Origin of the sequence: Actinophytocola gossypii (assembly GCF_025165815.1) — a bacterium.
Classification (GTDB): Bacteria; Actinomycetota; Actinomycetes; order Mycobacteriales; family Pseudonocardiaceae; genus Actinophytocola; species Actinophytocola gossypii.
This window is the reverse complement of the sequence record NZ_JAFFZE010000009.1, coordinates 1-112741: the sequence shown is the minus strand read 5'-3', so window position 1 is coordinate 112741 and position 112741 is coordinate 1. Positions and strand designations below refer to the sequence as shown.

At 72.2% G+C, this 112741-nt stretch carries 110 protein-coding genes, 1 tRNA gene and 2 pseudogenes (1 of these 113 cut by a window edge); 41 read left to right on the top strand and 72 right to left on the bottom strand.

Features of this window, described 5'->3' with window-relative positions:
- Positions 1-1413, bottom strand: partial view of a helix-turn-helix domain-containing protein gene (locus tag JT362_RS08790; RefSeq protein WP_260190572.1) — the 5' portion only. The gene continues 825 nt to the left of window position 1, outside the view; the window shows 1413 of its 2238 coding nt (coding positions 1-1413); its start codon is at positions 1411-1413; its stop codon lies beyond the left edge, outside the window.
- A 193-nt stretch (positions 1414-1606) separates the two neighbouring features.
- Between JT362_RS08790 and JT362_RS08785 the strand changes: the two genes are divergently transcribed.
- From JT362_RS08785 to JT362_RS08775, 3 genes are read left to right on the top strand one after another with little or no spacing between them, the layout of a single operon-like run.
- Entirely contained in the window at positions 1607-2446 is an 840-nt protein-coding gene (locus tag JT362_RS08785; protein WP_260190571.1) for a peptidylprolyl isomerase, read from the top strand.
- Between the two features lies 1 nt (position 2447).
- The gene (locus JT362_RS08780) at positions 2448-3173 is read left to right on the top strand and encodes a peptidylprolyl isomerase (RefSeq protein WP_260190570.1); all 726 of its coding nucleotides are present in this window, start codon (positions 2448-2450) and stop codon (positions 3171-3173) included.
- Positions 3174-3206: 33 nt separating this feature from the next.
- On the top strand, positions 3207-3932 hold the full coding sequence (locus JT362_RS08775; protein WP_260190569.1) for a helix-turn-helix domain-containing protein: 726 nt from the start codon (positions 3207-3209) through the stop codon (positions 3930-3932).
- Here the strand turns inward: JT362_RS08775 and JT362_RS08770 are convergent.
- Complete coding sequence (locus tag JT362_RS08770) at positions 3925-4803, bottom strand: hypothetical protein (RefSeq protein ID WP_260191028.1); 879 nt, start codon at positions 4801-4803, stop codon at positions 3925-3927. The genes JT362_RS08775 and JT362_RS08770 overlap by 8 nt on opposite strands.
- 68 nt (positions 4804-4871) lie before the next feature.
- On the bottom strand, positions 4872-7181 hold the full coding sequence (locus JT362_RS08765) for a RelA/SpoT family protein (RefSeq protein WP_260190568.1): 2310 nt from the start codon (positions 7179-7181) through the stop codon (positions 4872-4874).
- A gap of 68 nt (positions 7182-7249) precedes the next feature.
- Between JT362_RS08765 and JT362_RS08760 the strand changes: the two genes are divergently transcribed.
- On the top strand, positions 7250-8026 hold the full coding sequence (locus tag JT362_RS08760; protein ID WP_260190567.1) for a dioxygenase family protein: 777 nt from the start codon (positions 7250-7252) through the stop codon (positions 8024-8026).
- Here JT362_RS08760 and JT362_RS08755 read toward each other — a convergent pair.
- The 7 genes from JT362_RS08755 to ruvC form a co-directional block, all read right to left on the bottom strand.
- The gene (locus JT362_RS08755; RefSeq protein WP_260190566.1) at positions 8019-8543 is read right to left on the bottom strand and encodes an adenine phosphoribosyltransferase; all 525 of its coding nucleotides are present in this window, start codon (positions 8541-8543) and stop codon (positions 8019-8021) included. The genes JT362_RS08760 and JT362_RS08755 overlap by 8 nt on opposite strands.
- Positions 8544-8547: 4 nt before the next feature.
- Positions 8548-9819: a protein translocase subunit SecF gene (gene secF / locus JT362_RS08750; protein WP_260190565.1), complete on the bottom strand. Its 1272-nt coding sequence runs from the start codon at positions 9817-9819 to the stop codon at positions 8548-8550.
- Position 9820: 1 nt separating this feature from the next.
- A complete protein-coding gene (gene secD, locus JT362_RS08745; RefSeq protein ID WP_260190564.1) occupies positions 9821-11587 on the bottom strand; it encodes a protein translocase subunit SecD in 1767 nt (588 codons plus the stop codon).
- 157 nt (positions 11588-11744) lie between these two features.
- Positions 11745-12158: a preprotein translocase subunit YajC gene (gene yajC, locus JT362_RS08740; RefSeq protein WP_260190563.1), complete on the bottom strand. Its 414-nt coding sequence runs from the start codon at positions 12156-12158 to the stop codon at positions 11745-11747.
- Between the two features lie 29 nt (positions 12159-12187).
- Positions 12188-13249: a Holliday junction branch migration DNA helicase RuvB gene (gene ruvB / locus JT362_RS08735; RefSeq protein WP_260191027.1), complete on the bottom strand. Its 1062-nt coding sequence runs from the start codon at positions 13247-13249 to the stop codon at positions 12188-12190.
- Between the two features lie 39 nt (positions 13250-13288).
- Positions 13289-13876: a Holliday junction branch migration protein RuvA gene (gene ruvA, locus JT362_RS08730; RefSeq protein WP_260190562.1), complete on the bottom strand. Its 588-nt coding sequence runs from the start codon at positions 13874-13876 to the stop codon at positions 13289-13291.
- Positions 13873-14454 carry a crossover junction endodeoxyribonuclease RuvC gene (gene ruvC, locus JT362_RS08725; RefSeq protein WP_260190561.1) on the bottom strand — a complete coding sequence of 194 codons (582 nt, stop codon included), beginning with the start codon at positions 14452-14454 and terminating at the stop codon, positions 13873-13875. The genes ruvA and ruvC overlap by 4 nt, the downstream gene beginning before the upstream one ends.
- 201 nt (positions 14455-14655) lie before the next feature.
- On the opposite strand from ruvC, the gene JT362_RS08720 reads away from it, so the two are divergent.
- Genes JT362_RS08720 through JT362_RS08700 form a run of 5 tightly spaced genes read left to right on the top strand, consistent with a single transcriptional unit; the run spans position 14656 to position 20213 of the window.
- Positions 14656-15675 (top strand): LacI family DNA-binding transcriptional regulator, encoded by a 1020-nt coding sequence (locus JT362_RS08720; RefSeq protein WP_260190560.1) that lies wholly within the window; start codon positions 14656-14658, stop codon positions 15673-15675.
- 13 nt (positions 15676-15688) lie between these two features.
- Positions 15689-16951 (top strand): sugar ABC transporter substrate-binding protein, encoded by a 1263-nt coding sequence (locus tag JT362_RS08715; RefSeq protein WP_260190559.1) that lies wholly within the window; start codon positions 15689-15691, stop codon positions 16949-16951.
- A 4-nt stretch (positions 16952-16955) separates the two neighbouring features.
- The gene (locus JT362_RS08710) at positions 16956-17852 is read left to right on the top strand and encodes a carbohydrate ABC transporter permease (RefSeq protein ID WP_260190558.1); all 897 of its coding nucleotides are present in this window, start codon (positions 16956-16958) and stop codon (positions 17850-17852) included.
- A complete protein-coding gene (locus JT362_RS08705) occupies positions 17842-18684 on the top strand; it encodes a carbohydrate ABC transporter permease (RefSeq protein WP_260190557.1) in 843 nt (280 codons plus the stop codon). Before JT362_RS08710 ends, JT362_RS08705 begins: the two co-directional genes overlap by 11 nt.
- An 11-nt stretch (positions 18685-18695) precedes the next feature.
- On the top strand, positions 18696-20213 hold the full coding sequence (locus JT362_RS08700; RefSeq protein ID WP_260190556.1) for a glucoamylase family protein: 1518 nt from the start codon (positions 18696-18698) through the stop codon (positions 20211-20213).
- Here JT362_RS08700 and JT362_RS08695 read toward each other — a convergent pair.
- From JT362_RS08695 to JT362_RS08660, 8 genes are all read right to left on the bottom strand, one after another.
- Positions 20191-21918: a metallophosphoesterase gene (locus JT362_RS08695; RefSeq protein WP_260190555.1), complete on the bottom strand. Its 1728-nt coding sequence runs from the start codon at positions 21916-21918 to the stop codon at positions 20191-20193. The two genes, JT362_RS08700 and JT362_RS08695, sit on opposite strands and share 23 nt — an antisense overlap.
- A 46-nt stretch (positions 21919-21964) precedes the next feature.
- Entirely contained in the window at positions 21965-22489 is a 525-nt protein-coding gene (locus JT362_RS08690; protein WP_260190554.1) for a DUF4262 domain-containing protein, read from the bottom strand.
- A gap of 111 nt (positions 22490-22600) precedes the next feature.
- Entirely contained in the window at positions 22601-23224 is a 624-nt protein-coding gene (locus JT362_RS08685; protein ID WP_260190553.1) for a hypothetical protein, read from the bottom strand.
- Positions 23225-23332: 108 nt separating this feature from the next.
- Positions 23333-26311, bottom strand: coding sequence for an AfsR/SARP family transcriptional regulator (locus tag JT362_RS08680; protein ID WP_260190552.1), 2979 nt, complete (start codon positions 26309-26311; stop codon positions 23333-23335).
- Between the two features lie 35 nt (positions 26312-26346).
- Complete coding sequence (locus JT362_RS08675) at positions 26347-27099, bottom strand: YebC/PmpR family DNA-binding transcriptional regulator (protein ID WP_260190551.1); 753 nt, start codon at positions 27097-27099, stop codon at positions 26347-26349.
- A complete protein-coding gene (gene pdxT, locus JT362_RS08670) occupies positions 27100-27723 on the bottom strand; it encodes a pyridoxal 5'-phosphate synthase glutaminase subunit PdxT (RefSeq protein WP_260190550.1) in 624 nt (207 codons plus the stop codon). It lies immediately after the preceding gene.
- Positions 27724-27751: 28 nt separating this feature from the next.
- Positions 27752-28126, bottom strand: a complete 375-nt coding sequence (locus tag JT362_RS08665) for an AzlD domain-containing protein (protein WP_260190549.1) — start codon at positions 28124-28126, stop codon at positions 27752-27754.
- The gene (locus tag JT362_RS08660; protein ID WP_260190548.1) at positions 28123-28812 is read right to left on the bottom strand and encodes an AzlC family ABC transporter permease; all 690 of its coding nucleotides are present in this window, start codon (positions 28810-28812) and stop codon (positions 28123-28125) included. Before JT362_RS08660 ends, JT362_RS08665 begins: the two co-directional genes overlap by 4 nt.
- Positions 28813-28886: 74 nt before the next feature.
- On the opposite strand from JT362_RS08660, the gene JT362_RS08655 reads away from it, so the two are divergent.
- On the top strand, positions 28887-29438 hold the full coding sequence (locus tag JT362_RS08655) for a helix-turn-helix domain-containing protein (RefSeq protein WP_260190547.1): 552 nt from the start codon (positions 28887-28889) through the stop codon (positions 29436-29438).
- Positions 29439-29440: 2 nt separating this feature from the next.
- Here the strand turns inward: JT362_RS08655 and pdxS are convergent, their stop codons facing one another.
- Positions 29441-30346 (bottom strand): pyridoxal 5'-phosphate synthase lyase subunit PdxS, encoded by a 906-nt coding sequence (pdxS, locus tag JT362_RS08650; RefSeq protein ID WP_260190546.1) that lies wholly within the window; start codon positions 30344-30346, stop codon positions 29441-29443.
- A 209-nt stretch (positions 30347-30555) separates the two neighbouring features.
- Here pdxS and JT362_RS08645 point away from each other — a divergent pair, with 209 nt between their 5' ends.
- Positions 30556-32679 carry an elongation factor G-like protein EF-G2 gene (locus JT362_RS08645; RefSeq protein ID WP_260190545.1) on the top strand — a complete coding sequence of 708 codons (2124 nt, stop codon included), beginning with the start codon at positions 30556-30558 and terminating at the stop codon, positions 32677-32679.
- Here the strand turns inward: JT362_RS08645 and JT362_RS35750 are convergent.
- The 6 genes and pseudogenes from JT362_RS35750 to JT362_RS08620 form a co-directional block, all read right to left on the bottom strand.
- Positions 32672-33163 (bottom strand): NUDIX hydrolase, encoded by a 492-nt coding sequence (locus JT362_RS35750; protein WP_446014128.1) that lies wholly within the window; start codon positions 33161-33163, stop codon positions 32672-32674. The genes JT362_RS08645 and JT362_RS35750 overlap by 8 nt on opposite strands.
- Positions 33164-33184: 21 nt before the next feature.
- A pseudogene (locus JT362_RS35745) lies at positions 33185-33703 on the bottom strand (hypothetical protein); the annotation flags it as partial.
- A gap of 22 nt (positions 33704-33725) precedes the next feature.
- Complete coding sequence (locus JT362_RS08635; protein WP_260190543.1) at positions 33726-34856, bottom strand: glycosyltransferase family 4 protein; 1131 nt, start codon at positions 34854-34856, stop codon at positions 33726-33728.
- The gene (locus tag JT362_RS08630) at positions 34853-35788 is read right to left on the bottom strand and encodes a phosphatidylinositol mannoside acyltransferase (protein ID WP_260190542.1); all 936 of its coding nucleotides are present in this window, start codon (positions 35786-35788) and stop codon (positions 34853-34855) included. The genes JT362_RS08635 and JT362_RS08630 overlap by 4 nt, the downstream gene beginning before the upstream one ends.
- Positions 35785-36411 (bottom strand): phosphatidylinositol phosphate synthase, encoded by a 627-nt coding sequence (gene pgsA, locus JT362_RS08625; RefSeq protein ID WP_260190541.1) that lies wholly within the window; start codon positions 36409-36411, stop codon positions 35785-35787. Before pgsA ends, JT362_RS08630 begins: the two co-directional genes overlap by 4 nt.
- A 71-nt stretch (positions 36412-36482) precedes the next feature.
- The gene (locus JT362_RS08620) at positions 36483-36962 is read right to left on the bottom strand and encodes a MarR family winged helix-turn-helix transcriptional regulator (protein ID WP_260190540.1); all 480 of its coding nucleotides are present in this window, start codon (positions 36960-36962) and stop codon (positions 36483-36485) included.
- A 100-nt stretch (positions 36963-37062) separates the two neighbouring features.
- Between JT362_RS08620 and JT362_RS08615 the strand changes: the two genes are divergently transcribed.
- Positions 37063-37629: a YceI family protein gene (locus JT362_RS08615; protein WP_260190539.1), complete on the top strand. Its 567-nt coding sequence runs from the start codon at positions 37063-37065 to the stop codon at positions 37627-37629.
- 51 nt (positions 37630-37680) lie between these two features.
- Here the strand turns inward: JT362_RS08615 and JT362_RS08610 are convergent, their stop codons facing one another.
- The 3 genes from JT362_RS08610 to JT362_RS08600 form a co-directional block, all read right to left on the bottom strand.
- The gene (locus tag JT362_RS08610; protein WP_260190538.1) at positions 37681-38238 is read right to left on the bottom strand and encodes an HIT family protein; all 558 of its coding nucleotides are present in this window, start codon (positions 38236-38238) and stop codon (positions 37681-37683) included.
- A gap of 9 nt (positions 38239-38247) precedes the next feature.
- Positions 38248-40272 carry a threonine--tRNA ligase gene (thrS, locus tag JT362_RS08605; RefSeq protein ID WP_260190537.1) on the bottom strand — a complete coding sequence of 675 codons (2025 nt, stop codon included), beginning with the start codon at positions 40270-40272 and terminating at the stop codon, positions 38248-38250.
- A gap of 78 nt (positions 40273-40350) precedes the next feature.
- The gene (locus JT362_RS08600; RefSeq protein ID WP_260190536.1) at positions 40351-41067 is read right to left on the bottom strand and encodes a DUF305 domain-containing protein; all 717 of its coding nucleotides are present in this window, start codon (positions 41065-41067) and stop codon (positions 40351-40353) included.
- Between the two features lie 185 nt (positions 41068-41252).
- Here JT362_RS08600 and JT362_RS08595 point away from each other — a divergent pair, with 185 nt between their 5' ends.
- Both JT362_RS08595 and JT362_RS08590 read left to right on the top strand, forming a co-directional pair.
- Positions 41253-42641 (top strand): LVIVD repeat-containing protein, encoded by a 1389-nt coding sequence (locus JT362_RS08595; protein ID WP_260190535.1) that lies wholly within the window; start codon positions 41253-41255, stop codon positions 42639-42641.
- A 112-nt stretch (positions 42642-42753) separates the two neighbouring features.
- Positions 42754-42825 (top strand) — tRNA-Val (locus tag JT362_RS08590).
- 49 nt (positions 42826-42874) lie between these two features.
- On the opposite strand, the gene JT362_RS08585 is transcribed toward JT362_RS08590, so the two are convergent.
- Positions 42875-43384: a DinB family protein gene (locus tag JT362_RS08585; RefSeq protein ID WP_260190534.1), complete on the bottom strand. Its 510-nt coding sequence runs from the start codon at positions 43382-43384 to the stop codon at positions 42875-42877.
- A gap of 62 nt (positions 43385-43446) precedes the next feature.
- On the bottom strand, positions 43447-43716 hold the full coding sequence (locus tag JT362_RS08580) for a hypothetical protein (protein ID WP_260190533.1): 270 nt from the start codon (positions 43714-43716) through the stop codon (positions 43447-43449).
- On the opposite strand from JT362_RS08580, the gene JT362_RS08575 reads away from it, so the two are divergent.
- Positions 43699-44265 carry a helix-turn-helix transcriptional regulator gene (locus JT362_RS08575; protein WP_260190532.1) on the top strand — a complete coding sequence of 189 codons (567 nt, stop codon included), beginning with the start codon at positions 43699-43701 and terminating at the stop codon, positions 44263-44265. The genes JT362_RS08580 and JT362_RS08575 overlap by 18 nt on opposite strands.
- A gap of 108 nt (positions 44266-44373) precedes the next feature.
- Positions 44374-45027, top strand: coding sequence for a helix-turn-helix transcriptional regulator (locus tag JT362_RS08570; protein WP_260190531.1), 654 nt, complete (start codon positions 44374-44376; stop codon positions 45025-45027).
- Here the strand turns inward: JT362_RS08570 and JT362_RS08565 are convergent.
- Complete coding sequence (locus JT362_RS08565; protein WP_260190530.1) at positions 45020-46114, bottom strand: acyltransferase family protein; 1095 nt, start codon at positions 46112-46114, stop codon at positions 45020-45022. The two genes, JT362_RS08570 and JT362_RS08565, sit on opposite strands and share 8 nt — an antisense overlap.
- A 209-nt stretch (positions 46115-46323) precedes the next feature.
- On the opposite strand from JT362_RS08565, the gene alr reads away from it, so the two are divergent.
- Together alr and JT362_RS08555 are read left to right on the top strand one after the other, a co-directional pair.
- Entirely contained in the window at positions 46324-47478 is a 1155-nt protein-coding gene (gene alr / locus JT362_RS08560) for an alanine racemase (RefSeq protein WP_260190529.1), read from the top strand.
- On the top strand, positions 47471-48568 hold the full coding sequence (locus JT362_RS08555) for a D-alanine--D-alanine ligase family protein (RefSeq protein WP_260190528.1): 1098 nt from the start codon (positions 47471-47473) through the stop codon (positions 48566-48568). The genes alr and JT362_RS08555 overlap by 8 nt, the downstream gene beginning before the upstream one ends.
- Positions 48569-48578: 10 nt before the next feature.
- Here JT362_RS08555 and JT362_RS08550 read toward each other — a convergent pair whose 3' ends face one another.
- Complete coding sequence (locus JT362_RS08550; protein WP_260190526.1) at positions 48579-49661, bottom strand: ANTAR domain-containing protein; 1083 nt, start codon at positions 49659-49661, stop codon at positions 48579-48581.
- A gap of 105 nt (positions 49662-49766) precedes the next feature.
- On the bottom strand, positions 49767-50657 hold the full coding sequence (locus JT362_RS08545) for a LysR family transcriptional regulator (RefSeq protein WP_260190525.1): 891 nt from the start codon (positions 50655-50657) through the stop codon (positions 49767-49769).
- A gap of 133 nt (positions 50658-50790) precedes the next feature.
- Here JT362_RS08545 and JT362_RS08540 point away from each other — a divergent pair, with 133 nt between their 5' ends.
- Together JT362_RS08540 and JT362_RS08535 are read left to right on the top strand one after the other, a co-directional pair.
- On the top strand, positions 50791-51975 hold the full coding sequence (locus JT362_RS08540) for a CaiB/BaiF CoA transferase family protein (RefSeq protein ID WP_260190523.1): 1185 nt from the start codon (positions 50791-50793) through the stop codon (positions 51973-51975).
- 16 nt (positions 51976-51991) lie between these two features.
- Positions 51992-53308, top strand: a complete 1317-nt coding sequence (locus JT362_RS08535) for an SLC13 family permease (RefSeq protein ID WP_260190521.1) — start codon at positions 51992-51994, stop codon at positions 53306-53308.
- A 125-nt stretch (positions 53309-53433) separates the two neighbouring features.
- Here JT362_RS08535 and JT362_RS08530 read toward each other — a convergent pair whose 3' ends face one another.
- From JT362_RS08530 to JT362_RS08505, 6 genes and pseudogenes are all read right to left on the bottom strand, one after another.
- Positions 53434-54294 (bottom strand): MMPL family transporter, encoded by an 861-nt coding sequence (locus tag JT362_RS08530; protein ID WP_260190519.1) that lies wholly within the window; start codon positions 54292-54294, stop codon positions 53434-53436.
- Positions 54295-54346: 52 nt separating this feature from the next.
- Positions 54347-54592, bottom strand: a pseudogene (locus JT362_RS08525) (NAD(P)-binding protein); the annotation flags it as partial.
- Positions 54593-54636: 44 nt separating this feature from the next.
- Positions 54637-55095, bottom strand: a complete 459-nt coding sequence (locus JT362_RS08520; RefSeq protein ID WP_260190518.1) for an SRPBCC family protein — start codon at positions 55093-55095, stop codon at positions 54637-54639.
- Positions 55032-55940 carry a hypothetical protein gene (locus JT362_RS08515; protein WP_260190516.1) on the bottom strand — a complete coding sequence of 303 codons (909 nt, stop codon included), beginning with the start codon at positions 55938-55940 and terminating at the stop codon, positions 55032-55034. The genes JT362_RS08520 and JT362_RS08515 overlap by 64 nt, the downstream gene beginning before the upstream one ends.
- The gene (locus tag JT362_RS08510) at positions 55937-56668 is read right to left on the bottom strand and encodes an NAD(P)-binding protein (RefSeq protein ID WP_260190515.1); all 732 of its coding nucleotides are present in this window, start codon (positions 56666-56668) and stop codon (positions 55937-55939) included. The genes JT362_RS08515 and JT362_RS08510 overlap by 4 nt, the downstream gene beginning before the upstream one ends.
- 193 nt (positions 56669-56861) lie before the next feature.
- Positions 56862-57848: an NADPH:quinone reductase gene (locus tag JT362_RS08505; protein ID WP_260190514.1), complete on the bottom strand. Its 987-nt coding sequence runs from the start codon at positions 57846-57848 to the stop codon at positions 56862-56864.
- Positions 57849-57890: 42 nt separating this feature from the next.
- Here JT362_RS08505 and JT362_RS08500 point away from each other — a divergent pair, with 42 nt between their 5' ends.
- Positions 57891-58310 (top strand): nitroreductase family deazaflavin-dependent oxidoreductase, encoded by a 420-nt coding sequence (locus tag JT362_RS08500; protein WP_260190513.1) that lies wholly within the window; start codon positions 57891-57893, stop codon positions 58308-58310.
- A 5-nt stretch (positions 58311-58315) separates the two neighbouring features.
- On the opposite strand, the gene JT362_RS08495 is transcribed toward JT362_RS08500, so the two are convergent.
- The 7 genes from JT362_RS08495 to JT362_RS35375 form a co-directional block, all read right to left on the bottom strand.
- Entirely contained in the window at positions 58316-58984 is a 669-nt protein-coding gene (locus tag JT362_RS08495; RefSeq protein WP_260190512.1) for a TetR/AcrR family transcriptional regulator, read from the bottom strand.
- A 56-nt stretch (positions 58985-59040) separates the two neighbouring features.
- Positions 59041-60675 carry a carboxylesterase/lipase family protein gene (locus tag JT362_RS08490; RefSeq protein WP_260190511.1) on the bottom strand — a complete coding sequence of 545 codons (1635 nt, stop codon included), beginning with the start codon at positions 60673-60675 and terminating at the stop codon, positions 59041-59043.
- Positions 60676-60677: 2 nt separating this feature from the next.
- Positions 60678-62048 carry an MFS transporter gene (locus tag JT362_RS08485; protein ID WP_260190510.1) on the bottom strand — a complete coding sequence of 457 codons (1371 nt, stop codon included), beginning with the start codon at positions 62046-62048 and terminating at the stop codon, positions 60678-60680.
- Positions 62049-62148: 100 nt separating this feature from the next.
- Entirely contained in the window at positions 62149-62586 is a 438-nt protein-coding gene (locus JT362_RS08480; protein ID WP_260190509.1) for an ester cyclase, read from the bottom strand.
- The gene (locus JT362_RS08475; RefSeq protein ID WP_260190508.1) at positions 62586-63485 is read right to left on the bottom strand and encodes an RNA polymerase sigma-70 factor; all 900 of its coding nucleotides are present in this window, start codon (positions 63483-63485) and stop codon (positions 62586-62588) included. Before JT362_RS08475 ends, JT362_RS08480 begins: the two co-directional genes overlap by 1 nt.
- On the bottom strand, positions 63482-64648 hold the full coding sequence (locus JT362_RS08470; RefSeq protein ID WP_260190507.1) for an NAD(P)/FAD-dependent oxidoreductase: 1167 nt from the start codon (positions 64646-64648) through the stop codon (positions 63482-63484). Before JT362_RS08470 ends, JT362_RS08475 begins: the two co-directional genes overlap by 4 nt.
- A 54-nt stretch (positions 64649-64702) precedes the next feature.
- Entirely contained in the window at positions 64703-65845 is a 1143-nt protein-coding gene (locus JT362_RS35375) for a GyrI-like domain-containing protein (protein ID WP_311202677.1), read from the bottom strand.
- 29 nt (positions 65846-65874) lie between these two features.
- Between JT362_RS35375 and JT362_RS08455 the strand changes: the two genes are divergently transcribed.
- Positions 65875-66012 carry a hypothetical protein gene (locus tag JT362_RS08455; protein WP_260190506.1) on the top strand — a complete coding sequence of 46 codons (138 nt, stop codon included), beginning with the start codon at positions 65875-65877 and terminating at the stop codon, positions 66010-66012.
- A 12-nt stretch (positions 66013-66024) separates the two neighbouring features.
- Entirely contained in the window at positions 66025-66483 is a 459-nt protein-coding gene (locus tag JT362_RS08450; RefSeq protein WP_260190505.1) for a nucleotidyltransferase family protein, read from the top strand.
- Between the two features lie 27 nt (positions 66484-66510).
- On the opposite strand, the gene JT362_RS08445 is transcribed toward JT362_RS08450, so the two are convergent.
- The 4 genes from JT362_RS08445 to JT362_RS08430 all read right to left on the bottom strand — a co-directional run bounded on the left by JT362_RS08445 (position 66511) and on the right by JT362_RS08430 (position 70752).
- On the bottom strand, positions 66511-68172 hold the full coding sequence (locus JT362_RS08445; RefSeq protein WP_260190504.1) for an ABC transporter permease: 1662 nt from the start codon (positions 68170-68172) through the stop codon (positions 66511-66513).
- On the bottom strand, positions 68172-69074 hold the full coding sequence (locus JT362_RS08440; RefSeq protein ID WP_260190503.1) for an ABC transporter ATP-binding protein: 903 nt from the start codon (positions 69072-69074) through the stop codon (positions 68172-68174). Before JT362_RS08440 ends, JT362_RS08445 begins: the two co-directional genes overlap by 1 nt.
- A gap of 61 nt (positions 69075-69135) precedes the next feature.
- Positions 69136-69804 (bottom strand): TetR/AcrR family transcriptional regulator, encoded by a 669-nt coding sequence (locus JT362_RS08435; protein WP_260190502.1) that lies wholly within the window; start codon positions 69802-69804, stop codon positions 69136-69138.
- A gap of 57 nt (positions 69805-69861) precedes the next feature.
- Positions 69862-70752, bottom strand: a complete 891-nt coding sequence (locus JT362_RS08430; RefSeq protein WP_260190501.1) for a LysR family transcriptional regulator — start codon at positions 70750-70752, stop codon at positions 69862-69864.
- 61 nt (positions 70753-70813) lie between these two features.
- On the opposite strand from JT362_RS08430, the gene JT362_RS08425 reads away from it, so the two are divergent.
- Together JT362_RS08425 and JT362_RS08420 are read left to right on the top strand one after the other, a co-directional pair.
- Positions 70814-71653 (top strand): oxidoreductase, encoded by an 840-nt coding sequence (locus JT362_RS08425; protein WP_260190500.1) that lies wholly within the window; start codon positions 70814-70816, stop codon positions 71651-71653.
- Positions 71654-71678: 25 nt separating this feature from the next.
- Positions 71679-72425: a copper homeostasis protein CutC gene (locus JT362_RS08420; protein ID WP_260190499.1), complete on the top strand. Its 747-nt coding sequence runs from the start codon at positions 71679-71681 to the stop codon at positions 72423-72425.
- Here JT362_RS08420 and JT362_RS08415 read toward each other — a convergent pair.
- From JT362_RS08415 to JT362_RS08405, 3 genes are read right to left on the bottom strand one after another with little or no spacing between them, the layout of a single operon-like run.
- Entirely contained in the window at positions 72398-73450 is a 1053-nt protein-coding gene (locus tag JT362_RS08415; protein ID WP_260190498.1) for a type III polyketide synthase, read from the bottom strand. The two genes, JT362_RS08420 and JT362_RS08415, sit on opposite strands and share 28 nt — an antisense overlap.
- Positions 73447-74607 carry an acyl-CoA dehydrogenase family protein gene (locus JT362_RS08410; RefSeq protein WP_260190497.1) on the bottom strand — a complete coding sequence of 387 codons (1161 nt, stop codon included), beginning with the start codon at positions 74605-74607 and terminating at the stop codon, positions 73447-73449. The genes JT362_RS08415 and JT362_RS08410 overlap by 4 nt, the downstream gene beginning before the upstream one ends.
- Complete coding sequence (locus JT362_RS08405) at positions 74604-75326, bottom strand: class I SAM-dependent methyltransferase (protein WP_260190496.1); 723 nt, start codon at positions 75324-75326, stop codon at positions 74604-74606. The genes JT362_RS08410 and JT362_RS08405 overlap by 4 nt, the downstream gene beginning before the upstream one ends.
- Before the next feature lie 57 nt (positions 75327-75383).
- On the opposite strand from JT362_RS08405, the gene JT362_RS08400 reads away from it, so the two are divergent.
- Positions 75384-76247, top strand: coding sequence for an SDR family NAD(P)-dependent oxidoreductase (locus JT362_RS08400; RefSeq protein WP_260190495.1), 864 nt, complete (start codon positions 75384-75386; stop codon positions 76245-76247).
- Here JT362_RS08400 and JT362_RS08395 read toward each other — a convergent pair.
- The gene (locus JT362_RS08395; protein WP_260190494.1) at positions 76197-77009 is read right to left on the bottom strand and encodes a UbiA family prenyltransferase; all 813 of its coding nucleotides are present in this window, start codon (positions 77007-77009) and stop codon (positions 76197-76199) included. The two genes, JT362_RS08400 and JT362_RS08395, sit on opposite strands and share 51 nt — an antisense overlap.
- A 161-nt stretch (positions 77010-77170) precedes the next feature.
- Between JT362_RS08395 and JT362_RS08390 the strand changes: the two genes are divergently transcribed.
- Entirely contained in the window at positions 77171-77773 is a 603-nt protein-coding gene (locus JT362_RS08390; protein WP_260190493.1) for an SRPBCC family protein, read from the top strand.
- 2 nt (positions 77774-77775) lie between these two features.
- Here the strand turns inward: JT362_RS08390 and JT362_RS08385 are convergent, their stop codons facing one another.
- The gene (locus JT362_RS08385) at positions 77776-78285 is read right to left on the bottom strand and encodes a cupin domain-containing protein (protein WP_260190492.1); all 510 of its coding nucleotides are present in this window, start codon (positions 78283-78285) and stop codon (positions 77776-77778) included.
- Between the two features lie 184 nt (positions 78286-78469).
- Between JT362_RS08385 and JT362_RS08380 the strand changes: the two genes are divergently transcribed.
- The gene (locus JT362_RS08380) at positions 78470-79684 is read left to right on the top strand and encodes a cytochrome P450 (RefSeq protein WP_260190491.1); all 1215 of its coding nucleotides are present in this window, start codon (positions 78470-78472) and stop codon (positions 79682-79684) included.
- A gap of 19 nt (positions 79685-79703) precedes the next feature.
- On the opposite strand, the gene JT362_RS08375 is transcribed toward JT362_RS08380, so the two are convergent.
- Positions 79704-80981 carry a cytochrome P450 gene (locus tag JT362_RS08375; RefSeq protein WP_260190490.1) on the bottom strand — a complete coding sequence of 426 codons (1278 nt, stop codon included), beginning with the start codon at positions 80979-80981 and terminating at the stop codon, positions 79704-79706.
- 172 nt (positions 80982-81153) lie between these two features.
- Between JT362_RS08375 and JT362_RS08370 the strand changes: the two genes are divergently transcribed.
- The 9 genes from JT362_RS08370 to JT362_RS08330 are packed head-to-tail and all read left to right on the top strand — an operon-like array spanning position 81154 to position 89779.
- The gene (locus tag JT362_RS08370; protein WP_260190489.1) at positions 81154-82878 is read left to right on the top strand and encodes a thiamine pyrophosphate-binding protein; all 1725 of its coding nucleotides are present in this window, start codon (positions 81154-81156) and stop codon (positions 82876-82878) included.
- Positions 82875-83903: a 3-oxoacyl-ACP synthase III family protein gene (locus JT362_RS08365; protein WP_260190488.1), complete on the top strand. Its 1029-nt coding sequence runs from the start codon at positions 82875-82877 to the stop codon at positions 83901-83903. Before JT362_RS08370 ends, JT362_RS08365 begins: the two co-directional genes overlap by 4 nt.
- Positions 83900-84130, top strand: coding sequence for an acyl carrier protein (locus tag JT362_RS08360; protein ID WP_260190487.1), 231 nt, complete (start codon positions 83900-83902; stop codon positions 84128-84130). The genes JT362_RS08365 and JT362_RS08360 overlap by 4 nt, the downstream gene beginning before the upstream one ends.
- Positions 84127-84387 carry a phosphopantetheine-binding protein gene (locus JT362_RS08355; protein ID WP_260190486.1) on the top strand — a complete coding sequence of 87 codons (261 nt, stop codon included), beginning with the start codon at positions 84127-84129 and terminating at the stop codon, positions 84385-84387. The genes JT362_RS08360 and JT362_RS08355 overlap by 4 nt, the downstream gene beginning before the upstream one ends.
- Positions 84388-84389: 2 nt before the next feature.
- Positions 84390-85550, top strand: coding sequence for a hydroxymethylglutaryl-CoA synthase family protein (locus JT362_RS08350; RefSeq protein WP_260190485.1), 1161 nt, complete (start codon positions 84390-84392; stop codon positions 85548-85550).
- Positions 85541-86230, top strand: coding sequence for an enoyl-CoA hydratase/isomerase family protein (locus JT362_RS08345; protein ID WP_260190484.1), 690 nt, complete (start codon positions 85541-85543; stop codon positions 86228-86230). Before JT362_RS08350 ends, JT362_RS08345 begins: the two co-directional genes overlap by 10 nt.
- A complete protein-coding gene (locus tag JT362_RS08340) occupies positions 86227-86994 on the top strand; it encodes a polyketide synthase (protein WP_260190483.1) in 768 nt (255 codons plus the stop codon). Before JT362_RS08345 ends, JT362_RS08340 begins: the two co-directional genes overlap by 4 nt.
- Positions 86991-88679 carry a polyketide synthase gene (locus JT362_RS08335; protein ID WP_260190482.1) on the top strand — a complete coding sequence of 563 codons (1689 nt, stop codon included), beginning with the start codon at positions 86991-86993 and terminating at the stop codon, positions 88677-88679. Before JT362_RS08340 ends, JT362_RS08335 begins: the two co-directional genes overlap by 4 nt.
- The gene (locus JT362_RS08330; RefSeq protein WP_260190481.1) at positions 88676-89779 is read left to right on the top strand and encodes a beta-ketoacyl synthase N-terminal-like domain-containing protein; all 1104 of its coding nucleotides are present in this window, start codon (positions 88676-88678) and stop codon (positions 89777-89779) included. Before JT362_RS08335 ends, JT362_RS08330 begins: the two co-directional genes overlap by 4 nt.
- A 91-nt stretch (positions 89780-89870) precedes the next feature.
- Here JT362_RS08330 and JT362_RS08325 read toward each other — a convergent pair whose 3' ends face one another.
- The 9 genes from JT362_RS08325 to JT362_RS08285 form a co-directional block, all read right to left on the bottom strand.
- Positions 89871-90782 (bottom strand): Gfo/Idh/MocA family protein, encoded by a 912-nt coding sequence (locus JT362_RS08325; protein ID WP_260190480.1) that lies wholly within the window; start codon positions 90780-90782, stop codon positions 89871-89873.
- A gap of 2 nt (positions 90783-90784) precedes the next feature.
- Entirely contained in the window at positions 90785-91693 is a 909-nt protein-coding gene (locus JT362_RS08320; RefSeq protein ID WP_260190479.1) for a dihydrodipicolinate synthase family protein, read from the bottom strand.
- A gap of 25 nt (positions 91694-91718) precedes the next feature.
- Entirely contained in the window at positions 91719-92543 is an 825-nt protein-coding gene (locus JT362_RS08315; RefSeq protein ID WP_260190478.1) for a carbohydrate ABC transporter permease, read from the bottom strand.
- On the bottom strand, positions 92540-93499 hold the full coding sequence (locus JT362_RS08310) for a carbohydrate ABC transporter permease (protein ID WP_260190476.1): 960 nt from the start codon (positions 93497-93499) through the stop codon (positions 92540-92542). Before JT362_RS08310 ends, JT362_RS08315 begins: the two co-directional genes overlap by 4 nt.
- A complete protein-coding gene (locus tag JT362_RS08305) occupies positions 93496-94734 on the bottom strand; it encodes an ABC transporter substrate-binding protein (RefSeq protein WP_260190475.1) in 1239 nt (412 codons plus the stop codon). The genes JT362_RS08310 and JT362_RS08305 overlap by 4 nt, the downstream gene beginning before the upstream one ends.
- Before the next feature lie 92 nt (positions 94735-94826).
- On the bottom strand, positions 94827-95576 hold the full coding sequence (locus tag JT362_RS08300) for an amidohydrolase family protein (protein ID WP_260190473.1): 750 nt from the start codon (positions 95574-95576) through the stop codon (positions 94827-94829).
- Positions 95573-96259 (bottom strand): amidohydrolase family protein, encoded by a 687-nt coding sequence (locus tag JT362_RS08295; RefSeq protein WP_260190472.1) that lies wholly within the window; start codon positions 96257-96259, stop codon positions 95573-95575. The genes JT362_RS08300 and JT362_RS08295 overlap by 4 nt, the downstream gene beginning before the upstream one ends.
- 50 nt (positions 96260-96309) lie before the next feature.
- Positions 96310-97521: a DegT/DnrJ/EryC1/StrS family aminotransferase gene (locus tag JT362_RS08290; RefSeq protein ID WP_260190471.1), complete on the bottom strand. Its 1212-nt coding sequence runs from the start codon at positions 97519-97521 to the stop codon at positions 96310-96312.
- Positions 97518-99509, bottom strand: coding sequence for a hypothetical protein (locus JT362_RS08285; protein WP_260190470.1), 1992 nt, complete (start codon positions 99507-99509; stop codon positions 97518-97520). Before JT362_RS08285 ends, JT362_RS08290 begins: the two co-directional genes overlap by 4 nt.
- A 78-nt stretch (positions 99510-99587) precedes the next feature.
- Between JT362_RS08285 and JT362_RS08280 the strand changes: the two genes are divergently transcribed.
- From JT362_RS08280 to JT362_RS08270, 3 genes are read left to right on the top strand one after another with little or no spacing between them, the layout of a single operon-like run.
- Positions 99588-100322, top strand: a complete 735-nt coding sequence (locus JT362_RS08280) for an NAD-dependent epimerase/dehydratase family protein (RefSeq protein WP_260190469.1) — start codon at positions 99588-99590, stop codon at positions 100320-100322.
- Positions 100323-100343: 21 nt separating this feature from the next.
- On the top strand, positions 100344-101306 hold the full coding sequence (locus JT362_RS08275; protein ID WP_260190468.1) for an acetylxylan esterase: 963 nt from the start codon (positions 100344-100346) through the stop codon (positions 101304-101306).
- A gap of 43 nt (positions 101307-101349) precedes the next feature.
- Positions 101350-102558, top strand: coding sequence for a helix-turn-helix domain-containing protein (locus tag JT362_RS08270; RefSeq protein WP_260190467.1), 1209 nt, complete (start codon positions 101350-101352; stop codon positions 102556-102558).
- Positions 102559-102565: 7 nt separating this feature from the next.
- On the opposite strand, the gene JT362_RS08265 is transcribed toward JT362_RS08270, so the two are convergent.
- From JT362_RS08265 to JT362_RS08240, 6 genes are read right to left on the bottom strand one after another with little or no spacing between them, the layout of a single operon-like run.
- Entirely contained in the window at positions 102566-103624 is a 1059-nt protein-coding gene (locus JT362_RS08265; RefSeq protein ID WP_260190466.1) for a dihydrodipicolinate synthase family protein, read from the bottom strand.
- Positions 103625-103650: 26 nt separating this feature from the next.
- Complete coding sequence (locus JT362_RS08260; RefSeq protein ID WP_260190465.1) at positions 103651-104658, bottom strand: NAD-dependent epimerase/dehydratase family protein; 1008 nt, start codon at positions 104656-104658, stop codon at positions 103651-103653.
- Positions 104659-104712: 54 nt separating this feature from the next.
- Positions 104713-105888: a DegT/DnrJ/EryC1/StrS family aminotransferase gene (locus JT362_RS08255; RefSeq protein ID WP_260190464.1), complete on the bottom strand. Its 1176-nt coding sequence runs from the start codon at positions 105886-105888 to the stop codon at positions 104713-104715.
- A gap of 5 nt (positions 105889-105893) precedes the next feature.
- Positions 105894-106658 carry an amidohydrolase family protein gene (locus JT362_RS08250; protein WP_260190463.1) on the bottom strand — a complete coding sequence of 255 codons (765 nt, stop codon included), beginning with the start codon at positions 106656-106658 and terminating at the stop codon, positions 105894-105896.
- Entirely contained in the window at positions 106655-107389 is a 735-nt protein-coding gene (locus tag JT362_RS08245) for an amidohydrolase family protein (protein ID WP_260190462.1), read from the bottom strand. Before JT362_RS08245 ends, JT362_RS08250 begins: the two co-directional genes overlap by 4 nt.
- Before the next feature lie 4 nt (positions 107390-107393).
- Complete coding sequence (locus JT362_RS08240) at positions 107394-109916, bottom strand: ligand-binding sensor domain-containing protein (RefSeq protein ID WP_260190461.1); 2523 nt, start codon at positions 109914-109916, stop codon at positions 107394-107396.
- A gap of 143 nt (positions 109917-110059) precedes the next feature.
- Here JT362_RS08240 and JT362_RS08235 point away from each other — a divergent pair, with 143 nt between their 5' ends.
- Entirely contained in the window at positions 110060-112342 is a 2283-nt protein-coding gene (locus JT362_RS08235) for an outer membrane protein assembly factor BamB family protein (RefSeq protein WP_260190460.1), read from the top strand.
- A gap of 128 nt (positions 112343-112470) precedes the next feature.
- Here JT362_RS08235 and JT362_RS08230 read toward each other — a convergent pair whose 3' ends face one another.
- A complete protein-coding gene (locus JT362_RS08230) occupies positions 112471-112617 on the bottom strand; it encodes a hypothetical protein (RefSeq protein ID WP_260190459.1) in 147 nt (48 codons plus the stop codon).
- Positions 112618-112741: the final 124 nt, after the last annotated feature.

Below are 112741 nucleotides of genomic sequence, written 5' to 3'. Positions count from 1 at the left end.
CCACTCCAGCGCCGAGCCGTAGTCGAAGTCGGCTACCTCAACCGAGAACTCCGACTTCTCCAGCTCCGGGTCGTGCCGCTGCGGCGCGAGCGTGTGGTTGGCGGCGTAGGCGTTCTGCAGGTACCAGTCGACCATCCGGCGCAGCGCGGTCACCCGCTCCGTCTCCGGCTCCTCCTCGACCGCCTGCTCGGCGGCGTACACCCGCAGCAGGTCGTGCATCCGGTACCGGTCGCTGCCCAGGCCCTCGATCAGGTGCACGCCGGCGAGCCGGTCGAGCAGCCGGCGGGCCTTGCTGAGCCGCTGGTCGGCGAGCGCGGCCGCGGCCCCGGTGCTCACGTGCGAGCCGACGTGCAGGCCGATCAGCCGGAACATCCGCGCGGCGTCGGCCGGCAGGTCGCGGTAGGACCAGGAGAACACGGTCTTCACGGCGACCGAGTCGTCGGTGGACAGCGCCTCCAGCCGCTCGTCCTCGGTGGCCAGCTCCTCCACCAGCAGGCTGACCGCGTGGTGCGGGTGGGTCGCGACGCGTTCGGCGGCGATGCGCAGCGCGAGCGGCAGGTTGCCGCACCGGTTGGCGAGCGCGCGCACCGCGTCCGGCTCGGCCTCCGCCCGCTCGCTGCCGATCACCTTGCGCAGCAGCGTGACCGACTCGTCCTCGGTCATCGGTCCGAGCGTGATCCGCCGGTCGCCGCGGATGGTGAGGCCGCCAAGGCGCTTGCGGCTGGTGACCACGACCGCGCAACCGGCCGACCCCGGCATCAGGTGGTGCAGCTGGGAGGAGTCGGCGGCGTTGTCCAGCACGACCATCACCCGGCGGTCGGCCAGCACCGAGCGGAACAGCTTCGCCCTGGCCTCCAGCCCGGCCGGGATCACGTCGATCTGCACGCCGAGGGCGGTGAGGAACTCCTCGAGCACCTCGTCGACGATCCGGGGCTGGCCGTCCGGGGAGTAGCCGCGCAGGTCGACGTAGAGCTGGCCGTCGGAGTAGCGGTCGACCACGGCGTGCGCGACGCGCAGGGCGAGCGCGGTCTTGCCCGCGCCGGGAGGCCCGTCGATGGCGACCGTGTGCGGGATTCCCGGCTCGCTCTCGCCGGACAGGATCTGGGACAGCTCGCGCAGTTCGGCGTCGCGCCCGACGAACGTGGCCGCCGCGGCGGGCAGCTGCGCGAGGCGCACCGGGCCGCCGCCGGACGCGGCGGCCAGCGCGATCAGCTGGCCGTCCGCCTCCAGCACCTGGTCGCACTTGCGGGCCAGCTCGGCGGACGGCGGCGCGCCGTGCTTGATCTTGGACAGCCAGCTCGGCGTGTACCCGATGAGGTCCGAGAGACGACGCCAGGACAAGCCGCGCTTGCGCAGCAGGCGTTCCAGTTCGTCGGCGAACGGCGAAGTCCCGTCGTCACGCCTGTCTTGCATGGAGTCCACCTTGTCAGTACCCGCCGGCCTGGTCCATGGGTCACCGCACTGCCACGCCCAGTATCCAGCTTCCCACTTTCGCACCGGAACCTGGCAATCCCCTGAGAATCCGGCCGACCTCAACGCGGTTCTTACCTGGGCTACCCATAGACTGCCGCCCGGCAAGGACGTCGGAGGGTCAGGAGGGTGCCCGGTGCCGAGCAACGAGCAGCGTCGGCAGGCCGCCAAGCGCAAGCTTGAGCGTCAGCTCGCCAGGCGGCAGGAACGCGCCAAGCGCCGCCGGATCTGGGGAGTCAGCCTGACCGTCGCCGTCGTGGTCGCCGTGGTCGGGCTGGTGTACTGGCTGGCCAACCTGGGCCCGGAGAGTTCCGAGGCGGCGACGGACGACACCGCCCCCACCGAGGACACCGCCACCGGTGAGACCACCGACGGGGCCTGCGCGTACGTCGAGAACCCCGACGAGACGCCGCCGAAGGACCCCGGCCTGCCCGAGGACCCGGCTGAGACGCCGTCGTCCGGCACGGTCAAGGTCGCCGTGAAGACCAGCCAGGGCACGATCCCGCTGACCCTGGACCGGGCCAAGGCGCCGTGCACCGTGCAGAGCATGGCGCACCTGGTCGAGCAGACGTATTTCGACGGCACCAAGTGCCACCGGCTGACCAGCTCGGACGCGCTCAAGGTGCTGCAGTGCGGCGACCCGAACGGCGACGGCACCGGCGGGCCGGGCTACACCGTTCCCGACGAGCTGCCGACGAACCTCGCCGACGCCGAGGGCGGACAGGGCGCCAAGGTCTACCCGCGCGGCACGCTGGCCATGGCCAACGCCGGCCCGGAGACCGGCGGCAGCCAGTTCTTCATGGTCTACGGCGACTCGATGCTGCCGCCGAACTACTCGGTCTTCGGCACGGTCGACAAGCCGGGGCTGGCGGTGCTCGACAAGATCGCCGAGGGCGGCATCACGCCGGGGAACAGCCCGGACGACGGCGAGCCGAAGCTGCCGGTGAACATCGAGTCCGCCACGATCGCGGGCTGAGGTGCGCTTCCTGGGCGTCCTGCTCGCCGTGCTCGCGCTCGCCGGGTGCGTGTCGCGGACCGGCGGGCCGGTCGCCGAGTCGTCGTCGCCGGCAACGGAGACGGAGACGAGCACGTCGGGAACCGACGAGACGGTCGTCGACGACGACGGGTGCGAGTTCGTCGGGAAGCCGGACGAGGACGCGCCCGTCGGGCTTCCGCCCACCGAACCGCTCGGCGGCGACCGCGTCCTGCTCAGCACGAGCAGTGGTGAGATCGGGCTCCAGCTGACGCCCGACGAGACGCCGTGCACCGTGCGCAGCTTCCTGCACCTGGTGTCGGAGGGGTTCTTCGACGGGACCGAGTGCCACCGGCTGACCGCGTCGGCGGGGCTCAAGGTGCTGCAGTGCGGCGACCCGAGCGGCGACGGCACCGGCGGGCCCGGCTACACGATCCCCGACGAGCTGCCCACCGATCTCGCCGACGCGCCGACCGGCCAGGGCACCAAGGTCTACCCGCGCGGCGTCCTCGCCATGGCCAACGCCGGCCCGGAGACCGGCGGCAGCCAGTTCTTCATGGTCTACGGCGACTCCACGCTCCCACCGGACTACACCGTGTTCGGCGGCGTCGACGGGACCGGCCTGGCGACCCTGGACGCGATCGCCGCCCGCGGGCTCACGCCGACGCTCGGCCCGGAGGACGGCACGCCGACCACGCCGGTGGAGATCGAGTCGGCCGCCACCGCCTGAGACACGTTCTCAGAACTGTCGGTGGGCGGTGGCATGCTCGACGGCGTGGACCGGTACACCGAGCGATTACCCGACCCGGCCGCGCGGGGCCTGCTGGCCTGCGTGTGGTCGCGGCGGATCGCCTCGCCGGCGGCGAGGGTCGCCCGGATCGTGCCGGACGCGTGCGTGGACGTCATCTGGTACCGGGCGACCGGGGAGCTGTTCGTCGCCGGGCCGGACACCAGGTCGCACCTGGCGGAGCTGGTGCCCGGCGAGGTCGTCGGCGCGCGGTTCCGCACCGGACGCTCCCCCGCCGGTCTCGGGGTTCCCGCCGACGCGCTGCGGGACGAACGGGTCGACCTGGGCGAGCTGTGGGAACCGGGCCGGGCCCGGCGGCTCGCCGACGCGTTGGCGGACACCGAGTCGATCGGGGACGCGCAGGGCGTGCTCACCCGGGCGGTGCTGGCCGGGACGCGCGACGGCCAGGACACGGCCGTGCCGACGATGCTGCGGCTCGCCCGCGCCGGCGACCGGGTCGGTGCCATGGCGGACACGATCGGGCTCACCGAGCGGCAGCTGCACCGGCGATGCCTGGCCGCGTTCGGCTACGGCCCGAAGGTGCTGCAACGCGTCCTGCGGTTCGACGCCGCGCGCCGGCTCGCGGGGAAGGGCACCGCGTTCGCCGACGTCGCCCACCGCACCGGCTACGCCGACCAGGCCCACCTGGCCCGCGAGGTGCGCGCCCTGGCCGGCGTGTCACTGACCGAGCTGATCAGTTGAGGCGGCCATAGGCGCGCAGGGTCAGGAGGGCGTCGATCGTGAGCCATGGGCGCCACTCGTGCACGATCACCGGGGTCCAGTGCAGCCACGGCACCGGCCAGCCGCCGTCCTCGGCCTGGGCGGCCGTCAGCGCGTCCAGGCTGGCGTCCAGCTCGGCGTCGGTGAACCAGCGGCGGGCCAGGCTGTCCGGCCGGGGCGCGTAGTCGTGCGGGTGCTGCAGCTCGCCCTCGGTGTATCCCTCGGGGGTTGGCTCGTCGCCGGTGAGGCGGACCAGGCCGGCGGAGCGGACGAGGTCGCCCAGGCGGGTGGCGAACGCGGCGGCGCGGTCGCGGTCGGGGTGGTGGTCCAGCAGCGCCAGGCAGGCCAGGACCTCGTACGGGTGGGTACTGGTGATCGCCTCCATGCGCCGCCAGCAGAACGCGTCGGCGGCGGCCACCCACGGGTGGTCGACCTTGTTCTTGTGCAGCAGGCCGAGGATGTTCGCGGTCGGCACCAGGGAGCCCTCGTAGCTGTCGGGTATCCGCCACCAGGGCGCCCTCGGGTAGCCCTCCGCCGAGGGGTGCACGAACGGGAGGCCGCCGTCGGGTGCGGTCACCGAGACCAGGTAGGCGAGGACACCGCGCCCCAGGTCGCCGTCCACCGCCCCGAGCTCGTCGAGGAACGCCACGGCGTTCAGCGTGGTCACCGGCTGGCTGCCGGGTGCGCGGCAGTCGGGCTCGAGCGCGTTGCCGAAGCCGCCGTCGGGGTTGCGGTAGGGCAGCAGCGCGGTCAGGACGGCGTCGGCGTCGCCCGAGCCGAACAGGTACTCGAACCGGCGGCGCTCCAGCACGCGGGCGTTGCGCAGGACGTGGTCGGTCGCGCGGGTCATCATGTCGGTCACGGGACCCAACCTAGGACGGGCGCGAGCCGGCCGTCTTGAACGAATCGGACGTCCGGGGCTCAGGAGGCGGACGTGACCCGGTAGACGTCGTACACGCCCTCGACACTGCGCACGACCTTCAGCACGTGACCGAGGTGCTTCGGGTCGCCCATCTCGAAGCTGAACCGGCTCACCGCCACCCGGTCGCGCGAGGTGGTCACGGACGCGGACAGGATGTTGACCTTCTCGTCGGCCAGCACCTTCGTGACGTCGGAGAGCAGCCGGTGCCGGTCCAGCGCCTCCACCTGGATGGCCACCAGGAACACCGAGGACTCCGACGGCGCCCACTCCACGTCGACCAGCCGCTCGGGCGTGGCCAGCAGCTCACCGGCGTTGGTGCAGTCGGTCCGGTGCACCGAGACACCGCCGCCTCGGGTGACGAAGCCGAGGATGTCGTCGCCGGGCACCGGGGTGCAGCAGCGGGCCAGCTTGACCCAGATGTCGCTGGCGCCCTTGACGATCACGCCGGCGTCGCCGGTGGGCCTGCGGCGGGTGATCGTGGACGGGGTGGCGCGCTCGGCCAGCTCGTCCTCGGCGTGCTCGACCCCGCCGAGCAGCGCGACCAGCCGCTGGACGACGTGCCGCGCGGAGGTGTGCCCCTCCCCCACGGCCGCGTACAGCGAGCTCATCTCGGCGTAGCGCAGTTCGCGGGCCAGCGCCGCCATCGAGTCGGCGGACACCAGGCGCTGCATGGGCAGGCCGACCCGGCGCACCTCCTTGGTGATCGCCTCCTTGCCGGCCTCGATCGCCTCTTCCTTGCGCTCCTTGGCGAACCACTGCTTGATCTTGGCCCGGGCCCTTGGCGACGCGGCGAACGCGAGCCAGTCGCGGGACGGTCCGGCGCCCTCGGCCTTCGAGGTGAAGATCTCGACCACGTCGCCGTTCTCGAGCTTGCGCTCCAGCGCGACCAGGCGGCCGTTGAGCCGGGCGCCGATGCACCGGTGCCCGACCTCGGTGTGCACGGCGTAGGCGAAGTCGACGGGCGTGGACCCGGCGGGCAGCGTGTGCACGTCACCCTTCGGGGTGAACACGAAGATCTCCCGGGCGGCCAGGTCGTAGCGCAGGGACTCGAGGAACTCGCCGGGGTCGGCGGCCTCCCGCTGCCAGTCGAGAAGCTGACGCATCCAGGCCATCTCGTCGACCTCGACCGCGTGGCCGTCGTGCGTGCCCCTGGTCTCCTTGTACCGCCAGTGGGCGGCGATGCCGTACTCGGCGGTGTTGTGCATGTCGTAGGTGCGGATCTGCACCTCGAGCGGCTTGCCGTCCGGCCCGATCACCGTGGTGTGCAGCGACTGGTAGACGCCGAACCTCGGCTGGGCGATGTAGTCCTTGAACCGGCCGGGCATCGGCTGCCAGAGTGCGTGCACGACGCCCATGGCCGCGTAGCAGTCGCGCACGTCCTGCACGAGCAGCCGCACTCCGACCAGGTCGTGGATGTCGTCGAAGTCCCGGCCGCGGACGATCATCTTCTGGTTGATCGAGTAGTAGTGCTTGGGCCTGCCCTCGACCTTGGCGTTGATCCGGGACTGCTCGAGGTGGCTGGTCAGCTCGTCGGTGACCCGGTGCAGGTAGGTGTCCCTGGACGGCGCGCGGGTGGCGACCAGCCGGACGATCTCGTCGTACTTCTTGGGCTGCAGGATCGCGAACGCGAGGTCCTCGAGCTCCCACTTGACCGTGGCCATGCCCAGCCGGTGAGCCAGCGGGGCGAGCACCTCCAGGGTCTCCCTGGCCTTCTTGGCCTGCTTCTCCGGCGGCAGGAAGCGCATGGTGCGCATGTTGTGCAGCCGGTCGGCGAGCTTGATGACCAGCACCCGGGGATCCCGGGCCATCGCGATGACCATCTTGCGGATCGTCTCGGCCTCGGCGGCGGACCCGAGCTGGACCTTGTCGAGCTTGGTGACACCGTCGACCAGCCGGGCGACCTCCTCGCCGAAGTCGTCGTGCAGGTTCTTCAGCGAGTACTCGGTGTCCTCGACGGTGTCGTGCAGCAGGGCGGCGACCAGCGTCGTGGTGTCCATGCCCAGCTCGGCGAGGATGGTCGCGACGGCGAGCGGGTGGGTGATGTAGGGGTCGCCGGACTTGCGCCGCTGGTCGCGGTGGGCCTCCTCCGCGACGTCGTAGGCGTGCTGGAGCAGGGTGAGCTTGGCGTTGGGGTGCAGCTCCCGGTGCACCGCGGCCAGCGGCTCGAGGACCTGCTTGACCGGTGCGGAGCGCTGCGCGGTGATGCGTCTAGCCAGGCGCGCGCGGACGCGTCTGGTCGCGGACGGTGCCCGCCCGTTGGTCTGCTGCGCGGCGTCCTGCGTGGCGCCGGTCTCGACGTTCTGGCTCACTCGCGGCTCCTCTGCGTCCCGAGAATAGCCTGCTATGCTTAGTTGAAGATTCAACCTCAGGAGTAGCCATGTCGGAGCCGATGAGCATGCCGGTGCTCTACCTCAGCCACGGCGCACCTCCGCTGGCCGACGACCCCGTCTGGACCAGCGAGTTGGCGGCCTGGTCGGCGTCGCTGCCGACCCCGACCGCGATCCTGATCGTCTCCGCACACTGGGAGAACGCCCCGCTGACCATCGGCGCGACCACGACCGTGCCGCTGGTCTACGACTTCTGGGGCTTCCCGGACCGCTACTACGACGTCACCTACCCCGCCCCTGGCGCGCCGGGCCTCGCGGCGAAGGTCCGCGCCCTGCTCGGCCCGTCGGTGCACGACGACCCCGGCCGCGGCCTCGACCACGGCGCGTACGTCCCGCTGGTGGAGATGTACCCGGACGCGGACGTGCCGGTCCTGCAGGTCTCGATGCCCTCACTGGACCCGGCGGAGCTGCTGGAGGTCGGCCGGAAGCTCGCGCCGCTGCGCGACGAGGGCGTGCTGATCGTCGGCAGCGGCTTCTTCACCCACAACCTGTCGGCGATCCGGATGACCGACCCGGGTGTGACGCCGCCGTCGTGGTCGGCCGAGTTCGACGACTGGGGCGCGCGGGCGCTGGCCGAGCGGGACCTCGACGCCCTGCTCGACTTCCCGCGCAAGTCCCCGTCGGGACCGCTCGCGCACCCGAGGACCGAGCACTTCGCGCCGCTGTTCGTCGCCCTCGGCGCGAGCCTGAGCACCGAGAACACCGCCCGGTCGGTGATCGACGGCTACTGGTACGGCCTGTCGAAGCGGTCCGTCCAGTTCACGTGATCGACTGGAGCGCCAGCACGTTCCGCCCGCCCAGCAGCGAGCGGCCGCCCAGCGCGGGCAGCTCCAGCACCACCGAGACCACGGCGACCTCGGCCCCGGCCCGCTCCACCAGCTCGCACACCGCGGCCACCGTCCCGCCGGTGGCGAGCACGTCGTCGACCACGGCCACCCGCTGGCCCGGCCGCAGCACGCCGGCCGGCAGCTCCAGCGACGCGGTGCCGTACTCGAGGCTGTAGTCGACCCGGTCGGCCACCACCGGGAGCTTCCCCGGCTTGCGCACCGGCACCATCCCGACGCCCATGGCGATCGACAGGCCCCCGCCGAGCAGGAACCCGCGCGCCTCCACCGGAGCGATGACGTCCACGTCCTCGGGCAGTCCGGCGGCCATCGCGTCGATGACCACCCGGACCGCCTCGGCGTCCGCGAACAGCGGGTTCAGGTCGCGGAACAGCACCCCGGGCTCCGGGAAGTCCGGGACCGTGCGCACCAGCTCGAGCGCGCCCGCCAGGTCCGCCACCGCGCTACCGGCGCCGTTTGCCGGACGGGCGGCCACCCTGTTTGCCGGTCGGCCTGCCGCGCCGCGCCTCCGCCGGCCTCGGGTTGCGCGCCGGCACACTGGACGCGGCCGCGAGCGCCTTCTCCTTGCGCAGCTCGGCGGCCAGGGCGTCGTCGTCGCTCGCGTCGAAGTCGTCGTCCTCACCGGTGGACACCGAGTCCCGCTCGGCGGCCTTGCGCGCCAGGTTCTCCCGGCGCGCGTACACCCGGCGGGCCTGCTCCTGGAACTTCGGCTCCCGCATCTTGAGGTCGACCAGGACCGGGGTCGCCAGGCAGATCGACGACACCACACCCGCGAGGATGCCGGTCAGCTGCACCAGCGCCAGGTCCTGCAGGGTGCCGACACCGAGCAGACCGACACCGACCACCAGCAGGCCGATCACCGGCAGCACCGCGATCAGCGAGGTGTTGATCGACCGCATCAGCGTCTGGTTCAGCGCCAGGTTCGCCGTCTCGGCGTAGGTCCGCCTGGTCAGGCCGAGCAGACCGCGGGTGTTCTCCTTGACCTTGTCGAACACCACCACCGTGTCGTACAGCGAGAAGCCGAGGATCGTCAGCAGACCGATCACGGTCGCCGGGGTGACCTCGAAGCCGATCAGCGAGTAGACGCCTGCGGTCACCACGATGTCGTGCACCAGCGCGACCAGCGCGGCGACCGCCATCCAGCGCTCGAAGTAGAACGCCAGGAAGATCGTCACCAGGACGAGGAACACGCCGAGCGCGATCAACGCCTGCTCGGAGATCTCCCCGCCCCAGGTCGCGCTCACCGCGCTGTCGGAGATCACCGACTCGGTCGCCTCGCCATCGACGTTCAGCGGCTCGAACTCGGTGAACAGCGCTTCCTTGAGGTCGGCGACCTCGTCCGGGTTCAGCGCCTCCGACCGGATCTGGATGGTCGTGCTGTCGCCGGAGCCCACGGTCTGCACGGCCGCCGGCTCACGCCCGAGGGTGTCGCTGAAGACGTCGGTGACCTCCTCGGTGGCGATCGCACCGGACGACCCCTGGGCGGGCATCGACACCCGCGTGCCGCCCTCGAAGTCGATGCCGAGGTTGAAGCCCTTGAACACGATGGAGGCCACGCAGCCGAGCATCAACAGCGCGAAGAACAGGTACCACCGCTTGCGCGCCCCGACCACGTCGAACGCGCCGTTGCCGAGGTAGAGCCGCTCGCGGAGCGGGACTTTCTTTCCCGCCGTGGTCGTCTCCGACGTCGTGCGGGGAGTCTCGTCGCTCGCCACGTCACGCCTCCTTCGTCGCGGCCCGGCCGCGCGTCTCGGCCCGCGAACCACCCGTGCGCCGCACCTTGCCGAGCCCGGACATCTTCGGGCTGGACAGGAACTTCGACTTGGCGGCCAGCGCCACCAGCGGGTGGGTCACGAAGAACACCACGATCAGGTCGAGCACGGTCGACATGCCCAGGGTGAACGCGAAGCCCTTGACCTGGCCGACCGCGAGCACGTAGAGCACGGCGGCGGCGAGGAACATGACCGCGTCCGCGGACAGGATCGTGCGCCTGGCCCGCACCCACGCCCTCGGCACCGCCGAGCGGAAGGTCCGGCCCTCGCGCATCTCGTCCTTCAACCGTTCGAAGTACACGACGAACGAGTCGGCGGTGATGCCGATCGCGACGATGAACCCGGCCACGCCGGCGAGGTCCAACGTGAACCCGATCCAGCGTCCGAGCAGCACCAGGACCGCGTACACGATCACACCGGACAGCACGATCGACAAACCGGTCAGCACACCGAGCATGCGGTAGTAGAAGATGCTGTAGAGGAACACCAGCACCAGGCCGACGGCGCCGGCGATCAGCCCGGCCTCCAGCGAGGCGAGCCCGAGCGTCGCCGAGACGGTCTCGGCCTCGGAGTTGTCGAACGACAGCGGCAGCGAGCCGTACTTGAGGATGTCGGCGAGGCTCTGGGCCTCGTCGGCGCTGAACCCGCCGCCCGCGCCGCCGCTGATCTGCGTCTGGCCACCGGAGATCGGCTCGCGGATCTCGGGGGCGGACACCACCTGCGTGTCGAGCACGAACGCGGCCTGCTTGCCGACGTTGGCGGTGGTGTAGTCGGCCCAGATCCGGGTGCCCTCGCTCTTGAAGTCGAGCGTCACCACGTAGCCGACGCCCTCGGGGTTGACCGAGGAGTTGGCGTCGGAGATCTGGGTGCCCTGCAGGAACGAGGGCGTGAGGATGTACTTCGCCGTGCCCTCCTGGTCGCAGGCCACCAGCGGCAGGTCCGGGTCGTCGTTGCCGACCAGCGGGTCCGGCTTGGAGCAGTCGAGCGCGGCCAACGCGGCCTGCTGGGCGGCCGGGTCGGCCTGCACGGTGCCGTCCTCGCTCGGCACCAGGGTCGCGGCCTGCCGAACGGCCTTGGCCTCCTGGATCTGCTTCGCGGTCTCCGACTCGTCGTCGGCCGTATCGTCAGCGGGCGGGTCCGAGGTCGGTGGCTGGGAGGGCTCCTCCTCCGGCTGGGCCGCGACGGCCGGCGCGGGGCGGCCCTGGGGCGCGTTGGAGGTGCCGGTCGGCGGGGTCGAGGCACCCGTCGGCGGCGTGGAGGCGCCGGTGGACGGCGGTGGCGTGGCGCCCGGGTCCTCGGACGCGGGCGGCTGCTGCGCGGGCGGGGTCTCGGCCGGGACGACCTGGACCACCTCGCGGAACCGGAGCTGGGCGGTCTGGCCCAGCTCCTTCGCCTGCTCGCCCTGGTCACCCGGCACGGTGATGACGATGTTGCTACCGTCCAGAACGACCTCGGTGCCCGAGACGCCGATGCCGTTGACCCGGTTCTCGATGATCTGCCTGGCCTGCTGGAGCGACTCCCGTTCCGGCGTGCCGCCGTCCAGGGTGCGCGCACTCAGCGTGACCCGCGTACCGCCCTGGAGGTCGATGCCGAGTTTGGGTTTGGCCTGATGGTCGCCGGTGGCGAACACCAGGGTGTAGAGCAGGACCACGATGAACACGAAGAACGCGAGATAGCGCCCTGGGCGAATCTGCCCGGAGGGTGGTGCCACGGTCGGTCGGTCTCCTCGGACTGGCGTTCGGGTGTCGCCCGGACGCGTCTGGTCACACGTCTGCGCCCGCACCCGTTACACGTGTGGGTGAGGGCGCAGCGTACCCCCCGTGACGTGAGGCCGGTGTCACACGGTCACGTCACGAGCACGGGTCCGGCTACTTCTTGGTGTCGGCCTTCTTCGACTCGTCCCGGGTGTCCGCGGTGACGTCGTCGTCGGTGTCCACGACCTCGTCCCGGTCCTCGACCGTGTCGAGCTCGTCGTCGACGGTCTCGTCGTCGTCCTCGACGACGTCCTCGTCGTCCTCGACCTCGGGGCCGACCTTCTCGCGCACCGCCGCACGCAGCCACTCGGTCTCGAAGCCGGGCGCGATCTCGATGCCGATCTTGGAGTCGTCGGAGACGTCGACGACGGTGCCGTAGAGGCCGGACGTGGTCATCACCCGATCACCGACAGCCAGCGAGTTCTGCAGCTGCATTTGCTGCTCCTGCGCCCTGCGCTGGCGCCGGCTCATGAAGTACATCATGACGCCGAGCAGCCCGAACAGCAGAAGCATGGGAAGCAGTTCCATTGTTCTCCATCCGTGGAAAGCTCAAGTATTCACTCTGCGGTGTGCGCAGGGTCACTGTCGAACAGGGTAGGCGGAATCGGACCTGGAGCGTCAGCCGGGGCCGACAGCCCGAGATGTGCCCATGCCGACGCGGTCGCTACCCGGCCCCGAGGCGTCCTCGCCAGCATTCCCGCGCGAACCAGATACGGCTCGCACACCTCCTCCACCGTACTTGGCTCCTCGCCCACAGCGACAGCCAGCGTCGACACGCCGACCGGGCCGCCGCCGAACGAGCGCACCAGAGCGCCGAGCACGGCGCGGTCGAGGCGGTCCAGGCCGAGCGCGTCGACGTCGTAGACCTCGAGCGCGGACATCGCGATGGCGCGGGTGATCGAGCCGTCCGCGCGGACCTCCGCGAAGTCGCGTACGCGTCTGAGCAGGCGGTTCGCGATCCGCGGGGTGCCGCGGGAGCGACCAGCGATCTCCTCGGCGCCGTCCGGCCGCAGGTCGACGCCGAGGATCGACGCCGAACGGCGGAGCACCTGCTCGAGCTCCTCGGCGGCGTAGAACTCCATGTGCGCGGTGAAGCCGAAGCGGTCGCGCAGCGGGCCGGTCAGCGCGCCGGACCGGGTAGTGGCGCCGACCAGGGTGAACGGCGCGATCTCCAGCGGGATGCTGGTGGCCCCGGGGCCCTTGCCGACGACGACGTCGACCCGGAAGTCCTCCATCGCGAGGTAGAGCATCTCCTCGGCGGGGCGGGCGATCCGGTGGATCTCGTCGATGAACAGCACGTCGCCCTCGACCAGGTTGGACAGCATCGCGGCGAGGTCGCCCGCACGTTCGAGCGCGGGGCCGGAGGTGATGCGCAGCGCGCTGCCCAGCTCGACGGCGATGATCATGGCGAGGCTGGTCTTGCCGAGGCCGGGCGGACCGGACAGCAGCACGTGGTCGGGCGGCGCTCCGCGCAGGCTCGCGCCCTGCAGCACCAGCTCCAGCTGCTCGCGCACCCTCGGCTGGCCGACGAACTCGGCCAGCCGGCGTGGGCGCAGTGACGACTCGTCGTCCCGCTCGCCGGGTACCGCGTACGGCGACAGCTCGGCGCCGTCGGCCATGCCCTCCTCCTCGGTCACCGGGCCATCGTGCACGACCCGCTACCGCTTGCGGCCGAGGGTGGCGAGTGCCTTGCGCAGCACCGTGGACTGGTCGCCGGTTCCGTTTCCGTTCAGAACGCCGTCGACCGCCTGTTCGGCCTGCTTGACCGGGAAGCCGAGGCCGACCAGGGCCTCGACGACCGAGCCGCGCACCCCCGCGCCGTTCGGGGCGGGCGCGACGGCCGGCAGCGCGCCGACCTTGTCACGCAGCTCGATCACCATCCGCTCGGCGCCCTTGCGGCCGATGCCGGGGACCTGGGTGAGCACGCTGACGTTGCCGTCGGCGAGGGCGGCGCGCAGCTGGTCGGGATCGAGCACGGCGAGGGTGGCGAGCGCGATCCTCGGGCCGATACCGGAGACGGTCTGCAGCAGGCCGAACAGGTCGCGGGCGGCCGCGTCGGCGAACCCGAACAGGGTCAGCGAGTCCTCCCGCACCACGAGCGCGGTGGCGAGCGCGGCCTCCTCGCCGGTGCGCATGGTGGCGAGCGTGGCGGGCACGGCCTGGACGGCGAGCCCGACGCCGCCGACCTCGACCACGGCGTGGTCCAAGCCGATCGAGAGCACCCGCCCGCGAACGGAGGAGATCATTGCTTCGTTCCCTTCGGGGAGTTGCTCGTCGCCTGCGCCAGGCGGGCCTTGTGCCGGCGGGCCAGTTCGGTGGCCTTCGCCTCGGCCTCGGCGAGGCGGGCGCGCATGGGAGCGCGCCAGATGTGGCAGATGCCCAGGGCGAGCGCGTCGGCCGCGTCGGCCGGCCTTGGCGCCTCGGTGAGCCCGAGCAGCCGGGTGACCATGGCGGTGACCTGCGCCTTGTCCGCCCGGCCGGAACCGGTGACGGCGGCCTTGACCTCGCTCGGGGTGTGGAACGCGACGGTCAGGCCCCGGCGGGCGGCGGCGAGGGCGACCACCCCGGCCGCCTGCGCGGTGCCCATCGCTGTGCGGACGTTGTGCTGGCTGAACACCCGCTCGATGGCGACGACGTCGGGGCGGTGGCGGTCGAGCCAGTCCTCGAGCGCGTCGGCGACCGCGAGCAGGCGGTTGGCGAGCTCGGCGTCGGCGGGCGTGCGGACGACGTCGACCGCGACGCAGCGCACCGACCGCCCGGTCCCCCCGTCGACCACGGCGATGCCGCACCTGGTCAGCCCGGGGTCGACCCCCAACACGCGCATGCCGCCACCTCGGTCCGAGAACATCAGTTCGAACCTTAGGGCCTACGCCGCCCGCTCCACCGCACCGACACGGGCCCGCACGCGACGGGAACGTACGACTCGCGCGACGGGAACGTACGACTCGCGGGGTGGGGCGGTTGACAGGGGTGCTAGAACTTCAGGTGACGGCGAATGTAAGCGCTTCCAATGACGGAGGCAGGCATGGCGGGTCGTGAGCGGCGGCCGGTGACCATCTACGAGGTGGCCGACCGGGCTGGCGTGTCGATCGCGACCGTGTCGCGGGCGTTGCGGGACTCCGAGCTGGTCGCGCCGCCCACCCGGCGGCGGGTGCAGCGGGTCGCCGAGGAGCTGCGGTTCCGGCCGAGCCGGGCCGGGCGGGCGCTGGCCGAGGGCCAGCACGCGGCCAACGGGATCGTCTTCCCGGACCTGTCCGGCCCGTACTACGCCGAGGTCGTCCTGGGGTACGAGGAGGTCGTCGCCGAGCTGGGCCGCAGTGTGCTGATCCTGGCCACCCAGGGTCGGGACAACGCGGCCGAGCTGGTCGCGGAGCTGGCCGGCCGGGTCGACGGCATGGTGATCATGGGGCGCACGGTCGACGACGCCACCGTCGCGCGGATCGCCGACACCGGGCTGCCGCTGGTGCTGCTCGCCCGTCCTCGGGTCGGGCTGGTCGACACCGTCACCGCCGACAACACCGACAGCGCCCGCGCGCTCACCGGCCACCTGCTCGGCCACGGACACCGCGAGCTGGCGTTCCTCGGCGATCCCGCCCGGTCGCCGGACGTCGCCGGGCGGTTCGCCGGCTTCTCGGCCGCGCTCGCCGACGCCGGTCTGGACCCGGTCGAACCGGTGCGCTCCGAGTTCGACGTGCGGTCCGGTTACACGGCCGCGCGCGAGCTGCTCTCCCGAGGGCGCACCCGCCCGGAGGCGGTGGTCTGCGCCAACGACGAGGTCGCGCTCGGCGCCCTGCGCGCGGCCGAGGACCTCGGCCTGTCCGTTCCCGGGGACCTGGCGCTGACCGGCTGGGACGACATCATGGCGTCCCACTACGCCCGGCTGACCACGGTGCACCAGGCGATGCGGGAGCTGGGCGCGACCGCGGCGCGCTGGCTCGACGAACGCATCTCCGGCGTCGCGGCGGGAGCGCGCCACGAGGTCCTGCCCACCCGGCTGGTGATCCGTGCCAGCTGCGGTTCCCATCACGACCGACCAGACGAGTGACCCGGAGGTAGGCATGAAACGGACCGTCTTACTGGTCGCCCTCACGGTGGTGACGCTGGTCGCGTCGGCCTGCGGGCGCGGCGACGAGACCGGCGGCGGCGCGCGGGAGGGCACCGAGGTCGAGTCGGGCAAGGCGTCCGGCGAGATCACCGTGTGGGCCATGGGCACCGAGGGCGAGAAGCTGTCGGTGCTGGCCGAGGACTTCATGGAGGAGAACCCGGATGCCACGGTCACCGTGACGCCGGTGCCGTGGGACGGCGCGCACAGCAAGCTCGCTACCGCGATCGCCGGCCGGCAGACGCCGGACGTGACCATGCTCGGCACCACCTGGGTGGGCGAGTTCGCCAAGACCGGTGCGCTCGACGTGGTCCCGCCCGACCTGGTGGCCGAGGATGACTTCTTCCCCGGCGCCTGGGAGACCGGGGTCGTGGACGGCACCTCCTACAGCGTGCCGTGGTACGTGGAGACCCGGCTGCTGTTCGTGAACAAGGCCGTGGCGGAGAAGGCGGGCGTCACCGAGCCGCCGACGACCTGGGACGGGCTCAAGCAGGCCGTGCGGGACCTGCGGGAGCGGGGCGGCGCGCGCTGGGGTACCTACCTGCAGCCGGGCCAGATGGGCGCGTGGCAGACGTTCATGCCGTTCGTGTGGCAGAACGGCGGCGAGATCCACGACGGCGAGCGGTTCCGGCTCGACTCGCCGGAGGTCGCCGAGGCGGTGGCGTACTACCAGTCCTTCTACGACGAGGGACTGTCCACACGGAACAGGCTGCGCGAGGGCGAGGCCGAGCCGAAGTTCATCTCCGGTGAGATCGCGTCGTTCGTGTCCGGCCCGTGGCACATCGGGCTGCTCGACGAGCTGGGCGGGAAGGGCGAGTACGAGGTGTGGCCGATGCCATCGGGTTCGGGCGAGTACACCTCGTTCATCGGCGGCTCGAACCTGTCGGTGTTCGAGAACGCGAAGAACCGGGACGGTGCCTGGAAGTTCGTGTCGTACCTGACCCGGCCCGAGGTGCAGGTGAAGTGGTACCAGACGGTGAACGACCTGCCGTCGGTGGCGGCCGCGTGGGACGATCCGGTGCTGGCCGGCGACCCGCTGCTGGCGACGTTCGGCGACCAGCTGGGCGTGGCCAAGGCGCCACCGCCGATCCCGACCTGGGAGCAGATCGCGGCCGGGGTGGACACCGAACTGGAGAAGGTCGCCAAGGGCACCACGTCCCCCGAGGACGCGGCGAAGGCGATGCAGGCACACGCCACCTCGATCGGCACGGGCGGCTGAGCCAGTGCCGGCACGGTCGGGAACCCTCGCCCGGGCGGTGACCGGGTGGGCGTTCGCGCTGCCGTTCGCCGCGCTGTTCCTGGTGTTCACCGCCGGGCCGGTGGTGGCGTCGCTGGCGATGAGCGTCACCGACATCCGCAGCGCGGACCTGCTGGACCCGCTCGGCGTGAACGTGGTGGCGTTCGACAACTACGCGCGGCTGTTCGCCGACCCCAAGTTCGTGCAGGCGGCGGTGAACACGGCGGTCTTCGTGGTGGTCGGGGTCCCGCTGACGATGGCGCTGGCGCTGCTGGTCGCGCTCGGGCTGAACTCGGGGCTGGTCCGGTTCCGCACGCTGTTCCGGGTCGGTTACTACCTGCCGGTGGTGACCAGCATCGTGGCCATCTCGGTGGTGTGGCGGTTCCTGCTGCAGCCGGACTCCGGGCTGTTCAACGAGCTGCTCGGCCTGGTCGGGATCGACGGCCCGAGCTGGCTGGACGACCGGCCGTTCGCGCTGCCGACGCTGATCGTGATGGCCGCGTGGCGCAACCTCGGGTTCGCCATGGTCATCTTCCTGGCCGGCCTGCAGGCGATCCCGAAGGACCTGTACGAGGCGGCGACGATCGACGGCGCGCGGACGTTGGCGCGGCTGCGTTACCTGACGGTGCCGATGCTGCGGCCGACGATGCTGTTCGTCGCGGTGATCACCACGATCGGGTACGTGCAGTTCTTCGAGGAGCCGTTCGTGATGACCCAGGGCGGGCCGCTGGACTCGACGCTGTCGCTGGCCTACCACACCTACAACCAGTTCGGCTTCGGCAACTACGGCTACGCGTCGGCGATGGGCTACGTGCTGTTCGTCGTGGTGGTGCTGCTGTCGATCGCCTGGTTCCGGCTGCTGAGGAACACCCATGAGCAGTGACCGGATCCGCTCCAGGGACGTGGTCGCCCGGGTGGTGCTGCACGTGCTGCTGGGCCTCGGGCTGGTGGCGATGGTCGGGCCGTTCGTGTGGATGCTGCTGTCGTCGTTCAAGGGCGAGGGCGAGATCCGGCGGGTCCCGATGACCTGGCTGCCCGAGGACGTCACGTTCGCCAACTACGGCGACCTGTTCGAGCGGCTGGACTTCCCGACCTACTTCACCAACTCGGCGGTGGTCGCGGTGGTGACGACGGTCGGCAACCTGCTGTTCTGCTCGGCGGCCGGCTACGCGCTGGCGAAGCTGCCGTTCCCCGGCAAGCGGGTGCTGTTCGGCATGGTGCTCGGCACGATCATGGTGCCGAGCATCGTGACGATCGTGCCGCTGTTCGTGCTGTCCAGCAATCTCGGGCTGGTGAACACGCTGGCCGGGCTGATCCTGCCGTTCCTGGCGCAGGCGTTCGGGGTGTTCCTGATGCGCCAGTTCATCTTCTCGATCCCGAACGACCTGTTGGAGGCGGCGCGGATCGACGGGGCGAGCGAGCTGCGGATCTACTGGCAGGTCGTGCTCCCGCTGTGCAAACCGGCGCTGGCGACGCTCGGGATCCTGACGTTCCTGGCGTCCTGGAACAACTTCCTGTGGCCGCTGGTCGCGGCGTCCACGGAGGACAAGTACACCCTGCCGGTCGCGCTCGCGCTGTACGCCATCGGGCAGAACCGGACCGACTACGATCTGCTGCTCGCCGGCTCGGTCGTGGTGGTGTTGCCCGTGCTCGTCGTGTTCGTGCTGTTGCAGCGCCATTTCGTGCGCGGTATCGCGACCACCGGACTCAAGTAGGAGGTTCCCCGATGGGTCGATCACTACCCAGGCTGGCCGTCGCGGTCGTGCTGGTGCTGGCGACGGCCGCGCCGGCCTCGGCGGCGCCCAAGCGGTTCTCCCTGGTGACGGACACCTGGCGCTCGTTCGTCGCGATGACGGTGGCCGAGACCGGGCTGCCGGCCGACAACATCGGCGGTGACCTGGACCCGGCGACGCGGTCGGGGTACACGTCGCCGACGAACATCGGCTCGTACCTGTGGTCGGCGGTGGTGGCCGAGGAGCTGGGCGTCATCGACCGGCGCGAGCTGGTCAGCCGTACCCGGCGGACCCTGGACTCGGTGGCGAAGCTGGAACGGCACGCCGACTCCGGCCAGTTCTACAACTGGTACGACCCGGCGACGCTGGTGAAGCTGCGGGTGTGGCCGGAGGACGGGGCGGCGGTGTACCCGTTCCTGTCCAGTGTGGACAACGCGTGGCTGGCGGCGGCGCTGATGGTGGTGCGCAACGCCGTGCCCGAGGTGCGACAGCGGGCTCAGGAGCTGTTGGAGCCGATGAACTTCGCGTTCTACTACGACCCGGGGGCACGCGGCCAGGACGTGCCGGTCGGGTTGATGCGGGGTGGCTTCTGGGACGAGGAGCCGCCGGGCTGTTCGACGCCGGGCAACCATCCGGGGATCGGCGCTGACGTCTGGTACACGTGTCACACGTACGGCTCGTTCGCGAGCGAGACCAGGATGATCAGCTACGTGGCGATCGCGCTCGGCCAGGTGCCGCCCGCGCACTACTTCGCGCCGTGGCGGACGTTCCCGGACACGTGCGACTGGGGCTGGCAGGAGCAGAAGCCGGTCGGCGAGTTCGTGGAGTACCTCGGCGTGCCGGTGTTCGAGGGCCACTACACCTACCGCGGCCTCAAGTTCGTGCCGACGTGGGGCGGGGACATGTTCGAGGAGCTGATGCCGGACATGTTCGTGCCCGAGGTGCGCTGGGGCAGGGACTCGTGGGGCCGTCAGCACGAGGTGTACGTGCGGGGGCAGATCGAGCACGGCCTGCGGGACGCGCGGTACGGCTACTGGGGCTTCTCCCCCGCGTCGAACCCCGAGGGCGGGTACCGCGAGTACGGCGTGGACGTGATGGGCCTGGACTCGGCGGGTTACGCGAGCGACCAGGAACGGACATCCGTCGACGTCGGCTTCGACGGCTGCCGTGCGGCCCAGCCCCCGCCGTCGTCGTACGGCGACGGTGTGGTGACCCCGCACGCGGTCGTACTGGCGCTGCCGTACCAGCCGAGGGCGGCACTCGTCGAACTGGCGAAGCTGCGCCGCGACTTCGACAGCTACGGCCCCGGCGGCTTCTACGACTCGATCGCCGTGCGCAGCGGCACGGTCGCCAAGCGGTACCTGGCCCTCGACCAGGGCATGATCATGGGTGCCCTCGGCAACCTCCTCGGCGACGACGTCCTCCGCGACGCCTTCGTCCTCGGCGGCGCGCAACGCCACCTCAAGCCCGTGATGGCGATGGAGGAGTTCAACCTGCCGCGCCGCCAGTGACGCGAGGGACGCGGATCGGCGGCTCGATCAGTTCGGGGCGCAGCGGCTCCTCGGGGAGCAGCCACGGGTCGGTCGGGGCGCCGTCGGGGTTGGGGCGCCAGTGGCGGCAGATGCGGGTGAGCTTGATCGGGTACACGGTCAGGGTGCCGTCGGGGGCGATGTGCAGGCGCAGGAAGCCCTTGTCGTCCTCGATGCCCTGACCGGCGAACGCCTCGTTGGAGTTGATGCCGAAGCGGCTGGCGACCAGCAGGTACAGCGCCACCACCTGCGCGTCCAGGAAGCCGACCAGGACGGGGGTGACCACAGCGAGGAGGCCGAGCAGCAGCCACTCCCCCGCGGCGCCGTCGGGCACCACGTCCTGGTACAGCCAGCGGACCACGAACGCCCAGCCGGTGCTCAGTGCCAGGTGTCCGGCCGCGTGCACGATCCCGGCGAACACGTTGGTGCGGGCGGCTTTCGGCAGGTCGATCCGGGCGAACGCGATGCCGGCGAACACCAGGACCAGGCCGGCCAGGGCGGCCGGTGTCCAGGCGGCCACCTGGCCGAACACGTTCTGCCGGTCCGGGTTGTCCGACTCGGTCAGGCCGAACAGCACCGCCAGCGTCATCGCCGTCTGCAGGACCCCGGTCAGTGCCCAGAACCCGGGGTTGCGCCACGGCAGCCGGACGATCCCGGTGGCCAGCCACTCCGACCGGGTGCGGCCCGGGTACCGGGCGGCGAGGTCGTAGGTCACCGGCTCGCTGGGGTCGCGGACCCGGGACTTCGTGGGCGGCAGGGTCAGTTCCTCGGGAGCCTTGTGCGTGCCGGACAGGTACGCGCCGCCCAGGCCACAGGTGATGCGTTGGGCGGTGCCGTCGCGTTCGGTGTAGCGGGTGTAGTAGTGCTTGTCGCCGGTGAGCATCAGGGGGACGGTGGCGCCTCGGGGGCGGACGATCTCACGCAGGAAGAACTCGATGGTGTCGTAGCCCTTGTGCTCGCCGCCGGAGCCGGCCGGAACCCATTCGGGGGCGGAGGTGCACAGGATGACAGCGTCGCCCTCGTCGAGTCTGGTGGCGGCCTCGCGGAAGTAGGCGAGCTGCGGGGCGTCGACGTAGTCGTCGAACTGGGTGTCGATGGCGTAGAGCCACCACCGTTGCGGCAGCTCGACGGCGAAGTAGCTGCGGGTCTGCTCGGTGGCCCAGCCGCCGAACGGGCGGCCCTGGGCGAAGACGCGCAGGAACGAGGTGAGCCCGTCGTACCAGTCGTGGTTGCCGGGGAGCGCGAACAACCGGGGTGCCTCGGGCGGGGCGGCGGGCAGCGCGGCGCGGTAGACGCCCTTGCTGCGGTCCTCGTACGCCTCGGTGGACGCGGCCGGGTAGACCTGGTCGCCGCCCATGATCAGGAGCCGGCCGCGGGGCAGGGTCTCGCCGACGTCGAGACTGGACGCGGCGAGCAGGGACGCCACCGAGTACGTGGCGTCGAAGCCGTCGCCGAGGTCTGCGACGAAGTCCAGCCAGGTCTCGTCGGCGCGGTGCTCGTGGACCGTGTCGGGGAGGGTGCCCTGCAGCTCGCGCTTGTCGGCGTAGGAGCCGAAGATGTTGGCCATCACCGACTGCGTGCCGGTGGCGACCAGCACGCCCGGGTTCAGCCAGCGGACCGCGCGTCGCGGCCGGAATCCCAGTTGCTCCTCGGTGATCGCCCTCGGCCGGGGCCTTGGCTGCGCCATGCCGTCCACCCTTGTGCATGATCGATGGCATGTCGAGCACGGGTCGTCATGGCCCGTTGACGCCGGGGATCCAGCTCTCCGGGCGGCCGCTGACCGTCAGGAGCGGCTGCCAGCGGGCGAAGCCCTCCGGAGCGTGCGGGTGCCACGGCCAGACGACCTCGGGCGTGGGCACGATCAGCTGCACCGCGGGGAAGTCGCCCTCGGGGTAGACCAGGAACGCGGTGCCGAAGTACGGGAAGTAGTGGCCCTTGGCCACCCGCTCGAAGGTGATCGGGATGCCCTCGAGGAAATCGTGGTACCGCACGCCGGGGATGAACCGCTTGCCCTCGGCGGCCCGGCGCACGTACTCGTCGACCAGTCGCGCGCCCGCGCCGGCCGGCAGTCCGACGACGATCGCCTCGGGGACGCCGAAGCGGCGCCATGCGCCGACCGAGAACGTGAACGGGCCGACGCCGTCCTCGGCGGCCACCTCGACGATCGCGTTGCCCCGCTCGTCGGCCTGACCGATCAGCCACTCGCGGAGCTCCCGCTGCTCGTCGGTCAGGTCGTCGGCCAGGTCGTCGGAAGACATCGGGGTACACCTCCGCTCGGGTCCCCCGCAGGCTAGGGCGTCGAACGTGGTGATGGGCACCTTTGAGACATCGGCCATGTCCCGAAGGTGCCCATCGAACGCCGCGTCGCGTCAGGCGGCGGCCCAGACGACCGGGTTGTCGCTGTACTCGTCGCCCTCGTCGAACTCCGCCGCGGTGACCGGCGCGGAGGGCGATGCGGTGAGCGAGCAGGTCTCGAACGTCGCGCCCTCGGCGGCGAACTCGGCCGGCGCGGCCTCACTCTCGCACTTGCCGGGGAGGCCGCCGATCAGCACGACGCCCGTGCCGCCGCCACCCTCCAGCACACCGCCGAGCGACAGCGTCGCGTACGACAGGTCGGCACCGCTGACGTTCTCCACCGTCATCCTGATGAAGTAGGGCGTCATGCCCTTGGCCTTCTCTCCGAACGGAGCCATGTCCGCCTCGGTGCCCTTTTCGATCGCCGTGACGGTGACGGCGATGGTGCCCGACTTCTCGCTGGTGTACTCGAACGGCAGGACCGCCCGGTCGCCGACCGCGAGTTCCGTTCCCGGCGCGGTGACGTCGCCGTCGACCGGAGCGGAGGCGTCGTCCCCGCTGTCGGCGGGCGTGCTCTCGGTGGTCTCCTCGGTCTCGGCGGGAGCCGAGGACGCGGGCGGTTCCTGCGTCGCCGAACCATCCTCGCTGCCGCAGGCGGAGAGCCCGAGCCCGATGGCGGCCAGAGCGGCCGCGAACACGATGTGTCCCTTGTGCACTACTACCCCTCACCTAAATTACCTGTGGTGTTCGAGGCCCGAGGGTGACAGCACCCGGAATACGACCGGCACACGTCGGGAATACGCGGCTCAGTGGATCTCGGCGGCGACGGCGGCCGCTTCGACGGCCGCCCGGGCCGCGGCCTCGTCGTCGCCCGCGGCCCGGTACAGACCGGCGAGGCCGTTCAGCGTGCCGGCCAGCAGATACGGGTAGTTGATGCCGCGGGCCACCTCGACCGCGTGTTCGCCGAGGCCGATCGCGGATCGGAGGTCGTCGCCGTCGTGCAGGCGGGCGTCGAGCAGGTCGACGAGGACTCGGCTCTCGAACAGCGGGTCGTGCAGCGCCCGCGCGATCTCCAGGCCGTCGAGGAGACACCGGCGCGCGTCGGCGTACTCGCCGTGTGCCAGGTGGAGACAGCCCTGGGCGTGCGCCAGGTAGAACATGCCGGAGGTCCCGATCGCCTCGGCGCAGGCGGCCAGCTCGGCGAACGACTCCGCCGCCTCGTCGTGCTGACCGAGCGCGAGCTGCGCGTGGCCGAGCCAGTACGTGTCCCGCGCGATCAGGGTCCGGATCCCCTGTTTCCTCGCACCGGCGACGATCTCGGTGAGGACCTCCACCGCGGCGGCCGGCCGACCAGCCTGCAGGTGGGCGAGGCCGACCTGCGAGTACGCATGCAGCGCCGCCGCGGCCTGTCCGCTGGCTTCGAGTCGTTCGTACGCCTCGAAGCCCGCCGCGATCGCCTCGGTCAACCGTCCGTTGGGCACGAGGAAGAACGGCGCGTTGCTCAACGCCTCCAGGTAGCCCCGCCGGTCCCCGATCCGCTCGAACAGGCGCATGGCCTCGGTGTTGACCTCCTCGGCCGGGCCGTACCGGCGCCGGAGGTAGCGCAGTCCGGCCATCGAGATCAGGAGCCGGGCCTGGCCACGCACGTGCCCCGCGGCCTTGGCCATGGCCATCGCCTTCTCGTAGCACTCCTGCCAGTCGTCGAAGTATCGCTCGGTCTCGAACAACGCCTGCCCACCGACGGCCAGCTCCCAGCAGAGCTCGTGCCCACCCAGCTCCGCGGCCTGCCGCACGCCCACCACCAGCGCGATCCGCTCCTGGTCCAGCAACGTCATCGGCGGGATGCCGGGCGGCAGGCTCGCCTCCACCCGCTCCGGGCGCCACCGGGCGGCGTCCCGCTGGAACATGTTCTGGCCCATGTGGTCGCGGTCGGCGATGTCGGTGAAGGCGAGCAGGGCGCCGAGGACGCGCACGACGGCCGCGTGCCGGGCCGGCACGGGCTCCTCCACCTCCGCGCGCTCCCTGGCGTACGCGCGGATCAGGTCGTGGAAGCCGTACCGCGCCTGGCCGTTCGGCGTTCCGGTGACGTCGAGCAGGTGGACGTCGACCAGTTCGTCGAGCAGGTCCTGGGCCGTGCGCAGTTCGGTGTCGAGGGCGGCCGCCGCGGCCCAGAGCGGGAAGTCGGGTGCCTCCAGGAGCCCGAGCAGCCGGAACAGCCGTCGCGCCGCGCTCCCGAGACCGGCGTAGCTCAGCCCGAAGCTGGCCCGCACCTCGAGGTCGCGGTAGCGCAGCGCGTCCAGCCGGTGCTGTTCGTCCTCCAGCCGCGAGACGAGGTCAGGTACCCGCCAGTGCGGGCGCGACATCAGGAGGGAGCCGACGATCCGCAGGGCGAGCGGCAGCCGCGCGCACAGCCGTACCAGGTCGGTCAGCTCCACCTCGGTCGCCGAGGCCAACCGGTCGTCGGTGCTGTTGCGGAGCAGGGCAAGACCGTCTTCCTCGGACATCTCGCCGAGCTCGACCCGGCTCGCGCCGCCGAGACCGCCGAGCCGCACCCGGCCGGTGACGATCGCCCCGCACGTGCCGCTCGCCGGCATCAGCGGGGCCAGCTGCCGCTCGTCGAGCGCGTCGTCGAGCACCACCAGGATCCGGCGTTCGGCGAGCATGGCCCGGTAGAGGTCGGTCCGCTCGTCCGGATCGTCCGGCACCGCGGTGGCCGGCACGCCGAGCGCCCGGAGGAAGCGGCCGAGCACGCCGGCCGGCTCGACCGGCTGGGCGCGGGTGCCGGCCAGTACCGCGAACAGCTGCCCGTCGGGGTAGGCGGACCGGAGGCGGTGCGCGGCCTGCACCGCGAGCGTGGTCTTCCCGGTTCCGCCCGGACCGGAGACCGTCACCACGGCGGCGGGCTCGTCGCCTGCCCGGTTCGTGCCGAGCACCGCCTCGATCGCCGCCAGATCCGCCCGCTGCCCGGTGAAGTCCCCGAGCGCGGGCGGCAGCATCCGGGGGCCCGCGGTGGGGGCGGTCCGGTGCTCCGGCACGTCGGTCGCGGGCCCGGGGTCGAGTGCCGAGTCGTCGCCGAGGATGGTCTGGTGCAGGTTCCGCAGCGCCCGCCCCGGTTCGAGCCCGGCTTCCTCGACCAGGACGTCCCTGGCCTGACGATAGGCCCGCAGCGCGTCCGCGCGCCGGCCGCCGTGGTACAGCGCGAGCATGAGCTGGGCCCACATCCGCTCGCGGAACGGGTGTTCGGTCGTGAGCGCGGTCAGCTCGCCGAGCAGCTCGTTGTGCCGGCCGAGCCGGAGGTCGACGTCGATCCGCTCCTCGAGCACGCCGAGCCGCAGTTCGTCCAGCCGGGCGGCTTCCAGGGCCACCGCGGGGACGTCGGCGATCCCGGCGAAGGCGGGCCCGCGCCAGAGCCGCAGGGCCTCGTCGAACAGGTCGCGGGCGTGCTCGGGACTGCCGGCGGCACGGGCGGCGGCCGCCAGGTCCGCGAAGTGCGTCGCGTCCAGCTCGTCCCGGTCGGCCCGCACCAGGTAGCCGGTGTCGGCTCTGGTGATGCGGTTCGGGTCGCCGAGGATCTGCCGGAGCCGGTGGACGTAGGTCTGCACGTTCTTGACCGCGCTCTTCGGCTGGTCCTCGCCCCAGAGCGCGTCGGCGAGCGCGTCGTCGGCGACCGGGCGGCCAGGGCGGCACAGCAGTACCGCCAGGAGCACCCGACCTTTCGGCGTGCCCAGCTCAAGCTGTGCTCCCGCTCGCCACACGGCCAGCGGACCCAGTACCCCGAACTTCACATCCGCCCCTCAGGTCAGGGCGGCTGCCCATGGGTTCACGCGTCGACTTCCGCCATGACGTCGTCGGTCACGTCGAAGTTGGCGTAGACGTTCTGCACGTCGTCGCTGTCCTCCAGCGCGTCGATGAGGCGGAAGACCTTGCGGGCGCCGTCGGCGTCGAGCGGGACGCTCACCGACGGGAGGAAGCTCGCCTCGGCGGACTCGTAGTCGTAGCCGGCGTTCTGCAGGGACGAGCGGACCGCCACCAGGTCGGTCGCCTCGGAGACGACCTCGAAGCTCTCGCCGAGGTCGTTGACCTCCTCGGCCCCTGCCTCGAGCACGGCCAGCAGCACGTCGTCCTCGGACAGACCGTTCTTGGGCAGGATCACCACGCCCTTGCGGTTGAACAGGTACGCCACCGAACCCGGGTCGGCCATGCTGCCGCCGTTGCGGGTCATCGCGGTGCGGACCTCGCTCGCGGCGCGGTTGCGGTTGTCGGTGAGGCACTCGATCAGCACGGCGACGCCGTTGGGGCCGTAGCCCTCGTACATGATCGTCTGCCACTCGGCGCCGCCCGCCTCCTCACCACCGCCGCGCTTGCGGGCGCGCTCGATGTTGTCCTGGGGGACGGAGTTCTTCTTGGCCTTCTGGATGGCGTCGAAGAGCGTCGGGTTGCCCTCCGGGTCACCGCCACCGGTGCGGGCGGCCACCTCGATGTTCTTGATCAGCTTGGCGAAGAGTTTGCCCCGCTTGGCATCGAGTGCGGCCTTCTTGTGCTTGGTCGTGGCCCACTTTGAGTGGCCGCTCATCTAACCCTCCGTCACCATGTTCACGAACATTCCGTGCACGCGCGTGTCCCCCGTCAGCTCCGGGTGAAACGCCGTGGCCAGCACGCGTCCCTGCCGGACCGCGACGATCCTACCGGCGGCCGCCTCGCCGCCCTGGACCTCAGGGGTGTCACTCACCCGCGCCAGCACCTCGACCTCGGGCGAGGCCGACTCCACCCACGGCGCACGGATGAACACTGCGTGTACCGATCCGACCCCGGTGAAGGCCAGATCCTCCTCGAACGAGTCGACCTGCCGGCCGAACGCGTTGCGCCGCACGATCACGTCGAGCCCGCCGAGCTGGTGCTGGTCCTCGCGGCCGTCGAGCACCTTCGACGCCAGCAGGATCATCCCGGCGCACGAGCCGTAGGCCGGCATGCCGTCGGCGATCCGCGCGCGCAGCGGCTCGAGCAGGCCGAACGTGGCCAGCAGCCGGGAGATCGTGGTCGACTCGCCACCCGGGATCACCAGACCGTCCACTTGGGACAGCTCGGTCTCCCGGCGGACGGGCTCGGCCCGCGCTCCCGACGCGCGCAACGCGGCCAGGTGCTCGCGCACGTCGCCCTGCAGTGCGAGCACTCCGATCAGCGGTTCCCCGCCAGACACCTGTTGACCTCCTGATATTCCGTTCAGCCTACGGCACGCCGAGTGCCCGCAGGCCCGCCGCCACCCCGGCGGCCACGATCACCACCACCACGAACGGCGCCTTCCGCCACGCGAGCAGCCCACCGGCCAGCACCCCCGCCGGCAACGCCACCCCGGCGAAGGCGGCGCCGTCGGTCAGCGCACTCGTCGCGACCAGCGCGACCAGCAGCACGGTCGCCGCCACCGACAGCACCTCGGACACCCGTGGCGGCAACGCCGCCTCCCCGGTTTCCGGAGCGTGGGGCTCGCGACTCGCGCGACGGGAAGGTGGGACTCGCGAGGTGAGGCGGGCGCGGAGAAGGGGGCCCGCGGCGCGGAAGGCGTAGGTGCCGGCGGCGAGGACGAGGATCGCGGTGAGGTTCACGCGTGGACCTCCTTCCTGGTCGGGGCGGGGAGCAGGGCCAACAGGCCGGTCAGGGCGAGGAGGACGGGGACGCCGGGCGGGAGGAACGGGGTGGTCGCGAGGGCCACCGCCGCGCCGAGGAGGGCGGCGCCGCGGGCTCGGGCGTCGCGCAGTGCCGGTAGGACGAGGGCGAGGAGGCCGGCCGGGAAGGCGGCGTCCAGGCCGAGGACGTCCGGGTCGCCGATCACCTGGCCGGCCAGCACACCGACCACGGTGCCGAGGTTCCAGGCCACGAACATGGTGAGGCCGCTCGCCCAGAACACCGCGCGGGCGTGCCGGGGGTCGCGCTGCGCCAGCGCGAACGCGACCGACTCGTCGACCAGCAGGTGGCTACCGAGCAGGCGCGCCCACCGGGAGCCGCCGACGACGTGGCCGATCGCCAGGCCGAACGGCAGGTGCCGGGCGTTGAGCAGCAGCGCGCCGGCCACCGCGGCGAGCACTCCGCCGCCCGCGGCCAGCACGCCGACCACCAGGAACTGCGAGCCGCCCGCGAAGACCAGCACGGACAACGCCGTCGGCACCCACCACGCGAGGCCGGCCGCCACCGCGATCGCTCCGAAGGACGTGCCGACCACCAGGATCGCCCCGCCCAGCGCGAGCACGTCGCGCCGGTGTGCCGGAGTCAGGGTTCGCCAAATCGAACGCATAGTCTCCTATGATGAACACAGGCCGTTCGTTCGTCAAGGCGAACGGAATGGACGGTAGAGCGAACGGAGGCGCCATGGGCGGGGCACCACTGGAGGTCATCGCGCGGTCACTGCGCCGGGAGCGCGAACGGGCCGGGCTGTCGTTGTCCGAGGTGGCCAAGCGGGCCGGCATCGCCAAGTCCACGCTGTCCCAGCTCGAGTCCGCGAGCGGCAACCCGAGCGTGGAGACGCTGTGGGCGCTGGGCGTTGCGCTGGACGTGCCGTTCAGCCGCCTGGTCGACCCGCCCCGGGCGCGGGTGCGGGTGATCCGGGCCGGCGAGGGCCCGGCGGTCTACTCCGAGCGCGCCAACTACGTTGCGACGCTGCTGTCCTCCTGCCCGCCCAACGCCCGGCGCGACATCTACCTGCTCAGCGCCGAGCCGGGCGCGGCCCGGGAGTCCGAGCCGCACATGCCCGGCGTGGTCGAGCACGTGGTGCTGGTCTCCGGCGTGGGCCGGATCGGCCCCGCAGACGAGCCGGTCGAGCTGCGCCCGGGCGACTACCTCGCCTACCCGGGCGACGTCGCCCATGTCTTCGAGGCGCTCGAACCCGGCACCGTGGCGGTGCAGCTGTCCGAGCACGTCTAGGCCTACCAGCCTCGCTCCGCGAGCCGGTGCGGCTCGGGGATCTCGTCGACGTTGATGCCGACCATCGCGTCGCCGAGACCCCGGGACACCTTCGCCAGCATGTCCGGGTCGTCGTGGAAGGTGGTGGCCTTGACGATCGCGTCGGCGCGCCTGGCCGGGTCGCCGGACTTGAAGATGCCGGAGCCGACGAACACGCCCTCGGCGCCGAGCTGCATCATCATCGCGGCGTCCGCCGGGGTGGCGATGCCGCCCGCGGTGAACAGCACCACCGGCAGCTTGCCGCTGGTGGCGACCTCCTTGACCAGTTCGTAGGGCGCCTGCAGCTCCTTGGCGGCGACGAACAGCTCGTCCTCGGGCAGCGAGGTCAGCTTCCTGATCTCGGCACGGATCTTCCGCATGTGGGTGGTCGCGTTGGACACGTCGCCGGTGCCGGCCTCGCCCTTGGAGCGGATCATCGCCGCGCCCTCGGTGATGCGGCGCAGCGCCTCGCCCAAATTCGTCGCGCCGCACACGAACGGCACGGTGAACGCCCACTTGTCGATGTGGTTGGCGTAGTCGGCCGGGGTGAGCACCTCGGACTCGTCGACGTAGTCCACGCCGAGCGCCTGCAGCACCTGGGCCTCGACGAAGTGGCCGATGCGGGCCTTGGCCATCACCGGGATGGACACCGCCTCGATGATCCCGTCGATGAGGTCCGGGTCGCTCATCCTGGCGACGCCGCCCTGGGCGCGGATGTCGGCGGGCACGCGCTCCAGCGCCATCACCGCGACCGCGCCGGCGTCCTCGGCGATCTTGGCCTGCTCGGCGGTGACCACATCCATGATCACGCCGCCCTTGAGCATCTCCGCCATGCCGCGCTTGACCTGGGCGGTGCCGGTCTCCGGCTGGGTGGTCGAAACGTCGGTCACCGTCGTTCCCTTCTGCTCGTGGATGTCCCCGCCGGCCAGTGTATGAGCGCGTGGCCCTCTCCCCCGTGCCAATTCGGAGGTATCTCGGCAGGCCACTTTTCGGGTCGCCGCCGCATCGACGTGGGTGGTCCGGACTGGTAGACAGGGTGTGAGTTCCACCACGTTTCCGCCCGGGCAGACAGCGACGTCGGACCGAAAGGGTGATTGGCATGGCCAGCAAGCACGTGGACAACGGTGGCGGCGGAGCCGCGGTCGCTGTGAACGACCCGGCCAAGGTGCGGAACATCGTTCTCGTCGGGCCGTCCGGCTCCGGGAAGACCACGCTCACCGAGGGCCTGCTGGCCGCGGCCGGAGTGATCAGCAGGGCCGGCACGGTCACCGACGGCACCACGGTCTGCGACCACGATCCGGCCGCGCAGCGCCAGCAGCGGTCGGTCGGCCTGTCGGTCGCGCCGCTGGTGCACGACGACGTCAAGATCAACCTGATCGACACCCCCGGCTACGCGGACTTCGTCGGCGAGGTCCGGGCCGGGCTGCGGGCCGCGGACGCGGCACTGTTCGTGGTGTGCGCGGCCGAGGGCGTCGACCCGGCGACGACGGCGCTGTGGGCCGAGTGCGCCGCGGTCGGCATGCCGAGGGCCGTGGTGATCGCGCGGCTGGACCACCAGCGCGCCGACTTCCCCGCCGAGCTGGCCTCCTGTCAGGAGGCGTTCGGCACGGGCGTGCTGCCGCTGTACCTGCCGTCGACCGAGAAGCCCGGGTTGCTGGGGCTGCTGACCCGCCGGTTCTTCGACTACTCCGGCGGCCACCCGCCGGCGGTGGGCGAGCCGGGCGAGGACGACCTCGCGGTCATCGACGAGGCACGCAACGAGCTGATCGAGGGGATCATCGCCGAGAGCGAGGACGAGACCCTCATGGACCGCTACCTCGAGGGCGAGGAGATCGACCAGGCCACCCTGATCAACGACCTGGAGACCGCGGTCGCGCGCGGCTCGTTCCACCCGGTGATCCCGGTCTGCGCCAGCACCGGCGTCGGCATGGCCGAGCTGCTGGAGGCGCTGACCCGCGCGTTCCCGTCCCCGCTGGAGCACGCGGTGCCGGACGTGACCGACGTGCACGGCGCGGGCGCCACGTCACTGTCCGCCGACCCGGACGGGCCGCTGGTGGCTGAGGTCGTCCGCACCGCGGTCGACTCCTACGTCGGCCGGGTGTCGCTGATCCGGGTGTTCTCCGGCACGCTGCGGCCCGAGCGGCCGGTGCACGTCTCCGGGCACGGGATGGCCGACCGGGGCCACGAGGACCACGACGCCGACGAGCGCGTCGCGCACATCTACTCCCCGCTCGGGTCGAACCTGCGCGAGGTGGCGCACTGCGTGGCCGGCGACATCTGCGCGTTGACCAAGCTGGGGTCCGCGGAGACCGGCGACACCGTGTCCAGCCCGGACAAGCCGCTGTTGATGCGCCCGTGGACGATGCCGGAGCCACTGCTGCCGGTGGCCATCGTGGCCAGGACCCGCAGCGACGAGGACGCGCTGTCCCGCAACCTCGCCCGGCTGGTGGCGGGTGATCCGACGCTGCGGCTGGAGCGCAACGCCGAGACCCACCAGCTGGTGCTGTGGTGCATGGGCGAGGCGCACGCCGACGTGGTGCTGGCCCGGCTGCGGGCGGGCGGCGCGGACGTGGACACCGAGCCGGTGAAGGTCGCGCTGCGGGAGACGTTCGCCGGGAAGGCGCGCGGGAAGGGGCGGCACGTCAAGCAGTCCGGTGGGCACGGGCAGTACGCCGTGTGCGACCTCGACGTGGAGCCGCTGCCGGTGGGGTCCGGATTCGAGTTCGTGGACAAGGTCGTCGGCGGGGCGGTGCCGTCGCAGTTCATCGGGTCGGTGGAGAAGGGCGTGCGGGCGCAGCTGGAGAAGGGCCTGGCGAACGGCTACCCGGTGGTGGACATCCGGGTCACGCTGTTCGACGGCAAGGCGCACAGCGTGGACTCCTCCGACGCGGCGTTCCAGACAGCCGGTGCGCTCGGGCTGAAGGACGCGGCGGCCAACGGGCGGATCTCGTTGCTGGAGCCGGTCGACACGGTCACCGTGCGGCTGCCGGACGACCACCTGGGCGCGGTGCTCGGCGACCTGTCCGGGCGACGCGGGCGGGTGCTCGGCACCGAGGCGGACGAGACCCCGGGGTACAGCCTGGTCCGGGCGGAGGTGCCGGCCACGGCGCTGCTCCGGTACGCGATCGACCTGCGCTCGATGACCTCCGGCTCGGCGACGTTCACCCGCACGTTCGCCCGCTACGACCCGCTCCCCGAGTCGCTGGCGGCCCAGGTCACCTGACGGGGCGAACCGTGCCGTCCCAGGTGGACTTGAGCAGTTCCGGGAACAGCGTGGGGAGCTGCACCGGGTACACCGTCTCCTCGGTGTGCCGCAGCTCCTCCTCGGTCCACCAGCGGTGTCCGTCGACGGTGGAGTTCTCCACGTCGGTGAAGCCGGAGGTGTCGATGCGGATCTCGACCTCGGCACCGTCCCCGCCCAGGTCGGCCAGGAAGAACCACTCCTCGCCGTCGTAGGTGCGGCCGTCGAAGCTGAACACCACGCGCCGCCGCCACATCGGCCCGACCAGGTCCTCCTCGGTGAGCCGGATCCCGGTCTCCTCGGCCAGCTCGCGCAGCGCCGCCGTGCGCAGGTCCTCGCCCTGCTCAACGCCGCCGCCGACGGTGAACCACCAGCGGGTGTCCGGCCGGCCCGGGTCGTGGCCGTTGAACAGCAGCACCCTGCGGTCCCGGTCCAGCAGCAGCACCCGCGCGGACGGCCGGGGCAGCGGGGCGCCGTTCTCCCCGGACAGCGAGGGCTCGACGATCTCGAAGTACTCCGGGCGCGGCGCGGTGCCCGCGAGCTTGAGCCAGCGCACCAGCCGGCGGCGGCGCTGGCCGAGGGTGTCCCGCACGGCGTCGTTGTGCACCCGGCGCGCGATCACCACGCGCTGCTCGGCGTCCAGCAGCTCGGCCGCGAGCGCCAGCGGCAGCCGGCCCCGGTCGACGGCCGCGAGCTGCAGCGACAGCGCGTTCTCCGCCTCCTCGCGCTCGGCCCTCGGCGTCCCCTCGGCGCGCTCGGCGACCGCACGCAGCTTGTCCGCGCCGACCCGGTCCGTGCCGGCGTCCACCGCGGTCCCGGTCACGATCGCGTTCGCCACCGCGCGGGCCACCACCGCCCGTCGCGCGAGCGCCGCGTCCAGCGCCGCCCACGCCGCGTCGGTCCGCACGTGCAGCCGGTCCAGCCGGTTCGCGGTGGCCGCCAGCCACAGCCCGAGCACCAGGGCCACGACGACCCCGACCGCTACCAGCGTGATGACAAGACCCATAGCCCCTTCACCCAGATTCGACTCATCCGGACTCGACCACGTGCCGCGGGTCCGCGGCGATCGCCTGCTCGTACACCCGCATCACCTGACCGGCCACCACCGGCCAGTCGAAACCCGCGACCCGCCGGCGTGCCTCGGCGGCCAGCTCCGCGCGCCGCTCCGGCGAGGCCAGCATGCCGCGCAGCGCCGACGCCAGGCCGGCCGGGTCGCCGACCGGGAACAGCTCCCCCGCGCGCCCGTCGTCGAGGACCCGCCGGAACGCGTCCAGGTCGCTGGCCACCACCGCCGAGCCGGCCGCCATCGCCTCGGTCAGGATCATGCCGAAGCTCTCGCCGCCGGTGTTCGGCGCGCAGTACACGTCGACGCCGCTGAGCATCCTGGCCTTGACCACGTCGTCGGCCCGGCCGAGCAGCTCCAGCCGGGGGGCCAGCTCCCGGCCCGCCTGGCGGCGCAGCTCCTCCTGGTCGCCCCCGCCGACCACGACGAGCCGCAGGTCCGGGAACTCCGGCAGCAGGATGCGCAGGGCGGCGAGCAGGACCTGCATCCCCTTGCGCGGCTCGGTGAACCGCCCGACGAACCCGATCGTGCCGCCGGCCCTCGGGTAACCGGGCAACGGCTCGGCGCCGGCGAAGAACTCGACGTCGACGCCGTTGGGGATCTCCACCGCGTCGCCGCCGAGGTGCTCCACCTGCACCCGCCTGGCGAGCGCGGACACCGCGATCCGCGCGGTGATCTTCTCCAGGAACGGCTGCAGCACCACCTGGAACGCGGCCAGGGTGCGGGACCGCGAGGTCGAGGTGTGGAAGGTGGCCACGATCGGCCCGTCGGCGACCATCAGGGCCAGCATGGACAGGCTCGGCGCGGTCGGTTCGTGCAGGTGCAGCACGTCGAAGTCGTGCCCGCGGATCCAGCGGCGCACCCGCGCGTAGGACACCGGCCCGAACGACAGCCGCGCGACCGAGCCGTTGTAGGGGATGCCGAGGGATCGGCCGGCCGGCCGCACGAACTCCGGCAGCGGCGTGTCCTCGTCGGCCGGTGCGAGCACGTCCACCTCGTGGCCGAGCCGGCGCAGCGCCTTGGCCAGGTCGACGACATGCCCCTGGACCCCTCCGGGGACCTCGAAGGAGTAGGGGCAGACGACACCGATCCTCACCGGGACTCCGCAGCCCCTTCCGGTTCGGTCAGCGCCGCCCGCCGCTCGTCGGACAGGTCCTCGATCCACAGCTTCTGCATCATGTGCCAGTCGACCGGGTTGGCGCCGATGTCCGCGGCGAAGCCGTCGGCGATCCGCTGGGTCGCCGAGGCCACCTCGTCCCGGCCGTGCACGAGGATCGGGGTGTGCATCCGCAGGCCCCAGCCGTCCTCGGTGAAGGTGTTGTCGACGACCAGGATCTGCGCGCCGGTCGTGGCCGCGAGCCGGGCCGGGCCGGCCGGCATCCGGGTCTTGGCGCCGAAGAAGTCGACCGGGATGCCGCGCTTCGACAGGTCGCGGTCGGCCAGCAGGCAGACCACCCTGTTCTGCCGGAGCCGCTCCATCAGCACCCGGTACGGCCCGACGTCGGTGCCCGAGGCCGCCAGGATCTCGAAGCCGAGCGACTCGCGGTAGGAGACGAAGCGCTGGTACAGCGACTCCGGGCGCAGCCGCTCGTTGACCGTGGTGAACCGGCCGGAGTGGCCGACCAGCCAGACGCCGGAGACGTCGAAGTTGCCGGTGTGCGGCAGCGCGAGGATCAGGCCCTTGCCCCGCTCGAGCGCGGCGTCGACCAGCGGCTTGCCGACCATCACCTCGTCGACCTGCTCGTAGACGGCCCGGCGGTCCATGCCGGGCAGCCGGAAGGTCTCCATCCAGTACCTGGCGTAGGAGCGCACCCCGTCGCGCACCAGCTCGTCCAGCTCGGCACGCCCGGCCTGCGGCACCACGCGGGCGTAGTTGCGACGAAGCTGGGACACCCCCGGCCCGCCGCGGCGCACGGCGAGGTCGGCGCCGGCCCGGAACGCGCCGCGCGCGAGCGGCGCGGGCAGGCCGCGCACCAGGCCCCAACCGGCCGCGTAGCCGAGGTCGGCCAGCCGCTCTCCGATACTCATTCGCCTGCCTCCGAGGTTGCGAGCAAGGTGGCCGACCGCCGGACCTCGACGATCCGCTGCACGACCGTGACGACCGAGCCGGCGACGAGCAGCCAGAGCGCGACGTCGACCGCGTAGGGCACGCCCAACCCGGTGAGGCCGGTGCCGACCAGCGCGATGATCAGCCGTTCCGCGCGCTCGACCAGGCCGACGTTCGCGGTCAGCCCGGCCGCCTCGGCGCGGGCCTTGATGTAGGAGACGACCTGCCCGAGCACCAGGCAGATCAACGCGGCCGCGCCGAGCGGGGGCCGGTCGGCGAACTCGAACCCGTACCAGGCGATGGCCGCCAGCAGCGCGCCGTCGGCGATCCGGTCGCAGGTGGAGTCGAGCACCGCGCCGAACGGGGTGCCGCCGCCCTTCGCCCTGGCCATGGCTCCGTCGAGGACGTCCAGCATGACCAGACCCCACACCACGAAGGTGCCGGCGAGCAGGTGGCCCGTCGGGAAGAGCCAGAGCGAGAAGCCGACCGCGCCCGCGGTGCCGACCAGCGTCATGGCGTTGGGCGTGAGCCCAAGGCGCACCAGCCACACGCCTATCGGGTCGGTGACGCGCGAGACAGAGGCGCGGGCGAAGATGTTGAGCATGGGTCGGGCGGGCCCTTGTCTGCACGATGTCGGCACGGTCGGCTGGACGCTCCGCAGCCTAACCGCCCCGGCTACTCGACGGGGCAGTGCGGGGTCGGCGCGCCGAGGCCGCGCAGGATCGCGCGGCTGATCTCGCCGAGTTGCTCGACCTGTTGGGGGGTGAGCACGTCGAACAGCTTCTCCCGGACCTCGGTGACGTGTCCCGGCGCGGCTGCCTCGAGGGCGGAGTAGCCCTTGTCGGTGAGGACCGCGAACGAGCCGCGCTTGTCGGTGGGGCAGGTGCGCCTGCGCACCCAGCCGACCTCCTCCAGGCGGGCGACCGCGTGCGAGAGCCGGCTGCGGGACGAGCCGCGGGCGCCGGCGAGTTCGCTCATCCGCAGGGTCCGTTCGGGTGCCTCGGACAGCGCGACCAGGATCTCGTAGTAGGTGTACGGCATGCCGGAGTCGCGCTGCAGTTGGCGGGCGAGCTGGTCGGTGAGCCCGTCGGCCGCCGTGATGAACGCGCGCCAGACCTCCTGCTCGCAGGCGGTCAGCCATCGGGTCTCGGACATGCCGACAGTGTACTGGTTGAACTCTCAACCATGCCCGTGTACGGTCGCGGTTGATCGCTCAATATGTGATCGTTCAACTATTTCTGCAGAGGAGCTCCACATGACCAGCACCACGGTCGACCTGCCCGGCTACGTGGCGGGCACCTGGGACATCGACGACGCGCACAGCGATGTCGGCTTCGTCGTCCGGCACGTGGTGGTGACCAAGGTTCGCGGCCGGTTCTCCGACGTCAAGGGCACCATCGTCACCGCGGAGAACCCGCTGGAGTCCTCGGTCGACATCACCATCGGGCTGGACTCGATCAGCACGCACAACGAGACCCGGGACAACCACCTGCGCTCGGCCGACTTCTTCGAGGTCGAGACCTACCCGGCGATGACCTACAAGGCCTCCGGCGCCCGCCAGGACGGCGACAAGTTCGTCCTCGACGGCGAGCTGACGCTCAAGGGCGTCACCAAGGTCGTGCCGCTGACCTTCGAGTTCAACGGCGTCGGTCCCGACCCGTGGGGCGGCACCCGCATCGGGTTCAGCGCGACCGCCAAGATCAACCGCAAGGACTTCAACGTCAACTTCGAGGGCGTGCAGAACGGCGTCGCCGTGGTCGCCGACAAGATCGACATCCAGATCGAGGTCGAGGCCGTCCTCCGCCAGCCGGAGCAGGCCTGAGCAACGCCCGGAAGGTGACCGTCGGGACGCCGGGCGTCTCGGTGGTCACCTTCAGGGCAGGTCCACCCAGGCCTTGGCGAGCAGGGCGCGGGTCTCCGTGAGGAGCTGGGGCAGCACCTTGGTGTGGCCGACCACGGGCATGAAGTTGGCGTCGCCGCCCCAGCGCGGGACGACGTGCTGGTGCAGGTGCGCGGCGATGCCGGCACCCGCGACCACGCCCTGGTTCATGCCGATGTTGAACCCGTGCGGGGCGGAGACCGAGCGCGTCACGGTCATCGCCCGCTGGGTGAACTCGGCCAGCTCGACCGTCTCCGCCGGCGTCAGGTCCACGTAGTCGGCCACGTGCCGGAACGGCACGACCATCAGATGACCCGGGTTGTACGGGTACAGGTTCAGCACCCCGTACACCAGCTCCCCGCGCGCGACGATCAGCGCCTCCGCGTCCTCCAGCTCGACCAGCCGGCAGAACGGGCAGCCCGCGGCGTCCACGCCGTCCGGCTTGTCCTGGCCCCGGATGTAGGCCATCCGGTGCGGCGTCCACAGCCGTTGGAGGGCGTCGGGAATCCCCACGCCCTCCTGCGCCACGAGGTCGGGCGGCTCGCTGGTCATGCTCCGATCCTAGGCGTCGACCCGGACGCTCTCCGCCGTCGGCGAAGCGTTCTCCCTGCGCTCGACCCAGTCGGCGACCACGTCGACGGCCCGGTCCACCGGGACCCCGTTGACCTGGGTGCCGTCGCGGAACCGGAACGACACCGCGCCCGCCTCGACGTCCTTGCCGCCCGCGAGCAGCAGGAACGGCACCTTCTGGGTGGTGTGGTTGCGGATCTTCTTCTGCATCCGGTCGTCGGAGGTGTCGACCTCGACCCGGATGCCCCGCGCCCGCAGCGCCTTGGCCACCTGCTGGAGGTGGTCGGCGTGCTCGTCGGCGATCGGGATGCCCACCACCTGCACCGGCGCGAGCCAGGCCGGGAACGCGCCCGCGTAGTGCTCGGTCAGCACGCCGAAGAACCGCTCGATCGAGCCGAACAGCGCGCGGTGCAGCACCACCGGCTGCTTGCGCGACCCGTCGGCGGCGGTGTAGGCGAGTTCGAACCGCTTCGGGTGGTTGAAGTCCACCTGGATGGTCGACATCTGCCAGGAACGGCCGATCGCGTCCTTGGCCTGCACCGAGATCTTCGGCCCGTAGTACGCGGCGCCACCCGGGTCCGGCACCAGCTCGAGGCCCGAGTCGAGGGCCGCCTGCCGCAGGGTCTCGGTGGCCTCGGCCCACTCCTCGTCCGAGCCGATGAACTTGTCGCCGTCACCGCGGGTCGACAGTTCGAGGTAGAAGTCGGACAGGCCGTAGTCGGCCAGCAGGTCCAGCACGAACCGCAGCAGCGACCGCAGCTCGGCGGGGGTCTGCTCGGGGGTGCAGTAGATGTGCGAGTCGTCCATGGTGAACCCGCGGGCCCTGGTCAGGCCGTGCACCACGCCGGACTTCTCGTACCGGTACACCGCGCCGAACTCGAACAGCCGCAGCGGCAGCTCCCGGTAGGACCGCCCGCGCGACCGGAAGATCAGGTGGTGCATCGGGCAGTTCATGGCCTTGAGGTAGTAGTCCTCGCCCTCGAAGGACAGCGGCGGGAACATGGTCTCGGCGTAGTACGGCAGGTGGCCCGAGGTGTGGAACAGGCCGGCCTTGCTGATGTGCGGGGTGTTCACGAACTCGTAGCCGGACTCCTCGTGCCGCTGGCGCGAGTACTTCTCCATCTCGCGCCGGACGATGCCGCCCTTGGGGTGGAACACCGGCAGGCCGGAGCCCAGTTCCTCGGGGAAGGAGAACAGGTCCAGCTCGGCGCCGAGCTTGCGGTGGTCGCGCCGCTCGGCCTCGGCGAGCCGCTCCAGGTAGGCGTCCTGCGCCTCCTGGGACTCCCACGCGGTGCCGTAGATCCGCTGCAGCTGCGGGTTCTGCTCGCTCCCCCGCCAGTACGCGGCGGCGACGCGCATGAGCTTGAACGCCGGGATGTGCTTGGTGGTCGGCACGTGCGGGCCGCGGCACAGGTCGCCCCAGACCTGCTCGCCGGAGCGCGGGTCGAGGTTGTCGTAGACGGTCAGCTCGCCGCCCCCGACCTCCATCACCTCGTCGGTGTCGACGTCGGACTTCAGGTCGACCAGTTCCAGCTTGAACGGCTCGTCCTTGAGCTCGGTCCTCGCCGCGTCGACCGAGTCGAGGACGCGGCGGGAGAACCGCTGGGAGGACTTGACGATCTGCTTCATCCGCTTCTCGAGGGCGGCCAGGTCCTCGGGGGTGAACGGGCGGGCGACGTCGAAGTCGTAGTAGAAGCCGTCGCGGACCGGCGGACCGATGCCGAGCTTGGCCTCCGGGAACTGCTGCTGCACGGCCTGGGCAAGCACGTGCGCGGCGGAGTGCCGGATGACCGCGCGGCCGTCGTCGCTGTTCGCGGCGACCGGCTCGACCTGGGCGTCGGCGGCAGGGGTCCAGGCGAGGTCGCGGAGCCGGCCGTCGACGTCACGGACTACCCCGACCGCGTCCGGGCCCTTGCCGGGCAGGCCGGCGTCCCGGATCGCGGCGCCCGCCGTGGTGCCGGCCGGCACCACCACGTGCGGGGTGGGTTCGGCGGCTGGCGGGCGTGGCTCGGACACGGGTGCTCCTCGGGAAGGGCTCGACAATCGGTAGGTGACGATGCTATCGAGCCGCTCCGGGGCCTGGCGTGCGGGTTTTCAGGCGACCAGCATGCCGCGCATCCGGTTGATCTCGTCGGTCTGCGTGACGGCGACGTCGTCGGCGATCTCCTGCACGCGGACGTTCACGCCGGTCCTGCGGACCTCCTCGACCATGGTCAGCCCGCCCTCGTGGTGGCGGATCATGAGCTGCAGGAACAGCGTGTCGAAGGTGTCGCCGCTCGCGGCCTCCAGGGTCGCCAGCTGCTCGTCGGTGGCCATGCCGGGCATGTCGGCGTGGTCGGCCATCGCGCCGTGGCCCCCGTGGCCCCCGTGGCCCCCGTGGCCCCCGTCCGGGGCGTCGGTGTCGACGGTCGGCTTGTCGTAGCGCTCCAGCCAGCGGTTCATCATGTCGATCTCGGGGCCCTGGCTGTCCGCGATCCGGGCGGCGATGCCCCGGACGTCCGCCGCGGCCGCCCGGTCCGGGGCGAGCTCGGCCATCGCGACGGCCTGGGTGTGGTGCACGATCATGTCCTGGACGAACTCGACGTCGGCCTCGTTCGGCGGCTCCTCCTCGACCGCCGTGCCCTCGCCCGGCGCGATCGTGGAGGCCTCCTCCCCCGGTCCGCCGGGCACGATCACCGGCGCGGAGTTGGTCGGCGGCTCCGGTGCCGCCTCCTCGGTGCACGCGACCAAACCACCCGCGACGAGGAGCACGCCGGCCAGCGCGCCGGCGCGGCGAAGGAGCGTACCGACCGCCCGGCTTGTCCGAATCATCGGTAATCGTGTTCCCAACTGTCGAGTAACCGGACGAACAGCGCTAGTTTATTCGCCCCTCACCTGCTCATAATGTTCCTCACCCGACAGTTGTGGAAGGGGTACATGCAGTGAGATCAACCCTGCGAGGGTGGCGCCGACGAGCGTCGACCGCAGCGATCGGGGCAGCCGCACTCGCGGTGGCCATGGTGGCCGGAGTGCCGTCCGTCGCCGCGGACGACTTCCCGGCCCCCGACGAGATCGTCAGCAGCCCGAACATGAAGCTGGTGGACCACCTGGCGCCATCGGGCCCGCTGGCCGGCGGCACCGGAACCGACATCGCCTTCCAGGGGCGGTACGCGTTCGTCGGCAACTACAACGGGTTCACCATCTACGACATCAAGAACCCGAGGAAGACGAAGATCGTGAGCCAGGTGCTCTGCCCCGGCTCGCAGAACGACATCTCGGTCAGCGGCGACCTGCTGTTCCTGTCGACCGACTCGCGCCGCAGCGACGACTCGTGCGCCTCGACCTCCCAGAACGACGGCTCCAAGCCCTACTGGGAGGGCATGAAGATCTTCGACATCAGCGACAAGCGGTCGCCGAGGTACGTCAAGTCGGTGGAGACCGACTGCGGCTCGCACACCCACACGCTGGTGCCGGACAAGAAGCACCGGTGGGACCGGAACGGCCGGTGGAACGAGAAGGTCTACCTGTACGTTTCGTCGTACGGGCCGTCGACGAGCCTGTCGAACTGCCAGCCGCCGCACGACAAGATCTCGATCATCGAGGTCCCGGTCAAGCGGCCGACCAAGGCGCGGATCGTCGCCACGCCGGTGCTGTTCCCGGACGGCGGCAACCCGGGCGTGCCGGGCACCATCGAGGACGGCTACACCAGTGCGACCGCCGGTTGCCACGACATCACGGTGTACCCGGAGAAGGACCTGGCCGCCGGTGCGTGCATGGGTGACGGCGTGCTGTACGACATCTCCGACCGGACGAACCCGGTCGAGATCCACCGTGTCCAGGACGACGAGAACTTCGCCTTCTGGCACTCGGCCACGTTCAACAACGCCGGCACCAAGGTCGTCTTCACCGACGAGCTGGGCGGCGGCGGCGCGGCCACGTGCAACGCGGAGATCGGCGAGACGCGCGGTGCGAACGGCATCTACGACATCGTCGGCCGCGGCGACAACCGCAGGATGGTGTTCCGGTCCTACTTCAAGATCGACCGGCACCAGACCGACGAGGAGAACTGCGTCGCGCACAACGGCTCGCTGATCCCGGTTCCGGGCAAGGACATCATGGTCCAGGCCTGGTACATGGGCGGCATCCAGGTGTGGGACTTCTCCGACTCGCGGAACCCGGAGAAGATCGGCTTCTGGGAGCGTGGCCCGTCCGCGAACCCGGAGGAGGGCGGCGGTAGCTGGTCGGCGTACTACTACAACGGCTACATCTACTCGTCCGACCTCGGGAAGGGCTTCGACGTCCTGCGGATCGACGACCGCCGGACCGACCGGGCCAAGTGGGTCCGGACGGATGAGCTGAACGTGCAGACCCAGGGCCGCTACGGCTGGCACCCCGGCCACCGCTGAGCCGGCACGTCGGAACGCGGGGTCTCGCCGGTACCGCCGGCGGGGCCCCGCGTCGTCCGACCCGGGTGCACGCGCGCGGACGGGGTCCGGTACTGTTCTCTCATTCCGCGAGGGGCGATTAGCTCAGCGGGAGAGCGTTCCGCTCACACCGGAAAGGTCACTGGTTCGATCCCAGTATCGCCCACGCACAGGCCCCCATCGCGCTCGGCGCGGTGGGGGCCTTTCGCATGCGGTCAGCGGCCGGTGGCGCCGTCGACGAGCTCGCGGAGGATGTCGGCGTGGCCGGCGTGGCGGGCGGTCTCCTCGATCAGGTGGGTCAGGGTCCAGCGGCGGGACGGCGGCCGGGCGCCGCGTTTCGGTGGGCGGGGACCCGGTGCGGCGAGGTCGGTCCAGGTCGCGATCTCGGCGTTCGCCTCGGTGACGGTCGCGCGGTAGGCGGCGAGGACCGACTCGGGCGTGTCGCCGGGGGTGGGGTGGAAGGTGGCCCGCCAGTCGGTGACCTGGTGGCCGAGCAGCCAGTGTCGTTCCACGTGGGTGAGATGCCGGACCAGGCCGAGCAGGTTCGTGCCGGACGGGACGCCGGGGGCGAAGGCCCGTTCCCGCGGGACGCCCTCGGCCTTGGCCGCGACGGCGTCGCGCAGGTAGTCGAGGAAGCCGGCGAGCACGTCCTTCTCGCCGGGGCCGGTGGACGGCGGTCCGGTGTCGCGTTTCCGGCTCGCCGGGCGGGTCTGGTGGCTGCTCATGCGCTCCACCTTCGGGGCACGTCGCCGTGGACCGCACGGAAAGTTGCCGGAGTGGCAACCGGCTAGCTGGAGAGCAGCTCGACCAGGCCGACGCGGGCGTCGTCGGGCCGGTGGCGCAGGGCGGTCTCCGCGACCGCGACATCCACGCCGGCCAACACCACGTGCCGCTGGCCGTCCTCCCGCTGCCCGCCGCGACGTGACGAGGAACGCCGTTCCTGGCGCTCGCCGCCGGAGCTTGGTTTCCTGACGTCATGGCAGTCGAGGTCACGGGGCAGCCGCGACGACACCGGACCACCCGCGTGTCGGTGCTGGCCGTGGATCCGCTCATCCACGCCGGCATGCGCAGCGAGCTGCGGGACAAGCCGGGCATCGAACTCGTCGACGACCTCGGCGACGCCGAGGTGGTGGTCGCGGTGGGCGTGTCCGCCCTGCGTGACCTGCCGGAGTCGTCGTCGAGACGGCTGGTGCTGGTCGCGAGCGAGCCGCGCCAGGCGGACCTGTGGACCGCCATCGGGTGCGGGCTGGCGGTGCTGGTACCCGAGCACGAGGCGACCACCCTGCGACTGTTGCGCGCCATCGGGGACGCCCGCCGCGGCCACGGCGACCTCCCGCCCGAACACCTCGGCACGCTGCTGCGCGGACTGTCCCAGCTGCACCGGGACGTCCTCGCGCCGAGGCAGCTCACCTTCACCGGCCTGTCCAGCCGGGAGGCCGACGTGCTCCGCCACATCGCCGACGGACTGGACACCGGGCAGATCGCCCGCGAACTGTCCTATTCGGAGCAGACGGTGAAGAACATCCTGCAGGGGCTGCTGAGCCGCCTCGGGCTGCGCAACCGGAGCCACGCCATCGCCTACGCCATCCGGCTCGGGTTGATCTGACCTCCTCGGTGACGCGGACGCTGGGCCGGCGGGACCAGATGGCGAACGCGCCTCCTACCGTGGGAGGAGCCTGACTGGCCGTTCGGCCGAGTTCCGTATGTTTCCCGTATGCCGTCAGTGCTGTGCGACGAGATCGGCACGCGGGGGCCGGTGCGGGTCGCCGTCCACGCCTCCGACGTGTTCACCCACGTCGGCATCAGCCGGTACCTGGAGACCCGCAGGGACGTCGAGTTGCTGCCGCCGGACCAGCGGCGGGACGCCGACGTGGTGGTCCTCGCTCCGGCGCGGGTCACCCCCGGGGCGCTCGCCGAGCTGCGCGCGGGCGACCAGGCCGCCGTCCTGCTGGTCGACGAGGTCAGCGAGGCCGACCTGCTCGCCGCGGTGGAGGCCAGGGTCACGGCCGTGCTGCCACGGGACTCGGCGATGGACGAGCGGCTGGCCAGGAGCATCGTCGCGGCGGCGCGGAGGACGACCGGGACAGCCGCGGCGCCGTCGGACCTGCCCGGCGAGCTGCGCGGCCGGATCGACGAGCTGCGGAAGGACGGCGTCCCGCCACGACGGCTCGAGACCGGCGGCCTGAGCCCCCGGGAGGTCGAGGTGCTGCGGCTGATGTCCGAGGGGTTCGACACCGGCGAGATCGCCCAGCGGCTCTGCTACTCGGAGCGCACCGTCAAGAACATCATCCACGGCATGACCAGCAGGCTGCGGCTGCGGAACCGCCCGCACGCGGTCGCGTACGCCATGCGTGCCGGCGTCATCTGACACGGGCAGGGGCCGATCGGCGTAGGGCCGGGAGGTCGAAGAGCCACCGGTTGGGCAGGACCCGGTACAGCAGTAGACAGACCGCGACCACGACGGCGGTCATCACGGCGGGCTCGACGACCGCGATCACCAGTTGCACCGCGGCGCCGGCGTTCGACATCGGACCGACCAGGGCCACGTGCAGCAGGGCCAGCAGCGGCATGTGCACGACGTAGATCGGCAGGGTCTGCCGGCCGATGTCGGTCAGGCTCCTGGTCAGCGCCGCCCAGCGGGTGGCCAGGCTGGCCAGGGTCACGCCGAGGAACACGGCGACGAGGCTGACCGAGGGCCACAGGCCGAACCAGGTCCTGGCGCCGAGGTACTGGATGACCGCGAGGACGCCGAGGTAGGGCACGGCCACGGCGAAGAACCGCGCCCAGCTCGCCGTCCGCGCCACCCGGGCGACGATCGGCTTGCCGTGCAGGCCGACGAGGAAGAACACCAGGTTCTGGTACATGCCGCCGCGGTCGCCCGGGGTGGCGACCAGTTCGGCTGCGGCGGTCGCGGACAGCAGGAACGCCGCTCCGATCATCACCGCCGGCGGGATCCGCAGCGTCAGTTTGGTCAGCACGAAGTAGACGGCCAGTGCCTGCAGGTACCACAGGTTGGACGGGGTGATGGTGAGCTGCTCCAGGAAGTGCAGTACCCCGGTGGCGCGCGCGGTGTCGAAGTCAGGGGCGAAGGAGAGCAGCAGGGTGTGCACGCACAGCCACAGTCCGTACAGGTACAGGAACTTGGCCACCTTGGACCGGCCGACGACCCGCCACGGTCGCCGGACCGCGTTGGCGGCGAAGAAGCCGGAGATGGCGAAGAACAGCGGCATCCGCAGCGGCAGGAGCTGTTCGCCGACGGTGCCCCACGCGCCGGGCAGCGGGGTCGAGCTCCGCCAGTCGATCTGCAGGTAGTCCTTCGCGATGACGTGCCACAGCACGACGAGCACGATGCACGCGCCCTTGGCGACGTCCGCCCAGGCCAGCCGTTCCTTCGGCCGGACCGGTTCGTGAAGGTCTCCGCTGAAGGTGCCGGCGCCCACACGTCCGTCGTCCACGGCGGCCTCTCATCGCGTCGCTGTCGGCAGTCCCCGGGTCAAGTCCCCGATCGAAAGCCAGCCAGAAGCGCGGCGCGCGCGGCCGTGGTTCGGCCGTGGATGGCCCGTTCGTACCTCGCCCACTGACCTTTCGGGCACAGTGCCGGCCGATCACCGACGCGCGGGCCCGCGGTGACCGAATCATCGGGACGGTGTTCTCGGAGACAGTCGTGGCGACGCCCATCGCCACGCCGCACGCGCGCGCCGTCGTGGACCTGGAGGCGATCGCCCACAACACGGCGCTGTTCGCCGGACGCACCACGGCCCAGGTGATGGCGGTCGTCAAGGCCGACGGGTTCGGTCACGGCGCGGTGCGGGTGGCGACCACCGCGCTCGCGTCCGGCGCGACCTGGCTCGGCGTGACGACCACCGCCGAGGCGCTGCACCTGCGCGCCGGTGGTGTCTCCGCCCCGATCCTGAGCTGGATGCACAGCCCGGACGAGGACTTCGGGGAGGCCCTGCTCGCCGAGATCGACCTGTCGGTGTCCTCCTCGGACCACCTGCGCGCGGTCGCCGCGAGCGCCGCCCGGCTGGGCACCACCGCCGCGGTGCACCTGAAGGCGGACACCGGGTTGCACCGCAACGGCGCACGGCCGGAGGAGTGGCGGGAGCTGGTGGAACTGGCCGCCGCGCTGGAGACGGCCGGGTACGTGCGGGTGCGCGGTGTCTGGTCGCACCTTGTCAACGGGACGGATCCGGCCGCCGGCACGCTCCGCGCGCAGATCCGGCTCTTCGACGAGTCGGTGGCGGTCGCGCGGGGCGCCGGGCTGCGGCCGGAGGTCCGCCACGTGGCGAACTCGGTGGCGACCCTCGCCGCGCCGGACACGCACTACGAGATCGTCCGCCCGGGCATCGGGCTCTACGGGGTGGAGCCGGACCCGCTGCGGGTCTTCGGGCTGCGCGGCGCGATGACGCTGCGGGCGCGCCTGATCCTCGTCAAGCGGGTGCCGGCGGGCAGCGGCGTGTCCTACGAGCACGACTACGTCACCAAACGTGACAGCACGCTGGCGCTGGTGCCGCTGGGCTACGCGGACGGCCTGCCCTGGGCGGCGGCCGGGCGGGCCGAGGTGTCGATCGCCGGCCGCAGGTATCCGGTCGCCGGCCGGATCGCCATGGACCAGTTCGTCGTCGACCTCGGCGACGACACCGCCCGGGCAGGCGACGAGGTCGTCGTGTTCGGGCCGGGTACGGAAGGGGAACCGACGGTGGCCGAGTGGGCCGGCTGGGCGGGCACAGTTCCGCACGAGATCCTGACCGGCGTCGGCCCCCGGGTGGCCCGCCACTACGCCGAGGTGCCCGCGGTCGAGGAGGCCTCACGTGCCTGAACCGAAGATCCGGCTCGCCGTCCTGTTCGGCGGGCGCAGCGGTGAACACGAGGTCTCGTGCCGGTCGGCGGCCAGCATCCTGACCAACCTCGACCGGCGGCGGTACGAGGTCCTGCCGGTCCGGATCGGCCGGGACGGCGTCTGGGCCACCGCCCCGGCCATTCCGGAGCTGCCGACCACCGAGGCGGTGCTGCACTGGCAGCGGAACGGATTTCCGGCGACCGGCGACAGCACGCCGGCGGGGAGCGTGCTCGCCACGATGCACGAGCTCGTGGCCTGCGACGTGGTGTTCCCCGCGCTGCACGGGCCGTTCGGCGAGGACGGCACCGTGCAGTCGCTGCTGGAGGGGCTGGGGATCCCGTACGTCGGCAACGGCGTCGCGGCCAGCGCGCTGAGCATGGACAAGGAGTACACGAAGAAGATCGCGGCCGGGGTGGGGCTGGAGGTCGCCGACGGGGTCGTGCTGCGCCGGGGACAGCACGACGTCGCGGCGGCCGACCGCGTCCGGTTGGGACTGCCGGTGTTCGTCAAGCCCTGCCGCGAGGGCTCCAGCATCGGGGTGTCCAGGGTGGACGACTGGGCAGACCTGCCCGCGGCCGTGGCCCTGGCGCGGGAGAGCGACGAGAAGGTCCTGGTGGAGTCGGCCGTCACCGGCCGGGAGATCGACATCGGCGTCCTGGAACGGCCGGACGGCACCCTGGCGGTGAGCCCGCCGATGGAGATCCTGCCCTCCGGTGAGCACACGTTCTTCGACTACGAGGCCAAGTACGCCGACACCAGCACCGTGTTCGACATCCCGGCCGCGATCGACCCTGCGGCCACCGAGGCCATCGGCCGCGACGCGCTGCGGCTGTTCCGCGCGCTGGAGTGCACCGGGCTCCTCCGGGTCGACTTCTTCCTGCGTGCGGACGGCAGCCGGGTCGTCAACGAGGTCAACACGTTCCCCGGTTTCACCAGTGCGTCCCAGTACCCGAGGATGTGGCGGGCGGCCGGCCTGGAGTACGGCCAGCTGCTCGACGTGTTGATCGACACCGCGCGCGCCACGCACCCGAGTGCCCGCCCGGCGGATCTGGTCGCGGACTCCCGGTAGTCGGCGCTGGTCAGGGGGCGACGAGCCCGTCCGGGTGTTCGGCCAGGGTGCGGGCGAGGTCGACCAGTTTGACGTTGAGGTCCTGCGAGGTACGGCGGAGCAGGTCGAACGCCTCGTCGGCGGTCAGGCCCTGCCTGGCCATGAGGATGCCCTTGGCCTGGCCGATGACGTCGCGGGTCTCGACCGCCCTGAGCAGTTGCTGGCGTTGCAGCGAGGCCAGCTCGGCTGCCGTCACGTGGGCCAGCGCGAGCGCGGCGTGGCTGGCCAGGAGCAGTGCGGTGTACCGGTCGTCGGTGCTGATCCCGCCGCGTTGGTGGGAGTAGATGTTCAGCGCTCCGCCGGGCCCGGGCGGCCGGTCGTGGGCCAGCAGGTCGGTCGAGAGCACGGCGGCGAACCCGTGGCCGGTGGCGGCCGCGGCGAACGTGGGCCATCGGAGCTCGGTCGCCAGGTCGTCGCTGGCGGCGTAGGCGGGACCGTCCAGGCGGGCCGCGTCGACGCAGGGACCGGCTCCGGTCTCGTACTGGACCTCGTCCAACGCGCTGGCGACCGGATCGGTTCCGGTCGGGGTGAAGAACCCGCCGCCCGGGTCCCGCAGGGTGAAGCTGACCAGGTCGGCGCCCGGCACGATGACGGTGGTCGCGGTCACGATCCGGCGCAGCACCGCACCGACCGTGGTGGCGTCGACCAGTGCCCTGGTCAGCGAGGCGAGTTCGGTGGCGAGCAGCCCCACGTCGTTCGTCGCGACCGGCTGTTCCTCCCGCGTCAGCGCTTCGTCGACGGTGTCCAGGACGCTCACGGTGGCCGGCATCCCCGCGGCCGCCAGCACGGTCGCGGTCGGACTGTCCGGGTCGACCGCGATGCGGCAGCGCACGCCACGGGCCCGCAGCGGAGTGATGGCCGACAGCAACGTGTGCACGCCGGCGGCGGTGAGCAGCCGGACCTTGGTGAGGTCGAACACCACGAGCCCGGCCGCCGGTACCTCGGACACGGCGTCACGCACCGCGGCGTCGTCGGTGTCCAGCCCGGTCAGGTCGCCATCGACCAGCACGACCAGCCCGCGACTCGTCGTCCGTGCGGCAACCTCCAGATCCACGGCCACAGGATTCCCTCCCGTTGTGCAGCGCAATGGGATGTGCCGACCACCGACGGACGGCGACAACAATACCGAGTGTCCACCACGCGGCGAAAGGACGCCTTCTCAGTCGGCCGGATCCGCCAGTTCGGCCGCCCTGGCGAGGATCAGCCGCCGGACGACGAGGGCGGACCGCGAGGGCTGGCTGTCCTGGCGCTGGGTCAGGCACAGCTGGACCGGGCCCGCGTCGCGGATCGGGATCCAGACCAGGCCGGGGAGGTCGGCCGGGGTGTCGAACCGGGCGAGGACGCCGAGGCCGGCGCCCTGGGCGACCATCACCTTGACCGTGCGCGCCGACATGGCCTGGACGACGACGTCCGGAGCGGCGACGTGCCGGTGCAGCGTCTCCCACAGCACGGTGCCGGTCCGCATCGTGACGATCGGCCAGGGCTCCAGGTCGCGCCAGTGCACGTGGTCGCGGCCGGCGAGCGGGTGGTCGGTGCGCACGCAGATCCCGAGCGGGGCCGAGACGAGCGGTAGCCGGTGCAGCCCGGCCGTGGCCGGACCGGGCGGGGTGGTGATCACGCCGAGGTCCAGCCCGCCGTCCAGCACGGCGGCCTCGATGTCGGCCGAGCGTCCCTCGTGGACGGTGAACCGCAGCCCGGGGTGGTCCGCGCGGAGCTGCCCGACGACCGGCGCGACGATCGTCGCCGCGGTCACCGACACGCCGCCGATCCGGACCCGGCCGCGGTAGGTGCCGCTCGACTCCATGGCCGACTCGCGCACGTCGTCCTCGGCCGCGACCAGCCTGCGCAGCGGCTCCAGGATGGCCTGGCCGGCCGGGGTCGGCCGCACCCCGTGCCGGCTGCGGGTGAGCAGGACGACGTCGAGCTCCTCCTCGAGCAGCGCGAGCTGCTGCCCGACCGTGGGCTGGCTGACCCCGCACCGGGCGGCCGCGGCCCGCAGCGACCCGGTCTCGACGGCGGCCAGGAAGTAGCGCGCTCGTTCGACCCTCATCGGTTCACCATAAAGGCGGAACCTTTCACCCGTGATGCGCTGTGCCGCCTTCCCAGCAGGCACACCGGGCGGCATTGTCGTGCGCATCCCGCCGCCAACGAGGTCCAGCGGGTGACGTGGAAGGAATTACCTGGTGCCCGACGGTCCACTGAGCGGTGTGCGTGTCCTGGACGTGTCCACGATCCTGGCCGGTCCGCTGGCGTCCTCGCTGCTCGGCGAGTTCGGCGCCGAGGTGATCAAGATCGAGCACCCGGCCGACGGCGACCCGGCGCGGCTCTACCCGCCGCTGGCCGACGGCGTGTCCGCGGCGTGGGCCATGGTCGGCCGCAACAAGCGGAGCGTCACGGTCGATCTGCACCACGCCGACGCGGCGCACCTGGTCGGCCGGCTGGCCGCGACCGCGGACGTCGTGGTGACGAACTTCCGTCCGGCGACGCTGCGCCGGTTCCGCATCGACTTCGAGGACCTGCTGGCGTACCGGCGGGATCTGGTGATGGTGCACGTCAGCGCGTTCGGCCGGACCGGCCCCTACGCCGACCGGCCCGGTTTCGCCAGGGTCGCGGAGGCCTTCGCCGGGCTGACCCACCGCACCGGCGATCCGGACGGTCCGCCGGTGTTCGCCGGCTACCCGGTCGCCGACGGCGTCACCGGGATGTACGCGGCGTTCGCCGCCATGCTGGCCCTGCGCCAGCGGGACCGGACCGGCGAGCCGCAGCTGGCCGACATCCCGCTCTACGAGCCGCTGCTGCGGATGATGGAGGACTTCGTCGTCGAGTACGGCGCCACCGGGCGGAGCCGGGCGCGACAGGGCAACCAGAACCCGCATATCAGCCCGAACAGCCTGTACCGCACCCGCGACGGCCGCTGGCTGGCCCTGCCCGCGTCGACCGAGCAGATGTGGCGGCGGCTGGTGCGGGTGATGGACGCTCCGGACCTGGCCGTGCACGACTCGATGACCGCCCGGCTGGCGCACCGCGAGGAGATCGAGGCTCGCGTCGCCGCGTTCGTCGCCGCGCACGACCTGGAGCCGCTGATGTCGCTGCTGGTCGAGGCCGGGGTGGCCGCCGGACCGGTGAACACGGCGGCGGACCTGTGCGCCGACCCGCACATCCGCGCCAGGGGGTCGGTGGTCGAGGTGGCCGAGGGCGATGGCGTCCCCCGGCTCATGCAGGCGCCGGCCGGGCGCTTCTCCGGCTTCGACGGCACGACCGGCACCCGCGCGCCCGCGCTCGGCGAGCACACCACCGACGTGCTGCGCGACGTGCTCGGGCTGCCCGCGGAGGAGATCGACGATCTGCGCCACCGAGGAGTGGTCTGAGGAGAGGAGCCCGCCGATGAGCGTGGCGGTCGTGTCCATCGTCGTACTGGTCGCCCTCTTCGTGGCGACCCTGCTGCCCGCGTTCGACCTCGGGATGGCGGCGCTGGCCGCGGCGTTCCTCCTCGGGCTCGCCGCCGACGTGCCGGTCGCGGAGGTGACCGGGTTCTTCCCGGCCGACTTCTTCGTGCTCATCGTCGGGGTGACGGCGCTGTTCGCCGCCGCCCAGCTCAACGGGACGCTCGACTGGCTGCTGGACCTGCTGATGCGGCTGGTCGGCGGCCGGCTGCTGTTGATCCCGCTGGTCCCGTTCGTCGTCGGCGCCGTGCTGACCGCGATCGGCACGCTGCCCGCGGCCGCGACCGCGATCGTCTCCCCGATCGCACTGGGGCTCGCCGCGCGGCACCGGATCTCGCCGCTGGTGGCGGCCGTCCTGGGCATCACCGGGATCATCAGCGGCCTGCTCTCGCCGCTCGCCGTCTACGGCGTCACCGCGCGGGAGCTGAGCACCGACCTGGGCGTCGAGCTTCCCGGTTCGGCCCCGGTCACCTTCCTGCTCGGCGGCCTGTTCACCGGCCTGGTGGTGGCCGCGGGCCTGCTGCTCGTCGGGGTGCGCATCGGTGCGGTGCCCCGCGGCCGGGCCGGTACACCGACGGACGGCGGCGGAGCGTCGAGCCAGGGCACCGGGACGGATGCCGAGGGGCGGGTCGCCGTCACCACACCGGTCGCCACGCAGGTGGCCGCGCCGGCACGCCGGGGCGCGCGGGTGCTCACGGTGGCGTGCCTGCTCGCCGTCGTCGTCCTGTCGGTCGGCTTCGACATGCACGTCGGCTATCTGGGGCTGACCGCGGCGCTGGTCCTGCAGGTGGTGCTGCGGATGGAGCCGGGCGCGGTGGTCGCGCGGGTCCCGTGGAACGTGGTCCTGCTGATCGGCGGCCTGTTGACGTACGTGGGCCTGATGCAGCACCTCGGCGCGTTCGAGCGGATCAGCGAGCTGCTCCGGGTCGACGGTTCGCCCGCGCTGAGCCTGCTGGTGCTGTGCTACATCGCCGGGGTGACGTCGTTCGCGGCCAGCTCCATCGCGGTGTTCGTGACCGCGATGCCGTTGCTGCCGCCGCTGGTGGAGGCCGGCGTCTCCCCCGTCGGCGGCGTGCTGGCCCTCGCCCTGGCCTCGGTACTGGTGGACATCAACCCGCTCGGCATCACCGGCGGACTGATCCTCGGCGCGGCCGAGCCGTCGGTCCGGCCGCGGCTGTTCCGCCAGCTGCTCACCTACGGGCTCGTGTCGATCCCGATCGCGCCCTTCCTCGCCTGGGCCGCCTTCGGCTGGTGGTGAGGACGAAGAAACGAGAACACTGATCTCAAGTGTGAACACTGCTCTTGAGGAGGCGTGCCCGAACACGGCACATCGCGGTCCTGGGCGGTGCGCGAACCGTCCAGGTTCGCGCTGCTGTACGGCACTCAACGCGGGAGATCACCGCTCCACTCAGCCGATCCGTCCGTACGGACATCGAACGACTGCGCCAGCAGTTCGACATCGCCATGCCGGTCGGCAACGCCGCGCGGGTCTACGGGCTGTGGTCGGCGGTCATCGGCGCCATCCTGTTCGTCGCCCGCGGTGAGCCGTTCGCGGAACCGGGCGACGATGAACAGCGCGTAGTCGATGCCGAGACCGAGCCCGAGCGCGGTGGTCAGGTTCGCGGCCAGCGTGGACATGTCGGTGATGCCGCCGAGCACGGCCAGCTCGCCGAACGTGCCGACGATGGCCAGGATGCCGATGACCAGCGGCAGCAGCGCCGCGACCACGCTGCCGAACGCGAGTACCAGCAGCAGCATGCTCACCGGCACGGCGATGGCCTCCGCGACCAGCAGGCTGCTCTGCAGGTGCCCGAAGATGTCCCGGTTGACCGCCTGTTCGCCGCCGACGCGCACGGTCAGCCCGCCGCCGGCGTCGGCGTACTCGTCGTAGAGGTGCTGGGTGCGGGTCAGTGCGGTGTCCTCGTCGCCGGGGACGTGGCCGACGATCAACGCGGCCCGGCCGTCGGTGGACCGGAGTGCCGGGTCACCGGTGGTCCAGTAGGAGGCCACGTTGGTGACGGCGTCCTCGCCGGCGATCCGCTCGGTGAGGCGGGTGCCCTCGGCGGCCGCCTCCGGCGAGTCGACCGCCTGGTCGGCCTCGACGAGGAACACCAGGTTGTACTGGCCGCCGAACCGCTCGTCGATCTGGTCCGCGGTGCGGCTCGACTCCGCGTCGGGGTCGAGGTAGCCGCCGACCTTCAGCTTGTCGAAGACGCCCGCGGCCAGCACGCCCGCGGCGACCACGAACAGGCAGGCGACGACGAGGATCAGCCGCGCGCGGCGATGGACCAGGTGACTGGCCGGGGAAGTTGCGGCTCCAGTCCGGGTTGAGGTTGAACGAGAACGAGTAGACCGGCGACGGGATGTCGACCGCGCAGCCCGGGTAGGTGTTGTCCCGCCAGGTGCCGCCGACCCGGTCGGCCTTCTCCAGCACGACGAAATCGTCGATTCCGCCGCGCCGGAGTTTGACCGCGGCCGCGATGCCGAAGAGCCCGGCGCCGACGACGACCACTTCCACGTTGTGTTCGGTGGTATTCGACATTGGTTTCCCTGAATTCGGGGACCATTGCGCGTCGAATACGGACTCTAACGCTCCAGGATCTGTTTTGCCAGCCGCAGCTCGCGTTCCGCCGACGGCTTCAGCGTGCGCCGCAGGACCGGCTCGAAGAGCCAGCGCACCAACGGGTTGAAGTCGAACGAGAGCCAGCGCCGCACGTGTGTGCCGTCGCCGTCCCGCTCGCAGGTCCAGCTCGCCCGGAACGTCGCCATGAAATGGTTGACCCGATTTCGCGGCGGCGGCGCCAGCTCGACGTCGATGCGTTTCCCCGGAGTGAGCCGCATCTGTGAGACGGCCGGCGGCTCGGGCAGGCGCATACCGGGAATGCGCGGTTTGAACTTGAACTCGGTGAGATTTCCCTCGCGGCGTTGCCACAGGACCTGGACGATCTTGTCGTCCACCTCCCGGTACCGCTCGGGATCCATCACGAACTCGAGAAACGTCTCCGGGGCGCAGTCGATCGTCCGCTCGACCTCCACCTCGACCACCGGGAGACACCTCCCTTCACAGATACGCTCGCGCGTGTGCGGCGGCGAGCCTGGCCAGCTCGCCCTCGGCTTGCAGGGTCTCGGTCTCCAGGGTGGCAGCGAACCGCCCGGCTCGCCGGGTGGCCACCCGGCACCAGCCCAGGAGCGGTCCGCGCAGGACGTCGGTGGCGTCGTCGTCGCCGAACCGGTGCCGGGCGCCGTCCGCGCCGGTCAGGTCCAGCCGGAGTGTGCGCCCCGGCGGTGGCCGGATCCGGGCGACGGCGAGCGCGTACCGGAGCGTGGCCAGGCCGAGCCCGGCTGTGCAGTGCCCACGCCTCGGCCAGCACCGGCTCGGCGTCGCGCAGCACGCCGAACAGCGCTATCGGGCTGCCGGCGGTCGCCGCGGCGCGCAGGCCCCACTCCAGCTCGGCGACCCGTTCCTCCAGGGCACGCAGGCGGGGACCGACGTCGCGCAGCTCGTTGAGGAACCTGGCCGCGCCGGTGACCTGCCGGACCGGGTTCACCCGCAGCGCACGGACCTCGTCCGGCGCGTCGACGCCCTCGAAGTAGGCGTCGGTGACGTCCTTCGGGGTGAGGCCGGGGATGTTCTCGGACAGGTGACAGTAGGCGGCGAGGTTGTGGTACGGCCGGCAGCCGAAGTAGCCGACGAACACGAAGTGCGACCCCTCGGCCCAGGCCGGCCTGCCCCACAGCTTGGCGGCGAGCTTCCTGGTTCCGCGTTCCATCGGCTCGCCGACCAGGGACCAGGACATGGGCGAGAGCCGCCGCGGCGCGACCTCGCCGAAGTTGCCGGCGGAGTACACGCGGAAGACCGGGTGCGCGTCGGTGTCGACGGTGACCGTCATCGGCTCACCCCCAGCAGGGCGCGGCCGGTGTCGCCGAGGTAGTCCGGGTCGGGCACCGGCCAGGGTTCCGGGATGTCCCGCAGCACGTCCGGGTCGAGGTCGAACCACGGCTCGGCGTAGTCGGCCAGCTCCGGCACGGCGGCGGCTCGCTCGCCGAGCCGGCGGGTGAGCCAGCCGAGCGGGCGGGCGTCGACGATCCTTGGCACGGTCCCCCACGGCCGGCACACCTCGGTGAACACCTCGCGCAGGGTCGGCGTGGTCGGGTCGAACCAGGTCCAGGTGGCACGCCCGATCGGCGCGGTGAGCGCCTTGGCCGCGACGTCGGCGGCGGAGGACACGTCGGTGACCCAGCAGGGGAAGTCGCCGCGCTCGCGGACGTGCACCGGGTAGCCGGCGAGCAGGTGCGGGAAGTCGGTGTGGTAGCGGATGAGCTTGTCGAGGTCGAACCGGTCGGTGACGTCCTCCACGTAGGAACGGATCTCGGGTTGCAGCGGGAAGGTCGTGCTCCACGAGGGGTTGGGGGCGAACGAGAGCGAGTAGAGGTTCGACGGTATGTCGCACTGGCAGCCCGGGTAGGAGTTGACCCGCCAGGTGCCGCCGGGGCTGCCCGCCGCCTCGAGGATCACCAGATCGTTGATCCCCCGGCGAAGCAGCCGGACCGCGGTGCCGATACCGCCGAGACCCGCGCCCACGATCACCACGCGGTGGTGCTCATCGTCGCTCGTCATGCCGAACCCAACGTCTGGACTGGAAGATTTCCTTTACCGGGCAACGAAACCCGGCCTTCCGATCCCCGACGATGCCCCATCCGGGCCGACTACGGAACCCCTCGGCGGCCCGTTCAGGTGGGGAAAATCCCCACTCGAACACACCGGATCAAAGGTGAACGAACCGACTTACCCACAGGGTAAACGGCGCAGGTCAGTGTGTCCGGTCGGGATGGAGGACGAGTCGCTTTCCGCGCACGTCACCCCGTTCGATCCGCCGGTGCGCCTCGGCCGCGGCGCTGAGCGGAAGGGTCTCGACGGTCCTCGGCCGCAGCTCGCCGGACGCGAGCAGCCGGTTGACCGTGCCGGCCGCCTCGGCGAGCTCGGCGGTGCTCGCCCGGGAGATCACGAAGCCGAGGACCGAGCCGTCCTTGAGGTACAGCGGCTCCACCGGCAGGACCGGCCGGCCGCGCATCCCGGCGAGCACGACGACCCGTCCGCGCGGCGCGAGCAGGTCGACCGCGCGGGTCAGGTCGTTCTCCCCCGCGGTGTCGACGTACGCGTCCACCCCGTCCCGGCTCGCCGCGCGGATCCGCGTGGTCAGCTCGGGGTCCCGGTAGTCGACGACCTCGGCCGCGCCCAGCGACCGGCAGTACTCCGCGTCCCGCGCGCTCGCGGTGGCGATCACCCGGGCGCCGGCCTGGGCGGCCAGCACGACCGCCGCGCCTCCCACGTTCCCCGCCGCACCGGCGACGACCACGGTCCCGCCCGCCCGGCACCGGCCGTGGGTGAACAGCGCGAGGTACGCGGTCGCGGCCGGGTGCGCCAGCGCGACCGCGTCGTCCGGGTGGACGCCGGCCGGCAGGGGGTAGAGCCGGTCGGCCGGCACCACGGCCAGCTCGGCCGCGGCTCCCTGCCGGCCGGCGTGCCCGAGGCTGTTGCACCACACCGGATCGCCGACCGCGAAGCCGGTGACGTCCCGGCCGACCTCGGCGACCGTACCCGCGAGGTCACGGCCGATCACGAACGGGAACTCGACCGGGGTACGCCAGGTACCCGATCGGACGAACGTGTCGACGTGGTTGATCGTGGTGGCGGTGACGTCGACAAGCACGTCCGCCGGTCCAGGTACCGGATCGGGCAGCTCGCCGTACCGGATGTTCTCCGGCGGCCCGAGCTGTTCGACGAAGGCTGCGCGCACGGTGTCCGATCATCGCACCGATCGCGGGGATAGGATCAGTCCATGAACGACGCGGCGAGCTTCAACCAGCGCATCATCGAGGAGTTCCGGGCGAACGACGGCAAGGTGGGCGGTCCGTTCGAGGGCGCGCCGCTGCTGTTGCTGCACACCACCGGTGCCCGCAGCGGCGAACCCCGGGTCAGCCCGATGATGTACCTGGCGGACGGCGACCGCTATCTCGTCTTCGCCTCCAACGCCGGCGCCGACCACCACCCGGCCTGGTACTGGAACCTGCGCGCCAACCCGAAGGCCCGCGCCGAGTTCGGCGACCGGACCGTCGAGGTGAGCGCGACCGACCTCGAAGGCTCAGAACGCGACGAGAAGTACGCCGTCCAGGCCGGGCTCTTCCCCGGCTTCGCCGACTACGAACGCAAGACCGACCGCGTCATCCCGGTCGTCGCGCTGGTTCCCACCGAGGACTGACCGGCTCAGAGCAGGTCCTGGGCCTCGTCGCGGAGGGCGGACAGGGCCTTTCGGACGGCTGAGTTGTCCGGGAGGACGGCGAGCAGCAGGTGGCCGTCGGTACTCGGCTCGGCCAGCAGGCGGCGGATCCACTCCATGCCGTCGGCGAGTTCGGCGCACGCGTCGACGGTTCCGCCGCTGCGGGTGAAGTTGCCCAGCGCCGACCGGTGCATCGCGTCGATCAGCGCGGACAGGGCCATCGGCAGGAACGGCGGGCCGTCGGGGGGCAGGTGGTCCCGCAGGTACGCGCGGGTCAGGGCGACGTAGCGCTCGTTCTCGAGGACCTCCCGCCTGCGCAGCTCCGGCACCAGCCTGGTCAGCCGGTAGCGGCGCAGCACCAGTTCGGGCCGCCGGAGGAAGTCGCGCATCACGGCCTCGGTCGCCGCGATCACGACATCCACCGGCGACCTGCCCCCGGTCGGCTCCACCAGGTTGCGCGCCAGCAGCTCAAGGCGCGCGGTGTGGTCGGGGAACGCCAGCTCGTCCTTGCCGTCGAAGTAGCGGAACACCGTCCGCCGGGACACCTGGGACGCGTCCGCGACGGCCTCCACGGTGACGCTCTCGTACCCCTGCTCCAGGAACAGGGCCATCGCCGTCTCCGCGATCCGGTACTTGGTCTCAAGTGCTCGATCCACCGGCACGTCCCGTCACCTCCCTCGACGCCACCGCGAGTGTAGAGCGGCGGTGCCCGCTACCCCTCGAACTCGCCGGGCCGGGCGGTCGCCCAGCGGTCGTCGGCGTCGAAGACCACGCTGCGCGGCCACTGGTGCCACCGCGTGTCGAGGCCGCGGTGCTGCGGACTCCCGGTGCGGACGAACGCACGCACGCTGTCCATCATCAGGTTCGACAGCCGCAGCCGACCCGGCTCGTTCCGGCGGCTGAACGCGAACTCGAACACCCCCTCGTCGAACGTGCGGAACACGAACGGCAGGTCCATGGCGTGCACCGCGCCGTACACGTCGTCGAACGGCGCCGGCTCCTGGTTCCAGGCGAACTGGTAGTAGAAGAGCCGGTCGTTCCCGGCCGCTCGCAGGGTGTTCATCGAGTCCAGGACGATCCCGGTGAAGATGCTGTCGGTCAGCCCGTCGGCGGCCTCGTTCCATCCGCCGGGAGCGTCGATCGGCAGGTACTGATCGGTGATCAGGTCACGCACCCGCAGGTCCGACGGCCGGTCCGGGTCGAACCGGTACTGCAGGGTGAAGCGCTCGTACTCGGTCGGGCGGAACGCGCCGATCGCCGACCCGAACAGCTTGCCCTCCTCCAGCGTGTTGCCGGCGAGCACCGGGACGTCGCGGTACTCCCCCGCCGCGATCGCCGCGTGGTAGTCCTCGGGCAGCACCGAGCCGTCCGCGAGCACCCGGGGCGGATCGCCGACCTCGGCGCCACGGCGGACCTGTGCCTCGATCAGTTCGCCGGCGGGTATCGCGCGCAGGCGGCGCACGGTGTCCTCGGGGCTGCCCTGGGAGCCGAGGGCCTCCTCCGCGAAGCCCTCGGCGTAGGTGCGGGCCTCGGTCGGTGTTTGGAACTTCAGGCCGCCGCTGAGCGGGATCGCCTTGTCCAGCAGGCCCTTGGTCAGTGGCGAGACCATCAGCGCCCACACGTTGACCGCGCCGGCGGACTCGCCCATCACCGTCACGTTCGACGGGTCACCGCCGAAGGCACGCGCGTCGCGGTTGACGAACCGGAGCGCCTCGATCTGGTCCAGCGTGCCGAAGTTCCCGGAGTCGTCGACCGGGTCGCCGGTCTTGAGCCCTGGCAGGTCGAGCCAGCCGAAGACGCCGACCCGGTAGTTCACGGTGACCACGACCGCGTTCGCCCGCCGCGCCAGCGCCCGACCGTCGTACATCGGGTCGGCGGAGTAGCCGACCATGTTGCTGCCGCCGTGCACGAACACGATGACCGGGAGGTTCTTCCGGTGCGTCGCTGGACGGAACACGTTGAGCGTCAGGCAGTCCTCCGCGCCGACCGGCTTCTTGAGACCGTCGCGGATGTCCAGTCCGTAGTGCGGTCCGCTCGGCGCCGGGCTGAAGAACCGTCCTTCTTGGACACACCCGTCGCCGAAGTGGCGGGCGTCGCGCACCCCGCGCCACGGCCGGTGCGGTTCCGGGGCGCGCCAGCGCAGGTCCCCGACGGGTGGCTCGGCGTACGGGATGCCCCGCCAGGCGAAGGTGCCGGTGGTCCGGCGCTCGTCGGTGCCCTTGACGAGCCCGAGGCTGGTGTGCCGCACGACGGATGCGCCGGGCCCGCTCGCGGCGGCCGACGGCACGCTCATCGAGGTGGCCGCCAGCACGACGCCGAGCAGGGCGGCGATGACTCGGTTCCGCATGGTCACTCCCTTCCTTCCACGCCGACCGGCGACGCCGCTTCGGCGTCGTGGCCGGTTCGCCGGTCCTCGGCGCGTACCGTCCGCGCCAGCCACGGGATGAGCAGCACGCCGAGCACCGAGCCGCCGACGAGCACCATGGACCCGGCCGTCTCACTCCCCTGGCTCTCGGCGAACCCGTACAGGTAGGGTCCGACGAACCCGCCGAGCAGCCCGACCGTGTTGATGAACGCGAGGCCCGCCGCGGCCATCAGACCCGACATCCTGGCCATCGCCACCGACCAGTAGAGCGGGAGGATGCCGATGAGCAGCAGCATGGCGAGGTCGATCAGCAGGATGCTCAGGACGGCGCCGTCGACGAGGGTGTAGGCGACCGCCACCACCGCCGTGACCGCCGTCGTGTACGTGAGGACCCGGATCTCGTTGCGCACCCGGCGCTGGATCCACGGGATGACGAGCACCCCGATGAACGCGCCGATCCCCACACTGCCACTGACCAGGCCGATCAGGAACGACCCCTCGACGTCGAGGCTCTCCACGATCGACGGGAAGTTGTACTGGATCGCGACGCTGTTGATCTGGTTCGCGAAGTAGACCACGGACAGCGCGAGGATGAACGGCCGGCCGAAGGCGACCTTGACGTTGCCCTTCAGCGTGCTGTGCGCGGCCGCGGTGCGGATGACCGCGCGCTGGTTCAGGATCTCCGCTTCCCGTGTGGACAGCCAGGGCGCGTCCTCCGGCCGGTCGGGCAGCAGCCGCCACACGAAGTACCCGACGACGATCGTGATCGCGCCCTCGACGAGGAACATCCACTGCCAGCCGAACAGCCCGCCGACGTCGTGCAGTTCCATCAGCGCCCCGCCGAGCGGCCCACCGAGCGTGAGCCCGGCGCAGACGGCGAGGTAGATGATCCCGACCATCGTGACCCGGTGCTTCTGCGAGAACCAGACCGTGATGATGTACATCAGCGCCGGGTACAGCCCGGCCTCGGCCGCGCCGAGCAGGAACCGGATGAGGTAGAAGGTGAACTCGTCCTGCACGAACATCATGCAGGAGCAGAGCGCCCCCCAGGTGATCGCGATTCGGGTGATCCACCGCCGCGGCCCGACCCGGTGCATGATGAGGTTGCTCGGCACTTCCAGGAGCGCGTAGCTCAGGAAGAAGATGCCCGCGCCGACACCGTAGGCCGCGGCACTGATGCCCACGTCGGCTTCGAGCGAGGTCTTGGCCAGACCGACGTTGGTGCGGTCCACGAAGGCCATGAAGTACACGAGGCACAGGATCGGCAAGAGATGGAGCGCGGCCTTGCGGCTCGCCTTGGCATGCAGGACGTCGTCGTTGTCGGGTGCGTCCGGCTCGGTGCGCTGCTGGTTCACAACGGGTCTCCTATGACACCGAATGTCACTTGAATGGCACTCCGTGACAGGCGACTGTGCCACAGGACACACCGGCGCGCAAGACCACGCTCTCGGTCGGTCAGGCGGGGATCGCGCCGAGCTGCCGCAGCTGGGTGAGGAGGTCGACGACTCCCCAGATCTCGGCGATGCGGCCGTCCGCGAACCGGATGACGAACATCTCGTTGTAGGAGACGGATCGACCGGTCGGCGCGAGGCCCTGGTAGTCGCCGAGGTGGCTGCCGGTGACCACGTTCCGGATGACGACCTTGTCCCCCTCGGCAATCACGTCCTCGACGGCGACGTGCAGGTCGGGGAACGCGCGGAGGAGCATGTCCCAGACGTGCGCGATCGCCCGTGCTCCCGTCTCCGGCAGCGGCGCGGGCGAGTGGAACACCACGTCCGGGTCGACGAGCTCGTCGATCACGGTCGAGATGGTCTCCGGGTCGCGGGTGTTCATGGCTTCGTGGAAGCGGACGCAGATCGCCTTGCTGGTTTCGGTGCTGGTTTCGGCGGACATCAGATCTCCTCGGTCTGGCGGCTGATCCGGCGCGGCACCGTCACCGTGACGAGCTTGTCCGGATTGCGGATGGCGTAGAGGTTGGTGATCCTCCGGTCGTTGATCTCGATCAGGAAGACACCGTCCAGGTGGTCGCCGCGGTGCACGACCATCGCGGACGCGTTGTTGCAGTTGGCCAGCTCGACCCGCACGTCCGACGACGCGCGGAAGATGTGGACGAGGTACGGAGCCACCCGCTCCGCGCCAACCACCGGCCGGAGCGTCGCGATGGCCTTGCCGCCGCCGTCGGCGGTCAGGGCCACGTCCGGGGCGAGCAGCGCGAGCAGCCCGTCCAGGTCACCGGTGGACGCCGCGGCCATGAACCGCTCGGTGATCTTCGCGGTCGTCGCGGCGTCGGCGGGTTCGAAACGGGGCCGCCGCGCGTGGACGTGTTCGCGGGCGCGGTGCGCGACCTGGCGCACGGTCGACACGGACCTGCCCACCGCGGCGGCGATGTCGTGGTGGGCGAAGCCGAACACCTCGCGCAGCACGAACACCGCGCGCTCGACGGGGGTGAGGGTCTCCAGGAGCACGAGCATCGCCATCGAGACCGACTCGGCGAGCACCACGTCGGCCGAGGGGTCGTGCTCGTCGAGCAGCAGCGGCTCCGGCAGCCACGGACCGACGTAGTCCTCACGCCGGCGCGAGCCGGCCCGCACCGCGTTGAGCGCCTGCCGGGTCACCAGCTTCGCCAGGTACGACCTGGTGTCCCGCACGGTCGTGAGGTCCACTTCGGACCACCGTAGATAGCTGTCCTGCAACACGTCGTCGGCCTCGGTGGCCGAGCCGAGGATCTCGTAGGCGATGGTGAACAGCAGCGGCCGCAACAGGGTGAACCGCTCGGCGTGGTCGGTGGTCATGACGGTGTGGCGGCGGTCCGCTGTGGACGTGGGGTTCCCTTCAGCCAGAACCGGGAGCCCGGCTTGCGTGCCTCACGGCCGACCTTGAGGACGCCGAACTTGTAGGTCAGGTTCTTGATCGCCCCACCGAGCCGGCCGCCGATGTGGAAGTCGATCGCGGTGTCGTCCTTGCGGGCGAACTGCCGGACCCCGGCCCGCCGTCCGAGGCTCACGCACGCGCCGGAGAAGGCCAGGCCGAGCGGCGCCGGCTCGGTCCCGGCGAGCCGGCGCAGGATCGTGTCGGCGGCCTGCGCCCCGAGCGGCCCGGCCGCGTAGCAGCTCATCCGCAGCGGTTCGCCCGACGGCGCGGCGCAGTCGCCGGCGGCCACGACGCGATCGTCGTCGACGCTGGTCAGGGTCTCGTCGGTGAGCAGCCGGCCGAGCGGGTCGGTGCGCAGTCCGCTGGCGCGGGCCAGCTCGGGCACGCCGAAGCCGGCCGTCCAGACGGTGACCGCGCTCGGTCGCACCGCTCCGTCGCCGAGGACCACCGCCTCCGCGCGGACTTCGGTCACCACGTCGTCCTCGAGCACGGCGACCCCGTTCCGGGCCAGCCACTTGAGGATCGATCGCCGAGCCGACTCGGTGAACTTCGGCGCAAGGGTGCCGCCGCCGACGAGGGTGACCGCGCGGCCCTGCTCGGCCAGTTCGGCGGCAGTCTCGATGCCGGTCAGGCCACCGCCGACGACGGTGACCGGTGCGTCCCGGGGCGCGTCGGCCAGTCGTGCGCGCAGCCGCCGCGCGTACTCGAACTCGGCGACGGAGTACGCGAACTCGGCCGCGCCGGGTACCGACGACGGTGGCGCCCCGGTGCTGCCGACCGCGTAGATCACGTGGTCGTAGTCCAGCGCGGCACCCGATGCCAGCTCGACCACGCGGCCGGCGGGGACGATCCGGGTGGCGGTGTCGACGAGCAGCCGGACACCGTCGCCGAGGATCGGCGCGTAGTCCACGGCGGCCTCGCCGGTGCCGCACACGTACTGGTGCAGCCGGATCCGGTCGACGAACTCGGGGCGCGGGTTGACCAGCGTGATGTCCACACCTCCCGGCGTCAGGCGGTTCGCCGCGAGCGTTCCGGCGTAGCCGCCTCCGATCACCACGACCTTGGCTGTGCTGTGCTCAGTCATGCCCCCAAGACACCGTCGCCCGCGCAGACGTGACACGACCGGACGTGACGCGCGCTACACGGGTTTGACCGGCTGCCGCAGGACCGTTCTGAGCTTGGCGGGGGCGGTGCGGCGCGGGTCGCTGAGGTAGATCTCGTGGTGGTCGCCGTTGAAGGTGAGCGCGTTGTCGGGGAGGTAGTGGTTGTGCAGGCGGTCCAGGGTGGGGGTCTCGTCGTCGTAGGAGCCGAGGTGCAGGATCTGGACGCAGGTTCCTTCGGCGATGGTGCGCGGCCGGAGCTCGGCGAGCGCGGGGTTGTCCTTCTTGCGGGTGACGGCGTCGACTGCGGTGTGGACCATGTCGTCGCTGATCCAGTCGGGGAGGCTGATCATCATGGTCCACTCCCAGGCGTCCTTGCGGCGCGTGACGAAGACGGAGGGGTCGTCGGCGCGCCACAGTCCTTCCAGCGGGCCGACCACGAAGTCCCGGCCGTCGCGTTTGCTGGCGAACTTCAGCGTGTAGGCCACGCCGTAGAGGGCTTCGACCGCGTGCGCATAGGCGGGTGCGGTGTTCGGATCGCCCGCGCCGTCGACGGTGATGTACCGGAGCTCGGGCACGTCGACGACGGTGAAGTCCTTGGCCGAGGGCGAGTAGAGCGCGCGGTGGGCCTTCTTGACGTCGTACTTGTCCATCACGGTCTCCTTCGCCAGGGTGGTTTCGGTCCAGCTGATGTCGGCCGCGAGCATGGCCTCGCCGTAGTCGAAGATCGCGTCGGCGGCGGGTGGCAGGGGGGCCTGCCGGGCGCGGGTCGCCCGGACGTCGGCGAGTTGTGTCCGCAACGCGTCGAGGCGTCGGGTCAGTCCGGTCACGATGTCGGAGTCGGGTAGGCCAGGGCTGTTGGCCATTCCGATCAGGACGCGTGGGCGCGGCGGGGTCAGGGTGGACAGCGCGTCGCGGGTGGCGTCGGCACAGAGCGCACGGCCGGTCGCGGTGGGCCGGAAGGTGGTGCGCGACTTGGCGGACGAGGGAGTGCCGGTCGGTTCGATCAGGCCGCGCTTGGTGAGTTTGTCGAGCACGTAGTAGATGGAGGAGAACCCGAGTGCGGTCCACGCCCGCACTCCGCGCTCCTCGATGACCCGCTCCAACTCGTACCCGTGCCGCGGCTGCTCGACGAGCAACCCGAGCACGGTCAGCTCGCCATCGGTGAGGGTGGAGGACACGGCGGCTATTCTAGCACTAGAATGCTCACATGCTGATCGGCCGGCTCGCCGTGGGCGAACAACTGGACGCCTTGCGCGCGACCCTCTCCCGCAACGAGCAACTGCTGGAAGTCCTCGTCCGCGCGACGACGCTGGAGCTACCGGGTTGGTACCTGACCGCCGGTTGACTGTTCCAGACCGTGTGGAACGTGGTCACCGACCGGCCGCCGGCCGAGGGCATCAGGGACTACGACCTGTTCTACTTCGACGACTCCGACCTCGGCTGGGACGCCGAGAACGAGGTCATCCGCGCGGGCGCGCGTCTGTTCGGCGACCTGCCGGTTCCGGTGGAGATCCGCAACGAGGCACGTGTGCACCTGTGGTACGAGGACCACTTCGGCGTGCCGTGTGAGCCCTATCCGTCGACCGAAGCGGCGATCGACTCGTTCGCCGCGACCACCTGTTGTCTGGGCGTCCGCCTCGACGGGGCCGACCGGTGGCGCGTCTACGCCCCACACGGTCTCGCCGACGTGTTCAACCTCGTCGTCCGGCCGAATCCGGTGCTCGCTCCGCGTCAGGTCTACGAGGCGAAGACCCGGCGCTGGCGCGAGCAGTGGCCCCAGTTGACCGTACTGCCTTGGCCCGACAGCGCCGGGTGATCGACGCGATCGCCGCGTTGCTGTGGCTCAGCTCGGTGTGGTCAGGTCGCGGCGCCGGAAGGTGACCACGGCGGCGTACGCCACCAGTGCGGCCAGCACCGTCAGGACGAGCACCGCGGTGACGTCGACCGGGACGAGCGGGTACTCGCCGACGTGCTCGAACGGCGACACGCGGATCGCGCCGTCGGGGAGTTCGAGGATCGGTGCGAAGAACCCGACGACCGTCCCGTAGGCGACGACGGCCCAGGTCGCGGGCAGCACCCGGGGCGCGGCGCCGTACAGCAGGGCGCCGAGTGCGAGCACGGACCACACGGCCGGGGTGTGCGCGAGGTGGCCGAGGACGAGATCGTCGATCAGGCCTGCGTCGCCGGTGCTCACCGCGGCTCCGACGCCCATGCCGACGCCGGCGGTCAGCAGCAGCCACGGCACGCCGGCCGCGGCCACCGTCAGGTACGCGCCGATCCAGGCTGGCCGGCCGACCGCCGTCGCCAGCACCGGTTCGGCGCGTCCCTCGGTCTCCTCGGCGCGCAGGGCGTGCACGGCCAGCACGGCGAAGATCGCGACGACGAGCGCCATCGTCAGGCCCATCAGGCCGAGGAAACCGGACAGCATGTCCGCCGAGCCGCCCATGACGGCGACCAGGTCCGCCGGCGCGTCCTCGAAGCCGTCGAGCATCGGCTGGGTGAACGCGCCGAACGCGACGCCGCCGACGAGCAGGGCCACGGTCCAGCCGATCAGGCTCGCGCGCTGGAGGCGGAACGCCAGCGCGAGCGGATCACGCAGCCAGGGCGCGGCCCGGGGCGGCCCCGGGCGGGGCGGCACGAGACCGGCGCCGAGGTCGCGGCGGGCGGAGAGCGCGTAGCCGGCCGCGGCCGCGGCACCGGCGAAGGCCAGCGTGATCACCAGCGGCCACCACCGATCGTGCACGTACGGCGCGGTCTGCTGCGACCAGCCGAGCGGCGACAGCCACGACAGCCAGGCCGGGCCGGCGCCCTGGACCGCGGCCATGTCGCCCAGTCCACGCAGGACGAACGCGGCCCCGAGCACCGCACCCGCCATGCCGGAGGTGGCCCTCGGGTACTCCGACAGCTGGGTGGTGACCGCCGCGATGCCGGCGAAGGCGAGCGCGGCCGCGCCGATGGCGGCGCCGAACAGCAGCGAGCCGCCCGGGTCGAAGCCGCGGCCGGCCATCATCCCGCCGACGAGCACCGCGACCGCGACGGCCATCAGCGCGCTCAGCGCCAACGCCGCGGTGAGCTGGGCGTGCCGGCCGACGACGTTGGCCCGGACGAGTTCGGCCCGGCCGGAGCTCTCCTCGACGCGGGTGTGCCGGACGACGGTGAGCAGACCCATCAGCCCGGCACCGAGGACGATGTAGAGCCCGTACTGCCCGGCCAGGAACCGTTCGAGGGTCAGGTCGTCGAACCCGAACCCGGGGCCGCCGAACAACGCGCCGACCGGGCTGGCGGAGAACGCGGACAGTCCGCGCAGGTCCTCCGGCGTCTTGATGAGGGTCTCCAGCGCGGTGGCGAAGTAGGTCATCAGCAGGGTGAGCCCGAGCGTCCAGGCCGGGAAGCGGATCCGGTCGCGCCGCAGCATGAACCGCAGCAGGACGCCGGTGCCGCGGGTCGCGGAGTCGCGCTGGACGGCGTGCGCGGCGCGGCTGGTGGTGGTCGTCGCGGTGGCCATCACGCGACCTCTTCCTCGGCGTGGTCGCCGTAGTGGCGCAGCAACAGTTGCTCGAGGGTCGGCGGATGCGCGGTCAGACCGCGCACGCCGAGCTCACCCAACAGCCGCACCACCGGCGCGAGCTGTTCACCGTCCACTTCGAACCGGAGAACGCCGTTCTCGGTGCGCAGGTTGTGCACGCCCGCGTGTCCTCCGAGCGTGCCGGCCGGCCGGTCGGTGACCGCCTCCACCGACGTGCGGGTGAGGTGGCGCAGCTCGGTGAGCGAGCCGGACTCGACGATCCGGCCCTGCCGGATGATCGAGATCCGGTCGGACAGCACCTCCACCTGGGCGAGGATGTGGCTGGACAGCAGGACGGTGCGCCCGGCCGCCTTAGCCTCGCGGATGCAGTCCTGGAAGACCGCCTCCATCAGCGGGTCGAGGCCGGCGGTCGGCTCGTCGAGCAGGAGCAGCTCGACGTCACTGGCGAGCGCGGCGATCAGCGCCACCTTCTGCCGGTTGCCCTTCGAGTACGTGCGCCCCTTCTTGGTCGGGTCGAGGTCGAACCGCTCGCACAGCTCGTCCCGGCGGGCCGGGTGCGCGCCGCCGCGGAGCCGGGCGAACAGGTCGATCGCCTCGCCGCCGGTGAGGTTGGGCCACAGCTCGACGTCGCCGGGCACGTAGGCGAGCCGCCGGTGCAGTGCCACCGCGTCGGCCCACGGGTCGTGGCCGAGCACGCTGGTGCGGCCCGAGTCGGCGCGCAAGAGCCCGAGCAGGACGCGGATGGTGGTGGACTTGCCGGCGCCGTTGGGGCCGAGGAAACCGTGCACGTGGCCGGGCTCGACGGTCAGGTCGAGCCCGGCGAGCGCGGTGACCCGGCCGAACGTCTTGGTGATGTGTTCGATCTCGATCGCAGCGGTCATGGTCATGCCTCATCGTGTGAGTGGCGTGGATGATGTGGGGGCCCCGAGCGGGGTGTGGTGACTAGCGCTCGCCGGCTGGCGGATCCGGGACGTACATCAGGAAGGCGTCGAGCATCGACCGGTCGACCAGCAGGCCCTGGGTGAACAGTTCCAGGGCGGGCGGTGCGAGCTCCTCCACGTAGCGGCGGAACGACTTCCGGAACTCCTCGGGATCGGTGTTCGACCCGTGCAGCGTGAACCACAGCAGCATGCCGCCCGCGCTCTGGTAGGCCAGGTAACGGGTGCGTGCCGCCCGGTCCCTGCTGGGCAGCACGACCCCGGCCGCCTCGCCCGCGGCCAGGTACGCGTCCGCGTCCTCGGTCATCTGCTCGATGAGCGTGGCCGCCAGCTCGCCACCCGTCTGCAGGCTGCGCATCAGGTAGAGCACGATCGGCGCGTAGTGCTCGAGTTCGGCCATCTGGGCCATCAGCATGCCGGCCGTGCCGTCGGTCAGCGCCTTGGTCTTCTGCTCGCGCATGACCGCCAACACGTGCTCGTCGCAGGCCTTGCGCAGCCCTTCCTTCGAGCCGAAGTGGTGCACGACCAGACCCGCGGTCACGTCCGCGTCAGCGGCGACCGCCCGCAGCCCGGCGCCGAACCCGTCCTGGCCGAACCGCGCGATGGCTGCATCGCGGATCCGGTCGGCGGTGGCGCCTGCCTTCGCGGCGGTCTCGTCGTTGCTCGCTGACACACCACCAGGTTAAACAGCTGTTCAATCACGCACAACAGCGCGGTGTGAGCGGGGGCGTCAAGATTTCGTCAATACGAGCGCCGCGCGGGCGTAGCCGAGGACCAGTGGACGTTCGTCGTCCGCCCGCCAGGCGACGGCGAGCTCGCTGGGCGCCACGCCGGTGACCGGACGGACCACGACGTCGTCCCTGGCGACCAGCGGCGCGTTGCCCTCGGCCAGCAGCACCACCCCGTCGCCGTTGGCCACCGCCTCGTGGGTCTCCTCCGCGCTGTTGATCTCCCCGCCGATGACCGGCGCCCGGCCGCCCCTGGCGTCCAGCGCGAGCCAGTACCCGCGCGCCGCGCCGGCCGACTCGGGCAGCGCGAGGAACGGTTCGTCCAGCAGGTCGGCGAACGCGACCGTCGCCCGACCGGCGAGCGGGTGCCCGGCGGGCAGCGCGACCAGCCGTGGCTCACTGGCGACCACCACCCACCGGTACCGGTGGGCATCGGGCATCGGCAGCCAGACGAAGCCGACGTCCGCGGTGCCGTCGGCGAGACCGGCCACCGGGTCCGCCCAGCCGACCTGACGCAGCCTGATCCTGGCGTCCGGGAACTCGGCGGCCAGCCGGGACCGCAACGCGGGCAGCAGGCCGCGGCCTGGACTGGTGCTCATGCCGACCACCAGCGTCGCGCGCTGCGCGGCCTTCGCCGACTCGATCGCCGCCCTGGCCGCCGACCACTCCTCGGCGATCCGCCTGGCGTGCGGCAACAGCGCGGCGCCGACGGGCGTCAGCCGCACCTCGCGCCGGTCCCGTTCGAACAGCGACGCGCCGAGCTGCCGCTCCAGCATCCGGATCTGCTTGCTCAACGCCGGCTGGGACACGTACATCCGCTCGGCCGCCCGGGTGAAGTGCAGCTCCTCGGCCACCGCGACGAAGTAGGCCAGGTCCCGCCCGTGCACGTCCACAACCAATGGCTATCACAGCGGGTCTTGGACGACGCGGTGCCCGGCGCGGAACGGTGGAGCCATGACGAACCCGAGAGTGTGGCTGGTGACCGGCGCGAACAGCGGCTTCGGCCGGGCGATCACCGAGGACGCGGTGGCCGCGGGGGACACGGTCGTCGCGGCCGTCCGGCGACCGGAGACGATGGCGGACCTGGTGGCCGCCCATCCCGACCAGGTGGACCCGGTGCGGCTGGACGTTACCGACACCGCGCGGATCGACGAGGCGGTCGCGGACGTGCTGAGCCGGCACGGCCGGATCGACGTGCTGGTGAACAACGCCGGACGGACCCAGGTCGGCGCGGTCGAGGAGACCACCGACGACGAGCTCCGTCACCTGTTCGACCTGCACTTCTTCGGGCCGGCGGCGTTGATCCGCGCGGTACTGCCGGCGATGCGGGCCAGGCGGAGCGGCGCGATCGTGAACCTGAGCAGCGTCGGCGGCCAGGTCACGATGCCCGGCTTCTCCGCGTACTGCGCGACGAAGTTCGCCCTGGAGGGGCTGTCCGAGGCGTTGGCCGCCGAGGTCGGGGAGTTCGGCGTCAAGGTGCTGGTGGTCGAGCCAGGCGCGTTCCGCACGAACCTGTTCGGCGCGGGCGCGGCGTACTTCAGCGCGGAGGATCCGGTCTACGCCGACAGCGCGGGCCGGACCAGGACCTTCGTCCGAACCGGGCACGGCGGGCAGGCGGGCGACCCGGTCAAGGCGGCCGAGGCCATCCGCACGGCGCTGGCGGCGGACGACACCCCGCTGCGGCTGCCGCTCGGCGACGACTCGGTGGACACGATCCTCGCCCACCTCGACGCCGTGCGGACCGAGATCGCCGCCTGGGAGTCGGTCGCCCGCGACACCGGGTTCGACGAGTGAGCGGGCCGGTGTCCATGCTGGCGGCATGACGGTGCGGGTGGAGATCAGTGTGGACTCGATCGCCGGGGTGCTCGCGGCCGTGCGGGCCGGAGCGGACCGGGTGGAGCTGTGCGCCGCGGCGGCCGAGGGCGGGCTGACGCCGAGCGCGGGCCTGATCGAGCGGGCCGTGGCGCTGGCCGGGGACCGGGTCGAGGTGCACGTGCTGGTCCGGCCGAGGCCGGGTGGGTTCCACTACGCGCCGGAGGAGCTGGCGGTGATGCGGCGGGACGTCGTCCTGGCCGGGGAGTGCGGGGCGGCGGGGGTCGTGGTGGGGGCGCTGGACAACGCCGGGCGGGTCGACCGGGAGTGCGCCGGCCTGGTCGCGGCGGCCGGCGGGCTGCCGGTCACGTTCCACCGGGCGATCGACGTCGCCGAGGACTCGGTGCGGGCGCTGGAGGACGTGGCCGCGCTCGGCTTCGCCCGGGTGCTGACGTCGGGTCGGCGGCGGTCGGTGCTCGACGGGCTGGGGCTGGTCCGGGAGCTGGTCGAGCGGGCGGACGGGCGGGTGGCGGTGATGGCCTGCGGCGGGGTGCGAGCCGGCAACGCCCGGCGGGTCCTCGACGCGACCGGCGTACGCGACCTGCACGCGGCCCCGCGCCGGCCGGCCGGCGCGGCGGGTGCCGGTGCGGTGTCGTTCGCCGGTGTCGGGGCGCCCGCGGGGTCCGACCGGTTCGACACCGACGAGGACGAGGCGGCCGAGCTGTGTCAGGTCACCCGTAACAGCGCGGTGTAGAGGGTCAGGCCCGGACCGAAGGCCATGGCGAGCACCGGGTCACCGGCGCGGAGCCCGCCGGTGGTGAGCAGGTCGTCGAGCACGAGCAGGACCGTCGCCGAGGAGCAGTTGCCGTGTTCGCGCAGCACGTGCCGGGAGTGCCGCAGCACCTCGGCCGGCAGGTCGAGCACGTCCCGCACGGTGTCGAGGATGCGCGGGCCGCCGGGGTGCACGGCCCAGCCGCGTACGTCACGCGTGGTGAGGCCGTGCCGGACCAACAGGTTCTCGACGGTGGCGTGGACGTGCTTGGCGAGCACGTCGGGGACGCGCGGGGACAGGGTCATCCGGAACCCGCGGTCGGTCACCGCCCACGTCATGTGGTCGGCGGTGGTGGGATCGGTGACCGCGGTGGTGTCGACCAGTTCGAGCCCCGGTCCGCCACCCGGTCGCAGGACGACGGCGACGGCGGCGTCGCTGAACAACGCGTGCGACACGACCTGCTGGACGTCCGGGGTGGGTGGTTGCAGGTGCAGCGAGGTCAGCTCGAGGCACAGCAGCACCGAGGGCCTCCCCCTGGCCGTCACGAAGTCGCCCGCGCCGGCCAGGGCGGGCAGCGCGGCGTAGCAGCCCATGTGCCCGACGAGCAGGCGCTGGGTGTCGGCGGCCAGGTCGAGCGACGCGGCCAGCCGCACGTCCAGGCCCGGCGCCGCGTAACCGGTGCAGGAGGCGACGACGAGCTGGCCGACGTCGGCGGGGTCGAGGCCGGCGGCGGCGAGGGCGCCGGTCACCGCGCGGTGCCCCAGCGGCGGCGCGTACCGGTCGTACAGCTCCATCCGCTCCTGGGTGGACCACCCGGACAGGTCCTGGTCCAGCGGGCTGACCACGGCATGCCGGCGGACCACCCCGGCACCGGTGAAGATCCGTTCCGCGGCGCGGCCACCGGCGAAGTGGTCGCGGAAGTACCCGTCCCACAACGCCCGCTGGTCGGTGACCGGTGGGAGCGCGGTGCCGATGCCGGTGAGCACCGCGGTCACGCCCTGGCTCACCACCGGGGTGCCTCGTCCGGGTCGTCGCCGACCGCGCGGGCACCCAGCCAGTCCGCGCACACGTCGGAGGTGGCCGGTTGCAGGGCACCGCAGCGGGCGTCGCGGTAGAGCCGTTCCAGCGGATGGCCTCGACGGGTGGCCGAGGCGCCCGCCGCCTCCAGCACGCTCGAGGCGACCTCCGCCGCGGTGTCGCCCGCGGCCAGCTTGGCCCGCCACACCCAGCGGTTGGTCTCCTGGCCGCCCGGGTCCTCGGCGACCCGCCGTGCCGCCTCGGCGACGACCAGCGCCGCGGCCGCGACCCGGGTGTCGGCCCGGCCCATCCTGGCGCGTACCGCGGGCAGGGTGTGCAGGCCGCGCTCGCGCAGGTGCTTCGCCCCGTGGTCGAGCACGGCGCGGGCGACACCGACATAGACCGCCGCGTAGGAGGCGACCAGCCACTGCGGCATGACCTGGGCGAGCAGCAGCGCGGCGCCCTCGATCCCGCCGACCAGCGCGTCCCGGCCGACCTCGGTGTCCAGGTGCAGGTCGTGGCTGCCGGTGGCGCGCATGCCGAGCGCGTCCCAGGTCGGCTCGACCCGCACGCCGTCGCCCGCCGGGACCAGGAAGTAGGAGACGCGCGGCTCGTCGGCGGTGTGGTCCCTGGCGGCGACCAGGTAGGCGTCGGCGTGCCCGGCGCCGGAGACGAACGTCTTGCTGCCGGTGATCCGGAAGCCGGCGGCGGTGCGCTCGTAGGCGGTGGCGACCTTGGACAGCCGCGAGCCGACGCCGCGCTCGCTCATCGCGACCGCGTACAGCGAGCCGTCGGCGGCGGCCCGCAGCACCCGGTCGCGGGACTCGAAGAAGCTGTCCGGCGCGCCGAACGCGCGCACCAGGTCGTCCGGGGTGTGCGCCAGCGCCCCGGTCACCGACGCGTGCATGTTGAAGATCAGCGCGGTCGCCCCTGCTCCGGCGCCCAGTTCGACCGCGACGTCGGCGTACTCGGCGAAGGACGCCCCGAGCCCGCCGAGCCGGCGGGGCACCATCAGGCCGAGGAGCCCGGCGTCGCGCAGGTCGTCGAAGTCGGCCGAGGGGAACTCGCCGGACGCGTCGTAGGCCTGGGCCCGTGCGGACATGCGCTCGGCCACCGACCGGGCTCGGGGGATCGCGGACACCGTCATCCTTCCCTCGTGCCGGTCTTGGTGCCGTACCCCTGGAACAGCACGGCGGTCGACCGGGTCGGCACCATCGCGACCGTGTCCGCCCGGCGGAGGAGCCAGGCGATCAGCCCGGTCGCCGACGGGCGGATACCCCGCAGAGCCAACCCCACACCGTGCCGCCCGCACTCCCGCACGAGCAGCGACCGGTCCACCAGCAGCGCCGGGTCGTGCACGCCGCGCGGGGCCAGGCCGGGCACCCGTTCGGCGACGCCGATCGCCAGCCACCGGCAGACCGCGGTGGCGGCGAGCGTGTCCAGCACCAGCGACCCGCCGGGCCGCAGCACCCGGCACGCCTCCGCGACGGCACGCGGCAGGTCCGGCACGTGCTCCAGGATCTCGCCGGCGACCACCACGTCCGCCGACTCGTCGGCCGCCGGGATCGACAGCACGTCGCCGCGGACCGCGTGCACGCCGTGCGCGCCGGCCAGCCGGACCGTCTCGGGCGAGAGGTCGACGCCGACGTGCCGGTAGCCCTTGTCGGCGACGTGCGGCGCGAGCAGCCCGGCGCCACAGCCCAGGTCGAGCAGCACCGCGCCCGGTCGCGGGGCGGGCGGGACCAGCTCGGCGCGGGCCGCGGCGAGCCAGTGCAGCATCGCGAACACGCCCCTCCGCCGCCACCACTGCTCGACGTTCGCGTCGTAGAGCGCGACGTCGTTGGGCCGGAACCGGGTCGTTGGCACGCGCGGCGTGTACCCGAAAGTGGGGTGAGTACGCGCCCGGCGGGTATGCCCACCGGCATGTTCACGAAACGAACCGTCCGCGACCGGGTGGTCCTGGTGACCGGCGGCACCGCCGGGATCGGAGCCGCCGTCGTCACGAGGCTGCTGGCCGAGGGCGCGACGGTCGTCACGTGCGCCAGGGACGAGACCCGGTTGCGCGCGGCCGGCGTCCACGCCGTGCCGTGCGACCTCACCGATCCCCGGCAGCGCGGCGAGCTGGTCGACCACGTGGTCGAGCGGTACGGCAGGCTCGACGCGCTGGTCAACAACGCCGGCCAGGGCCGGGTCGGGCTGTTCACCCAGCTGGACACCGAGGCCGTACAGGCCATGGTCGACCTGAACGTGGTCGCGGTCGCGGACCTGACCCGGCGGGCCCTCCCCCACCTCGCGGACCGGCGCGGCGACGTGGTGATGATCTCCTCGCTCGCCGGGGTGGTGCCGGTGCCGCCGCTGGCGATGTACTCGGCCACCAAGGCGGCGGTCGACGGGCTCGTGCACGGCCTGCGGCGGGAGGTGCCGCACGGAGTCCGGATCCACACCGTCGAGCCGGGCCCGGTGCGTACCGAGTGGCTGCTGCGCGCCGGCGGCCTGCGTCCGACCGCCGAGGAGGGCAGGCGCGGCCGTTCGTTCGGCGCGGGCCCGGACCAGGTCGCCGACGAGGTGTACCGGTGCCTGACCGGGCACGGCCACCGGACCGTCGCCGTGCCGCGCTGGCTCGGACCCGCGCGGCTGGCCGCGGTACCGCCGTTCAGCGTCGTCCTCGACCTCGCGCTCGCGCCGGTGGCACCCCTGGTGGCCCGCTGGACCCGGCGCTACCAGTCCGAGCTGGTCTCACGCGCCCGTGGCGAGCAGCAGCACCACGTCGAGGACCGCGACGACTAGTACCGCGTGGAACGCGGCCCGCCGCCGCGCCACCAGTCCCCCGCCGACGACCAGACAGGCGACGACCAGGGCGGCGATCCCGAGCGCGGAGGCCGCCCCGGGCGGTCCGGCCACCAGCACCACGGACGCGGCCAGCACCAGCGCGGCCGCGAGGAACCGGCTGGCCGTGGCGCCGATCCGGTGCGGCAGTCCCACGACCCCGGTCGCGGTGTCGTCGTCGATGTCCGGCAGGACGTTCGCGACGTGCGCGGCACTGCCGAGCACCGCGGCCCCGACCGTGATCCACCACGGCGGCCAGTGCCCGGTGGCCCCGATGGTCGCGAACGCCGGCAACAGCCCGAACGACACCGCGTAGGGGACGATCGACCAGGCCGTCGCCTTGACCCCCAGGTCGTACGCCCAGGCCGACAGCAACGCGCCCACGTGCGCCGCGGTCGCTGGCACGCCGGACAGCAGGGACAGCCCCACCGCCAGCACCGCGGCGACCACCACTCCCCGCCCGACCGCGCGGCGGCCGACCCGCCCCGCCGCCACCGGCTTGTCCGTCCGCCCCACCACGGCGTCCCGGTCGGCGTCGACGACGTCGTTGAGCCACCCCACGGACAACTGCCCGGCGAACACGGCCACGGTCACCCCGGCGACGCCGCCCGGCGAATGCCCCGCCGTCACCGCGAGCCCGGCGGCCACCACCGTCACCACCAACCCGGGCAACGGATGGCTGGCCGCCACCCACGCACCGAACGAGCCCACGGTTCCCGGCATGTCCGCCAGTGTGCTGCCCAACCCGCGCGACCGCCGATCGTCCACCGATCGTGGCTCGCTCTTCGAGGCCCGGACCGCATCGTGAGGCAACGAAAGCGGAGAGGAATAGCGAGATGCGGGTTTCCGAAGCGGAACTGGCCGAAATTCCAGGGATTGTCAGAGTGGAGAACACGCCGGCGCCGGAAGTCTTCCGGATCGCTGAACGCGAAGCCAAGGAAAGCTACTCCAGCAAAGAAATCTACCACGACTTCTGCACGCTGCACGCCTACATCGACTGCCCGCCGCAAGTCGTGTTCGACTACCTGGCGGACATCCGCAGCCTGGAGGAGTTCACGGTCAGCGCCAGGGAACTGGAGCCGGTCGACGACGACGGGCTGTGGGTCGGCTGGGATCGCATCGTCCCGGACACTCGGCTGTACGCCAAGGTGGTGGCCAACCGGGACGCGCTCACCGTCGACTACCACTGCGCGTGGGACCAGGGCGACGAGCTGTGGATGGTGTACCTGTACCGGGTGGTGCCGGCGCGGACGGTGCTCGGTACGCAGGGCTCGGTGCTGCTGTGGACCAACTGTCACCACCCGCACTACGACGTCAACCCGCGCCCCGAGCTGGCACCCAGCAAGGACCGTCTCTGGGTCGGGGACTTCTGGCACCTGTTCTACCCCGGCCACAAGATCGAGCTGGACAACCTCAAGGCGATCCTGGAGTACCGGCACGCCAACGGCATTTCGATCGTCGACAGCCAGCGGCAGGCACGTGGCTGACCTCAGCGCGGCGGTGGCGGAGGTCCTCCGTCCGGCGGCGGCGGGATGATCAGCCCGTGGGCCGGCGCCTGCTCCACCGCCGCGCGCAGCTGCTCCGGCGACAGCGGGGCGGGGCCGGCCCCCGGAAGTCCTTCCGGCGTCCCCACTGCGGTGAAGTAGCGGTCCATACCGCCGGGCGTGTAGATGGTCAACGCACGAGCCGTTGACTCACCGACGTTGCGCACGCCGTGCAGGGTGCCGCGGGGCACATGGACGAGGTCTCCGGCCGTGGCGGCGAAGGTGCGGCCAGCTGAGAAGAACTCGAACTCCCCGGACAGGATGTACAGCGTCTCGTCCTCGCCGGTGTGGATGTGCGGTGGTGGACCGTCGCCGGGGGAAACGGTCAGCTGGAGGAAGCTGAGCGACCCCGACGTGGTGGCGGTCCCCGCCTTGACCGTGTGCAGGGTGCCGCCGATCCACACCCCGTCACCGTCGTCGGCTGGCACGTGGATCAGGTTCTCTCGACCGGTCACGGTTTCTCCTCGCGGTGTCATGTGCTGTTCAGGCGTCGATCGTGTCTCACGGCGCTCGAGAGCGCGTTGAAACGGGGCACGTCGGGCCGCGGCGTCGAGCGGGGCTCGACCGACTGCACGGCATCCTGATGGCGACTCTCGCCGGCGAGGACGGGCCACGGGCGGGACCTAGGAGTGAGGTCGCATGACTGATCAGCAGCAGATGCTCTACGACCCGTTCGCGCCGGGGTTCACCGACGACCCCTATCCGCACTATGCCAGGGTTCGCGAGCTGGATCCGGTGCACCAGCATCCGCTGGGGTTCTGGCTGCTCACCGCGTATGACGACGTGGCCGCGTTGCTGCGGTCCGGGTTGTCCGTCGACTACCACAACCTCGCCGACGGACTGATCTTCCGGCAGCAGGACGAACTGCTCGGCGAGAACGTCGGCACGCCACTGAACCTCGCCCTGGTGGACCGGGACCCACCCGACCACACCCGGCTCCGCGGTCTGGTGTCCAAAGTGTTCACTCCACGAGCGATCGCCGCACTGGAACCGGCCATCACCGAACTCGTGGACTCCTCCTTGGACACCATGGCGGAACGACGGCGGGCCGACCTGATCGAGACGCTGGCCTTCCCGGTGCCGTTCGCGGTGATCTCCACGATGCTCGGGTTGCCGGAGGCCGACCACGTCCGGGTGCGCGAGCTGTCCGGCATCCTGGTGGGCAGGCTGGAGTTCGCCACCTCACCGGAGCGCATTCGCGCCATCGTCGCCGCGGACCGGGAGCTGACCGGGATCGTGCGTGACCTCATTCGCTGGAAGCGGGCGCATCCGGGCGACGACCTGCTCTCCGCGCTGATCGAGGCCGAGGTCGACGGGCACACGCTGACCGAGGACGAGGTGGTCGCCCAGGTCGTCCTGTTGTACGTCTCCGGCCACGAGACCACGGTCAACCTGATCGGCAACGGTGTCGTGGCGCTACTGCGGCACCCGGATCAGCTCGCCGCCCTGCGCGACCGGCCGGAGCTGGCCGGCAACGCCGTCGAGGAGATCCTGCGCTACGACACCCCCGTGCAGCAGAGCCGCCGGATCACGACCAGTCCGTGCCGGGTGCGGGACAGGGCGATCCCACCGGGTGTCCTGGTGATCCCCTGCCTCGGCGCGGCGAACCGGGATCCCGGACGGTTCGGGCCCGACGCGGATCGGCTGCGGATCGCCCGGCCGGAGGCCAGAGCCCACGTGTCCTTCGGTGCCGGCCGGCATCACTGCCTCGGCGCCGCGCTGGCCAGACTGGAGGGCCGGATCGCCATCGAACGCCTGACCCAGCGCTTTCCCGGGCTGGCCCAGGACGGCGAGATCACCTGGAACGGCCGGGTCAACCTGCGTGGCGCGCAGGCCGTGCCGGTCCTCGTGTAGGACCGGCGGCCGACACCGATCAGGACGGGGTGTCCCACTCGACCAGCAGGTGCTGCGGTCCGTGGAACGACGCGTTGCGGCGGTAGTCGTAGTTCTGCCCCGGTACCAGGCGCATCCCCGGCAGCCGCCTGGTCAGCTCCTCCAGGATGATTCGCAACTCCAGCCGGGCCAGCGGCGCTCCCATGCACACGTGGTTGCCGGCACCGAAGGCCAGGTGCTCGGTGGCGTTGGCGCGTCGGATGTCCAGCGTGTCCGGCTGGGGAAACACGTCGTCGTCGTGGTTTCCGGAGCCGATCATCAGCAGCACCTTGCCGCCCGCCGGAATCACCGTGCCGCCGACCGGCACGTCCACCAGTGCCCTACGCCGCCAGCACTGCACGGACGAGGAGAACCGTAGGCACTCCTCCACGGCGTTCGGAATCAGCGTCGAGTCACCGCACAGCTCGGCCCAGGCCTCCCGATGTTCGAGCAGGTAGCGCAGCGCGTTGCCGGCCGCGTTGGTGGTCGTCTCGTGCGCCGCCACCAGACCGCTCATCAGCATGTTCTGCAGATGGTTGTCGGTGACCAGTTCCGGGCGGGTGCGCTGGACGTCGATGGCGTGCGGCACCCAGCCCGTCCCACCGGTGCGTTTGAGCCGCTCCACCAGCTCGCCGGCCAGCGTCCACCACTGGCCGACCTGGTCGGCGATCTCCAACTGGTGCTCGAGCGTTGGCCGCCCCCAGGTGAACATGCCGAGCTTGATGCTGTAGTTGCGCGCCCGGTCGATGTCCTCGTCCGGCACTCCGACCACCAGCAGGCCGACGATCGCCGGCACGTCCCAGAGCAGATCGTCGACCAGGTCCGCGGCGCCGCGGGGCACGATGTCGTCGAGGTAGTCGGACACCAGCGCGCGAATCCGGTTCTCCAGCTTCGCGACGGACCGGGACAGCAACGGTTCCGCCAGCGCCTTGCGTCGCGCCCGGTGCACGGGGTCGTCCTCGTTGGTCAGCACTGGGCCTGGTGCGAACCGGTAGCTTCTCAGCAGCTCGACCACCGGCTGACGTAGCGGCGTGATGGGATCGAGCGCGATCGACGCGGAGAACCTGCTGCTGTCCCGAAACGTCGCCTTGATGTCGCGATAGCGCGTCACGACCCAGTAGTCGAGATCCTCGCTGTAAAACACGGGTTGGTGGTGGCGCGCGGCTCGGAGCATTCCAGGCGGATCGGTCTGGTACTCGGCCCCGAACGGGTCGAAGTTCCCGGCAATTCCGCTCACCGGGCATCGGCTCACGGTCACATCGGCTTCTGGATCACTCATGCCGCCTCCACTCAGATCTCCCGAACACCCATGAATCATCGGGGTGTCGGGCGGGATATCGGCAGTGAGGTCGACGAGCCCTCGAGCGGGTTCCGATCCGCGCCTCTTATCGTACGAGTAGTACGCCACAGGGCGTTGGTCGGTCACCGCGTCGAGACGGACTGGGTGGGCCATGGATCTCAATACTTCGCGGACGCGCCGCGCGCCGCTGCGAACGGTCGACCACATGGTGAGTTATCTCGTCCGGGCCGCCGGTGTTCGGCACATGTTCGGCGTGCACGGAGCGAATATCGAGGATCTCTACGACGCGGCGAGCGGGTCCGGCCTTCCCATTTCCGCGGTGATTGCCAAACACGAGTTCGCCGCTGGCACGATGGCCGACGGATATCACCGCACCGGCAACCGGATCGCGGTCGTGACGGCCACGTCCGGCGGCGGCGCGCTGAACCTGGTGGCCGCCCTCGGCGAGGCGTACGCGTCGGAGGTTCCGGTGCTCGCCCTGGTCGGGCAGCCCCCCACCGCGCTGGAGGGCCGCGGTGCCTTCCAGGACCAGAGTGGAGTGTCCGGGTCGATCGACTGCCGCGCGGTGTTCTCCCCGGTGTCCCGGTTCTGTGAGCGGGTGGGCAAGCCCGAGGACGTGGCCCACCTGCTGCCCGCGGCGCTGGCGGCTGCCGTCGGCTCACCGGCCGGGCCAGCGGTCCTGTTGCTGCCCAAGGACATCCAGCAGGCTACGCTGTCCACACCCGACTGGGACGAACCGGCGGTGACGAGCCGCACGGCCGGGGTTTCCGGCACGCTGCGCTGGCGGTTGCGCACCGGCCGGGTGGTGATCATCGCGGGATCCGGTGTGATCCGGGCGAACGCGCGTGCCGAGCTGGCCGCGCTCGCCGAGGCGCTGGACGCCGGAGTGGCCGTCGAGGCCGACGCGAAGGACGCCTTCGACAATCACAGCCACCGGTTCCTCGGGGTCGCCGGAACCATGGGGCATCCTTCGGTACGGCGGGCGCTGCTCGCCGCGACCTCGTGCGTGCTGGCCGGCACGCGGCTCCCGCACGGGTCGCGGCTCGGCCTGGAGGATCTGCTCGCCACCCGCGAGCTGGTCGCCTTTCACGACCAGCCTCCCTACGTGCACGACGAGCGCGCCCTGCTGGTCGACGGGGACCTGCGGGCGAACCTGCTGGCGACCACCACGATGCTCGGCGGACGCGACACCGCCGCCCCGAGCGAGGTCGCGCGTGGGACGACCGAACGCCAACGGGCCGAGGTCGACCATCTGCCGCTGCCCGAACGGAGCGGTGACCAACTCGGCTGCCGGGAAGTCCTGGAGGTCATTTCGGCCGTGCTGCCCGTTGATGCCAACGTGGTCAGCGACGCCGGCAACGCCGGCGCGGCCGTCGTGCACTTCCTGCCAACCCCTCGACGGGGTCGTCAGGTACTGGCCATGGGCATGGGCGGCATGGGATTCAGTTTCGGGGCCGGCCTCGGCGCGGCGTTCGCCACCGGCAAGCGCACCTACGTGCTGGCCGGCGACGGTTCGTTCTTCATGCACGGCATGGAGGTGCACACCGCGGTGGAATACCACCTGCCGGTCACCTTCGTGGTGTTCAACAACAACGCGCACGCCATGTGCGTGACCCGCGAGGATCTCTACTACCCCGGCGTGCCGAGCCACAACCGGTTCACCCCGACCAGTATCGGTGCCGGCGTCGACGCCATGTTCCCCTCCCTCGCCGTGCACACGGTCCGGGCACGCACCGGTCTCGACGCGTGCCGGGACTTCCTGCTCGATGCCGAGAGTCGTGGCGGGCCGACACTGGTGTGCGTCGAGCTGGACACCGACGAGATTCCGCCGTTTCTGCCTTTTCTGCGGCACGAAGCGGTACGGGAGGCATCATGACGGCAGGGCTGATCGACGTCGCGAGCTATCTTCCGCCCACCGAGGTCGGCCGCGAGTACTTCGAGCGGTACGCCCGGCCGGACGACCCGCTGGTGCGCAACCCCATGTTCCGCGCGCCGCGTTCGCGGCGCTACGCCGACCGCACGCAGACCGCGCCCGATCTCATCGAGCTGGCCGTGGGAGCGCTGACCGCGCGGCACGGACCGACCGTGCTCGACGACGTCGAAGTCCTCATCACCCACACCGCGCTGCCGGACGTGCCGTTCCTGGGTGCTGGCGCGGAGATCGCGCGTCGGCTCGGCCTCCGACCGGAGTCGATCATCGATCTGCACAACGGGCACTGCGCGGTGTTCCCCTACATGCTCAGCCTGGCGAGGAACCTGCTGTCCGGCGCCAGCACGGGCCGCGCGCTGCTGTGCCTGACCCAGAACTCCGGGCGGATCTTCACCCAGCCCGGCGTCCGCACGTCGGCACACGCCTCGGTGATCGGCGACGGCGCGGCAGTGGCGCTGGTCGGGGCGACAGGTGGCGCCACGATCCTGGACACCGAAGTGCGTCACCATCCCGAGTACGCGGCGGACGTCGACATCGTCCTGGCCGACGGCCGGCTGTACTGGGAACCAGGCACCGCCGAACTGGACGTCCACTTCGACAACCGCAAGGCGCAGAACATCATCGAACGCGGCACCGTCCTGGTGCCGGACGTGATCCGAGCGGTGTGCGACCGGCTCAGCCTTGCCACGAAGGACATCGACGTGCTGGTGACCAACCAGCCCAACCGGTTGCTGCTGCGGAACTGGTCCAGAGAGCTCGGCGTGGACCCGGCCCGGCATCCGGACACGTTCGACAGCTACGGAAATCTCTTCGGCGCCGGTATGCCGATCACCTTCGACCACGCGGTACGGGCCGGCCTGGTGCCCGACGGCTCACTGGTCGTGTTCGGCGGCTTCGCTGGCGCCGGTGAGTTGACCGCCGCGGCCGCCGTCCGCTGGCGCGAAAACGTCCAGGGAGGAGAGTCAGAATGACCAGCCGTGGTACCGAGGCGATCCGGTTGCTCGCGGAGGTGCTCTACGTCGAGCCCGAACGCGTCGACCTGGACAGCAACTTTCCCGAGCTCGGGCTGGACTCCATCCTCGCCGTGGAGTACGTGGCACAGTTGAAGGCGTCGGTGGGATACACGGCCACCATCGCCGAGCTCTACGACCTCGGCACCCCACGTGCTCTCCTCGACCGCCTCGGGGCGTCGTCGTGACCGCGGAGGAAGCCCTGGAGCTGCTCCGCGCGAACGTGCTGGCCGTGCTCGACGGTGTCCCCGACGCCGTCCCGCCGGACCAGGTGGTCGCCGAGAGCACGCTGGCCGACCTGGGCCTGTCCTCGCTGGAACGACTGGATGTCCTGGTCGGCTCGCTGGACGACGCCGGACTGTCGCCGAGCGTCGACGTTCTCGACGGCGCGCACACCCTCGCGGAGCTGGCCGAGGTCCTGGCCACGGCGACCCGGGCGTGGTGACCATGGCCAGGATCGGAATCGAGGCCGTCAACGCCTACTGCGGCTCGGCGTGGTTGCCCGCCGAGGAGTTGTTCACCGCTCGCGGGCTGGATCACACCCGGCTGGCCGGTCTCGGACTGGTCGGCAAGGGCGTGGTGCTTCCGGACGAGGACGTGGTGTCGCTCGCGGCCACCGCCGCCCGGCCCCTGGCCCGCGACGACATCCGAACTCTGGTGGTGGCCACGGAGTCGGGCGTGGACATGTCCAAGTCGGTCAGCACCCACGTACACCAGTTGCTCGGCCTCCCCCGGCAGTGCCGGCTGTTCGAGGTGAAGCAGGCCTGCTACGGCGGGATCGCCGCGTTGCAGGCCGCCGCCGGGTTGGTGTCGGTCGAGCCAGGCAGCAAGGCGCTGGTGGTCGCCGCCGACGTGCCTGCGGTGACCCGTGGCGAGTACATCGAGGCGGGCCAGGGCTGCGGTGCGGTGGCCGTGCTGGTCGGCGACCAGCCAGGCGTCGTCGAGCTGTCGCTGGGTGACTCCGGTTGCTACGGCTACGAGCTGGCCGACTTCCTCCGGCCAGGACCGGACGTCGAGGTGGTCGATACCGATCTGTCCCTGGTGTCCTACCTGGACAGTCTACTCGGCGCCTTCGCCGACCACTGCGACCGGGTGCCCGGCACGGACATCGTGACCGGTTTCGACATGCTGGCGATGCACACGCCGTTTCCCGGCATGGTTCGGGGTGCGCACCGCACGTTGCTGCGCAAGCTGTCGGACCTGCGGCCGGACGCGATCGCCGAGGACTACCGGGCAAGGGTCGAGCCGTCGACCCGGTTGCCGGCGACGGCGGGGAACATCTACTCCGCCACCACCCTGCTGGCGATGCTGAGTGCGATCGGGCACCGTCCCTCGACACGGGACCAGGTGCTGGGCGTGTTCAGCTACGGCTCGGGCAGCGCGGCGGAGTTCATCCGCTGCGTCGTGCCGGCGGGCGCCACGGCCGTGCTGCCGGACCTGTCGGCCAGGACACGGCTGTCCGTGCCCGAGTACGACCGGTTCCTCGACCGGACGCGGTTGCTCGGGCAGGGTGCGCGGGACGTGCCGGTCGAGGTGCGCACCGAGTGGCCGGGCCGTGCGGTGCTCACCGGGATCTCCGGCTACCAGCGGGAGTACGCATGGCTGTGATCGCGCGGACCGTCGCGCCGGTCGACCTGTCGTCCCGAACGGTGGCCGCTCTGCTCGCCGAGGTGCGCGCGGCGGAGCGGTCGTCGAGCCGCGCGCTGGTGCTGCGCGCGGACCGGCCGGTGTTCTGTTCCGGGGCGGCGCTGGACGCGGTGACCGACTGGACGCCGCGGGATCACGCGCGGCTGTGGGAGTTGCTGTCGGCGCTGCGGGACAGCCGCCTGGTCACCGTGGCGGTGGTGGACGGCGCGGCGTACGGCGGCGGGGTCGGCCTGGCGGCCGCCTGTGACCTGGTCGTCGCCGGCGCGGGTGCCAGCTTCCGGCTGACCGAGGTGCTCGTCGGCCTGGTCCCGGCGCTGATCTGGCCGTTCGTCGCCGCACGGATCGGTCACCACGCCATGTTCCGGTCGGCGCTGCTGGCCACCAGCCTGGACGCGGCCGGGGCGCACCGGCTCGGGCTGGCCGACGAGGTCCGCGCGGACCCCGACGAGTCGGTCGGCGGGCTGGCGCGCGCCCTGCGGCGGATGCCGAGGAACTCGGTGGCCGACCTGAAGGCGTGCCGCCGGGCGTTGACGCACGTGCCGGCGGGGTACCTCGACCAGAGCTACGGGCTGCTGCGCGCCGCCGTCGAGGACGACGTAGTGCTCGACCGAATCGAGTCGTTGCGGGGGATACGAGCATGACGACCGCGACGCGAGCGTTCGGTCCGGTTCGGCTGCTGCGGACCGGGCGGGTCGCACTGGTGACCATGGCGGACGAGGCGAGTGGCAACACCATCTCCCCGGCACTGAGCGCCGGGCTGGAAGACGTGCTGGCCGTGGTCGCGACCGACCCGACGGTGCACGCGGTGGTGGTCACCGGGTTGCCGGACAGGTTCTCCTGCGGCGCCAGCCGCGAGTACCTGGCCGCGGCGGACCCGGTCGACGTCGAGCCGTTCGTCCGGGCGTTCGTGCACTGTCCGCTGCCGGTGGTGGCGGCCATGCGCGGGCACGCCGTCGGCGGTGGGCTGTCCCAGGGTTTGTACGCCGACATCCCGATCCTCAGCGAGCGTTCGATGTACGCGGCGAACTTTCTCAACTTCGGCCTGGCACCGGCCTACGGCACGACCTGGCTGCTGCCTGCCCGGCTGGGCTCCACCCTGGGCACCGAGCTCCTGTTGACGGCGCGGGCGTACCGCGGCGCGGAGCTGCGCGACCGAGGCGCGCCGGTACGGATCGTCCCGCACGACGACGTGGTCGCGGTGGCACTGGCCGAGGCGGAGCGAATCGCCCGGGCGCCCCGTCGTGCCCTGGAGCTGATGAAGGCGCAGCTCGCCGGTCAGGTGCTGGCCGCTGGTGACGCGGCCATCGAAGTGGAGACCGGCCCGCACGAGCGTTCGTGGGCCGCGGCCGACCGGCTCGCACTGGTCGGTGATCGCTACGGGCGAGCCGAGGAGCTGAGGCCATGAGCACTCCTGTCGCCATCGTGGGTATGGACTTTCGGCTACCCGGCAGCGACACGGCCGACGAGTTCTGGCGGACGCTGACCGTGGGCGCGCCGAAGACCCGGCAGGTGCCGGCGGATCGCCTCGTGGGTTACCCGGCCGGGCAGGTCGGGCCGGCCGGCCTGACCGCAGCCCTGCTCGACGACATCAGCTGCTTCGACGCGAAGTTCTTCGGCATCGGCCGGCGCATGGCGGTGTGGATGGATCCGCAGCAGCGCCTGCTGCTGGAGACCAGCTGGCGGGCCATGGAGTCCGCGGCGATCGCACCGGGCAGCTTGCGTGGCCTCGACGTGGGTGTCTTCGTGGGGTCCGCCACCAACGACTTTCGCGACCGGATGATCAGCGAAGGGGTGCTCGACCGCTACACGGCCATCGGAGCGCTGCCGACCTACCTGTCCAACCGGCTCTCCTACCACTACGACTTCCGCGGCCCCAGCTACACGGTGGACACCGGCTGCTCCAGCGGACTCTCCGCATTGACCATGGCGGTCGCCAGCCTGCGCGCAGGGGATCTCGACGTCGCCCTGGTCGGCTCCGCCAACCTGTGCCTGTCCGGGGTCATGCCGGCCACGCTGGCGCACGCCGGTGCGCTGTCGCCGTCCGGGTCGTGTCGGCCGTTCACCGACGGCGCCGACGGCTATGTCCGGGGGGAGGGCGTGGTGAGCCTGGTGCTGAAACGGCTCGATGACGCGCTTGCCGACGGGGACCCGGTCGCCGCGGTGATCCGCGGCGCGGCCACCAATCACGACGGTCGGCGTGGGGGGCTGATCAGACCGGACGCCGACTCCCAGGTGGGGCTGGTCCAGCGCGCGCTCCGGCAGGCCGGTCTGTCTGCTTCGGACATCGGTTACGTCGAGGCGCACGCACCGGGCACCAGTGCCGACGCGGTCGAGGTGGACGGTATCCGCAGACTGCTAGCCACGCTCCCGCCCGGGGCACGAGGCAGGGCGGGACCGGACGGGAGAACGTGGGTCGGGTCCGTCAAGGCTGTCATCGGGCATCTGGAGAGCGCCGCCGCTGTCGCGAGTCTCGTCAAGGCTGTGCTGGTACTGCGGCACGGCCAGATCCCCACCGCCGCCGGCATTCTCTCGGTGGGAGCCGACCTCGCCGTGCGACACGACCCGTCCGCCCCGCCGGGCAGCGTCATCGACTGGCCGGCCGGCAGTGCCCCGAGGCGGGTCGGGGTGAGCTCGTTCGGTATCGGCGGGTCCAACGGGCACTTGGTGGTGGAGGAGTCTCCGGCCCGGCGGGCCTCGGCCGGGCGGTGGCGAGCCGGGCGGGTCGCCGTGCCGCTGTCCGCGGCCGACGAGGCCTCGCTGGGTGCGCGCGCCGCTGAGCTGGCGGACTTCCTGGCCGATCCGCCACCGGGCTGCGACCTCAACTCGGTGGCGTGGACCATGCAGGCAGGGCGGGAGCAGCTGCCGGCACGGGCGGTCGTCGAGGCGAGCTCGCTGGCGGAGCTGCGTACCGGGCTGCGGGCCCTGCCGGAGCCGGGGCCGGCCTACCGGACGTGGGTGAACGGCGGCGAGCTCGACTGGGCGGCCTGTTGGATCACGCCGCCAGCGGTGCGGCTGTCGCTGCCGGGCACGGTCTTCCGGCGGACGCACCTGGGATTCGCGCCGGAGACCGCGCGCCGGCGGGCGGGGTGAGCACACCGGTCGCGGTCACCGGCATGGCCGTGCGCAACGCGCTGGCCGACACCGTGCCGGCGTTCGCCGACGCGCTCGCCGCCGGTGTCGTGGCGGATCCGGGGTTCACCGTCACCGCGCCGGGACGATCCGCGCTGCCGGCACGCAGCGGTGCGGCCGTGGCCGTAGCGGCGATGCGCGCCGCGGGGCTCACCGCGGCGGAGCTGGAGTCGGCCGCGCTGGTGGTCGCCGGCAACAACCTCGCCCTCGACTACCACGCCGGAGTCTGGCAACGGTTCAACGAGCGCCCGGGCAGCGTCCGACCGTCGCACGCGATGGCCTACCTGGACACGGACGTGCTCGGCGTGGTCAGTGAGGCGACCGGGATCCGCGGTGAGGGGTGCACGGTGGGCGGCGCGTCGGCCAGCGGAACGCTCGCGGTGATCGCCGGCGCACGCCTGATCCGGTCCGGCGAGGTGGACACCTGCGTGGTGGTGGCGCCGGCGAACGAGCTGTCCGGTGCGGAACGGCGGGCGCTGCTGTCCAGCGGTGCCATGACCGAGGGCGTCTGCCGGCCGTTCGACGAGGCCCGCGACGGCTTCTGCTACGTCCAGGCGGCCGCGTCGGTGGTGCTGCGGCGTCGGGGACAGGCGCTGGCCTGGCTGAGCGGGTACGGCCAGCGGCTGGACGGCAGGCGTGGCACCGCGCCGGACCCTTCCGGCCAGGCCGAGGCGATGCGCCGCGCACTGGCCGACGCCGGCATCCGTCCGTCCGCTGTGGACTACGTGAACGCTCACGGTACCGGCTCGGTCGCCGGGGACGCCGCGGAGGCGACCGCACTTGTCGACGTCTTCGGCACCGGCCCGCTGGTCAACTCCACCAAGGGCCTGGTCGGACACGGCCTCGGCGCGGCCGGACTCACCGAGCTGATCGCCACGATCGTCCAACTACGCGACGGCTTCGTGCACCCGAACCCGAACCTGGTCACCCCCCTGCCCAACGCACCCCGACTGGCCGGCCGCACGAGCACGGCGACCGGACCGCGGGTCGCGGTGTCCAACAGCGTGGCCTTCAGCGGGATCAATGCCGCGCTGGTGTTGTGCGCTCCGGACACGAGGTGACCATGGAACTCCGGGCATGGACGGCGGGCAGCCCACGCACGTCAGGACGTGACCGTCGGCCCTCTGCCGCGGCGCCTCGACGCCCCCGACGTCACCGACGATGCGCCAACGGGGCGGTGCTGTCGCGCGCGGCGGTGAGCACGTCCAGGATCGCGCGGGTCTGGGTCCACGGGACCGGGCTCGTCCCGGTGCGCACCAGGTCGAGGAACGCCTCGATGGTGGCTCGGTAGCCCAGCCCCTCGACCGGGTCCGGTCCCGGCTCGATCACGGTCGTGGCCACGCCGGCGCGGGTGTGCACGGCGACGGTGTAGGACTCGACGTCGGTCGCGCCGATCACCTCCACGGTGCCGGGGACGCCGTCGTCCCAGCTCAGGGCGAGCACGGCGGTGTCCTCGGACCGCAGGCCGGTGTGCTGGCGCAGCGCGGTGGTGACGCCGGCGAGCCGCACCTCCGGGCCGAGCAGCGACACCAGCAGCTCGAGCCCGTGGATCCCCATGGTGACCAGGGTGCCGCCGCCCGCCGCCGGGTCGTCCTGCCAGGGGTTGTAGCCGGACGCCCACAGGCTCACGTCGTGCCGGACGGTGGCGCGAACGGCGAGCACGTCGTCCCGGTCGACCGACCAGTCCCGGAACGCGGGCGCGAACCGCAGCACCGACGTCGACATCACCCGGTGGGGTGCGACCGCGGCGACGCCGTCGATCCGCCGGAGCTGCTCCGGGGTGGCCGCGGCCGGCTTGTTGACCAGACACGGCAGATCGGCGGCGAGGACCAGGGCCAGGGCGTCGGCCAGGCCCGGTGTCGGCACCGTGAGCACGACCCCGTCCGGCTCGGTGGCGAGCAGCTCGGTGAGGTCCCGGGTGAACCGCGCCGTCGGGTGCTCGGCCTGGAACCTGGCCCGCCGCTCCGGGTCGTCCTCCCAGGCGACCAGCTCGGCGTGCCCGGCGAGGGTGCCGGCGTCGGTGAACGGATGGCTGGTGGCCAGTCCGGCGAGCGCGATCCGCATGGTCACACCCTAGTTTCGGCGAGCGTCCGCCAGGTAGTGAGCACGTCGGACCGCTCGGCCGGGTCCAGGTCCGGGCCGTGCGCGTCGCCGGCGTGGTCCGGCGGGATCCGCTGCTCGGCGGCGGCGATCCAGAGCATCCGTTGCACGTAGCCGTCGTAGGGCGGGCGGAACGTGACCGACGCGAGCGCGTCCAGCCGGCGGGAGGCGACCACGAACTCGTCGAACCGGCCGGCGACGTGGGCGTCCAGCACACCGGCGGTCAGCGGCACCGCCGCGGCGGCGATCCCGACCAGGGCGGCGTCGGCGCCCCACATGAGCGACGGCCCGAACATCCGGTCCTCGCCGGTGATGGCGAGCCGGCCCGCGTCCCGGGCCGCGGCCAGCGCGGCCTGGCAGGCGATCGCGTCGTGCAGCCGGGCGGTCTTCACCCCGGCGACCCCGGGGTGGGCGAGGAGCGCGTGCAGGTCGGTGTCCTGGTAGGGCGCGGTGTAGAGGTCGAAGGCGACGAGCGGCAACCCGGTGGCCCGCCACAGGGCGTCGTGCCGGTCGAGCGGGTCCGGTGACGGGAACACCAGCAGCGCGTCCGCGCCACCGGCGGCCGCGAGCTCGGCGGCCGCCAGGGTCGCGGCGGGGGTGTCGCCCGGGCCGCCGACGCCCACGACCACGGGCACGTCGAGCGACCGCGCCCGGCGCACGAGGAGATCCCGGGTGGTGGGGTCGAGGTACGGGCCGCGTCCGGTGTGCGCGCACACCGCCAGGCCGCCGGCGCCGTCGGCCACCAGGCCGGCGAGGTACGCGTCGACGACGGCGGCGTCGACGCGGCCGCCGCCGTCCGTCGGGGTCGCGGCGGCGGCCACCAGCCGACCACGAAGCCGGCCGGCCAGCTCGGCGACCCGCTGGTCGGGCTGCATCGCCTCAACCTACCGGTGTCGCCGGTCAGCCCTTGAGCCCGCTCATCGTGATGCTGTTCACCAGGTACCGCTGCAGCAGCCAGAAGACCAGCAGACACGGCACCACGCTGACCGTGGCGGCGGCCATCAGCTCGGCCGTGGTGACGTTCTGACCGTGCAAAGTGGCCAGTCCGACGGTCAGCGTGCGCATCTCGTCGCTCTGCGCCACGACCAGCGGCCACAGGAAGTCGTTCCAGTGCCAGAGGAACACGAACACGCCGAGGGTCGCCAGGATGGGCTTGGTCAGCGGCAGCACCAGCCGCCAGAAGACCCACCACTCCGACGCGCCGTCGACCTTGGCCGCGTCGAACAGCTCGTCCGGCAGGTCCCGAATGAACTGTCGCATCAGGAACACCGCCTGCGAGTTGGCCAGCGTGGGAACGATCAGCCCCCAGAACGTGTCCACCCCGTCCAACTCGGTGACCAACACGAACATCGGGATCAGCATCGCCTGGAACGGCACCATGAGGGTGGCCAGGAACGACCACAGCAGCACGTCCCGGCCCGGGAAGCGCTTCTTGGCGAACGCGTAGCCGGCCATCGCCGCGGTGATCAGGATGACCACCACCGACGCGACCGAGTAGATCGCCGAGTTCAGCGTCCAGCGGACCATGCCGTGCGAGGACAGCACGCCGGTCAGGTTCTCGGTGGTCAGCTCGCTCGGCATCTCCTGCGGGATGCTCTGCACGTCCGGCGGCGAGAGCGCGAGCAGCAGCATCACGAGGAACGGCGCCACGGTGAGCAGGGCGATGACCGCCAGCAGCGCGACCAGTGCCCACTGCTGGGGTGTGCGGTGGGTGCGCGTGGTCATTTCGTCTCCCGGTCGAGCAGCCACCGCTGGACCAGTGAGATCACCAGGATGACCACGAACAGGCCGATGCCCATGGTCGCGGCGTAGCCGAAGTCGAAGAACTGGAAGCCCTGGTCGAACAGGGCGTAGACGAGGCTGTAGCTGGCCCTGGTCGGGCCGCCGCCGGTCATCACGTAGATGGTGTCGAACACCTGGAACGCGGCGATCGTCTCGATGACCACCACGAAGAACAGCACCGGACGCAGCTGCGGGAGCACGACGTACCGGAACCGCTGCCAGGTGCCGGCGCCGTCGACCCGGGCCGCCTCCAGATAGGACGTGGGGATCGACTTGAGCCCGGCCAGCAGGATCAGCATCGAGTACCCGAACCCCCGCCAGGCGGCGACCACCGCCAGCGAGGGCAGCACGAGCTCCGACTCCTGGAGGAACCCGACCGGCTCCAGGCCGAACTTGACCAGCAACCCGTTGATCAGCCCGTCGAACTCGTACACCCAGCGCCAGATCACGCCGGCGAGCACGAAGCTGGTCACGTACGGCAGGAACAGCACGCCCCGGAACAGGCCCCGGGCGAACACCAGCGCGTTGAGCAGCAACGCCGTGCCGAGCGCCGCGCCGACGGTGAGCGGAACGTAGATCACCGCGTACACCAGCGTGACCCGGAGGCTGGCCAGGAAGACCGGGTCGGACAGCAGCCGGCTGTAGTTCTCCAGGCCGACCGGGTCCCACTGGCCGTTGATCCGGTAGTCGGTGAAGCTCATCCCCACCGACCCGGCGATGGGCAGGAATCGGAACACCACGAACAACACGAGCATCGGCAGCACGAACAGCAACCCGGTGGCGGGCTCCCGTAGTCGTGCGCGCCAGGGGCGGCGGTCCGGTGCGCGGCGCCGCCGGTCCGCCGCGCGCCCGGTCCCGCCGGACTTGGTCCTGGTCCGTGTCCCGACCACGCGTGTCACCCGGCGAGGATGGGGTTCGCCTCGGCGGCGGCGTCGGCCAGCGCCTGCTCGGGCGTCTTGTCCCCGGTCAGCACGGCCTGGACCTGCGGGGCCAGGATCGACATCACCTGCCGGGCCTGCGGGTGCGCGTCGCCGGGGTAGGCGTGCTCGAGCGCGTCGGCGAACACGTCCACGTGCGGACCGTCGGCTGGCATGTCGACATCGGACCGCGCGGGGAAGAAGCCGGACGCCTCCGCCAGCTTCGTGGCGGTCTCGGCGCTGGAGACGAACCGGAGCACCTCGGCGACCGCGTCCTGGCTCTCGGTCGCGTGCGACACCACCAGCGAGCCGGGGATGCCGAAGGTCACCTGCTCCTCGCCGGTCAGCGGCGGGATCGGCACCGCGGTGTCCGCGCCGAGGGAGTCGATCAGCTGGTTGGCCGTGGCCAGGTCGGCCGCCTGCAGGACACCGCTCTCGCCGCTGGTGAACGGCCGTCCCTCCAGGGAGTTCTTGACCGTCGGCGCGTCCGGCGGCAGCCCGCCGGCCTCGCGGAGGTCGGCCAGGAACTGGAGCGCGGCCACACCGGGCGCCTGGTCGAAGGCCACGGACTTGCCGTCGTCGGCGAAGATCTGGCCGCCGGCCTGCCACAGCAGGGGGTAGAAGGTGAGGTTGAGGGTCTCCTCCGGGTCGCCCGGGTAGTCGAAGACCGGGATGCCCTTCTCGGCCAGCGGGCCGGCGGCGGCCAGCAGGTCGTCCCAGGTCGCCGGCGGCTCGGTGATGCCGGCCTCGGCGAACACCTTCTTGTTGTACACGGGCGTCACGACCGTGTGGTAGATCGGAACGCCGTACAGCGTGCCGTCGACGCTGAGGGACTCGACGGCGTTGGGCAGGAACGCGTCGACGGAGTCGGCGACCATGTCGTCCACCGGCACCAGCGAGCCCTGCTCGGCGTGCTGGGGGATCTGGTCGGGACCGAGCAGGACGATGTCGAAGCCGGTGCCCGAGGCGAGCGCGGTCGAGATCGTCTCCTGCCGGCCGTCCCAGGGCTGGAGCTCGATGGTCAGGTCGATGTCGGGGTTGGCGTCCTCGAACTCCGTCTCGAACTCCGACCAGAACGTGCGGCTGGCCTCCTGGTCGGCGATGACCGGGTACATCCACATGGTGACCGAGGAACCGTCACCGGCCTCGGAGTCCCCGCATGCCGCGCCGAGCAGGCCGATCGAGAGCGCCAGGCCGGCCAGTGCCACCTTCCTCATGGGCGCGTCCTTCCTAATAGCGGTCCGGGCCGAAATATAGAACCGGAATCTATGGGAAGGGTTTGCCCGCGTCAATAGGCCCGTCGACAGGCTCACGGGCGCGGCACGGCGATCCCGAACAGCTCCGCGGCGTTGCGCCACAGCATCAGCTCCCGCTCGCGGGCGTCCAGGCCCGCGTCGGCGACCACGCCCAGCGACACCGCGGGGTCGATGAGGGTGGCGTCGGTGCCGAACAGCAGCTGACCGGTTGGCACGCGGTCCAGGGCGAACCGGACCTTCCCTCGGTCGGTGATGGAGCAGCACGGCTCCAGGTAGAGCCGGTCGCAGCGGGCCGCAGCGGCGACCCCCTCCCGCCAGGCCGGGCCACCCATGTGCCCGGCGACCAGCCGCAACGAGGGCTCGGCGGCCAGCACGTCCACCAGCGCCCAGACGTCGGCGCCCCAGGTGTGCACGAGGGCGGGCACCCCGGCGGCGGCGACCAGCCGGAGGGCGTCGCGCATCGCCGTCGACCCCAACCCCTGGGCCGGGTAGGTGGTGTGGATCTTGACGCCGAGGAACCTCCCGCCCGGCAGGTAACGCTCGAGGTCGGCCTCGGCGGCCCGCAGGTCGGTCGGGTTGACCGTGACGTACCCGTACAGCCTCGGCCCGTCGGCCGGCCACCGGTCCAGCACGTCGGCGAACCACCGGTTGCCCGACACCGCGTCGTAGGTCACCGCCTCCGACGCCGAGACGATCGCGGCGTCGATGCCGTACCGGCGCATCAGCGTCTCGCCGAGGCCGGGATCGCCGACGTCCATGGCGAAGAACCACGGCCCGGCGTGCGCGTGCACGTCGATGATCACGTCAACCAGCCTTCCGCCGTGCCGTGGCCGACCTGGTCCCACTCCCCCGGCGTCAGATCGGCCAACCGGAACCGGAGAGCCGACGGGGTCACGTCGGAGCGCGGCAGCCCCGACCCGTAGGCCAGGTGCCGTGCCCCGACCTCGGCGACCACCCGCTCGATCGAGTCCGGGGCGTTGAGCAGGCGGGCGGAGGCCACGAAGCCCGGCTCGTCCCGGGCGAGCAGCACGAAGTCGGCGAGGTGGTAGGCGTGCACGTCGAGGAAGCAGACCGACGCGCTCCGGCCGGCGAACGGCCGCCAGAACCGGCGCACGTCGCCACTGGTGAGCACGGTCATCCCGCGCTCGGCGGCCAGCGCGGCCACGTGCCGCAGGCCGGGGAAGTCGGGCTCGGCGCCCTGCTCGGCGCAGAACAGCCGCAGCAGGCGGACCCCGGCGCCGGCCAGGCGGTCCAGCTCGGGCTCGGCGGTCAGGGCGTCGCGGAGGTCCACGGTGCCGACCGGGACCAGCCGCGGGTCGGAGGTCGCGAGCAGCTCGTCGTTGCCGGTGCGGGCGTCGAACAGGCCGCCGCGCAGCGACCCGAGCAGGGCGCGGTCGAGGCCGTGGGCGTCGAGCAGCCGGAGCACCGCGGGCAGGCTCGCGTCCACGTCGTGCCGGCTCGGGATGCGGCCGAACAGCACGTCCACGTCGACGCCGATGCGCTCCCGGCCGGGCGGGATCGGGGGTAGCAGGCTGCTCAGGTCGGTCTCCCGGTTCCTCGGATCGCTGATCGGAAGGCGCTGGCGATCGCGTCGACGTGCTCGTCGGTGTACCGCTCGTTCCAGTCCACGACGACGAGCGTCCGCTCGATCATCCGCTCGGCCCGCGGGCAGCGGCCCGGACCGTATCCTGGCACGGCGTCGGCGGGTGGGCTGGTCAGCGGGTACCGGCTCGACCCGTAGACCGGCGCGGTGGTCAGTGCCAGCGCGCAGTGCAGCCCCTCGGCGAGGTACCCGGCGCGGGCGGGGATCCCGGCCGCGACGAGCCGGGCCGCCCACGCCTGGTTGTCCGGGCCGGTCTCCGGGTCGACCACGAACGGGAACAGCCACCACGCGTGCCGGTCGACGTCACCCGGCACGGTGATGCCCGGAACGTCGGCGACCGCGGCCACCAGGCGTGCGGCCAGCCGCCGCCGGGCGGCCAGGACGCCGGGCAGCTTCACCAGCTGTGCCCTGGCCACGGCCGCCTGCAGCTCGGTCATCCGGTAGTTGACCCCGAAGCTGACGTGGTGCCGGCCGGTGTCGCGGGGCCAGCCCTTGTCCGCGAACAGCCGCATCCGGCGGGCCAGCGCGGCGTCGTCGGTGACCACGAGCCCGCCGTCGCCGCAGGTGATGTGCTTCCACTGCTGGAGGCTGAAACAGCCGGCGACGCCCGTGGTGCCGGCCAGCCGGTCGTCGGCGGTGCGGGTGAGCCAGGCCTGGGCGCAGTCCTCCACCAGCGCGAGCCCGTGCCGGTCGGCGACGGCGCGCAGCTCCGCGGTCGGGGCGGCGGCGCCGAACAGGTGCACCACCACGATCGCCCTGGTTCGCGGGCCGATCGCCGCGGCCACCGCGGCCGGGTCGAGGTTGCCGGTCAGCGGGTCCACGTCGGCGAACACCGGCACCGCGTTGCAGGCGAGGATCGGCGCCACGGTGCCGAAGTCGCTGATCGGCGAGGTGACGACCTCGTCGCCCGGGTCGAGCCCGAGGCCGGCGAGGGCCAAGTGGATCGCCGCGGTGCCCGAGCTGGCGGCCACCGCGTGCGCCACGCCGTGCAACTCGGCCATCGCGGCCTCCAGCGCCGGCACCTCGGTGCCCCAGACGCCGGAGAGCATGCCCGAGTCGATCACCCGGCGCAGCGCGGCGACCTCCTCCTCACCGAGGGTGCGCCCCGCCGCCTCGGCCACACCGGGAAAGCGGATCCCGGTCATGTGTTCTCGGTCCAGCGGTACAGGCGGGCGCCGCGGGCGAAGTACAGCCGCCCGTCGTCGTCGGTGGCCAGGTGGGCGACGCCGCCGTCGGCGAGTTCGGTCGCCCGCCAGGTTCGGGTGTCCACATGCCACAGCGAGCCCGCCGTCGCGACGTACGCGGACCGGCCGCGCAGGACGAGGCCCCGCTCGGTGCCGTACCGCGTCGACCCGCCGCCGAACAGCTCGGCGGACCGGATCACCCGGTTCGCCCCGGGGTGGTAGACGAACAGCGTCCGGTCGGCGAGCCCCCAGATCCAGCCGCGGCGGTCGACGGTGAGCGCGCTGATCGCCTTCGAGCCGGGGACCGGGGTCACCGCCGACACCACCTGCCCGGTGTCGGGGTCGAAGACGAACAGCTTCGCCTCGGTGGCCACCGGGTCGATGCCGTAGCCCCCGTACACCGACGTGCCGCCGTAGAGCAGGCCGCGGTGGGTGGCCAGCGACACCACGCTCTGGTCCGGGACCACGTCGCGGTGCACGGTCACCTCACCGGTGGCCGGGTCCCACAGGGACAGTGCCCCGCCGAGCCTGCCGGAGACCGGCACACTGCCGACGGCCATCCGGTCGCCGACCTGGGCGAAGGCCTGCGGGCGGTCCTGCTCGGCGCCGAGTTCCACCGCGGGCCCCGGGTTGGTGCCGTAGTCCCACGGCTGGTCGAGGTCGTAGTCGAGCAGGTGCGCGTGCGGGTAGCGGCCGTAGACCAGGCGGTCGTCGTAGGTGCCGAACCCCTCGACCTGCCCGGCCGACGGGAGCACCGTGGTGGCGCCGGTGGCCGGGTCGAACCGCGCCATTCCGGGCGGCGACAGGAACGCGCCGACGTAGATGGCGCCGTCCGGGCCGCGGCCGAGTGCCTGGACCGGGCTCGGCGCGCCCTCCAGGTCGGACTCGCCGAGGTAGCGGGTCGCCCCGGTGGTCGGGTTCCAGACGTAGATCCGGCCGTAGTAGTAGGTCATCGCCAGGGACTCGCCGGGGAAGTCCGGGTCGTCCAGGTCGATCCAGGCCCAGGTGCCGGGGAACGCGTTCGGTCCCCAGCCGATCGGCACCCAGGAGTGGGTGTCCAGGTGGTAGCGGACGATGCCGTGCGCGGCGATCCGGAAGTAGACGTGCTCACCCGCCGGGTCGAGCGGGGAGATGGCCCGCCCGGAGATGCCGGGCACGATGTCGACGAACTCGGCGGTGGCCGTGTCGTAGACCAGCAGGTCGTTCGACGGCTGCACCCGGACGAACAGCTGGTCGCGGGCCAGCGTCATGTCGTAGACGACCTCGTGGACCGCGTACTCCGCCGGCAGGTGGATCCGGGTCACCGCGCCGGTCGCCCGGTCGAACCGCGCCAGCCGGGCGTTGGGCTGGGTGCCGAAGTAGACGTGCTCGTCGGTGACGACCAGTGAGCGGCCGTAGGTCTCGCCGGGCAGTACCTGCCCGTGGTCGGTGACCTCGCCGGTGGCCGGGTCGTAGGAGATCAGCTTCCCGCCGGGGTAGGTGCCGCCGTAGACGACGCCGTCGGGGGCGGCCGCCAGCCGCCAGATGCCCTCGCCGTCGACCGGGGTGCCGAGCGCGGTCACGGCCGGGTCGCCGGGCCGCCACCGGTACAGCTCCCCGGTGGTCATGCCGAAGTAGACCGCGCCCTCGGCGGTGGAGAACGTGCTGGCCCAGCTGTGCACGCCGGCCGGCAGCCGCTCGCCGAAGACCACCTCGCCGGAGCGGATGTCGGTGACCTGGAACATCGCCGGGGTCTCGTCGTTCCCGGCGGTGACCCAGTACGCCTGCGGGCGCCCCCGCGCGTCCACCCCCTGCGACTGGTCCTGGGAGAGCACCCGGCCGGCGATCGGGTACCCGAGGTCCTCCTCGACGCCGGTGACCGGATGGCCGGGACGGTTTTCCGCTGTGGCGCCCGGTACGAGCACCGTCGCCGTGGCGACCAGGGTGGCGAGCAGCACGGCCAGTCTCATCCGACCTCCCATTTTCGGTCTTGGCCGTAATAAGCTAACTTTGCCGGCAGGGGAAAGCAACATCCGGTGGAGGCGAGCGTGCGGGTCGTGCTGATCGGCGGCGGCGGCATGGTCGGCCGCCTGCTCTGCGCCCACCTGGCCGGCCGGCACGACCTGGTCGTTGTCGATCCCGCCACCCCCGGACCGCCGGGCGTCACCCATGTCGCGGCCGACGTGACCGGCGAGGGCGCGCTGGACGTGCTGGCAGGGGCGGACGCCGCGGTCCACCTTGCCGCGGTGGTGCCTCGGGCGGGCGAGACGGCCGATCCCGCGCGGGTCACGGCCGCGTTCGCCGTCAACGTCGGCTCGGTCCACCTCGGTCTCGCCGCGGCCCAGCGGCACGACCTGGCGGCGTTCGTCCACATCAGCAGCATGTCGGTGCACGCGGACTACGGCCGCCGCCCGATCGACCCGACCGCGCCGCCGGACGCCACCGAGCCGTACGGGTTGTCCAAGCGCCTCGCCGAGGACGTGTGCCTGGTCCTGTCCGCCCGGCGGTCCCGGCCGTCGGTCTGCTCGCTGCGGCTGGCCTACCCGACGCCGGACGCCGACTGGCCGGCCTGGCGGCGGCCCGACAGCGGCCGGCTCGACCGGCCCCGCCTGGCCGACGGCACCCCGGTGGCCGCGCTGGCCGGCACCGACCTCGCCGCCGCGGTCGAGGCCGCGTTGCGGTACCGGGGCGGGTACCGTGCCGTCCCGATCGTGGGCGACCCGCGCACCCTCGACCGCGACGAGCCGAACGTGCTGGGCTGGACCCCGGCCCGGATCCACTGAGGAAGCGCTGAGGAGCCGCCGATGGCCCTGGTCGACCTGCCGCTGGAGCAGCTGTGGCGCTACCGGCCCGACCGCGAGGAACCGGCCGACTTCGACGCGTTCTGGAACCGGACCCTGGCCGAGGCCCGAGAGTTCCCGCTCGACCCGGTGCTGCGCCGGCAGGACGGCCCGCTCACGCTCGTCGACGCCTTCGAGGTCGAGTTCACCGGCTTCGGCGGGCACCGGATCGGCGGCTGGTTCCTCCGCCCCAGCAACCGCCCGGAGCCGCTGCCCTGCGTCGTCCGCTACCTGGGCTACACGGTCGGGCGGGGCCGACCGCACCAGTGGCTGAGCCTGCCGGCGTGCGGGCTCGCCACGCTGGTGATGGACACCCGCGGCCAGAGCGATACCGCGGATCCGGCGGGCGGCAGCGGGGCCGAGGTGCCGGGCTTCCTCACCCGCGGCCTGACCTGCCCGGAGACCTACTACTACCGGCGCGTCTACGTGGACGCCGTGCGCGCGGTCGAGGCCGCCGGGTCGCTGCCGGGGGTCGACCCGGCGCGGATCGCGGTCGCGGCCGGCAGCCAGGGCGCCGGGGTCGGCCTGGCGGTCGCCGGTCTGGCCTCGGCGCGGCTGCGCGCGGTGCTGCTGGACGTGCCGTCCCTGACGATGTTCCGGCGGGCCACGGAGATCGGCGCCGCTGGCTCGCGCGCGGAGCTCGTCGCGTACCTCAAGGCCAACCGGGGGCGGGAGGACGACGTGTTCGCGACGCTGAGCTACTTCGACGGCGTCAACTTCGCCGCGCGGGCGCGGGTGCCGGCCTGGTTCTCCGCCGCGCTGATGGATCCGGTGTGCCCGCCGTCGACCGTCTTCGCCGCCTACCACCACTACGCGGGCGACAAGCACATGCGGGTCTGGCCCTACAACGGCCACGAGGGCGGCGGCGGCGATCAGGAGGCCGAGCACCTGGAGCTGCTGGCCTCCCTGCTCGGCGATGAGCGATAGCATTGCGGATGGGACCGGAACCTGACAGGAATCGGATGGCGTGATGCGGCTCACCATCGGGGTTGTCGGCCCCGACGACCTGGTCGACGACGTGGCCGCCACCTGCGAGGAGCAGCCGGAGGTCACCGCGCTGCGCTTCGACTACGACCACGAGTCGCGGGCACCGGAGCTGGTCGAGGCGCACGCGCCGGAGGTCGACGGCTGGCTGTTCACCGGGATCGTGCCGTACCTGCTGGCGCGGGACGCCGGGCAGCTGACCCGGCCGGCCGCGTTCGTCGACTACTCCGGCGACACCCTGCTCAGTGCCCTGGTCCGGCTGCAGCACGCCGGGCACGACGTCACCCGGCTGTCCATCGACACGCTGCCCACGGCCGACGTCACGGGGGCGTTCCGGGACGCCGGGCTGCCGGCCGACGGAGTCGGTACCCAGCCGTACCGGCAGAGCCTCACCACCGAGTCGCTGGTCGCGTTCCACCGAGGCAACCCGTCCCGGCTGGCGATCACCTGCCTGAACTCGGTGTACGAGCAGCTGCGCGACGAGCTGACCGTGCTGCGGCTGGTGCCGTCGACGCACTCCGTCCGGCTCGCGCTGCGCCAGTTGCTGCCGGCCGCCGAGGGGCAGGTCACCGAGGACGCCCAGATCGTGCTGGGCCTGGTCGAGGTGGCCGACGACGAGGGCCTGCTGCGTGAGGCGGCGGCGCTCGGCGGGACCGTGGCCGCCTACCGGGCCGGCGTCCACCTGCTGGTGACGACGCGGGGACCGCTGCACGAGGTCACCGGCGGGTTCACCGGGCTGCCGATGCTCACCCGGCTCGCCGCCAACCAGTCGGTGGTCCACATCGGACTCGGCATGGGCCGCAGCGCGGCCGAGGCGGAGAGCCTGGCCCGCCGCGCACTGGCCCGCGCCCGCCGGATCGGCGACGTGGCCGCGGTGCTGTGTCTGCGAGCCGACACCGACATCGTGCTGGAGGGGACGACCCAGCGCACCGCGACCCCGAACCTGGGGGTGCTGAGCCGGCGCGTCGGCCTGTCGACCGCGACCCTGGAGAAGCTGTACGCGGCCGCGGACGCCGGTGGCGGTGAGCCGCTGAACACCCGCGAGATCGCCGACCGGCTCGGCGTCCAGCAGCGGACCGCCCGGCGCATGCTGAACCGGCTGGAACTGGCCGGGCTGGCCGAGCGGACCGGCAGCCAGGCCAGCGGCGGCAGCGGCCGTCCGCTGACCCTGTACCGCCTCACCCTGCGTCCGTGAATGCCCTTCAGGCCAGCCAGCGGTCGAGGTGGGCGGCGACGAACTCGTCGTCCTGGAGCCACGGGTAGGCGGCCAGCACGCGGTCGATCTCGGCGAGCTGGCCAGGGGACAGGTCCTCGTCCGGGTCGAGGCACCAGCGGCCGGCGAGCAGCCCCTGCCGGCGCAGCACCTCGTGGATGCCGGGGATGCACCCGTGGAAGCCGTGCGCGGCGTCGAAGATCGCCGCGTTGGCGTCGGTCAGGTGGCCGTCGAGGGTGAGCAGCCGGCGGGTCTCGGCCAGGTCGCCCGCCCTGGCCAGCCTGCTCCGTTCGAGCAGTTCGACCGCCCGCCGCGCCCACAGCGACCACTGGCCGAGCAGCCCGCCGACGAACTCCACGTCGGTACGGCGGCCGCCGACCACCACCTGGTGCGGGGTGACCAGGTCGGCCAGGATGTGGTCGTCGTTGCCGGTGTAGAGCGACACCTCGCCCTCCCGGCCCGCCTCGCACACCCCGTGCAGCACGTCGAGCGTGCGGTACCGGTTGAACGGCGCCACCTTGATCCCGACCACCGCCTCCACGGCCGCCAGCCGGGTCCAGAAGGCGCGGGAGAGCACCCGGCCACCGACGGACGGCTGCAGGTAGAAGCCGATCACCGGCAGCACCGAGCCGACCGCCCTGGTGCGGTCGAGCAGCCCGTCCTCGTCGAGGTCGGGATCGGGGGCGAGCAGGACCATGTCGTAGCCGAGCGACGCGGCCAGCTCGGCCTCGGCCACCGCCTGGCCGGTCGGGCCGACCACCCCGGCGACGAGCACCGTCCGCCGGTCGTACTCGCGCGTGGCCTCGGCGGCCAGTTCCAACACCGGCGCCAGCATCCCGGTGCCGTGGATGGCGAACTGGGTGGTGTGCACCCCGACCGCCAGCCCGCCGGCACCGGCCTCGACGTAGTACCGCGTCAGCGCCCGCTGCCGGCGTTCGTCCAGCCGGCGCTCGGCGGTGAGCGCCAACGGGTGGGCCGGGATGACCATTCCGCCCCGGAACAGCTCGCGCGCCGACGCGGGTTCGGCGACCGCCGCTGGCAGGGACATCTCGTTCTCCGTGGTCCGCACCGCTGCTAGAACCGCCCGTCCCGACGCTCGAACTTGGTGGGTTTGTCCAGTAGTGGGCCGCCCCCGGCGACCCAGCGCGCGGTGTGCTCGACCAGCTCAGCGGGCGTCAGCTCCGGGTAGCCGAACAGCCGCAGGCAGCGCGCCGCGTTGGACAGCAGCGCGGTCGGCGCCTCCGTGCCGGTCAGCTCCGCCGCGCGCCCCAGCTCGGCGGCCAGCGCCTCGGCCGCCCAGCGTACCGACACCACCTCAGGGCCGGTCACGTTGAGCACCGCTGGCGGGTTGTCGGCCAGCCGCAGGGCGCGCAGGGTGACCTCGTTCGCGTAGCCCTGCCAGACGACGTTGACGCTGCCGGTGGTGACGTCGATCGGCTCCCCGGCGAGGATCTTCCGAGCGAGGTCGACGAGCACCCCGTAGCGCAGCTCGACCGCGTAGTTGAGCCGGATCAGCGCCATCGGGGTGCCGTCGCGCTCGGCGAAGTGGGTCAGCACCCGCTCCCGGCCGAGGCAGCTCATGGCGTAGTCGCCGACCGGGCCGACCGGCGTCGCCTCGGTGGCGCCGCCGCTGCCGGCCGGGACGAACGGGTAGACGTTCCCGGTCGACAGCGCCACGATCCGGCTGCCCCGGAACCGGTCGGCGACCCGGCCGGGGAGGTAGGTGTTGGTGAACCAGGCGGCGTGCTCGCGCCCCTCGGTGCCGAACTTGGCGCCGACGAGGTAGACGACGTTCGCCGCGTCCGGCAGGTCGCGCAGCGCCGCCTCGTCGGCGAGGTCCGCGCGGACCGCCACCGCCCCGGCCTCCTCGATCCGCGCGGCGAGGCGCGGATCGCTGAAGCGGGACACCGCCAGCACCCGCTGCTTGGCCGGTAACGCGTTGCGCGCCAGCCGGACCAGGCTCGGGCCGAGCTTGCCGCCGGCACCCAGCACCAGCACGTCGCCGTCGAGCGCGGCGAGGTCGTCGAGCAGGCCGGCGCTGGGTGTGGCCAGCCGTTCGTCGAGCTCGGCTTCGGTTCGCATGGAGCCCCTCCCCTCATTTACGGACCAGACCGTAATTGAGCGCGGGGAACGCTGTCAAGCGCCGCCCGTTCCCGAGGTCGCCCGGGGGTCGGTCAGCACGCGTTCGAGTGCGGCCAGGACGTCGCGAACCCCGTCGGGACCGGCCATCAGCACGTTCTGCCGCAGCCACACCACCGACGCGCCGGCCCGGTCGACGGCCGGGGTGGGAAGTACGACGGCCCGCTCGGCGACGGGCGTGAGCCGGCCGAGGCCGGGGTAGCCGGCGTCGACCGGCACGCCTTCGGCCGCCATCGCCCGGACCACCCACGGTTTGTGCACGTCCTCGTCCAGCCGCAGCATCAGCAGGTGCCGGGTGTCGCGGTCGGTGCCAGCCGGGTCGGCGACGACCCGCACCGGGAGGCCGGCCAGCGAGTCGGACAGCCGGCGGGCGAAGTCCTCGCGGCGGTCGATCTCGGCGTCCAGCCGGTCCAGCCACGGCAGCAGCAGCGCCGCCTGGAGCTCGGTCATCCGGAGGTTCCAGCCCAGCTCCGCGTGGTGGTACCAGGCACCGCCGCGGACCCGGCCCAGGTTGCACACCGACCAGGCCGCGTCGGCGACCGCGCCGTCGGCGGTGGTGACGATCCCGCCCTCGCCGGCCGTCATCGCCTTGCTGGACTGGAAGCTGAACGTCGCCACGTCGCCGAGGCAGCCGACCGGCCGTCCCCGGTAGCCGGCGCCGTGGGCCTGCGCGGCGTCCTCGACGACCGCCAGGCCCTTCCGGCGGGCCAGCGCGGCCAGCTCGTCCATCGGAGCCGGGCTGCCCGCCAGGTGCACCGCCATGACCGCCCTGGTCCTGGCGGTGAGCGCGGGCTCCACCGTCGCCGCGGTCAGGTGCAGGTGGTCCGGGTCGACATCGGCGATCACCGGTGTCGCCCCGAGGAGCAGTACCGACGACGCGCACGCCACGAACGTGTAGCCCGGCACGACCACCTCGTCCCCCGGCCGCACCCCGACGGCGTGCAGGGCCGCGAACAGGGCGAGCGTCCCGTTGGCCACGGCGACGCCGTGCGCGCACCCGTGGCGGGCGGCGAACGCCGAGGTGAACTCGTCGCACCGGCGCCCGCTGGTGGATCCCCAGTCGCCGCCGTCGACGACCTCCCGCAGCAGGGCGTGCTGCGCGTCGTCCGCGGCGGGCGGCCACCGCGGCCAGTCCCGGTTCCGTACCGGCGCGCCACCGTCGATCGCCAGCATCTCCCTCACCCTCCGTCGTGTCGTGCTCGCGAACCCAGCAGCCGGGCGGCGTTGCCGCCGAGTACGAGGTCGCGGTCGGCCGGGGACAGCCGGGCGTGCACGACCTTGCCCAGGCCGACCCGTGGATCCAGGAAGCACGCGTCGGTCCCGAACAGCACCTTGTCCGCGCCGGCGACCGCGACCAGGTGCTCCAGCCACCGGGCGGTCAGGCGCGACCCGCAGATCTCCAGGTGGAGCCCGTCGTGGGCGGCGGCCAGCTCGGCGGCCCTGGTGAACCCGTCCGGCCACAGTCCGGCGTGACCGGCGAGCAGGCGCAGCCCCGGATGCCGCCGGACCGCCTCGGCGAGGTCGCCCGGGTCGGAGTGGTCGGAGCGGGTCTGCCCGTGGCACAGCACGGGAACCCCGCGCTCGGTCGCGAGCCGCAGGTACGGCGTGTACCGCGAGTCCAGCACGGAGCACTCGTGCACGTCGGGGTGCAGCTTGAGCCCCCACACGCCCGGCTCGTCGAGCTGCTCGGCGACCACGCTGTGGCCGTCCCGGTCGTGCGGGTCGGCGACCAGCCACACCCCGAGCCGCCCGCGGTGCCGGCGAGCCAGGTCGAGCGCCATCCGGTTGCCCAGCCGGGTGTCGTACCCGATCGCGACCAGGTGGGAGACGCCGACGGCGTCGATGCCGATCCGCGTCGCGGTGGCGACCAGCCAGTCGGCCGACGGCTGGGGGACGAAGAAGTCGCCCCAGGTGCCGACGTGGCCGTGGGCGTCGATGATCACCAGGGCCACCTCGTTCCGATGAGGGCCCGCGCGCTGCCGGCGGCGATCATCGCGACGTCCGCCGCGGGCAGGTCGAGGTGCTCGAGCAGGAAGCGGGCGCCCGCGTCGTCCCAGCGCGGCGCGCCGGTGCCGAACACCAGCCGGTGCGCGCCGTAGCGGCCGGCGAGCCACTCGACACCGCCCGCGGTCACCACGGTCCCGGTCTCGACGTGTACGCCGGGGAAGGTCTCCAGCAGCTCACCCAGCCGGCGCAGTTCCCGGTAGCCGGGGCTGAGCACCAGGATCCGCAGCCCGGGGTGGACGGCCGCCAGCGCCGCGACGACCGGCAGCCCGCACTCGGCGGCGTCGATCGCGACCGGGATGCCGTGCTCGGCCAGCCGCGGCCACCAGCGGACGGCGACCGGGCCGAGCGGGTCGAAGCGGTGCCGTACCGGGCAGGCCCGCACCAGCGCCGGCGACGCGGCGAGCACGTCGTCCACGGTGGCTGGCCAGCCCGCACCGGCCACCGCCGGGACGATCACCGGGACCGCGAGCGTCCGCGGGCCGGCGACCGTCCCGGCGGCCTGGCGTGCCGCCGGGTCGGCCGGGTCGCCGAACAGCTCCGCGGTGCTCGTCGCCGCGCACGCGTCGATGTCCAGGTGGTCGAGCTCGGCCAGCAGACCGTCGGCGGTGACCCCGGCGGGGGTGTTCGGGAGCTGGCCGAGGAGCCGGTGCGCGTCGAAGACCCGCACGGCCTCACCGCCCGACATCGGACCGGGCCGCGGTGACGGTGACCGCGCGGCTCTCCCGCGCGGTGAACAGGCCGTCGGCCCGCCACGCCGCGGCGAGCCCGTGCACCGTCCGGACGAAGTCCCCGTGCCCGGCGAACGGCGCCTCGAGCCACACCTCGTCGAGGAACGTGCACCCGTCGTCCTGGGCGCCGTTGGGCACGCGGGAGTCCGCCTCGCCGAACACCACCGTGTCGTGCTCGGTCCGCGCGGACGGTGCGGGCACCGTGAAGTCGGCGGTCAGCGCCCGGCCGGTGAGCACGCGCTTGATCTCCACGCGGTTCTCGCCCGGCGGGGCGTCCCCCGGCAGGGTGAACGGGTGGCTCAGCGTGCCGTCCGGGCCGGCGTGCACCGACCCGAGGTAGGTGGCGGAGGGCCGCAGCCACACCTCGACGAGTTCCCCCGGCCCGAACCCGGCCAGCTCGACGGGCCGCTCCCCGCACGGCGGCGCCGGGTCGCCAGGGATCGACACGCTCGCGGCGGGCCGGGCGCTCGGCGTGTACTCCCACACGCGGGGGTCACGGGCCAGGTAGATGTTGCCGTTGTTGTGCAGGAACCCGTACGAGACCGGCCGGAACCAGCGGGCGCGGTCGAGGGTGGTCGGGTCGATCTTGTACATGGACCGCTGGGTGACGACGTGCGGCAGCCCGTCGTACGGGTCGATCCACAGCCGGGAGCCGACCCAGGCGTGGTCGACCTCGTCCCACGGGTATTCCCCGTAGTTGCGGACCGCCTCGACCCGCCGGGTGCCGGGGTCGAGCCGGAACACGGTCACCGGGGTGTGGCTCCACAGCTTGCCGTCGTTGTCGAAGGCCAGCTCGCCGAGCGCGCCCTCGCCCGGCACCGGCGCGACCTGCCACAGCTTCTCCCGGCGCTCGACGTCGTAGGCGAACACGACGGCGTCGGGGTCGGTCGGCCGCGGGCCGCCCGCACCGCCGTAGACCGAGGTGCCCCCGTACAGCACCCCGTCGCGGAAGGCCAGCGAGACGACGCTGTGCCCGGGCACCACATCGGTGAACCAGTGCTCCCCGGTGTCCGGGTCGAGCAGCGTGAGGCCACCGCCCGCGCCGCCGTTGCGGGCCACCGTGCCGATCGCGAGGTAGCGACCCGCCGAGCTGAGCGCGAACGGGCGGGACTGCCCGTGCAGGTCGTACAGGCTCAGCATGTGCCGCGGGTTCGCCCCGGGTTCGGCCGGCCGGTCCGGGTCGTAGCGGTAGATGTCGCCGCCGGGGTAGGTGCCGATCCACAAGGCGCCGTCGTGGGTGGTCATCCCCTCCGCCTGCCCGACCTCGGGCGCGAACCCGCGCTTCTCGCCGGTCTCCGGGTCGTAGCCGGCCAACCCGCCGGCGAGGAAGGAGCCGGCGTACAGCAGGCCGTCCGGCCCCTCGGTGATCGACCGGATCGGCGCGGGCGCGGCCACCGCGTCGGCGACCCGGTGCTCGACGGCCCCCGTCCCCGGCGAGTACACGAAGTAGCGCCCCTGGTGGTCCAGCCCGACCAGGCTCGCCCCCGGCCGGCCGTCCTGCCCGAGTTCGAGGAACCCGAACCCGCGAACGTCGCCGACGCCGGTGACCCCGGTCGACGACCAGGTCCGGGTGGACAGGTCGTAGCGGTGCAGCGCCCCGTCCTTGGTGAAGTAGACCGAGCGCTCGTCCGGCGCCACCGGGGACACGGTCAGCCCGTGCGCACCGGGAACCGTGTCGATCCACTCCCCGGCGACGACGTCGTAGACGTGCAGCGGGCGCGGGCTCCCGTCCGGACTCGCTCGGACGAACAGCAGGTCCCCGCGCAGGTCGAGGTCGTAGACGTAGTCGAGTTCGCGGGCCGGCTCCGGCAGCGGGACCTCGCGCCGGTCACCGGTGTCGGCGTCGATCTCGACCAGCCGAGGGTGCGCGCCCGTGCCGACGTAGACCGTGCCGCCGCCGACCGCGATCGACCGTGCCAGGAGGTTCTCCTGACCCGCCCCCAGGGCACCGAGATCGGTGGTGTCGCCGGTCGCCGGGTCGAACCGGAAGGCGTGCGCGTCGAACTGCCCGGTACCGCCGTACACCCGGCCGTCCTCGTCGATGTCGAGCGACCAGATGAACGTCTCGCCGGGGATCTGCTGCCCCAGATCCTCGACGGCGTCGGCGCCGGGCGTCCACCGGTACAGCCGGCCCTCGGAGTACGAGCCGACGTAGACGTCCCCGTTCGGCGCGCTCGCCACCGCCCAGGACCCGGACGCACCCGGCAACGGGAACTCGTGCTCCCGTTCCCCGGTCCGCGCGTCGACGACGCTGAGCACCGCCGGCGAGCCCGAGGAGACCAGATAGAGCCACGGCTGTCCGTCGGGACCGTGCCCGAGCGCCGATCCGGGCGCGGTGACCGAGGCGAGCGGCAACGGCCCGATCTCGTGGAACACCGGGTAGTCGACGGCGGCCGCACGGGGCGCCGCCGGGGCGGTCAGGGCGACACACACCGCCGCGACGAACAGGCTCAGGCCACGTCGCATGACGCCTCCTTTTCGGTCCTAGCCGTTATGGACCGTAACACCACGCTCCGGATCTCACGAGCCCTCGAATTACGGTCTTTACCGATATTGGTGCTCGGGGTTAGAGTGCCCGCCACCCGGCTCCGCACCGCCCAGGAGGACCGATGAAACGCACGATCGCCGCCGTTTCCAGCCTCGCCCTGGCCGCTCCACTGGTGCTGACCGCACCGGCCGGGGCCGGCCCCGCCCCCGCGGCGGACCGTGTCGTCGAGATCGGCACGCCCCTCCAGGACGTGCTGCTCATCGGCGGCGTCGTGGCTCCCGGCCCGGACGGCCGCACCGTCCTGTGGAGCGCCTCGTCCGGCGAGCCGGCGCACCTCAGCGCGGTGGACCCCACCACCGGCGACGTGCTCGCCCGCTACCCGCTGTCCGGCGCCGGCGGCTCCTGGGCGGTCACCGCCGCCCCGGACGGCAGCGTCTACGTCGGCACCTACGGCTCGGCCAAGCTGTTCCGCTGGACCGAGGACACCGGCCTCACCGACCTGGGCACGCCGGTCGACGCCGGCTTCGTCTGGGACGTCGCCACCGACGACGACTCGGTCGTCTACGGCGGCACGTCCCCCGGCGGCACGCTCTTCTCCTACGACCCGGCCACCGGCGAGTACCGCGACTACGGCCGACTGGACCCCGAGCGGAGCTACGTCCGCAGCGTCGACACCCACGGCGACACCGTCTACGCCGGCACCGAGAACCCCGCCCGCGTCTACGCCGTCGACACGGACACCGGCGAGCGCCAGGCCCTCCCGGTCCCGCCGGACCTGGCGAACCACGAGGAGGCGTGGGCCTACGACGTGGACGTGGTCGGCGACCACCTCTACGTCCGCTTCGGCGAGGCCTTCCCGTCGCCGCTGTACGTGTGGGACATCGCCGAGGGCCAGTGGGTCGACCGGATCGACGACGCCCACGGCCTGGAGCCCTCCCCCGCCGACGAGAACGGCCACGTCTACCTGATCCGCGCCAACGAGCTGGTCCGCTACGACCCGGCGACGGGCGAGGTCACCGGCACCGGCGTGCCGTTCACCGGCCGGGTGGCCAACACCCGCGGCATCGGCTGGGCCGAACTGGACGACCCCGACCACCCCGGCAAGACGCTGGTGGGCCTCCTCTGGCGCGGCACGATGTTCCGCTACAACCCGACGACGGGAGCGTCCTCGTTCGTCCCGACCGACATCCAGGGCGAGCCCATCGACATCACCGCGATCTCCGAGGGCCCGGACGGCCGCGTGTACACCGGCGGCTTCCTCAACGGAGGCTTCGCCGCGATCGACCCCGGGTCAGCCGAGATCGAGGAGTTCCACACGTTCTCCCAGTCCGAGGGCATGCTCAACCACGACGGCCGCCTCTACGTCGGCGCCTACCCGGACGCGCGCCTGTACTCCTACGATCCGGCACTCCCCTGGCACAGCCCCGAGTACTCCCCCCACCCCGAACCGGGCCACGACGACAACAACCCGGAGCGCCTCTTCGACCTCAAGGCCGACCGCCAGATCCGCCCCAGGGCCCTGACCAGCGCCGGCGACCTGGTGGCCGTCGGCACCATGGCCATCCTGGGTGAGCTGTCCGGCGTCCTCGCCGTGTACGACCCCGCCACCGGCGAGCTCGTGACCCGGGAACGCGGCGTCGTCACCGACCAGGGCATCACGTCCCTGGCCTACCAGGACGGCATCCTCTACGGCGGTACGACGATCTACAGCGGACACAGCGCCACCCCGCCCACCCAGACCGAGGCGAAGGTCTTCGCCTGGTCAGTGGCGGAGAACCGCAAGCTGTGGGAGTTCGTCCCGGCCCCCGGCAAGCCCGCCATCCCGGCCCTGACCTTCGCCGCCGACGGTCGCCTCTGGGGCACCGCCGGCCAGGACGTCTTCGCCATCGACGTCGCGGCGGCCGAGGTGGTCGACCGCCACAGCTACGGCCCCAGCGACAGCTCGTCCGGCTCCCTGACCTTCAACCCCGCCGACGGCCTCCTCTACGGCAGCCTCGCCGGAGACGCCCTCTTCACCCTCGACCCCGAGGACGGAACCCGCACGGTCCTCCACGACACCCAGATCGGCCACCTGGCCGTGCACAGCTCCGGCGACGTCTACTTCAGCACCGGCAGCACCCTGTTCCGCTACGACGCACCGTTCTGCGCCACCAGCGGCACAACCCCCGACACCCGCCCGCACGTGGTGGTGGGCGACATCGACTCCGGCGTGTCGAACCACCAGGTCGGCGCCGACTGCACCGTCAACGACCTGATCCTCGACGACCGCACCTGGCCCAACCACGGCCGCTTCGTCCACCACGTCAGGTCCGTCACCAGCCAACTGGTGGCCGAGGAGACCATCGAGAAGTGGGAAGCACAACGCATCGTCCGCGCTGCCGCGCGCAGCGACATCGGCCGCTGACCCCTCGACCGGCTCCTGGTCGCGGCGAGCCGGTGAGGTAGTCCGAGGGTGATCCCTCGTCCTTGCTGGTCAGCGGGCACCGGAGCGTGCTCGCTGCCAGCACTGGTCATGTTCTCCCGCCCAGCGGGTCAGCGCCTGCGGCGCAGCTTGTCCGCGGCCTGCCGGGCGCGCTCACGTTTGCGCGGGTCCTTCGCCATGTCACGCGCCTTGTTGGTCATCTGCTGCCCCTTGGGGCTGCGCAGATAGCCCTTGATCCGGTTCAACAAGCCAGCCATCACGGTCTCCTTCCGTCGGTCGCAGAGGCAAGGCGTACCCGACACCGCCGGCCCCAACCCCCCGACGTCGCGTGTTGCCGGATGCGCTGCACCGCTCCTCCGCGAGACGCGGCGGGGGGGGGGG

Coding starts and splice junctions, on each gene's coding strand:
- JT362_RS08775 (WP_260190569.1), top strand. CDS start 3,207: ATGCTCGACGGCGTGGACCGGTACACCGAGCGATTACCCGACCCGGCC.
- JT362_RS08770 (WP_260191028.1), bottom strand. CDS start 4,803: ATGATGACCCGCGCGACCGACCACGTCCTGCGCAACGCCCGCGTGCTG.
- JT362_RS08760 (WP_260190567.1), top strand. CDS start 7,250: ATGTCGGAGCCGATGAGCATGCCGGTGCTCTACCTCAGCCACGGCGCA.
- yajC (WP_260190563.1), bottom strand. CDS start 12,158: ATGGAACTGCTTCCCATGCTTCTGCTGTTCGGGCTGCTCGGCGTCATG.
- ruvB (WP_260191027.1), bottom strand. CDS start 13,249: ATGGCCGACGGCGCCGAGCTGTCGCCGTACGCGGTACCCGGCGAGCGG.
- ruvA (WP_260190562.1), bottom strand. CDS start 13,876: ATGATCTCCTCCGTTCGCGGGCGGGTGCTCTCGATCGGCTTGGACCAC.
- ruvC (WP_260190561.1), bottom strand. CDS start 14,454: ATGCGCGTGTTGGGGGTCGACCCCGGGCTGACCAGGTGCGGCATCGCC.
- JT362_RS08720 (WP_260190560.1), top strand. CDS start 14,656: ATGGCGGGTCGTGAGCGGCGGCCGGTGACCATCTACGAGGTGGCCGAC.
- JT362_RS08715 (WP_260190559.1), top strand. CDS start 15,689: ATGAAACGGACCGTCTTACTGGTCGCCCTCACGGTGGTGACGCTGGTC.
- JT362_RS08705 (WP_260190557.1), top strand. CDS start 17,842: ATGAGCAGTGACCGGATCCGCTCCAGGGACGTGGTCGCCCGGGTGGTG.
- JT362_RS08700 (WP_260190556.1), top strand. CDS start 18,696: ATGGGTCGATCACTACCCAGGCTGGCCGTCGCGGTCGTGCTGGTGCTG.
- JT362_RS08695 (WP_260190555.1), bottom strand. CDS start 21,918: ATGGCGCAGCCAAGGCCCCGGCCGAGGGCGATCACCGAGGAGCAACTG.
- JT362_RS08690 (WP_260190554.1), bottom strand. CDS start 22,489: ATGTCTTCCGACGACCTGGCCGACGACCTGACCGACGAGCAGCGGGAG.
- JT362_RS08675 (WP_260190551.1), bottom strand. CDS start 27,099: ATGAGCGGCCACTCAAAGTGGGCCACGACCAAGCACAAGAAGGCCGCA.
- JT362_RS08660 (WP_260190548.1), bottom strand. CDS start 28,812: ATGCGTTCGATTTGGCGAACCCTGACTCCGGCACACCGGCGCGACGTG.
- JT362_RS08655 (WP_260190547.1), top strand. CDS start 28,887: ATGGGCGGGGCACCACTGGAGGTCATCGCGCGGTCACTGCGCCGGGAG.
- JT362_RS08645 (WP_260190545.1), top strand. CDS start 30,556: ATGGCCAGCAAGCACGTGGACAACGGTGGCGGCGGAGCCGCGGTCGCT.
- JT362_RS08630 (WP_260190542.1), bottom strand. CDS start 35,788: ATGAGTATCGGAGAGCGGCTGGCCGACCTCGGCTACGCGGCCGGTTGG.
- pgsA (WP_260190541.1), bottom strand. CDS start 36,411: ATGCTCAACATCTTCGCCCGCGCCTCTGTCTCGCGCGTCACCGACCCG.
- JT362_RS08620 (WP_260190540.1), bottom strand. CDS start 36,962: ATGTCCGAGACCCGATGGCTGACCGCCTGCGAGCAGGAGGTCTGGCGC.
- JT362_RS08615 (WP_260190539.1), top strand. CDS start 37,063: ATGACCAGCACCACGGTCGACCTGCCCGGCTACGTGGCGGGCACCTGG.
- JT362_RS08610 (WP_260190538.1), bottom strand. CDS start 38,238: ATGACCAGCGAGCCGCCCGACCTCGTGGCGCAGGAGGGCGTGGGGATT.
- JT362_RS08600 (WP_260190536.1), bottom strand. CDS start 41,067: ATGATTCGGACAAGCCGGGCGGTCGGTACGCTCCTTCGCCGCGCCGGC.
- JT362_RS08595 (WP_260190535.1), top strand. CDS start 41,253: ATGGTGGCCGGAGTGCCGTCCGTCGCCGCGGACGACTTCCCGGCCCCC.
- JT362_RS08585 (WP_260190534.1), bottom strand. CDS start 43,384: ATGAGCAGCCACCAGACCCGCCCGGCGAGCCGGAAACGCGACACCGGA.
- JT362_RS08570 (WP_260190531.1), top strand. CDS start 44,374: ATGCCGTCAGTGCTGTGCGACGAGATCGGCACGCGGGGGCCGGTGCGG.
- JT362_RS08545 (WP_260190525.1), bottom strand. CDS start 50,657: ATGAGGGTCGAACGAGCGCGCTACTTCCTGGCCGCCGTCGAGACCGGG.
- JT362_RS08535 (WP_260190521.1), top strand. CDS start 51,992: ATGAGCGTGGCGGTCGTGTCCATCGTCGTACTGGTCGCCCTCTTCGTG.
- JT362_RS08515 (WP_260190516.1), bottom strand. CDS start 55,940: ATGACGGTCACCGTCGACACCGACGCGCACCCGGTCTTCCGCGTGTAC.
- JT362_RS08510 (WP_260190515.1), bottom strand. CDS start 56,668: ATGACGAGCGACGATGAGCACCACCGCGTGGTGATCGTGGGCGCGGGT.
- JT362_RS08500 (WP_260190513.1), top strand. CDS start 57,891: ATGAACGACGCGGCGAGCTTCAACCAGCGCATCATCGAGGAGTTCCGG.
- JT362_RS08490 (WP_260190511.1), bottom strand. CDS start 60,675: ATGCGGAACCGAGTCATCGCCGCCCTGCTCGGCGTCGTGCTGGCGGCC.
- JT362_RS08480 (WP_260190509.1), bottom strand. CDS start 62,586: ATGTCCGCCGAAACCAGCACCGAAACCAGCAAGGCGATCTGCGTCCGC.
- JT362_RS08475 (WP_260190508.1), bottom strand. CDS start 63,485: ATGACCACCGACCACGCCGAGCGGTTCACCCTGTTGCGGCCGCTGCTG.
- JT362_RS08470 (WP_260190507.1), bottom strand. CDS start 64,648: ATGACTGAGCACAGCACAGCCAAGGTCGTGGTGATCGGAGGCGGCTAC.
- JT362_RS08455 (WP_260190506.1), top strand. CDS start 65,875: ATGCTGATCGGCCGGCTCGCCGTGGGCGAACAACTGGACGCCTTGCGC.
- JT362_RS08445 (WP_260190504.1), bottom strand. CDS start 68,172: ATGGCCACCGCGACGACCACCACCAGCCGCGCCGCGCACGCCGTCCAG.
- JT362_RS08440 (WP_260190503.1), bottom strand. CDS start 69,074: ATGACCGCTGCGATCGAGATCGAACACATCACCAAGACGTTCGGCCGG.
- JT362_RS08425 (WP_260190500.1), top strand. CDS start 70,814: ATGACGAACCCGAGAGTGTGGCTGGTGACCGGCGCGAACAGCGGCTTC.
- JT362_RS08420 (WP_260190499.1), top strand. CDS start 71,679: ATGACGGTGCGGGTGGAGATCAGTGTGGACTCGATCGCCGGGGTGCTC.
- JT362_RS08410 (WP_260190497.1), bottom strand. CDS start 74,607: ATGACGGTGTCCGCGATCCCCCGAGCCCGGTCGGTGGCCGAGCGCATG.
- JT362_RS08400 (WP_260190495.1), top strand. CDS start 75,384: ATGTTCACGAAACGAACCGTCCGCGACCGGGTGGTCCTGGTGACCGGC.
- JT362_RS08395 (WP_260190494.1), bottom strand. CDS start 77,009: ATGCCGGGAACCGTGGGCTCGTTCGGTGCGTGGGTGGCGGCCAGCCAT.
- JT362_RS08380 (WP_260190491.1), top strand. CDS start 78,470: ATGACTGATCAGCAGCAGATGCTCTACGACCCGTTCGCGCCGGGGTTC.
- JT362_RS08375 (WP_260190490.1), bottom strand. CDS start 80,981: ATGAGTGATCCAGAAGCCGATGTGACCGTGAGCCGATGCCCGGTGAGC.
- JT362_RS08370 (WP_260190489.1), top strand. CDS start 81,154: ATGGATCTCAATACTTCGCGGACGCGCCGCGCGCCGCTGCGAACGGTC.
- JT362_RS08365 (WP_260190488.1), top strand. CDS start 82,875: ATGACGGCAGGGCTGATCGACGTCGCGAGCTATCTTCCGCCCACCGAG.
- JT362_RS08360 (WP_260190487.1), top strand. CDS start 83,900: ATGACCAGCCGTGGTACCGAGGCGATCCGGTTGCTCGCGGAGGTGCTC.
- JT362_RS08350 (WP_260190485.1), top strand. CDS start 84,390: ATGGCCAGGATCGGAATCGAGGCCGTCAACGCCTACTGCGGCTCGGCG.
- JT362_RS08345 (WP_260190484.1), top strand. CDS start 85,541: ATGGCTGTGATCGCGCGGACCGTCGCGCCGGTCGACCTGTCGTCCCGA.
- JT362_RS08340 (WP_260190483.1), top strand. CDS start 86,227: ATGACGACCGCGACGCGAGCGTTCGGTCCGGTTCGGCTGCTGCGGACC.
- JT362_RS08335 (WP_260190482.1), top strand. CDS start 86,991: ATGAGCACTCCTGTCGCCATCGTGGGTATGGACTTTCGGCTACCCGGC.
- JT362_RS08325 (WP_260190480.1), bottom strand. CDS start 90,782: ATGCGGATCGCGCTCGCCGGACTGGCCACCAGCCATCCGTTCACCGAC.
- JT362_RS08320 (WP_260190479.1), bottom strand. CDS start 91,693: ATGCAGCCCGACCAGCGGGTCGCCGAGCTGGCCGGCCGGCTTCGTGGT.
- JT362_RS08315 (WP_260190478.1), bottom strand. CDS start 92,543: ATGACCACGCGCACCCACCGCACACCCCAGCAGTGGGCACTGGTCGCG.
- JT362_RS08305 (WP_260190475.1), bottom strand. CDS start 94,734: ATGAGGAAGGTGGCACTGGCCGGCCTGGCGCTCTCGATCGGCCTGCTC.
- JT362_RS08290 (WP_260190471.1), bottom strand. CDS start 97,521: ATGACCGGGATCCGCTTTCCCGGTGTGGCCGAGGCGGCGGGGCGCACC.
- JT362_RS08285 (WP_260190470.1), bottom strand. CDS start 99,509: ATGAGACTGGCCGTGCTGCTCGCCACCCTGGTCGCCACGGCGACGGTG.
- JT362_RS08275 (WP_260190468.1), top strand. CDS start 100,344: ATGGCCCTGGTCGACCTGCCGCTGGAGCAGCTGTGGCGCTACCGGCCC.
- JT362_RS08270 (WP_260190467.1), top strand. CDS start 101,350: ATGCGGCTCACCATCGGGGTTGTCGGCCCCGACGACCTGGTCGACGAC.
- JT362_RS08265 (WP_260190466.1), bottom strand. CDS start 103,624: ATGTCCCTGCCAGCGGCGGTCGCCGAACCCGCGTCGGCGCGCGAGCTG.
- JT362_RS08260 (WP_260190465.1), bottom strand. CDS start 104,658: ATGCGAACCGAAGCCGAGCTCGACGAACGGCTGGCCACACCCAGCGCC.
- JT362_RS08255 (WP_260190464.1), bottom strand. CDS start 105,888: ATGCTGGCGATCGACGGTGGCGCGCCGGTACGGAACCGGGACTGGCCG.
- JT362_RS08240 (WP_260190461.1), bottom strand. CDS start 109,916: ATGCGACGTGGCCTGAGCCTGTTCGTCGCGGCGGTGTGTGTCGCCCTG.
- JT362_RS08235 (WP_260190460.1), top strand. CDS start 110,060: ATGAAACGCACGATCGCCGCCGTTTCCAGCCTCGCCCTGGCCGCTCCA.
- JT362_RS08230 (WP_260190459.1), bottom strand. CDS start 112,617: ATGGCTGGCTTGTTGAACCGGATCAAGGGCTATCTGCGCAGCCCCAAG.